78 protein-coding genes, 1 tRNA gene and 6 pseudogenes (2 of these 85 cut by a window edge) are annotated in these 115,343 nt (G+C 55.0%); 34 read left to right on the forward strand and 51 right to left on the reverse strand.

All coding sequences use genetic code 11. From position 1 onward, the window contains the following. From WMO46_RS07560 to WMO46_RS15605, 3 genes and pseudogenes are all read right to left on the reverse strand, one after another. Positions 1 to 922, reverse strand: partial view of a glycoside hydrolase family 88 protein gene (locus tag WMO46_RS07560; protein WP_278965741.1) — the 5' portion only. The gene continues 260 nt to the left of window position 1, outside the view; the window shows 922 of its 1,182 coding nt (coding positions 1–922); the start codon lies at positions 920 to 922; its stop codon lies beyond the left edge, outside the window. 109 nt (positions 923 to 1,031) lie between these two features. Then, positions 1,032 to 4,415, reverse strand: a complete 3,384-nt coding sequence (locus WMO46_RS07565; RefSeq protein ID WP_349094121.1) for a response regulator — start codon at positions 4,413 to 4,415, stop codon at positions 1,032 to 1,034. A 3-nt stretch (positions 4,416 to 4,418) separates the two neighbouring features. Then, a pseudogene (locus WMO46_RS15605) lies at positions 4,419 to 4,535 on the reverse strand (two-component regulator propeller domain-containing protein); the annotation flags it as partial. Between the two features lie 89 nt (positions 4,536 to 4,624). On the opposite strand from WMO46_RS15605, the gene WMO46_RS07570 reads away from it, so the two are divergent. Further along, positions 4,625 to 4,762, forward strand: coding sequence for a hypothetical protein (locus WMO46_RS07570; protein WP_349094122.1), 138 nt, complete (start codon positions 4,625 to 4,627; stop codon positions 4,760 to 4,762). A gap of 20 nt (positions 4,763 to 4,782) precedes the next feature. Here WMO46_RS07570 and WMO46_RS15610 read toward each other — a convergent pair. The 15 genes and pseudogenes from WMO46_RS15610 to WMO46_RS07640 form a co-directional block, all read right to left on the reverse strand. After that, positions 4,783 to 5,100: pseudogene (locus WMO46_RS15610) on the reverse strand (two-component regulator propeller domain-containing protein); the annotation flags it as partial. Between the two features lie 196 nt (positions 5,101 to 5,296). Continuing rightward, positions 5,297 to 7,489 carry a heparinase II/III domain-containing protein gene (locus tag WMO46_RS07575; protein ID WP_349094123.1) on the reverse strand — a complete coding sequence of 731 codons (2,193 nt, stop codon included), beginning with the start codon at positions 7,487 to 7,489 and terminating at the stop codon, positions 5,297 to 5,299. 205 nt (positions 7,490 to 7,694) lie between these two features. Continuing rightward, the gene (gene xylE / locus WMO46_RS07580) at positions 7,695 to 9,125 is read right to left on the reverse strand and encodes a D-xylose transporter XylE (protein WP_276714425.1); all 1,431 of its coding nucleotides are present in this window, start codon (positions 9,123 to 9,125) and stop codon (positions 7,695 to 7,697) included. A 61-nt stretch (positions 9,126 to 9,186) separates the two neighbouring features. Continuing rightward, positions 9,187 to 10,500, reverse strand: a complete 1,314-nt coding sequence (gene xylA / locus WMO46_RS07585; protein WP_026076576.1) for a xylose isomerase — start codon at positions 10,498 to 10,500, stop codon at positions 9,187 to 9,189. Between the two features lie 19 nt (positions 10,501 to 10,519). Further along, positions 10,520 to 12,007, reverse strand: a complete 1,488-nt coding sequence (locus WMO46_RS07590; RefSeq protein WP_349094124.1) for a xylulokinase — start codon at positions 12,005 to 12,007, stop codon at positions 10,520 to 10,522. 179 nt (positions 12,008 to 12,186) lie between these two features. Beyond that, positions 12,187 to 12,933 (reverse strand): NUDIX hydrolase, encoded by a 747-nt coding sequence (locus WMO46_RS07595; protein ID WP_019150967.1) that lies wholly within the window; start codon positions 12,931 to 12,933, stop codon positions 12,187 to 12,189. Positions 12,934 to 13,158: 225 nt separating this feature from the next. Then, complete coding sequence (locus WMO46_RS07600) at positions 13,159 to 14,688, reverse strand: glycoside hydrolase 5 family protein (RefSeq protein ID WP_349094125.1); 1,530 nt, start codon at positions 14,686 to 14,688, stop codon at positions 13,159 to 13,161. Positions 14,689 to 14,714: 26 nt separating this feature from the next. Further along, positions 14,715 to 15,602, reverse strand: a complete 888-nt coding sequence (locus WMO46_RS07605) for a sialate O-acetylesterase (protein ID WP_349094126.1) — start codon at positions 15,600 to 15,602, stop codon at positions 14,715 to 14,717. 5 nt (positions 15,603 to 15,607) lie between these two features. Further along, the gene (locus tag WMO46_RS07610; RefSeq protein ID WP_349094127.1) at positions 15,608 to 18,247 is read right to left on the reverse strand and encodes a glycoside hydrolase family 2 TIM barrel-domain containing protein; all 2,640 of its coding nucleotides are present in this window, start codon (positions 18,245 to 18,247) and stop codon (positions 15,608 to 15,610) included. Beyond that, positions 18,244 to 20,604, reverse strand: coding sequence for a glycoside hydrolase family 31 protein (locus WMO46_RS07615; RefSeq protein ID WP_278963996.1), 2,361 nt, complete (start codon positions 20,602 to 20,604; stop codon positions 18,244 to 18,246). The genes WMO46_RS07610 and WMO46_RS07615 overlap by 4 nt, the downstream gene beginning before the upstream one ends. Then, positions 20,601 to 22,412, reverse strand: coding sequence for a glycoside hydrolase family 71/99-like protein (locus WMO46_RS07620; RefSeq protein ID WP_278963993.1), 1,812 nt, complete (start codon positions 22,410 to 22,412; stop codon positions 20,601 to 20,603). Before WMO46_RS07620 ends, WMO46_RS07615 begins: the two co-directional genes overlap by 4 nt. Before the next feature lie 83 nt (positions 22,413 to 22,495). Continuing rightward, complete coding sequence (locus WMO46_RS07625) at positions 22,496 to 24,040, reverse strand: hypothetical protein (protein WP_026076574.1); 1,545 nt, start codon at positions 24,038 to 24,040, stop codon at positions 22,496 to 22,498. 30 nt (positions 24,041 to 24,070) lie between these two features. Beyond that, entirely contained in the window at positions 24,071 to 24,676 is a 606-nt protein-coding gene (locus WMO46_RS07630; RefSeq protein WP_019150959.1) for a fasciclin domain-containing protein, read from the reverse strand. A gap of 20 nt (positions 24,677 to 24,696) precedes the next feature. Then, on the reverse strand, positions 24,697 to 26,139 hold the full coding sequence (locus tag WMO46_RS07635; protein ID WP_019150958.1) for a RagB/SusD family nutrient uptake outer membrane protein: 1,443 nt from the start codon (positions 26,137 to 26,139) through the stop codon (positions 24,697 to 24,699). Positions 26,140 to 26,151: 12 nt separating this feature from the next. Next, positions 26,152 to 29,291: pseudogene (locus tag WMO46_RS07640) on the reverse strand (SusC/RagA family TonB-linked outer membrane protein). Positions 29,292 to 29,650: 359 nt separating this feature from the next. On the opposite strand from WMO46_RS07640, the gene WMO46_RS07645 reads away from it, so the two are divergent. From WMO46_RS07645 to WMO46_RS07670, 6 genes are all read left to right on the forward strand, one after another. After that, positions 29,651 to 30,874 (forward strand): site-specific integrase, encoded by a 1,224-nt coding sequence (locus tag WMO46_RS07645; RefSeq protein ID WP_005775881.1) that lies wholly within the window; start codon positions 29,651 to 29,653, stop codon positions 30,872 to 30,874. Further along, positions 30,871 to 31,260, forward strand: coding sequence for a hypothetical protein (locus tag WMO46_RS07650; protein ID WP_004328110.1), 390 nt, complete (start codon positions 30,871 to 30,873; stop codon positions 31,258 to 31,260). The genes WMO46_RS07645 and WMO46_RS07650 overlap by 4 nt, the downstream gene beginning before the upstream one ends. A gap of 277 nt (positions 31,261 to 31,537) precedes the next feature. Continuing rightward, positions 31,538 to 32,743: a primase-helicase family protein gene (locus WMO46_RS07655; RefSeq protein WP_004328112.1), complete on the forward strand. Its 1,206-nt coding sequence runs from the start codon at positions 31,538 to 31,540 to the stop codon at positions 32,741 to 32,743. Positions 32,744 to 33,000: 257 nt separating this feature from the next. Further along, the gene (locus WMO46_RS07660) at positions 33,001 to 33,939 is read left to right on the forward strand and encodes a toprim domain-containing protein (RefSeq protein WP_195288850.1); all 939 of its coding nucleotides are present in this window, start codon (positions 33,001 to 33,003) and stop codon (positions 33,937 to 33,939) included. 176 nt (positions 33,940 to 34,115) lie between these two features. Continuing rightward, the gene (locus tag WMO46_RS07665; protein ID WP_004329306.1) at positions 34,116 to 34,481 is read left to right on the forward strand and encodes a MobC family plasmid mobilization relaxosome protein; all 366 of its coding nucleotides are present in this window, start codon (positions 34,116 to 34,118) and stop codon (positions 34,479 to 34,481) included. Further along, positions 34,478 to 35,425: a relaxase/mobilization nuclease domain-containing protein gene (locus WMO46_RS07670; RefSeq protein ID WP_007560543.1), complete on the forward strand. Its 948-nt coding sequence runs from the start codon at positions 34,478 to 34,480 to the stop codon at positions 35,423 to 35,425. Before WMO46_RS07665 ends, WMO46_RS07670 begins: the two co-directional genes overlap by 4 nt. Before the next feature lie 21 nt (positions 35,426 to 35,446). On the opposite strand, the gene WMO46_RS07675 is transcribed toward WMO46_RS07670, so the two are convergent. Beyond that, positions 35,447 to 36,106 carry a helix-turn-helix domain-containing protein gene (locus WMO46_RS07675; protein WP_004329304.1) on the reverse strand — a complete coding sequence of 220 codons (660 nt, stop codon included), beginning with the start codon at positions 36,104 to 36,106 and terminating at the stop codon, positions 35,447 to 35,449. 62 nt (positions 36,107 to 36,168) lie between these two features. On the opposite strand from WMO46_RS07675, the gene WMO46_RS07680 reads away from it, so the two are divergent. Beyond that, positions 36,169 to 36,318 (forward strand): hypothetical protein, encoded by a 150-nt coding sequence (locus WMO46_RS07680; RefSeq protein WP_004329303.1) that lies wholly within the window; start codon positions 36,169 to 36,171, stop codon positions 36,316 to 36,318. 47 nt (positions 36,319 to 36,365) lie between these two features. Here the strand turns inward: WMO46_RS07680 and WMO46_RS07685 are convergent, their stop codons facing one another. Beyond that, positions 36,366 to 37,265 (reverse strand): helix-turn-helix domain-containing protein, encoded by a 900-nt coding sequence (locus tag WMO46_RS07685; RefSeq protein WP_004329302.1) that lies wholly within the window; start codon positions 37,263 to 37,265, stop codon positions 36,366 to 36,368. A 130-nt stretch (positions 37,266 to 37,395) separates the two neighbouring features. Between WMO46_RS07685 and WMO46_RS07690 the strand changes: the two genes are divergently transcribed. The 5 genes and pseudogenes from WMO46_RS07690 (at position 37,396) to WMO46_RS07710 (ending at position 42,386) form a co-directional block, all read left to right on the forward strand. Further along, positions 37,396 to 38,172, forward strand: a complete 777-nt coding sequence (locus WMO46_RS07690) for an MBL fold metallo-hydrolase (RefSeq protein ID WP_004329300.1) — start codon at positions 37,396 to 37,398, stop codon at positions 38,170 to 38,172. After that, a complete protein-coding gene (locus WMO46_RS07695) occupies positions 38,169 to 38,837 on the forward strand; it encodes a radical SAM mobile pair protein A (RefSeq protein WP_004329299.1) in 669 nt (222 codons plus the stop codon). The genes WMO46_RS07690 and WMO46_RS07695 overlap by 4 nt, the downstream gene beginning before the upstream one ends. Beyond that, entirely contained in the window at positions 38,834 to 39,709 is an 876-nt protein-coding gene (locus WMO46_RS07700; protein ID WP_004329298.1) for a radical SAM mobile pair protein B, read from the forward strand. The genes WMO46_RS07695 and WMO46_RS07700 overlap by 4 nt, the downstream gene beginning before the upstream one ends. Then, positions 39,710 to 41,071, forward strand: a pseudogene (locus WMO46_RS07705) (sensor histidine kinase); the annotation flags it as partial. Then, the gene (locus WMO46_RS07710; RefSeq protein ID WP_005775887.1) at positions 41,064 to 42,386 is read left to right on the forward strand and encodes a sigma-54-dependent transcriptional regulator; all 1,323 of its coding nucleotides are present in this window, start codon (positions 41,064 to 41,066) and stop codon (positions 42,384 to 42,386) included. The pseudogene WMO46_RS07705 and the gene WMO46_RS07710, both read left to right, overlap by 8 nt. A gap of 506 nt (positions 42,387 to 42,892) precedes the next feature. Here WMO46_RS07710 and WMO46_RS07715 read toward each other — a convergent pair. The 4 genes from WMO46_RS07715 to WMO46_RS07730 form a co-directional block, all read right to left on the reverse strand. Beyond that, on the reverse strand, positions 42,893 to 44,386 hold the full coding sequence (locus tag WMO46_RS07715; RefSeq protein WP_278963985.1) for a cobyric acid synthase: 1,494 nt from the start codon (positions 44,384 to 44,386) through the stop codon (positions 42,893 to 42,895). An 84-nt stretch (positions 44,387 to 44,470) separates the two neighbouring features. Next, positions 44,471 to 44,544, reverse strand: a tRNA-Ala gene (locus tag WMO46_RS07720). Between the two features lie 113 nt (positions 44,545 to 44,657). Further along, entirely contained in the window at positions 44,658 to 45,689 is a 1,032-nt protein-coding gene (locus WMO46_RS07725; protein WP_019150862.1) for a 2-oxoacid:ferredoxin oxidoreductase subunit beta, read from the reverse strand. Positions 45,690 to 45,691: 2 nt separating this feature from the next. Further along, positions 45,692 to 47,536 (reverse strand): 2-oxoacid:acceptor oxidoreductase subunit alpha, encoded by a 1,845-nt coding sequence (locus tag WMO46_RS07730; RefSeq protein WP_349094128.1) that lies wholly within the window; start codon positions 47,534 to 47,536, stop codon positions 45,692 to 45,694. Between the two features lie 447 nt (positions 47,537 to 47,983). Between WMO46_RS07730 and WMO46_RS07735 the strand changes: the two genes are divergently transcribed. Beyond that, entirely contained in the window at positions 47,984 to 49,597 is a 1,614-nt protein-coding gene (locus tag WMO46_RS07735) for an ABC-F family ATP-binding cassette domain-containing protein (protein WP_276760875.1), read from the forward strand. An 89-nt stretch (positions 49,598 to 49,686) separates the two neighbouring features. Here WMO46_RS07735 and WMO46_RS07740 read toward each other — a convergent pair whose 3' ends face one another. Then, on the reverse strand, positions 49,687 to 50,712 hold the full coding sequence (locus tag WMO46_RS07740) for a LacI family DNA-binding transcriptional regulator (RefSeq protein WP_349094129.1): 1,026 nt from the start codon (positions 50,710 to 50,712) through the stop codon (positions 49,687 to 49,689). Positions 50,713 to 51,181: 469 nt separating this feature from the next. On the opposite strand from WMO46_RS07740, the gene rbsK reads away from it, so the two are divergent. The 16 genes from rbsK (at position 51,182) to WMO46_RS07820 (ending at position 83,098) form a co-directional block, all read left to right on the forward strand. Beyond that, positions 51,182 to 52,093, forward strand: coding sequence for a ribokinase (gene rbsK, locus WMO46_RS07745; protein ID WP_349094154.1), 912 nt, complete (start codon positions 51,182 to 51,184; stop codon positions 52,091 to 52,093). 39 nt (positions 52,094 to 52,132) lie between these two features. Further along, on the forward strand, positions 52,133 to 53,143 hold the full coding sequence (locus WMO46_RS07750; RefSeq protein ID WP_276760879.1) for a GRP family sugar transporter: 1,011 nt from the start codon (positions 52,133 to 52,135) through the stop codon (positions 53,141 to 53,143). A gap of 36 nt (positions 53,144 to 53,179) precedes the next feature. Next, complete coding sequence (locus WMO46_RS07755) at positions 53,180 to 54,697, forward strand: ADP-ribosylglycohydrolase family protein (protein WP_349094130.1); 1,518 nt, start codon at positions 53,180 to 53,182, stop codon at positions 54,695 to 54,697. A gap of 18 nt (positions 54,698 to 54,715) precedes the next feature. Beyond that, positions 54,716 to 56,464 (forward strand): ADP-ribosylglycohydrolase family protein, encoded by a 1,749-nt coding sequence (locus tag WMO46_RS07760; RefSeq protein WP_349094131.1) that lies wholly within the window; start codon positions 54,716 to 54,718, stop codon positions 56,462 to 56,464. Between the two features lie 44 nt (positions 56,465 to 56,508). Continuing rightward, positions 56,509 to 58,071, forward strand: coding sequence for a glycoside hydrolase family protein (locus WMO46_RS07765; protein ID WP_349094132.1), 1,563 nt, complete (start codon positions 56,509 to 56,511; stop codon positions 58,069 to 58,071). A 25-nt stretch (positions 58,072 to 58,096) separates the two neighbouring features. Then, complete coding sequence (locus tag WMO46_RS07770; RefSeq protein ID WP_349094133.1) at positions 58,097 to 60,361, forward strand: BACON domain-containing protein; 2,265 nt, start codon at positions 58,097 to 58,099, stop codon at positions 60,359 to 60,361. A 30-nt stretch (positions 60,362 to 60,391) separates the two neighbouring features. Next, complete coding sequence (locus WMO46_RS07775) at positions 60,392 to 63,541, forward strand: DUF4838 domain-containing protein (protein WP_349094134.1); 3,150 nt, start codon at positions 60,392 to 60,394, stop codon at positions 63,539 to 63,541. 31 nt (positions 63,542 to 63,572) lie between these two features. After that, on the forward strand, positions 63,573 to 64,964 hold the full coding sequence (locus tag WMO46_RS07780; RefSeq protein WP_349094135.1) for a sulfatase family protein: 1,392 nt from the start codon (positions 63,573 to 63,575) through the stop codon (positions 64,962 to 64,964). A gap of 45 nt (positions 64,965 to 65,009) precedes the next feature. Further along, entirely contained in the window at positions 65,010 to 68,129 is a 3,120-nt protein-coding gene (locus tag WMO46_RS07785; protein ID WP_349094136.1) for a SusC/RagA family TonB-linked outer membrane protein, read from the forward strand. 12 nt (positions 68,130 to 68,141) lie between these two features. Then, entirely contained in the window at positions 68,142 to 69,995 is a 1,854-nt protein-coding gene (locus WMO46_RS07790; protein WP_349094137.1) for a RagB/SusD family nutrient uptake outer membrane protein, read from the forward strand. A gap of 18 nt (positions 69,996 to 70,013) precedes the next feature. Further along, entirely contained in the window at positions 70,014 to 73,106 is a 3,093-nt protein-coding gene (locus WMO46_RS07795; RefSeq protein ID WP_349094138.1) for a SusC/RagA family TonB-linked outer membrane protein, read from the forward strand. A gap of 11 nt (positions 73,107 to 73,117) precedes the next feature. After that, positions 73,118 to 74,812, forward strand: coding sequence for a RagB/SusD family nutrient uptake outer membrane protein (locus WMO46_RS07800; protein ID WP_349094139.1), 1,695 nt, complete (start codon positions 73,118 to 73,120; stop codon positions 74,810 to 74,812). Between the two features lie 14 nt (positions 74,813 to 74,826). Continuing rightward, complete coding sequence (locus tag WMO46_RS07805) at positions 74,827 to 75,849, forward strand: DUF5627 domain-containing protein (protein ID WP_349094140.1); 1,023 nt, start codon at positions 74,827 to 74,829, stop codon at positions 75,847 to 75,849. A gap of 11 nt (positions 75,850 to 75,860) precedes the next feature. Further along, complete coding sequence (locus WMO46_RS07810) at positions 75,861 to 79,040, forward strand: alpha-mannosidase (RefSeq protein ID WP_349094141.1); 3,180 nt, start codon at positions 75,861 to 75,863, stop codon at positions 79,038 to 79,040. 32 nt (positions 79,041 to 79,072) lie between these two features. Beyond that, entirely contained in the window at positions 79,073 to 82,480 is a 3,408-nt protein-coding gene (locus WMO46_RS07815; RefSeq protein ID WP_349094142.1) for a sulfatase-like hydrolase/transferase, read from the forward strand. Between the two features lie 102 nt (positions 82,481 to 82,582). Continuing rightward, positions 82,583 to 83,098 carry a metallophosphoesterase gene (locus WMO46_RS07820; RefSeq protein WP_349094143.1) on the forward strand — a complete coding sequence of 172 codons (516 nt, stop codon included), beginning with the start codon at positions 82,583 to 82,585 and terminating at the stop codon, positions 83,096 to 83,098. Positions 83,099 to 83,657: 559 nt separating this feature from the next. Here the strand turns inward: WMO46_RS07820 and WMO46_RS07825 are convergent. The 12 genes and pseudogenes from WMO46_RS07825 to kduI form a co-directional block, all read right to left on the reverse strand. Beyond that, positions 83,658 to 86,381, reverse strand: a complete 2,724-nt coding sequence (locus WMO46_RS07825; RefSeq protein WP_349094144.1) for a hybrid sensor histidine kinase/response regulator transcription factor — start codon at positions 86,379 to 86,381, stop codon at positions 83,658 to 83,660. 17 nt (positions 86,382 to 86,398) lie between these two features. Beyond that, on the reverse strand, positions 86,399 to 86,896 hold the full coding sequence (locus tag WMO46_RS07830; protein ID WP_349094145.1) for a carbohydrate-binding protein: 498 nt from the start codon (positions 86,894 to 86,896) through the stop codon (positions 86,399 to 86,401). Between the two features lie 71 nt (positions 86,897 to 86,967). Further along, a complete protein-coding gene (locus WMO46_RS07835; protein ID WP_195496388.1) occupies positions 86,968 to 88,470 on the reverse strand; it encodes a DUF4185 domain-containing protein in 1,503 nt (500 codons plus the stop codon). Between the two features lie 45 nt (positions 88,471 to 88,515). Beyond that, positions 88,516 to 90,081 carry a DUF4185 domain-containing protein gene (locus WMO46_RS07840; protein WP_019150840.1) on the reverse strand — a complete coding sequence of 522 codons (1,566 nt, stop codon included), beginning with the start codon at positions 90,079 to 90,081 and terminating at the stop codon, positions 88,516 to 88,518. A gap of 34 nt (positions 90,082 to 90,115) precedes the next feature. Further along, positions 90,116 to 91,714 carry a RagB/SusD family nutrient uptake outer membrane protein gene (locus WMO46_RS07845; RefSeq protein ID WP_349094146.1) on the reverse strand — a complete coding sequence of 533 codons (1,599 nt, stop codon included), beginning with the start codon at positions 91,712 to 91,714 and terminating at the stop codon, positions 90,116 to 90,118. A gap of 11 nt (positions 91,715 to 91,725) precedes the next feature. Then, positions 91,726 to 94,662 carry a SusC/RagA family TonB-linked outer membrane protein gene (locus tag WMO46_RS07850; protein WP_278963969.1) on the reverse strand — a complete coding sequence of 979 codons (2,937 nt, stop codon included), beginning with the start codon at positions 94,660 to 94,662 and terminating at the stop codon, positions 91,726 to 91,728. A gap of 17 nt (positions 94,663 to 94,679) precedes the next feature. Then, complete coding sequence (locus tag WMO46_RS07855; protein ID WP_302590009.1) at positions 94,680 to 96,266, reverse strand: glycoside hydrolase family 172 protein; 1,587 nt, start codon at positions 96,264 to 96,266, stop codon at positions 94,680 to 94,682. 24 nt (positions 96,267 to 96,290) lie between these two features. Further along, positions 96,291 to 97,151: a carbohydrate kinase family protein gene (locus WMO46_RS07860; RefSeq protein ID WP_302590007.1), complete on the reverse strand. Its 861-nt coding sequence runs from the start codon at positions 97,149 to 97,151 to the stop codon at positions 96,291 to 96,293. Between the two features lies 1 nt (position 97,152). After that, on the reverse strand, positions 97,153 to 98,481 hold the full coding sequence (locus tag WMO46_RS07865; RefSeq protein ID WP_349094147.1) for a sugar porter family MFS transporter: 1,329 nt from the start codon (positions 98,479 to 98,481) through the stop codon (positions 97,153 to 97,155). Positions 98,482 to 98,737: 256 nt separating this feature from the next. Continuing rightward, positions 98,738 to 98,998 (reverse strand): annotated as a pseudogene (locus tag WMO46_RS07870) (site-specific integrase); the annotation flags it as partial. Positions 98,999 to 99,284: 286 nt separating this feature from the next. Further along, positions 99,285 to 100,079, reverse strand: coding sequence for a gluconate 5-dehydrogenase (locus tag WMO46_RS07875; RefSeq protein ID WP_026076543.1), 795 nt, complete (start codon positions 100,077 to 100,079; stop codon positions 99,285 to 99,287). Between the two features lie 58 nt (positions 100,080 to 100,137). After that, complete coding sequence (gene kduI / locus WMO46_RS07880; RefSeq protein ID WP_349094148.1) at positions 100,138 to 100,980, reverse strand: 5-dehydro-4-deoxy-D-glucuronate isomerase; 843 nt, start codon at positions 100,978 to 100,980, stop codon at positions 100,138 to 100,140. Between the two features lie 468 nt (positions 100,981 to 101,448). Here kduI and WMO46_RS07885 point away from each other — a divergent pair, with 468 nt between their 5' ends. Next, the gene (locus WMO46_RS07885) at positions 101,449 to 101,712 is read left to right on the forward strand and encodes a hypothetical protein (protein ID WP_019150767.1); all 264 of its coding nucleotides are present in this window, start codon (positions 101,449 to 101,451) and stop codon (positions 101,710 to 101,712) included. A 427-nt stretch (positions 101,713 to 102,139) separates the two neighbouring features. On the opposite strand, the gene WMO46_RS07890 is transcribed toward WMO46_RS07885, so the two are convergent. Beyond that, on the reverse strand, positions 102,140 to 102,811 hold the full coding sequence (locus WMO46_RS07890; RefSeq protein WP_019150766.1) for an XRE family transcriptional regulator: 672 nt from the start codon (positions 102,809 to 102,811) through the stop codon (positions 102,140 to 102,142). 141 nt (positions 102,812 to 102,952) lie between these two features. Between WMO46_RS07890 and WMO46_RS07895 the strand changes: the two genes are divergently transcribed. Both WMO46_RS07895 and WMO46_RS07900 read left to right on the forward strand, forming a co-directional pair. After that, on the forward strand, positions 102,953 to 103,240 hold the full coding sequence (locus tag WMO46_RS07895; protein WP_019150765.1) for a hypothetical protein: 288 nt from the start codon (positions 102,953 to 102,955) through the stop codon (positions 103,238 to 103,240). Positions 103,241 to 103,415: 175 nt separating this feature from the next. Then, positions 103,416 to 103,931, forward strand: a pseudogene (locus WMO46_RS07900) (phage terminase large subunit); the annotation flags it as partial. Between the two features lie 219 nt (positions 103,932 to 104,150). Here WMO46_RS07900 and WMO46_RS07905 read toward each other — a convergent pair. The 12 genes from WMO46_RS07905 to WMO46_RS07960 form a co-directional block, all read right to left on the reverse strand. Further along, positions 104,151 to 105,320, reverse strand: coding sequence for a hypothetical protein (locus WMO46_RS07905; protein WP_177606268.1), 1,170 nt, complete (start codon positions 105,318 to 105,320; stop codon positions 104,151 to 104,153). A gap of 50 nt (positions 105,321 to 105,370) precedes the next feature. Then, entirely contained in the window at positions 105,371 to 105,970 is a 600-nt protein-coding gene (locus WMO46_RS07910) for an FG-GAP repeat domain-containing protein (RefSeq protein ID WP_177606269.1), read from the reverse strand. 2 nt (positions 105,971 to 105,972) lie between these two features. Further along, complete coding sequence (locus WMO46_RS07915; RefSeq protein WP_177606270.1) at positions 105,973 to 106,791, reverse strand: hypothetical protein; 819 nt, start codon at positions 106,789 to 106,791, stop codon at positions 105,973 to 105,975. Between the two features lie 91 nt (positions 106,792 to 106,882). Next, positions 106,883 to 107,725 carry a tetratricopeptide repeat protein gene (locus tag WMO46_RS07920; protein WP_256128653.1) on the reverse strand — a complete coding sequence of 281 codons (843 nt, stop codon included), beginning with the start codon at positions 107,723 to 107,725 and terminating at the stop codon, positions 106,883 to 106,885. Further along, positions 107,722 to 108,597, reverse strand: coding sequence for a hypothetical protein (locus WMO46_RS07925; RefSeq protein WP_177606272.1), 876 nt, complete (start codon positions 108,595 to 108,597; stop codon positions 107,722 to 107,724). Before WMO46_RS07925 ends, WMO46_RS07920 begins: the two co-directional genes overlap by 4 nt. Positions 108,598 to 108,600: 3 nt before the next feature. Beyond that, positions 108,601 to 109,101 (reverse strand): hypothetical protein, encoded by a 501-nt coding sequence (locus tag WMO46_RS07930; protein ID WP_177606273.1) that lies wholly within the window; start codon positions 109,099 to 109,101, stop codon positions 108,601 to 108,603. A 245-nt stretch (positions 109,102 to 109,346) separates the two neighbouring features. Next, a complete protein-coding gene (locus WMO46_RS07935) occupies positions 109,347 to 109,679 on the reverse strand; it encodes a hypothetical protein (RefSeq protein ID WP_178287094.1) in 333 nt (110 codons plus the stop codon). Between the two features lies 1 nt (position 109,680). Beyond that, a complete protein-coding gene (locus WMO46_RS07940; protein WP_178287092.1) occupies positions 109,681 to 110,097 on the reverse strand; it encodes a hypothetical protein in 417 nt (138 codons plus the stop codon). Positions 110,098 to 110,187: 90 nt separating this feature from the next. Then, positions 110,188 to 110,430, reverse strand: coding sequence for a hypothetical protein (locus WMO46_RS07945; RefSeq protein ID WP_178287090.1), 243 nt, complete (start codon positions 110,428 to 110,430; stop codon positions 110,188 to 110,190). A 40-nt stretch (positions 110,431 to 110,470) separates the two neighbouring features. Continuing rightward, the gene (locus WMO46_RS07950; protein ID WP_256128651.1) at positions 110,471 to 111,187 is read right to left on the reverse strand and encodes an NAD-dependent deacylase; all 717 of its coding nucleotides are present in this window, start codon (positions 111,185 to 111,187) and stop codon (positions 110,471 to 110,473) included. Between the two features lie 578 nt (positions 111,188 to 111,765). Beyond that, positions 111,766 to 112,041 carry a hypothetical protein gene (locus WMO46_RS07955; RefSeq protein ID WP_256128650.1) on the reverse strand — a complete coding sequence of 92 codons (276 nt, stop codon included), beginning with the start codon at positions 112,039 to 112,041 and terminating at the stop codon, positions 111,766 to 111,768. Continuing rightward, positions 112,038 to 112,424, reverse strand: a complete 387-nt coding sequence (locus WMO46_RS07960) for a DUF6908 domain-containing protein (protein WP_256128649.1) — start codon at positions 112,422 to 112,424, stop codon at positions 112,038 to 112,040. The genes WMO46_RS07955 and WMO46_RS07960 overlap by 4 nt, the downstream gene beginning before the upstream one ends. 1,992 nt (positions 112,425 to 114,416) lie before the next feature. Here WMO46_RS07960 and WMO46_RS07965 point away from each other — a divergent pair. Beyond that, positions 114,417 to 115,256 (forward strand): hypothetical protein, encoded by an 840-nt coding sequence (locus WMO46_RS07965; protein ID WP_178499236.1) that lies wholly within the window; start codon positions 114,417 to 114,419, stop codon positions 115,254 to 115,256. A 69-nt stretch (positions 115,257 to 115,325) separates the two neighbouring features. Here the strand turns inward: WMO46_RS07965 and WMO46_RS07970 are convergent, their stop codons facing one another. Continuing rightward, positions 115,326 to 115,343: the 3' end of a recombinase family protein gene (locus WMO46_RS07970; protein WP_178499234.1), read on the reverse strand. It continues 1,647 nt past the right edge of the window; 18 of the gene's 1,665 nt are visible here — the last part of the coding sequence; the start codon falls outside the window, past its right edge; its stop codon occupies positions 115,326 to 115,328.

A 115,343-nucleotide genomic window follows, 5' to 3' on the forward strand; every position in this document is an offset into this window, starting at 1 on the left:
CGGCCGCCGCCGAAGCGTCGCGCGGCTCGTCGGGAATCCCCGGTGCGTAGTAATCCCAGTAGGGCACCTTGTCCTCGGGGAGGTTGGGGTGGCCGATGAAATATTCGGCGCTCTTCACGGCGCGGTCGAGGTAGCGGCGGTCGTGCGTGAAGCGGTAGCACATCGTGAATCCGTAGAGACCCCAGCTCTGGCCTCTCGACCAGGCCGAAGTCTGCGAATAGCCCTGTCCGCCCTTCTGCGTGACGACGCTGCCCGTTCCGGCGTCGTAACAGAGGATGTGGAAACAGCTGTTGTCGGCCCGGAAGTGGTTCTTGAGCGTGTTGTCGGCGTGGGTCACGGCGATGTCGCGGTAGCGGCTGTCGCCGGTGAATTCCGAGGCGAGGAAGAGCATTTCGAGGTTCATCATGTTGTCGATGATCACGCGGAAGGGATTCGCTTTCCCGTCCTTGTTGTTCCACGAGCGGATCAGCCCGACGGCCGGGTCGAACCGCGAGATCAGCGCTTCGGACGAGTCGATCATCAGCTGTTTGTAATAGTCGTCCCGGGTCAGTCGGTAGGCCAGGCTGCACGGACAGCCCACCATGAATCCCACGTCGTGGGTCTGGGTGTAGTGCCGCAGCGTTTCGAGCTGCGCCGTGCGGCGGCGGGCCGCTTCGAGCCATTTGGCGTCGCCCGTATATTCATACAGGTACCAGATGTTTCCCGGGAAGAATCCGCTGATCCAGCCTTTGGCCGAGGTGTAACGGGTGGTTCCGTCGTGCTCCCACGAGGCGGGGAAGCGGTCGGCCGGGGCGAGCGAATCCATCAGCGCGATCTGCTGCGCTGCACGGGCGAAAGATTTGCGGACGATGCTCTGCGCGGCGCCGGTTCCGGCGGAGGCGAGCAGACAAAGTGTCAGAATGATTCGAAGTGTTCGGGTCATATCAGGAATGTTTTGTTTCTGCAAAAGTATTCCTGCCTCCGTCATTCTTCCGGTCCGGCGGTCTTAAAAATATGTCTCAGAATCTCAATCTGCTCTTCGCAGGGGTCGTTCACCCCCCCCCTCCGTGATCCGTATAGTCTTTCGGTGCCATTCCGAAGTGCTGTTTGAAACAGCGCGAGAAGTGCGACTGCGAACTGAATCCCACCAGATCGGCGATTTCGTTGAGACGGTACTCCCGGCTGCGGATCATCGCCGCGGCCTTGTTGAGCCGGTAGATCAGGATGAAATTGTTGGGCGTGACGCCCGTCAGCGATTTGATCTTGCGGAAGAAACTGGCGCGGCTCATGCACATCTCGGTGCTGATGTCGCTGATGCTGAGCGAACTGTTCGAAATGTTGGCGTCTACGTATTGGCGGAGTTTGTCCACGAACGCGCGGTCGGCGGCCGAAAGCCGTATTTCGTTGTTCTCGCCCGTATCTTCGGGTTCGCTGTCCGGCTGTTCGGTGCCCGAGAGGAGCATTCGGCGCAGCCTGTCGCGCGAGGTCAGCAGGTTATCGACCACCGTTTGGAGCAGCGTGGGGTTGAACGGTTTGGTCATGTAGACGTCGGCCCCCTCCTGATAGCCGGTGATCTTGTCCTGATCGGTGACCTTGGCGGTGAGTATCACCACCGGGATGTGGCTCAGCAGTACGTCGGTCTTGATTCTCCGGCACAGTTCGTATCCGTCCATCTTCGACATCAGCACGTCGGTGACCACCACGTTGGGCATCTCGGTATGGATCAGGTCCAGTCCGTCGGCGCCGTTGTCCGCCGTGAAGACTTCGAACCGGGGAGCGAATATCTGGCGGCAGTAGCGCCGCAGCTGCGGATTGTCCTCGACGATGACCATCTTCGGCCGCGGACCCTCCTCCCGCATCTCCTCCTCCGCGTCGGGGAGGCTGTCCGGACTGTCGGCCACGGCGGTCGCCATGCCGTCGATGAATTCGACCTCGACGGTGGGTTCGCCCGCGATGTCGTAGAGGCTTTCGTCCACCGGGATGGCGAACGTGAAGCGCATGCCGCCCTCGGGCCGGACTTCGGCCACGATGCTGCCCTTGTGGATCAGCAGCAGCTGTTTCACGTAGTGGAGCCCGATTCCGGAGCCGGCCGCGACGTGTTCGCCCGCCGTAAGCCGTTTGTAGCGTTCGAAAATGCGCTCCACGTCCTCCTGGCTCATGCCTGTGCCGTCGTCGGTGACGCTCACCACCAGATAGTGCGACGACGCGGCGGCGGTGAGTTTCTCCGGCAGCGTGTCGGCAAGCGTCAGCGACACCGCTATATGGCCCTCTTCGGGCGTGTATTTCAGGGCGTTGGAGATCAGATTCGAGAGAATCTTGCTGAATTTGTCCGTATCGACGGCGACGGTCATCCTGCCCGGCGGCGTGGCTGTCAGGCTGATGTCGATCCGCTTCTCGCGGGCGTAGCAGGCGAAGCCGGCCATCATGCGCTCGACCACGGGAAGGATGTCCTGCCGGCAGACCGAAAGCGGCAGCGTGTCGTTCTCGATGCGGCTCAGGTTGAGCGTCTGATCGACGAGTTTGAGCAGGCGTTGGATGCTGTCGTTGATCAGGTTGATCAGTTCGCGCTGGCGGTTTTTGTCCTGTATGCCGGGCAGCATGTTCACCGGGCCGTAGATCAGCGTCAGGGGCGTCCGCAGCTCGTGCGAGATGTTGGTGAAGAAATTGATCTTCATGTTCGTGAGCTCTTTCTCGCGCTCCAGCTCCTTGCGGGTGGCCTCCAACTCGATTTTTTGCAGCCGGCGGCGCAGGAAGAGCCTGTTGGCGAACCAGGCGGCGGTGCCGGCCGCCAGGATGTAGAGCAGAAAGGCGTACCACGTGAGCAGCGGCGAGGGTTTGATGACGATCTCCAGCCGCCGCGGCTCGCTGTTCCAGAATCCGTCGGGGTTCTGCGCCGTCAGTTCGAAGACGTAGCGGCCCGCGGGCAGGTGCGAATAGTTGGCGCTGGTGCGGTTTTCGACGTAGTTCCACTCCTCGTCGATGTCGCCGCCGTGAAGCCGGTAGGCGTAGCGGATTTTCTCGGGGGAGAGGAACGCCAGCGCCTCGTAGCTGATGTCGAGGTTGCGTTGCTTGTGGTCGAGGACGATCCGTTCGGTGTCGTCGAGCTGCTGCGTGAGGATTCCGTCGTCGGAGGGGTGCTGGGCGACGCTGTTGACTTTGAGCTCCCGGAGCACCAGCCGCACGGGGCGTTCCGAGATCTTGGGCAGGACGCTTTCGGGTCTGAAATGCACGAGCCCCAGGTTTCCGCCGAAGTAGAGCATGCCGGATGTCTGACAGACGCACCGGGGATGGAACTGCTGGGTCTGCATCTTGTCGGAACGCAGGTAGGTGATGATCCGTTCCGTTCCGGAGAGGATGAGCGAAAGACCGTAGGAGGTCGCCACCCACATGTCGCCTTTCCGGTCCTGTGCGAGGGAGGCGATTTCGTTGCTGGCGAAACCGTCTTTCAGGGTGTAGGTTCTGAACCCCTCCGTCGGATGATACCGCAGCAGGCCCTTCGAGCGGGTTCCGATCCACAGCCGGCCGCCCCGGCCTTTCAGCAGGCAGGTCGCATGGCGGAGCGCGGTGGCCGTAAGGCTGTCCGGGGCTTCGAGGAAGGGCCGCCGTTCGAGCCTGCGGCTGTCGATGGCGAAAAGTCCCCGCCGGAATACCGCCGCCAGCATCGTCGTGTCGTCGAGGCGGATGACATCCTGCACGTCGCAGCCCTCGAAGCATGCGTCCCGCAGGCGCATGCCGTCGTACACCAGGAGCCCCGAAGTCGTCGCCACCCATACGTCGTGCCGGGCGTCCTCGCAGAAGCGGTTGGCCGAAAAGCGTTCCGGAAGCAGGGTGTAGTCGAGGATCGTCTGATGGCGGGTGTTGCAGCAGGCGATGCGGTCGTCGATGTTGACCCAGAGATGTCCGGACGAATCGGCGAAGAGCGCCGACACGTTCTTGCTGTTGAGCCGCTGCATGAGGGTGCAGTTCTCCATCGTGTGCCATTTCAGGTCGAGCTGCGAGGTGTAGGCCAGCATGCCTTTGAAACGGCTCCCGATCCAGCGTGTGCCGTCTTTCGAGATCGTGATGGCGTTGACGAACTTGCTCAGGGTCTGTTTGCCCAGCCGGATCGACCGGGTGAACTCCTTTTCATTGGCATAGCGCACCGAATAGCCCCGGTCGAGCGTGCCGATCCAGAAATTGTTTTCCGAATCGCGGAAACAGCAGGAAAAGTCGCTGGTGTAGTTGAGCCCGGGCGTTCCCCGCGTCACGATGTTCTTTTTCAGCGTGCGGGTCCGGATGTCGATCTGGTGGAGATTGTCCCCCTGTGTCCCGATGTAGACCGTGTCGTCTACGGCCGTCAGCGAGAGTATGGCGGACTGGGAGAGTGCGGCGATACATTCGTTCAGCGGTCCGTCCGTTTCGGCGGGGGCATCGGTGCGGGGATCGACGATGCGCACTCCGTTCGAAGTCCCGAACCAGATCCGGCCTTCGGAGTCGCGGCAGCTGCTCAGAAATTCCGCGGAGTCGGGCAGCGCCAGCGAGTCGCAGATATTCAGGTTGTTGTCGTATTTGAAAATCGTGCCTCCGGTTTCCCCCCCCCCACAAAAATCCGTTCAGATCGGCTTCGAGCACCGCGGGGCCGTGCCGGGGCGTATCCCGCTTCTCGATGAGCAGACGGCCGCTGCCGTCGAAGAGCGTCATCCCGGCGGGGCCGGAGCAGACGACGTATTCCCCGCTGAACACCGCCCTGTTCAGCCCCTCCGTGCCGGGCAGCCTCCGGAAATTGTCGAGCCGCGCATCGTAGGTGCAGACCCCTTCGGAGGTGACGATCCACAGCGTGCCGTTTTCGTCGCTGCGAATGTCGGACACCCGGTTGCCGGGGAGCGACGCCGGGTCTTCCGGTTCGTTCTGGTAGTAATAGTAGAATTGTCCGTTGTAGCGGCAGAGTCCGTTGTCGGTGGCGATCCAGACGTAGCCCACCTTGTCCTGCGCGAAGCGGTGGATCGTCAGGTTGGGGAGCTGGCGGATGGACTGCGGGCCGGCCCAGACCTCATGGGCGCAGAACGACATCGTCCACAGGAGGAGGATATATTTGCAGCAGCGTTCGATCATACGATCGGGAGTCTCTCTTTTCCGGGTCATCAGGGGTGTGTCAGGAGGATGTCTTTATACAAATTTATATTTTTTTCATTCACGATATTCCGGAACCGTCGTTTTTGTGGGGGCCGGACCGAAAGGCGGGGCGGCGTTTTCGGCGGATTCCGGACACCCGGGGCGCCGAAAAGCCGTTTTCTCCGTCCCGGTCCGGACGGAGAAAACGGCTTCTCCGCTGCCGGAATCAGTTTCCGGGTGAGAGCGTCGTGGTGAAGGTCGCCCATTTGTCCGCGGGCACGGTCGCCTCGAATCCGACCAGGTAAATGCCCGGATTGGGATCGTCGTAGCTGTGGACGGGATCGGTGCTGAATGTTTTGTAGACGATTTGCGTCCCGCCCTCTTCCGCAGCGGTCAGGTACATGGTCTTGCCGTTGCTCGTCAGCACGATCCGGTCGTTCTCCACGGTCGGGACGGTCTGTGTGGCCATGGTCCAGCGGATTTTGGCGCTCCGGTCGGTGCGGGTGCGGATGGCGTCGATGACTTTCAGGTCCTTGTCGTTGACGATCTTCACGGTGCGCATCGCCGAGGCCACCTGATCTTCGAGCACGGGCGAGAGGTCGAACGTGCCGCCCTGTTCCGTCGCCGTGTTGATGGTCTGTTCGAGCGTTGCGAAGCCTTCCACGCGGTGTTTCGAGTCGTTGACCGTGAGCGTGCTGTGGAAGAAGTTGTTCAGCCGCGACACCTCCCAGCGCAGCGACGCTTGGGTGTAGGTCCAGAGGTTTCCGCCCAGCGCCTTGAGGGCTATTTCGAGCGGGGCGTAGGCTTGACGGCCGATGTCCATCGACCAGCGCACGCCGTAGGCGTCGTAGACGAACGATCCTGCGTCCATGTGGGCATGGCTGCTTCTCGCCTTGCCGCCCTTGATGCCCAGGTATTTGTCCGTATCGCTCCAGGTCCAGTCGGTGTGGACCAGCACGACGGGCGTTACGCCCTCTCCGGCCCAGACCTTCTGGGTCGGCGGGGTCACGCTGTTCAGATCGACCCTGCCGGCGAAGACCATGATCATCGGCAGCAGACGGTGGTTCCAGTTGTAGTAGTCCGTGGTCAGAGCGTCGAGATTCCTTTTATTGAAATAGAGGATCGAGGGCTTCTTGAACCTGTCGGCGAAATACCAGCTCGGAATATCGACGCTGGCCGAGAACGGAGGGGTATCCGCGTAGTTGAATCCTTGGTGTTTCGTGCCGACCATGTAGAGCAGCCATTCGGCCGTGCGGTCGAAACCCGCTGTGGCGGAGATGCCGGCGTCGGACCCGGCGGCGGTTTCGAGCGCCGTAAGCATCAGGACTTCGAATACCGTACCGTACTCCCAGTAGCCGTACCCTTCGGGGTAGTTTCCGTGGGGCGCGTAGAGGGCTTCGACGGCCGTGCGGTTCGATTCCAGCGATTTTTCGATGATGGCTTCGGCCGTCTCGGGGCACGTCTCGTAGACGGCCAGCGCGCCGCAGACCAGTCCGGCGTTGCAGACCTGGTTCCAGTTGGAAACCTTGTTGTAGAAACTCGATCCGTAGGGCTCCGCCGTATCGAATGCATATTCGCGCAGCGCCCGTTCGGCATTGGCGCGGGTTTCGGGTTTCAGGTCGGCGTAGAGCCAGTCGTAGCCCAGCGCTACGGCCGCGGCCATTTCGCCGACATCGAGGTAGTGGCGGTGCCCGTTCCAGTCGGGGAAGGCGCAGACGGTGTTGATGTCGTTTTCGGCATGGTCGAGGTATTTGCGGTCGCCCGTGGCGCGGTAGGCGTAGGCGCAGGAGAAGATGCGCAGCAGGGCGGCGTTGGAGATGTGGAGAATCCGTTTTTCCGCGGCGTCGAGCTGGTAGGCGAGGGGTGCGGCGGCCAGTCCGTAGATGTCGGCGTTGCGCAGGTTGGTTGCGTGCAGCCGGTTCAGCACCTGGTTGTTGCCGGCGCGGACCTGCTCCATCAGCGATCCGAACGCTTCGTCGTCCATCAGCAGGCGGGGGTGCCTGTCGGCCGTCAGCCGGTCGTAGTCCGGACGGTCGAGCTCCCCGGGCCGGTCCGAATCCGCGCGGAATACGGCCAGACCGTAGCGGACCTGCCGGGTGCCGCGGACGATGAACAGTTCGTAGCGGCCGTCCACGAAATTGCCGGGAAGCGTGATGACGGCGCCGTCGTCCTCGACGGCGGCTTCGACGCGGTAGGTGTTGTGCGAAATGCCGGTGTCGGTCAGCCGGACGATGTCGCCGGTCTGGAATCCGGTTCCCGGCAGCCGGACCTTGCGGTCGGAAGGAATCTGGTAGACGGTTTCGGCCGGAGTGCCGCCGATCTCGAATCCGGGGCCGGAGGTGGTTTCATTGGAACAGCTTGCGATGCAGACGAACATTAACAGCAGCATCGAAAGATAGTTGGGCTGGTAATTTTTCATGGGCTTTAGAGTTTCGGTTGATTTACAAAGGAACGGATTTTCGCAGTTCGGTTTTTGACTCTCCGTGTCAAAGATTTTCCTTTCGGTCTAATCCGGCCGTTCCCGGATTTCGAACCGCCGCCGCGCCCGAAAAGAAACAACGCCGTAACCGGATAGGTTACAGCGTTGTCTGAAAAAAGAAGGGGCTTTCCGATGCGGGGTGCGCCTACCGCGAAGCGCCGCCGCTCTTCCACAGGGCGGACATCTCTTCGAGGGTCTTGCCCTTGGTTTCGGGGACCCACCGCCAGACGAAGACCGCCGAGGCGAGTGACATCAGCGCGTAGATGCAGTAGGTGCCGCCGACGCTCCAGGCGCTCAGCGACGGGAAGGTCGCCGACACGAGGAAGTTCGAGATCCACTGCGCTGCCACGGCGATGGCCACGGCCTGCGACCGGATGGTGTTGGGGAAGATCTCCGAGATGAGCACCCAGCAGATCGGACCCCACGACATCATGAACGACGCGGTGTAGAGGATGATGAACACCAGCGCCGCGATGCCGATGGTGTCGGAGAACGACAACGCCGCGAGGGCCGCCATGCCGATCATCATGCCCGCGGACCCGATGATGAGCAGCGGCTTGCGGCCCACCTTGTCAACGGTGAAGATCGCCACGACGGTGAAGATGATGTTGACGATGCCCATGACGACGGTCTGAAGCATCGAGGCGTCGCCCGAAGCGCCCATGTTCTCGAAGATGCGCGGGGCGTAGTAGAGCACGACGTTGATACCGATGGCCTGCTGGAAGAACGACAGCAGGATGCCGATCAGGATCACGGCCGTGCCGTAGGCGAAGAGCTTTTCGCGCTTTTCGTGCACCGTGGCCTTGATGTCGTCGAGGATCGAGCGAGCCTCGGCCGTGCCGTTGATGCGTTCGAGCACGGCGAAAGCCTTGGCGTCGCAGCCCCTCAGGGCGAGGAACCGCGGGGTTTCGGGCACGAGCATGATCAGCAGGAAGAAGGCGCCCGCCGGGAAAGCCTCGGAGAGGAACATCCGCCGCCAGCCGATCTGGATCATGGCGGCCTGGATGGCTTCGCCCGTGTCGCCGAGATGGTTGCGGATCAGGTAGTTGACGAAATAGACGACCAGCATGCCGAAGATGATGGCGAACTGGTTGCACGAAACGAGCGTGCCGCGGATCTTCGCCGGGGAGATCTCGGCGATGTACATCGGGCAGACGGCCGAGGCGAGTCCGACGCCGATGCCGCCGATGATGCGGTAGATGTTGAACGACACCAGCAGCGGAAGCGAAGCCTCGCCGTAGGGGAGGATGCCGCTCTCGGGCCGCCACGATCCGACGGCCGAGATGAAGAAGAGCACCGCCGCCATGACGAGCGAGCGTTTGCGCCCGAAGCGCGAGGCCAGTAGGCCCGAGATCGCACCGCCGATGACGCAGCCGATCAGCGCGCTCGAAGCGGTGAAGCCGTGCATCCACGACGTGTAGGTGAAGTCCGCGGCACTCCGGAAGAACTGGTCGAGGGCCTGTTCGGCGCCCGACACGACGGCCGTGTCGTAACCGAAGAGCAGTCCGCCGATGATCGCCACCAGAACGATGGAGAAGAGGTAGGCGCGGCTGCCGGTTTGTTGGTTTGAAGTCATAGGTTCGGAGTATTTTAAGGAGTTCCGGGGGTGCGGCATTACGGCCGCACCCCCGGAACGATTAGATATACATGTTCACGATCGCCTCGTAGAGCTCCTGCTTGCCGCTCCGCTGCACGGGTTCGTGCTTGCGGGCGTAGTCGGCGACCTGTTCGAGCGTGAGTCTGCCCTCCTCGAAGGCTTTGCCCTCGCCCTGGTCGTAGGAGGCGTAACGCTCGGCGAGCATCTTCTCGTAGGGCGAGTTGTCGAGGATGTCGGCGGCGATCAGCAGCGCGCGGGCCATCACGTCCATCGCGGCGATGTGGGCGATGAAGATGTCTTCGAGGTCCGTCGAGTTGCGGCGGGTCTTGGCGTCGAAGTTCGTGCCGCCGCCCTGGAGGCCGCCGCCGCGGACGATGACCATCATGGCCTGCACCATCTCGTAGAGGTCGATCGGGAACTGGTCGGTGTCCCAGCCGTTCTGGTAGTCGCCGCGGTTGGCGTCGATCGAACCCAGCATCCCGGCGTCCACGGCGCATTGCAGCTCGTGTTCGAAGGTGTGGCCGGCCAGCGTGGCGTGGTTGACCTCGATGTTGACCTTGAAGTCCTTGTCGAGCCCGTGGGCGCGCAGGAAACCGATCACGGTCTCCGTATCGACGTCGTACTGGTGCTTCATCGGCTCCATCGGCTTGGGCTCGATCAGGAAGTTGCCCTTGAAGCCCTTCGAACGGGCGTAGTCGCGGGCCATGCGGAGCATCGTGGCCATGTGCTCCTTCTCGCGCTTCATGTCGGTGTTCAGCAGCGACATGTAGCCCTCGCGGCCGCCCCAGAAGACGTAGTTTTCGCCGCCCAGCTCGATCGTGGCGTCGATGGCGTTCTTGATTTGCAACATGGCGCGGGCCGCGGCGTCGAAGTCGGGGTTGGTCGAGGCGCCGTTCATGTAGCGGGCGTGTCCGAAGACGTTGGCCGTGCCCCACAGCAGCTTGATGCCGGTTTCGGCCTGCTTCTGCTTGGCGTAGGCGACGATCTCCCGGAGGTTCTTCTCATACTCCTCGGGCGTGGCGGCCTCGTCCACGAGGTCCACGTCGTGGAAGCAGTAGTACTCGATGCCCATCTTCTGCATGAACTCGAATCCGGCGTCCATCTTGGCCTTGGCGCGCTCGACGGGGCATGCCGCCGCGTTCCACGGGAAGGTCTTGGTGCCGCCGCCGAACTGGTCGCCGCCCTCGGCGCAGAGGGTGTGCCACCACGCCATCGAGAACTTGAACCAGTCCTTCATTTTTTTGCCCTTCACGACCTTCTCGGGATCGTAGTAGCGGAACGCCATCGGGTTTTTCGAATCCTTGCCTTCGAATTTGATCTTTTCCACCGTGGGAAAGTAGCTTGTTGTTGCCATAATAGTAGATGATTTTGAATTATGAATTTTGAATTTTTCTTTCGACTTCTGCGACCCATGCGCGGTATCCCGCTTCGAGGGCCTCGCGGTCGGCCGCGACGGGTTCCACGACCTCCAGCCGACGGAGCGAGGCGAAAGCCTCTTCGCGTGTCCTGTAAAGCCCGGCTCCCAGCGCCGCACCGCGTGCCGCTCCCAGCGCTCCGTCGGTGTTGAACAGCTCGATGCGGGCTCCGGTGAGCGTCGCCAGCGTCTGCCGGAACAGCGGCGAGAGGAACAGGTTGGCCTGTCCGGCGCGGATGATGTCGGGCGAGAGCCCCAGCCCCCGCATGATGTCGATGCCGTAGCGGAACGAGTAGGCGATGCCCTCCTGCGCGGCGCGGAGGATGTGGGCCGTGGTGTGGCGGTTGAGGTCGATGTTGACGATCCCGGCCCCTGTGCAGCGGTTTCCGAGCACGCGCTCGGCGCCGTTGCCGAACGGAACGACCAGCAGTCCTTCGGAACCCGCCGGGACGCTTGCGGCCAGACGGTTCATCTCGGTGTAGTCCATCGTTTGCTGCGCGACGTTGCGGCGTATCCACGAGTTCATGATGCCCGTGCCGTTGATGCAGAGCAGGATGCCGTAACGCGGTTTTCCGGGCGTGTGGTTGACGTGGACGAACGTATTGACGCGCGACTGCGGATCGGCTTTCGGGGTGTCCGTGACGCCGTAGACCACGCCGCTCGTGCCGCCCGTCGCGGCGATCTCGCCCGCCTCCATGACGTTGAGCGAAAAGGCGTTGTTGGGCTGGTCGCCCGCGCGGTAGGAGATGGGCGTGCCGGCCGGGATGCCCAGCTCGCGTTCCGTCGCGGCGTCGGTGTGTGCCTGAATGCCGATCGAAACGTCGGCGTCGGGGATCATCGCGTGGGGAATGCCGTACCGGTCGGCCACGAAGTCCGCGCGGCGCTCCTCCTTGAAATCCCAGAGAATCTGCTCCGAAAGGCCGCTTATGCTCGTGGACATCCGCCCTGAAAGACGGTAGGCGATGTAGTCGCCCGGGAGCATGAACTTGTGGATTTTCGCAAAGATTTCGGGTTCGTTGCGCTTCACCCACGCCAGTTTCGACGCCGTGAAGTTGCCCGGCGAATTGAGGGTGTGTTCCAGGCAGAACTCCCGGCCGATCTCTTCGAGGGCCTCGTCGCCGATCCCGACGGCCCGGGAGTCGCACCAGATGATCGACTTGCGCAGCGGTTCGCCCTCCTCGGAGAGCGCCACGAGTCCGTGCATCTGATAGGTGATGCCGATGGCCGCCACCTCGCGCATGGGGTGTTTCACGGCGATCTGCCGGATGCCTTCGCGGACGTAGTGCCACCACATTTCGGGGTCCTGCTCGGCCCAGCCGCTCCGGAGCGCCTCGATGGGCATCTCCGCCGCGGGGTTGGTGGCCGAAGCCACGCATTCGCCCGTCGGGATGTCCAGCAGCGACACCTTGATGGAAGATGAACCTATGTCTATGCCTAAACTTTTCATGGCTGTATTTATTTTGTGGAGATTACTGAATTATATACCTACCGTCCGAAACGCCAATTTTGCTGCGAAGCAGCACTAAGCCCCCGCCTGAGGCGGGGGTTGGGGGTGGGTCAGATTTATATACGCCGCTACAGGCGGCGACAGCGGCGGTCGAAAGCGGTATGCTGTACATAATCAAATTAATACCTCCAATTGTTTATGAATCCCAGTTTCAGTTTGTCTTTCAGGGCCTTTTTGTAGGCGTTTTTATTGAACGTGTAGTATTGCGCGGGTTTGTGGGCCACGCCCTGCTCCTTTTCGGCGGTGGGGGTCAGGAAACCCGAGGCCAGTATTTTTTTGCGGAAGTTGCGGTTGTCGATTTCGATGCCCAGCACGGCGCTGTAAAGGTTCTGCAACGCCCGGATCGTGAATTTGCGCGGCAGCAGCTCGAAGGCCACCGGCGATTGCAGCATCTCGCGGCACAGCACCGTGAGGGCCGCCGAAAGGATCGCCTTGTGGTCCATGGCCAGCCGCTGAATCGAGTCCACATCGACCCATTGGGCCCCTTTGGCCGTCGTGTAGGCGATGGTGCGGCTGTCGAGCTTCACCAGCGCATAGTAGCCGACGGTGACCACGCGGTCGGTCTGGATGCCGTGGTAGCGGTTGATCCACTCCAGTTCCTCGCCGGCCACGCGCTTGGGGTCGGAGAAGATGTCCATCTGCTTCAGGTAGACGTTTTTGAGCCCCGTGGCCTCTTCGAGGACGCGGTAGGCGGCTTCGGGCAGCGTCTCGTTTTCGAGGATCATGGCTCCCGGCAGTTTGAGCTTGTCGAGACGCGTGTCGGGCTTGTAGTAGCGCCGTTCGATGAGCAGCACTTTGAGCGATTTTCCGTTGAAGCCGAAGACGGCGCAATCTACCGACAGCGATTGATTCATCTGGATGGACATGATGGTCGCGGGTTTAGGTTACGATGGTAAAATTATCCATTCGGAGAGGCAAATCCAAACTTATCGTCTTTCGTACGCTAACTATGCCGCTGCAAAGCGCCTGCCAGAGGGGCTGGGAGGCGATTGCGGGGCGGTCGTGTTAGGCCCGGAATTACGCTAACCGGAATCCCGCGTGTCGGGTTGCGGGATTCCGGCCGGCGCATGCGTTCGCGGACGGGACGGGGATCAGCGCTCCGCGTCGTAGTAGGAAGCCAGCGGGTAGAGGTTCGTGTGGAGCTCCCGGGCCAGGTTCAGGTAGTCGGCGTAGGGGGTGTACTCCACCGACACGAGGCCCTTGTTCGAATCCGCCGTGCCGCCGTAGCCGTCGTTGTATTCGAAGTGCATCCACCCGGCGCAGTTGCGCGTTTCGAGCAGCCGCAGGCAGAAGTTCTGGTAGAACTCCCCGCGGTTTCTCTGCGTGCGCACGAGCCAGCCGCCGCCGTCGGTGTTCGAGTAGGCGCGGCCCTTGTAGTTGGCGTCGGCGCCCTTGACGTAGAACTCCGTGACGATGAAGGGCTTGTCGCCGCACCACACGGCGAGGTCGGCCATGAAGCCGGGTTCGGGCTGCCAGCGGGCGTAATAGTTGACCGACACCACGTCGCAGTAGCGGGCGCAGGCTTCGACGATCCCCTGCGTGTACTTGCTCCAGTCGTGGAGGCGCGATCCGAGGATCAGGTGCTGCGGGTCGGCCTTGCGGACGGCCTCGCTCGTGACCTTGAAATAGTGGTCGGCGACGGCCGAGCGGAATTTCTCGCGGTGGGCTTCGGTGACGGCCTCCGCCGAGGCGATGCCCTCCTGCGCCATGAACGCTTCGGCGAAGTCCCGGGCGCCCTTGTATTTGTCGGGCAGGGCGAGGAAGTGCTTCAGCTCGATGCCTTTCACGGCGTCGGCGTTCTCATAGGCCACGAAGGGCAGTTCGTTGTCGAGGTAGTAGCCCACGAAGTGTTTGTCTCCGGCGAACAGGGCGCATTTCTCGCGGGCGAGGTTCTCGACGTAGCTCTGGAACGTGGGCTCGAACGCCAGCACGAGGCGGTTGTAGGTGCCGTCCTCGAAGGCGTAGCCCAGGTTGGCGGTCATGTCCCACATGAAGGTGCGCAGCAGGTAGAGGTTCTCGGCGTAGGCCATCTTGCGCTGGCCGGGGTTGAGCAGGTTTTCGCGCATATCATCCGGGAAGCGTTCGATGCGGTTCGAGCCGTAGGAGATGTAGTTGAAACCGTAGGAGGCGAGCATCGCGCCCGTCTCGGCGCTCCATTTGGCGTTGCCGCCGAATTTGCTGTTGAATGCCGCCGTATGTTCGGCCGAGGTGCCGGGGCGCACGTGCTGAGTGCCGTGCAGGATGACGGCGCCTCCGTCCGGATCGAGGAAATACCAGCGTCCGCCGGCCTTGCCCACGCGGAAATAGCCCTCGGTGCCCGTCACGGAGACGGGTTCGTCGTAGTCGAGGCGTCCGCCCCATGCCGTTTCGACGTGCCCGTCCACCGGCGAGAACCAGTTCATGCCTTTGACCGTGCGGGTCTCCGCGGCGTCGGCCGTGGTCCACGGCCTGAAACTGCCGCTCTGGATCTTGCGGTATTCGACCGCCGTGTAGCTGTATTCGGGTTTGTCGCCGTGACCGGGTTTTCCGGAGGGTTCGCCGCCGGTCGTGTCGTCGGTGCAGGATGCGGCCGCTGCGAGGCATCCGGCCGCGAAAAGGAAGGATCTGAAAAGTCTGTTCATTGCAAGTGCAGGTTAGGATATTGTTTTTATCGGATTTTCAGCAGGGCTTCGGCGTAGCGGCGCCCCAGTTCGCGCTGGCTCGCGGCCGAGAAGTGCGGGTCCGTTTCGTCTTTCATCGGCGCGAGCCCCTCGGCCGATACGCAGGCCGTGTGCGGGATGCGCAGGCTGCGGAGCATGGTGTTGAAGGGGACCGTGCCCTCGGCGCGGTTCGTCCAGTTCCAGTGGGCGATCTCGCCGAAGACCACCGGCAGCGAGGGGTTGCCGAGCTCCGTGCGCAGGATTGCGACGAGGCGGCGGAGTTTGGCCCCGTAACGTTCGGGATGCGCCGAATCGGCCTCGCCCTGATGCCACAGCACGGCCGCGAAGTCGCCCCAGTCGCCTGCGGCGCGGATGCGTTCGACGGCTTTGGCCAGATAGTCCGTTTCGGAGCCGGGCAGCCACTCGTCGATCGACGAGCCGCCGCGGGCGTTGACCACGACGCCCACCGGGGCTCCCGTGACCTCCGCATAGCGTGCGGCGAAACTCCCGACGGGGCCGATGCGCTGCATGCCGAGCTCCTTGCGGACGGTGGAGTAGCGGTTCATCGGCTCCGCGGCGCGTTCGAATCGGGCGGAGTCGTTGAAGAGGTAGACCCCGCGGAGCGTGTCGGCGGCCCCGGCGTCCATCGGACCCCGGCCCGCCATGTTCGACTGCCCGATGCAGAGCACGAGCCGCAGACGCGGCAGCCGCACGAAGCAGACGCCGCCGGCCGTGAGCGTGTCGCCCGGCATGGGGCGGGGTTCTATGGCATGTCCGTCCGCGAGTTCGATGCGCGGGGTATGCGCAGCTCCGTGGGCCACGTAGACCGTGTCGGGACGGGCGCAGGCCGCGGCGGCGAGGCACAGGGCCGATGCCAGCAGGAGGGTGCGTTTCATGGGCGTCAGTGGTTGCGGTAGATGCGGATGGCGTTCAGCACGGGTTCGCCCTCGATGCGTCCGAAATCGACGCGCAGGCCCTGGCCGTCGCGCACGATGACCTCCACTTTGCGGACCATCGCCCGCGAGAAGCCGACCTCGGCGGCGATCGAGAAGTTTTCGAGCACCTTGCGGCCGTTCACCGAAACGTCGAACCGGCGTCCCGTGTACTGCTGCTGGGCGCCGTCGGCCCCGAGGTTGTAGGCCAGCGCTTCGCGCTGCCGGGCGGCGTCGAGTTCGGCCCAGTAGAGGTAGACCGAGTAGGTGCCGTCGGGCACGTCGGCGCGGAACGACTCGATGCCGACGCGCTGGGTCTGGAACACGGGGTCGTTCTTCGTGCCGAGGATGTCGGACGCGCTTCCGAGCCATCCGGTTCCGGAGCGCCGCAGCGCCTCGCCGCCGACGTATCCCCAGCTGCCCGGGGTGTAGGGTTGCTCGGGAATCCACGCCAGACCCGCTTCGCGGTCGTCGAAATAGCGGGGCGAGCCGAGCATGACGTTCAGTTCGGTGAACCGTTCGGGCGACGCCTGCGCCAGCCGGAAACCGACCGTCAGGACATCGGTGAGCGCTCCGGCCCGGGCCACGAGGCGGTTCTCGCCGTCCGCGAACGGCACGTCGAACATCGCCACGCCCCCTTCGGGACGTTTGGTGCCGATCCTGCGGCCGTTGACCGTCAGGGTCACCGACGGCTGGTTGGTGAAGACCGGAACGGGCTGTGTGCAGCGGCCCGAGCCGTCGTCCGCACCGCTGCGGTTCCGCCACTCGCGGTTGCCGATGACGAGCTGCGGGGTGCGGCTGAGCACGGTCTTGTAGAAAAGATAGGTGTCTTTCAGCTCGCGGTCGAGGCCCGTGACGCCCTTGTTGTTGACGTGGGGCACGACATCGGCGCGCGGCTCGGAGTAGAAGGCGTTGAGGTTCCAGAGCGACGAACCCGCGATGAAGGGGCGTTTGCGCATCTGTTCCAGGTAATGGCGGTTGTAGACCAGCCCGTATTCCTGCGAGAAGTCGAACTGCTCGGGCGAGAACGAGTGCAGGCGCGGATCGACATCGGCGCCGTACTCGGTCACGATCAGCACCTTGTCGGGATACTGCGCGTGGAGCCGGTCGAGGATGCGCTCGAAGCCCGTGATGTCCTTTTCGTACCACCCCTGATAGAGGTTCCAGCCCTGAATCATCGGAATCTGCGTCAGGCGGGCGGCGGCGTACCGTTCCGGAGCATTGTGGAAGGCGATCATCGTGTAGCGTGAGGGGTCCTCGCGGCGGATGGTCTTCTCCAGCGTGCGGGCCACGTGTTCGATAGCCTTGTAATACTCCTTCGTGCGGGCTTCGTCGGTGTAGGGCGGGCGCAGCAGCGTTTCGTTCATGTAGGCCCAGATCATCACCGAGGGGTGGTTGAAGTCCTGACGGACCATCTCGCGGACCATCCGCACCGAGTTTTCGAGGAACTCCCGGCTTTCGGTGACGGCGTTGACCACCGGAATCTCGACCGAGGCGACGATGCCCAGCCGGTCGCACATCTCCATCACCACGGGGTCCTGCGGGTAGTGCGACACGCGCAGGAAGTTGCCGCCCATCTCTTTGATCAGGCGCACGTCGCGTTCGTGCATCTCGTCGGGCAGCGCCCAGCCGCGGCCCAGATAGTCCTGGTGGCGGCACGTGCCGACGAGCTTGCGCGGGCGGCCGTTGAGCGAGAAGCCTTTGTCGGGGTCGAACGAGAACCACCGCAGGCCCAGCGGGTTGGAAACCTCGTCCAGCACGCGGCCGTCCTCGGCCACGATGCGCGTCAGCACGCGGTAGAGGTTCGGTTCGTCGATGTCCCACAGCCGGGGCGATGCGATCGTGATGTCGCGGCGGAGCTGTTCCGCGACGCTTCCGGCGGCGATTTCCGCCATGTCCTCCGCGCGGGTGGCCTCGCGGCCGTCGGGCCCGACGATGCGGTGCTCGACGCGCACCCGGACGGGTTCCGTGCCGCTGTTGGCCACCAGCGTCCGCACCTCGACCGCGGCCCGTTCGGCCGTGACCTCGGGGGTTGAGAGGTAGACGCCCGGCGATCCGAAGTCGGTCGGCGCCACGTGCACCTTGTCGGTCAGGAGCAGGCTCACGTCGCGGTAGATGCCGCCGAAGAAGGTGAAGTCGGCCGACAGGGGCGGAATGTCGGGGTCGTGGGCGTTGTCCACCTCGACGGCGAAGAGGTTTTCGCCGCCCGGGACGATGTATTTCGTGATGTCGAAGACGAAGCGCGTGTAGCCGCCCGTGTGCTTTCCGGCGTAATGGCCGTTGACGTAGAGCCGCACCACCTGATTGGCCCCCTCGAAACAGAGATACGCCTGTTTCGAGGCGGCGTCGGCCGGGAGGACGATCCGCTTGCGGTACCACGCCGGGCCGCGGTAGAATCCCGGAACGTCGTCTGCGGCGTCCTCGGCGTTCCACGTGTGGGGGATGTTCACCACCTCCCACGCCGAGTCGTCGGCCGTGGGCTGGAAGGCATTGTAGGGCGATCCTTTGGTGAAACGCCAGGCGTCGTTGATCGTGTATCTGACCCGGGCCGCGGCCGAAGCGGCGGTCAGAAACAGCGTCAGGCAGAGAATGATTCGGATGTGTTTCATCGGTTTTCGGTTGATTGGAATTTGCATTCGAGGGGTTCGCCCGTATAGCGGACGGTCTGTTCCGCGGGTTCCGCTCCGGGGCGGAAGACCCGGATGCGGAGCGTCTGCTCCTGCGCCATGCCGGGGTAGGAGCCTTCGCGCGCGGAGATGCGCAGCGCGGCGTCCGCCTCGGACCAGCCGAGGGTGCAGCGGGCGTATTCGCCCTGTTCATAGCCGTAGCCGTCTCCGGCGTCGTCGTAGAGCGTGAAGCGGGCGTCGGCTCCGGTGTAGACGCGGATTTCCAGCTCGGTGTCGGGACCTGCCATGACCGACTCTTTCGCCGCGCCCGTCGGCACGATCGAGCCGCCCCGGGCGTAGACCGGGAGTTCCGTGAGGCCGCACGCCCGGGTGACGCGCTCCCCGCCGCGGAAAGCCTCGCCCGTGAAGAAGTCGTACCACCATGCGCCGTCGTGGCGCGGCAGCAGCGTCGTGACCGGCTGGGTCCGGGCCCCGGCGGGCATCGGCTCGAAGACGGGGCGCACGAGCAGCGCGGGGCCGAACAGATAGGCTTCGTCGTAAGCCGCGACGGCCCGGTCTTCGGGGAAGGCCATGCCCGCGGCCGCGATGAACGAACTGCCGTTCGCCGCAACGTCGTAGGCCGTGGAGTAGACGTAGGGCGTCAGGCGGTAGCGCAGGTCGATGTATTTCGTCTGGTTGCGGTACCAGACGCTGCGTTCGTCGCCGAACTGCCACACTTCGCGCGGGACGTTGGTCCCGTGGGCGCGGAAGATCGGCAGGAAGGCCCCGAACTGAAACCACCGGGCATATAGCTCTTTATAGGCCGGGTCGGCCAGTCCGCGGGGGTAGATGCCGCCGTTGTCGGTGACGTAGAATCCGCCCGTGTCGAAGGTCCAGTAGGGGAATCCCGACGCCGCGAGGTTGACGCCCGCGGCCAGCTGGCGTTTCATCGTCTCCCACGAGGCGACGATGTCGCCCGACCACACGGCCGTGCCGTAACGCTGCTGCCCGGCGAATGCCGAGCGGGTGAAGAGCAGCGGACGGCGCTCGGGAGCCGCCGCGCGCAGACGGCCGTAGAGGTCGCCCGTCCACACCAGCGAATAGGTGTTCAGATAGCGGTGGAAAGCCCCCAGATGGGTTTTTCCGGCCGATTTGGTCCGGGCCTCCTGCTTGCGCTGGGTGAATCCCTCGCGGAACGAGGGTTCGGTGGCGTCCATCCACCAGCCGTCGATGCCGGTGTCGAAGAGCCCCGTGCGGAAGTGGCGCCAGAAGATGTCGCGCGCCGCGGGGTCGTAGGCGTCGAAGACCTTGTATCCGGCCCACGTCCGTTCGTCGAACAGCGCTCCGGCAGCCTCCAGATCGCGGTACACGGCCGTTTCGGGGCCGAATCCCGGCCACACCGACACCAGCAGCCGCACGCCGTACTCCTCGTGCAGGCGGGCGACGGCGGCCCCGGGGTTCGGGTAGCGCACGGAGTCCCATTGGAGGGCGTTCCACCGGGGCTTCTCGCCCCAGTACTCCCAATCCTGCACGATGATGTCGATCGGGATGTGCCGGCGGCGGTATTCGCTGACCACGCGGGTCAGTTCGTCGAAACTCTTGTAGCGTTCGCGCGACTGCCAGAACCCGAAAGCCCATTTCGGAAGCATCGACGCCGCGCCGGTCAGCGCACGGTAGCCGCGCACGCATCCTGCGGGATCGCCCCCGTAGACGAACCAGTAATCGACGGCGTCGCCCACCTCCGACGTGAATTCGAAAGCGTCGCCTCCGTCGCGGAACTCCGAGGCCGAGTAGTTGTCCCACAGCAGTCCGAAGCCGCGCGTGGAGACCAGATAGGGGTTGACGATGTCCTTATTGGCCTGCAACAGCAGGACCGTGTCGCGTTTGTAGTTCAGGGCCCCCGTCTGGTACTGGCCCAGTCCGTACAGCGCCTCGTCGTCGGTCCCGGCGAACCGCTGGGTCACGGCGTAGCACGCCTCGCCGCCCACGGTGTCGGGACGGAGCGAGCGGGCGGTCTCCGCGAGCAGCAGGGCGTCCGTGCGGGCGTCGCGGAACGAGAAGAGGCCCCGCGTGCGGTCGAACTCCACCCGGAGCTGCGGCGTGCGGAACGCATAGCCGTGTTCGATGGCCTCGCGGCGCACCTCGACGGGAGCGGCGGGCACGGAATCCACGACCAGCCGCTGCGTCACGAGGGGCGATCCGACCGGGCGGACGAGGATGCGCACGGTGTTTTCCGTGCAGAACTCGACGCGGTAGGCCATGCCCGCCTCGTCGAACGTGAAGGCGTTGCCGTCGCGCGAGGGACCGCCGCAGGCGGTGCAGACGGCGGCCAGCAGCAGGGTGGTGAGCAGGCGCATCATCGGCTGAGGGTGTAGTGGAAGCTCACGTCGCGCAGCTTCAGTTTGCCTTTGAACATCAGCGTAAAGCCCGGCGTCGTGGCGTAAAGCACGTTTTCGGGGGCCAGTTCGACCCGCACCCGTTTCCATGTGCCCGTGCCGTCGGTCTTGAACTTGGCGACGGTGGCGAAAATGTCCTTGGGCTGACGCTCGGTGCGCGAGTAGAGGAAGACGAAATCGCCCGTCGGGGCGTCGTCGAAGTATTCGAATTCCAGATAGCCCGTGTGGGTGCGTGCCGCGATCAGCGACCGGACGGCCGTTTCGGGCAGGTAGACTTTCAGCTCGGGCGAGGCGTACCGGACGCCGTGCACGGCGTCGCTGCTGAAGCGCAGTTCCGATTCCGGAACATCCAGCGTGCGGTTTTTGAGCGTCTTTTCGAGCGCATCGACGGCCGTTTCGGCCGCGGAGAGCCGTTCGGCGGCCTCCGAATAACTACCTTCGGCGATCGCGGTGGCGGCCTGGTCCAGCAGGGCGTCGGCATCGGCCGTCTTGCGGCGTGCCGCGGCGAGGTATTCGCTCCGTTTGCGCAGGCCGAAGAGCCGGGCGGGAAGCGCGATGCCCGAAGCGTCCTCCGGCATCTCCTTGAACTGCGCGGCGTAATGCAGCGTCGTGCGCAGTTCGCGGTCGCCGTTCTCCACCGTGGGCTCGATCTCGTGCCCCTCGGTGTAGTCGCTCCACGAGGCGATGAACATCATGTCGAGGCTGTCGCGCGAAGCCATGCTGAACTCCCACATGCGTTCGTAGGTCCGGCCCCCGTCCCGCGGGATGTAGTAGAAATGCTGTCCGCCCCAGCCGGCGCAGCCGCGGTTGTCCATGCCCGGCATGACGAATCCCGACTTGACGGTGTAGGCCGGATCGGCGCTCATCCACACCGAGTCGCGGAACGGCTTCATAAACTCGATGAGGTCGTCCGGTTCGGCGTAGTGGTCCCAATGGGGGTGCGCGGCGTCCATCGGGCGCACGCGGGCCGGCAGCCACGCCGTGGGGATCATCCCCAGCTCCTTCCACGACTGGATCTCGGGGCTCCAGCGCACGGGAACGTAACGGTTCGCTTCGAGCGTGCCCCACTCGGCCCAGCGGCGCAGCACGGCGGGCTGCGGCATGCCCTCGGGCAGGCGGACCTTCGAGGCGGCATAGGCGTATTCCGCGGGTTGGGCGCCCGGCCCGAAGAGGTAGAAGACCGGGCGTCCGCCGACGGTCGGAGCCGTCGGGCCCGACAGCACGTTGTCCACCAGATACTGGTAGCAGCGGGCGTAATGCTCGGTCTTGGCCTCGCGGGTGTCGATTTCGGGGTGCATGCGGGTGATCCAGTCGTAGTAGAGCCAGCCGTCGCACCAGTTGACGCCGATTTCGAAGCCGTATTTCGCGGCCACGGGCTGCATGGCTTTCAGCAGTTTGTCGTTCTCGTGGTCCATGAAACCCCATTCGATGAAGAATCCGTCGATGCCCGCGGCCTTGGCCGAGAGAATCTGGTATTCGATGTAGTCGGGGTCGAGGTTCGACTGCATGCCCGCCTGCGGATAAGCCACGGCGGCGATGTCGTGGCGCCCTGCGGCGTCCATGAAGTCGGCGTTGTAGCAGAGCGTTTTCCGCCCGGTCTTCGACTTGGTGGTTTCGGCGTGCATCTCCCAGCGGCCCAGTTTGCCGTCGTGGGCGCGCGTGTAGCGCACGCCGTGGTAGTCGGCGTAGATTTTCTTGCCGTTTTGCGCCGGAGTTGCCGCCGGAAGCAGGAGCAGCGCCGCTGCGGCGAGTGAAATGCGTAACGGGGTCATCGTTTCGGTCTGTTCGGTTTATCGAAGAACGGAAAACCCTCCGGAGAATTGCTCCGGAGGAATTTCCGATTCTGAAAATGCGGTTACTCCTTGGGGAGTTTGACCGCGAAGGTGAATACGCGGGCGTTGGCGTTCGTGCCGATCTTCTCGCCGATCGCAACGAGTTTCATGAGGCCCACTTTGCCGCTGCCGGCCGAGGACTTCGCGCCCGTTTTGAAGGCGATCACGGCGCCGATCAGCTCCTCTTTGCCCTTGATGTTTGAGGACTGGATGGTTCCGGCGTCGATGGCGGCGATGTCGGCGGCCGTGGCGCTCTCGAAGTCCACGTCCGTGAGCAGTTTGAACCGGGTGGCGTTGAGCCCGCCGAAACTGCCGATGTTCTGGCCGTTGTACGAGTATTCCGCGTTCTTGCCGTCGGCATTCTCCATCGAGTAGATGCGCACCGACTGGGCGTTGCCGTTCATGTAGTAGACCTTAACGTCGGCGTGCGACTGCAAGTCGGTGTTTTCCAGACACTCCTGCACGGAGTAGGTCTTCTGGTCGCCCAGCGAGAGCAGGCGTTTCGCCCCGCCGGCAGCTTCCGCACCGTCGCCCGCCGGAGCCGTGGCGACCGGAATATCCTCGACGTAGTACATGTTGACGCAGGCTTTGGTCGTCGCCGTGGTCGTGCGGCCCACATTGTCCGTGACGATCACCTTGACGCCCGACGTGGAGTTGGTGAAGAGCATCTTCTCGGCGTAGTTCAGCTCATTGAGCCTCTCGTAGGTCGTGGTCTTCACCGATGTCTCGGTCTTGCCCTCCACGCGGAACAGCTCGACTTTGACGACGCCGGCCTGCGACTCGATGGCGATCTCGACGGTTTTTTCCTCGTCCTTGTCGGCCGCGATCGTCGTCTGGGCGAAGGTCACGACGGGAGGCGGAACGGTCTTGTACTGGATCTGCATCGTCTCGATGCGCACCTGTCCGTAGTTGTCAACGGCCTTGACCTTGAAGCCTCTGTCGAATTCGTCGAACTCGATCATTTCGTCGAAGGTCCACGATTTCTGCTGATCTTCGTCGGTGAACGTCAGGCTCGTATAGGGTTCCTGCCCCGAGGTCTTCACGCGGGTGATCTCGATCGACTGCAACAGCGCCGAGGTGTTCACTTCGATGTGCGTGCGGGGCTTCTCGCCGCCGACGGTCTCGTCGTACGACCATTTTGCGGGCGTGAAGACGATCGAGGGGGCTTCCACAACGTCGATGATCGAGATCGGCATCTTCGCCTCGGCCTTGCGGCCCAGCAGGTCCACGGCCTCGATCACGGCCTCGGTGTAGTTCGACTCGTAGTTGATCTCCTCCGCGAGGCTGTAACTCCTGGCGTTGAAGAACTCGGTGACGGTGGTCACGGGAACCGTCTCCCCGTCCGAGGTGTTGATGCTGAGCGAGACGCTTTTGAGCCCTGCTTCCGATTTGACGATGGCGACGACCGGCAGGTTGTCCACCACGTTGAGGTCGGCTTCCAGCGTGTCGTAGGCGTAGGTGATGGTCGGTTCGGCGGCCGAAGGGTCGATTCCCTCGTCGTCGTTGCAGGCTGCGAACGACATGACGGCGAAAATCCCGGCCAGTATCGTGAATAATCTCTTGTTCATGGTTTTCGGTGTTTTAATGTTCGTCGTGTCCTATTTCCTGTAATAGCAGTAGGAGTCGAAGACGTGAATCACGCCGTTGGTCGGCATGATGTTGCAGCTCACGGACTTGCGCATGGGCGAGTTGCCGTTCGTGCCCGTGTCGTTCACGATGATCGCTCCGGCGTCGGCCATCCAGGGGTTCTTGCGCGTGAGCATGGTCATCAGACCCTCTTCGCCGCGGCGCAGCGTCAGCACGAAGATCGCCTCCACGGGAAGCTCTCCGTAGCCGCTGTAAAAACCGTCGATGATGTGGTAGCGCAGCAGGTTCTGCACGTCCTCCTTCGGGCAGTCGGTGATCTTCGACTTGTCGGGATAGGTGCTCACGAACGCCTTGACGGCCGTGTTGGTCAGCGCCAGGAAGGTGTATTCGCGGCCGGTCTGGGTGTAGTACTCCTTCATGCCGGCGTATTCGACGGCCGCCATGAACTCGCTGAAAATGTCCGTACGGGTTTCGAAATACTCCCACGCCGTCATCGGGATGTGGGGGTCGAGCACCGAATGGTCGTAGTCGGCGTCGGTTTGCAGTTTCATGTCGCCGCAGGCTGCGGTCAGCGCGACCGCCAGAAGCAACGACAATTTCTTGATTATGGGTTTCATGGTACAGGTCGTTTTGGAAATTATTTACTCGTTGCGTAGTAGCTGTTCTGCACCAGTTTCTTGTTCTGGTCCAGGTGGGAAAAATGGATCGGGAAGAGTTCGTTGCCGTCCTCCTGGCAGCCGTTGATCGGGCCCATGACGCTCTTCCAGCGGCCCGTGCGCACGAGGTCGAACCACCGGCGGCCTTCGCCGACCAGTTCGCGCTGGCGCTCGTCGAGGATGAAGTCCACGAGCTCCTCTTCGTCGGCGAAATCCGCGGCCGAAGGGGTTTCGAGACCGGCGCGCGTGCGGATCGGCTTCACCAGGTCGAGGGCCTCCTCCCACTTGCTCTGCCGGGCCTGCGCTTCGGCCTGCAACAGGATCATGTCCGAATAGCGGTAGATGGGGTAGCCCACTTCGCAGGTTCTGTTGAGCGTCGAGGAGATGTCGCCCGAGATGTATTTGCGCATCTCCCAGCCCGACTGGTAGTTCTTCGTCACCAGCGGGAAGCGCAGGTCCTTTTCCTGATCGTATTTGGCCAGCAGCGCCGGCGACATCACGGCGGCGCGGTTGCCCGAGCCCGTGAACCACTGGTACATGTAGCTGTAACCGTTGGTGCCCACCTCATCCATGTTGAAATGCACGATGAAAATGAACTCCTTGGTGCTGTATTCGTCGTTCTCGGGGGTGTTGTCGCTGGCCTTGTTGTTCAGCTCCTCGGCGAACATCTTCTTCCAGGTGCTGATGTCGGTTTCGAGGGCCATGAACGACGCGTCGTTCTTCATCTTCTCGATGGTCTGGTCGGCCAGGCTGTATTCCTTGAGCCACATGTAGGTGTCGGCCATGATCGCCCACGCGCCGTAGACCGAGATGCGTTTGCGCTCCTTGTTCTTCGTGCGGTCGATCAGCGACTCGGCCTTTTTGGCGTCTTCGAGAACCACCTCGCGGAGGATGTAGTTCATGTCGGTGCGCTCGCGGTAGATCTCCTGACTGTACTCCTCGTTGGGCTCGGTGAACAGGGGCACGTCGCCCCAGACGCGCACGGCGTAGAGATAGGCCAGCGCACGCATGCCGTAAGCCTGTCCCAGCAGGTCGTTGCGGTCCGACACCGACGGCATATCGACGCCCGGCAGGTATTTGATGCAGAGGTTGGCCTGGTTGATGACCTGATAGAGGGCGGTCCACTTCGTGCAGTTGAGGTCGGTGGTCAGCTGGTTGTCGATGACGCGCTGCTGGGTGGCTGCCGTCGAAGCTCCGGGGGCGAAGTCGTCCGAGCGGAATTCGCCCCAGTAGAAGTAGTTTTCGCGCATGGCCGAGCGGAAGAACCCGTAGATCTGGCTCACGCCGGCCTTGGCTTCGCGCGAGGAGGTCCACATCTGGTCGGCGGGGAGTTCGCTCACGGGCTGTTCGTCGAGGAACGACTCGCACGAGCTGAACCCCGAGGCCAGCAGGAGGGCTGCAAGTATGTATTTGATCTTTTTCATTGTTGTAAGCCTTTAGAATTTAACGTTTATACCTGCGCCGAATTCGCGTTTCATGGGGTAGCGGTAGGTGTCGCGGCCGATTTGCAGCGGGTTGGACGACGAGAACTCGGGGTCGTAGCCGCTGTAAGAGGTCCACGTCATCAGGTTGTTGCCGAAGATGTAGACTTGCAGCGCCTTGATGCGCAGCGATTTGAGCCAGCGCTCCGGCAGGTCGTAGGACAGACGCACGTTCGACAGGCGGATGTAGTCGGAGTCCTCGACGTAGAACGAGTTGGCGTAGCGCGCGTTGTTGTACTCGTCGTTGTAGGGGCGCGGGTAGAGCGCCTGGTCGCCCTGGTGTATCCACATGTTGTTGATCACGTGGGGCGACGGGGTCGTCGAGGTGTAGAGGAACATGTTGCGCTGGTGCTCGGCGTAGTTGTAGATCTGCCCGCCGAACGAGTAGTAGAACGACACGAAGAGACCGAAGTTCTTGTAGGTGAAGTTCGTGCTCAGGCCGCCGGTGTAGGTGGGCAGCGCGTTGCCGATGATCATGCGGTCGTTTTCGTCGATCACGCCGTCGCGCGAACCCGCGGACTCCTCCCAGTTGACATCGCCGCCGCGGAAGGGTTTGCCGTTGGGCAGTTTCTTCTGCACGTAGCTGCCGTTGTAAACCTGCCCGTCGAGCGTGTAGTGGCTGAACGAGCCGTTTTCGAAGACCGGCGTGAGCTGCTGCCACGTGTCGGGCGTGAAGGCGTTCGACTCGTCGTAGGGGAAGATGTTGATCTGCTTGTAGCCGTAGAAGTCGCCGATCGAACCGCCCTCGGCCATCCACCAGAGGTCGTTTTCCAGATAGGGTTCGCCCTCGGCAAGTTTCTCGACGGTGTTCCAGTTGCGCGAGATGTTGAACGATGCGTTCCAGCGGAAATCCTTCGTGCGGACGAGGTCGCCGGCGATCGAGAACTCGAAACCGCGGTTGCTGACCTCGCCGACGTTCGTGCGCATGGTCGAGAATCCGGACTCCTTCGGGAGCTCGCGGTTGGCCAGCAGACCGTCGGTGTACTTGTCGTAGTAGTCGGCCGTGATGGTCAGGCGGCTGTTGAAGAAGCTCAGGTCGAGACCCACGTCCACCTGGCGGGTCTCCTCCCAGCGCAGGTTGTCCACGGCGAGGCGTGCGGGGTAGACGCCGCCCACGCCGTCGTAGATGTCGCCCGTGGCGTAGGAATAGAGGTAGTCGTAGTTGCCGATCTGCTCGTTGCCGGTGATACCCCAGCTGACGCGGATCTTGGCGTCGTCGAGCGCGCGGCGCGAGAAGCTCATGAAATTCTCGTCCGAGAGGCGCCATGCGGCCGATACCGAGGGGAAGTTGCCCCAGCGGTTGCCTTTCGAGAAGCGCGACGAACCGTCGCGGCGGAAGGTGGCCTGAATCAGGTATTTCGCCTTGAAGTCGTAGGTCACGCGGGCGAAGAGCGACGCCATCGAGTGATTCGACTGCCAGGTGCCGGTCTCGTTCAGGGTGAGGTTGGCGGCGAAGGCGTTCATCGTGGGGATGAAGTCCGTCGAGGAGTTGATGCCCGACAGAACGGTCTGGTCGGTGCGCCACTGCTGCTCGCTGAAACCCACGAGGGCCGAGAAGTTGTGGTTGCCCCACTTGTTCTTATAGGTGAGGACGTTCTCGTTGAGCCAGTTCCAGTTGAGGTTGTCGGCGGCGTAGCCGCTGTTGCTCTTCTGCCACTCGTCGGTGATCATGCTCGGGTAGACGCGCTGGCGCTTGTTGAGATAGAGGTTGGCGTTGATGCTGGTCTGGAACGTCAGCCCCTTGGCGAGCTTCAGTTCGAAGCCCTGATAGAGGTTGCCCTGATAGTATTCCGTGCGGTCGGTGGTGTATTTCACCTGTGCCAGCGGGCTCTTCTGGCCCTGGAATACGCCGGCCAGCGTGCCGTCGGGGTAGTAGAGGTTGAAATAGGGGCGGCGCGACAGCATTGCGGTCATCAGCTGCCCTTCGTTGATGCCGTTCTTCTGGGAGTAGCCCAGCGATACGCGGCTGTGGAGCGTCAGCCAGTTGGCGACCGTGTAGTCGGCGTTGATACGGGCCGTCAGACGCTGGAAATTCGTGTTGGGAACGATACCGCGCTCGTTGTAGTAGCCCGTCGATCCGAAGTATTTCATCCGCTTCGTGCCGCCGGCGACGCTCAGGTCCACCTGGTCTTTCTGGGCCCACTGGAAAAGCAGGTCCTGATAGTCGTTGTCAACGTTGAACGCTGCGTTCAGCGAGTCGTTGATCAGTTGGTTGCTGGCGTTGTCAACGTAGCCCGTCGCGTTGTCCTTATGATAGGTGTCGCGCAGGATGTCGAACTTGCGGCGGTCGGCGCGTGTGGCCTGCGCGAGTTTGTGGGAGAGTTTGCCCCAGGTGTGGAGGTATTTCACGTCGATGCGCGGAGCTCCCTCCTGACCGCCCTTGGTCGTGATGAGGATGACGCCGTTGGCCGAACGCGAACCGTACATGGCGGCCGATGCGGCGTCTTTGAGGATTTCGATCGAGGTGATGTCGCCGGGGTTGATGCCGTCGATGTCCTCCATCGGGATTCCGTCTACCACGTAGAGCGGTTTCACGCCTTCGGCCGAGAAGGTCGAGATACCGCGGATATTGATCTGCGAGGCTTCGCCCGGCTGTCCCGAGCCTGCCGAGATCTGTACGCCGGCGACCTGTCCCTGCAACGCTTCGAAGACGTTCGAGGGGGCGCGGCGTTCGATGGACTCCGACGAAATGGAGGTGATGGCGCCCGTCACGTCGCGTTTGCGCATCGTGCCGTAGGCGACGACCATCACTTCGTCGATCTTCTGGGCGTCGGAGTCGAGCGAAACTTCCAGAAAATCGGCATTCGCGGTGAGCGTTTTGGTCACATATCCGATGAAGGATATCTGAATGGACGCCCCGCGTTTCGAGAGCGAAAGCGAGAATTTGCCGTCTGCACCGGTCACCGTACCGTTCGACGTGCCCGGCTCGACTACGGTCGCGCCGACGAGGGGCTGGCCGTCACCTTTGACTGTGCCTGAAAGGGTGAATTTCCCCCCCCCCCGCCTTTCTGGGCGACGCTAAGTCCCGGTTGCAGCAGCGTTACCGCCAGCAGGACGGCACACAGCCAATGAACTTTCGTCAATAGTTTCTTCATGATTGTAATTAGTTAGTTGGTTTTATGTGGTGAATGATTGTGGCGTGTCGGTCGCATCCGTTCGCTCCGGGGGAACGGGTCCAAGGCAAAGTTACTATATATCTCTGGAAAAGACGAATAAAAAGGGACAAATGTCTTCGTAATGCCTGTCAATAAGGCGTTTGCGAAGACAAATGAGGACAGGCGAAAAATCGAGGTAACGTAAAGGAAAGCGGATTTATGAAGAAGAACGGTCTCCAAATCATTACCCGCCGAATGGTGATTTTTAACACACCGTGTTGTATTTGGCAGCTTGTGGCACAGGTTGGCATATCAAGGTCTAACTCGTTGAGTAATAACTTTGCAAACAAAAAACGAGTATGGCAAGAAGCACATTCAAGGTTCTGTTCTACGTGAACGGCAGCAAGGAGAAAAACGGTATTGTCCCCATCATGGGACGAGTGACAATCAACGGGACTGTGGCGCAGTTCAGTTGTAAGCAGAACATCCCGAAAACGCTTTGGGACGTGAAAGGAAACAAGGCGAAAGGCAAGAGCCGCGAGGCACGAGACATCAACCTTGCCCTTGACAACATCAAGGCGCAAATCATCAAACATTACCAGCGCATTTCAGACCGCGAGGCATTTGTTACGGCTGAGATGGTGCGCAACGCCTATCAGGGAATCGGCAGCGAGTATGAGACGCTGCTAAAAGCATTCGACCGTGAGAACGAAGTGTTCAAGAAACGGGTAGGCAAAGACAGGGTAATGGCTACCTATCGGGCACGTGTACGGGCAAGAAACCATGTAGCCGCCTTTATCAAGTCGTTTTACAGACGCAGCGATATGTCCATGTTGGAACTTACTCCCGATTTCATCAAGGAGTTCGCCGCATACCTCTCGACTGAAGCCGGATTGCGGAACGGTTCGATATGGGCAAACTGTATGTGGCTGAAAGGCGTGGTCATGAAAGCGCATTATAACGGGTTGATACCGCGCAATCCTTTCATCCAGTTTCATATCAGCCCCAATGTGAAAGAACGGGAATATCTGACGGAGGATGAACTGAAAGCGGTCATGACACATGAGTTTGCAGACAGCAAGCTCGCATACATCCGTGACATTTTCATCTTTGCCAGTTTCACCGCCTTGTCATTCGTGGACATTCAGGAACTGACGAATGACAACATCGTGGAGGTGAACGGCGAGAAGTGGATATTGTCCAAACGCCACAAGACAAAAGTCGCCTTCCAAGTGAAGCTGCTGGATATACCCTTGCAGATAGTCGAACGCTACCGACCGATGCAGAAAGACAATCGTATATTCCCCGGCTTGAACTATTGGTCTATCTGCAAACCGTTGAAACGGATGATAAGGGAATGTGGCATAACCAAGTCAATATCATTTCATTGCAGTCGTCATGGCTTCGCAACATTAGCTTTGAGCAAGGGGATGCCCATTGAAAGCGTAAGCCGTGTGTTGGGACATACGAATATAGTCACGACCCAACTCTACGCAAAGATAACCACGCAGAAGCTCGACAACGACCTGACCATGTTCGGCGACAAACTGAGTAAGACGTTTAACGGAATAACGATGTCATGAGTATGAGAAGAAACAGCATAACAGTGAATGAATCCGGCAATATCATCATGCCGGAGAATGTCTCAAACATTTGGATGAGCGAGCCGGAATTGGTGGAACTGTTCGGAGTAATTGCTCCGACACTTCGTTCTGCCATCAGAAACATCTATAACAGTGGAGCATTAAAAGAATACGAGGTACAGAAGTATGTTCGGCAGGAGAACGGGTATCATGCCGATGTGTTCAGCTTTCCGATGATAGTCGCACTTGCTTTCCGCATTGACAGCTTCGGTGCGGAACAGGTGCGCAATGCCATATTTAAAAGGCTGTACTTGCGAAAAGAGAAAACAAATATCTTCTTTTCGCTGGGTATAAATGGTTGGGATATGTCTAATTATCAGGCATAAGTTCTAATGATATGACGACATGAAGTAGTGAGACCTATGCGTATTCCCATTGCCAACAATGTATTTATACGAGTATGTGAATAGGTGTATTGCCATTCATACGTACGATTACGACAAACCCGAAGAAAAATCCATTAGAATGGCATTTCTTCGGGCTTTTGTTGTATGTCATAAAGCCAAATCCAAGAAAATCTTACGTGAGGTATGCGTGAGTTGTTAATCCGTTCTGCGCTAATTGCCGAGTTTTGCACTGATTAAACAAAAAAATGAAGTGCTAATGAAACAAGGCAACTTTGAAAATGAGGAGTTTATCCGTGTGGGTACTACCCTCTACAAGTTAGTGAACCAGCCCCGTCTGAACGGAGGCTATGTGAAGAAGCGCATCGTGTGGAACAACGAAACACTGCGGCAGGACTACGGCAAGGACTATCTCGCCACCGTGCCGAAGTACGACGGCTTCTGCACCGTCCCCGACCATGTGGACTACCGTCCCGTGGTGGACAAGTTCCTGAACCTCTACGAGCCGATAGGACACCGTCCGCAACAAGGCGAGTTTCCCTGTATCCGGTCATTGGTGCGCCATATCTTCGGTGAACAGTATGAATTGGGCATGGACTATCTTCAATTGCTCTACCTGCAACCCGTGCAGAAACTGCCTATCCTGCTGTTGGTATCAGAAGAACGCAACACGGGCAAGAGTACATTCCTGAACTTCCTGAAAGCTGTGTTTCAAAACAATGTCACTTTCAATACCAACGAGGACTTCCGCAGCCAGTTCAATTCCGACTGGGCAGGAAAACTGCTCATCGTGGTGGACGAGGTATTGCTCAACCGCAGGGAGGACAGCGAGCGGTTGAAGAACCTCAGCACCACACTTTCCTACAAGGTGGAAGCCAAAGGCAAAGACCGTGACGAGATAGCGTTCTTTGCCAAGTTCGTGCTATGCTCCAACAACGAGTATCTGCCTGTTATCATTGATGCAGGTGAAACACGCTATTGGGTGCGCAAGATAGACCGTCTGCAATCCGATGACACAGACTTCCTGCAAAAGCTGAAAGCTGAGATACCTGCCTTTCTGTATTACCTGCAATACAGACAACTTTCCACCGAAAAGGAAAGCCGTATGTGGTTTGCGCCCTCTTTGCTGCATACCGAAGCCTTGCAGAAGATTATCCGCAGCAACCGCAACCGATTGGAGATAGAGATGTGCGAACTTATCCTTGACATTATGGAAAGTGTCGGCACGGACACATTCTCGTTCTGCCACAACGACATTCTTCTTTTGCTGGTACATTCGCAGGTAAAGGTGGAGAAGCACCAAGTCAGAAAGGTATTGCAGGAATGTTGGAAACTTACTCCTGCCTCTAACGGGCTTACATATACCACTTACCAATTCAATTACAATCGGGAGTGCCGATATGAGCCGATAAAAAGAGTCGGTCGTTTCTACACCGTCACAAGGGAACAACTTGAATCCCTGTAATACTATTCTTTTTTTGTTGAATTGATGAATAATGATATAACCATACTGATAATAAACAGCATACACTCTCAACAAATTCTCAACAATCGAAAAGAAAAGTTGAGAGGGAAACAGCATCAGTTTGTTGGATTCTCTATTTGTGAGTGGTTTGTTGAGAAGATGTTGAGAATATAAAGCATTAACGTATAGGACAATACATATCCCATTCATCAAATCAACGTTTTTACAGTCATCATCAAATCCATAGAAATTATATCATGAACATCCAAGAAGCAAAACAAATCAAAATTGCGGACTATCTGCAAAGTTTGGGTTATTCGCCCGTAAAGCAACAGGGAAACTGCCTGTGGTATAAATCCCCGTTCCGTCAGGAAACGGAAGCCTCGTTCAAGGTGAACACCGACTGCAACCTGTGGTTCGATTATGGACTGGGAAGAGGTGGTAACATCATCGCACTTGCAGGGGTACTGTACGCATCCGACCATGTGCCTTATCTGCTTGGCAAGATAGCGGAACAGGCACCACACATCCGTCCCATATCTTTCTCTTTTCGCCAGCAGGCATCCGAACCGAGTTTCCAACATTTGGAGGTGGGCGAACTCACCCATCCGGCATTGCTCCGATACTTGCAGGAACGGGGCATAAACATCGCTTTGGCAAAGGCGCAATGTAAAGAGCTCCACTTCACCCATAACGGCAAGCCCTATTTTGCCATCGGTTTTCCGAATGTGGCGGGAGGATATGAAGTGCGTAACCGTTTTTTCAAAGGCTGTGTCGCACCCAAAGACATCAGCCATATTCGGCAACAGGGAGAAGCGAGAGAGAAATGCCTTGTATTCGAGGGCATGATGGACTATCTTTCATTCCTCACGTTGCGGAAGAGGAACTGCTCGAACTTGCCCGACCTTGACAGGCAGGATTACGTCATCCTCAATTCGACCGCCAATGTTTCCAAAGCTATAGATGTGCTGCACGGGTATGGACGTATCCACTGCATGCTCGACAATGACGAGGCGGGAAGAAAGGCGTATCGGGAATTGGAAAGGAAGTTCGCCGGACGCATCCGCGACTTCTCCGACAACTACAAAGGGCATAAAGACCTGAACGATTACCTGCGTGGAATCCGGCAGAAATTAGCCGTTAGTCCACCGCCAAGAACTATCGTAAAACCCAAGAAGAAAGGGTTGGGATTATGACATCCCGAATGAGAAAAACGGGAGATGCCCGAAACTCATTCCTTAAGGATTGGGAGGTAGCAAGTTTGTGTTTCGGGTGTACCGAAACCGCTTGCCACCCACCATCCAAATTGCAGGAGGTGGCATCCCGTCGGTCTATACAGTTGAATCAGTAACCGAATTAAAAGGAATAAAATATGGAACAGACAAAGGAACACAAGGAACGCAACAAGGGAGGTCGCCCCAAGAAGGAAGCAACCGAGAAACTGAAATACCGTATCGCAGTGAAAATGACGGCAGCCGACTACTTCCGCCTGCTGACACGATCGCATGAGGCGGGCGTATCACCAAGCGAGTACATGAGGGAATGTTTCCGTAACGGTCATGTGAAAGAACGGCTGTCGGAGGAACATGCCGGATACATCCGCCAACTCTGCGGCATGGCTAACAATCTCAACCAGCTTGCGCGTAAGGCAAACGCCGGAGGCTTCCACGATGAACGGTGGGACTGCAAGGTGGCAGTGGCAAGGATTCATGAACTTATAACCAAGATAGGGATATGATGGCGAAAATCGTAAAAGGAAGCGACTTCAAGGGTGTGGTGGATTACATCATCGACAAGAAGAAGGATACGCAGATAGTAGCAAGCGAAGGCTTGTTTATGGAAAATCTGGAAACTATCGCCATGAGTTTCAATGCCCAGTCACGGATGAACGATAAGGTGACAAAACCTGTCGGACATATCGCGTTGAGTTTTTCCAAAGAGGATGAGTTACGGCTGACGAACCGTATCATGGCAGGCATCGCGCTTGAATATATGGAACGGATGGGAATCAAGAATACGCAGTTCTTCATCGCCCAGCATTTCGACAAGGAGCATCCGCACGTGCATATTGCTTTCAACCGCATAGACAACAACGGCAATACCATATCGGACAGGCACGAGCGTCTGCGCAGTACCCGCATCTGCAAGGAATTGACCTTGAAATACGGCTTGCATATGGCTGGCGGAAAGGACAATGTCAAACGCAACCGCCTGAAAGAGCCAGACAGGACGAAATATGCGCTTTACGACATCATCAAAATGGAAGTCGGCAGATGCGGCAACTGGAACGTGCTTATCGCCAACCTGAAACGGCAGGGAGTGGAAGTACATTTCAAGCATAAGGGGCAGACCAGCGAGGTGCAGGGTGTTGTATTCTCCATGAATGGCTACCATTTCAACGGCTCCAAAGTGGACAGGCGTTTCAGTTATTCCAAGATTGACGCGGCTTTGCAGCACAACAGATGCAGGGAACGTATGGGAATAACAGCCGGAATATATGAAACGGCTACACCAAGCGCACCGTCCGGCACGGCACAAAGCGAGTTGTTCAACGGCTCTTGGGGATTGCTAAAAAGCAGTGGCTCATCTTATAACGCTGCTGATGCGGAAGCCAATCAGGAAATGGTGGATATACTTCGCAGAAGGAAGAAAGTTAAGCGCAAGAGAGGTGTTGGGTTCTAATATTCTGTACTAATCCAATTCTCACGACACTTGCGCTCTATATTCATTCGGAGTGTAACCTACCTCTTTCTTGAACAGTCGGGTAAAATGTTGCGGGTACTGAAAACCGAGATTATAGGCGATTTCATTAACGGTGTCGTCTGTAGATGCAAGTTCCGTCTTGGCTATTTCAATAGACTTGTCATGAATGAAATGCAGGGCGGTTGAACCTGTTTCTTTTTTCAATAAATCACTGAAATAGTTGGGCGAGAGGCAGAGCTTGTCTGCACAATACTGTACAGTGGGCAAGCCTATCCGTTTAGCAGCCCCATCATGGAAGTATTCGTCAAGCAACCGCTCAAATCTTGCGAGGATGTCTCGGTTTTGGTTGTCGCGTGTGATGAACTGGCGGTCATAGAAACGTGTGCAGTAATCAAGGAACGTCTTGATGCTGTCTGTGATGAGGTTCTTGCTGTGACGGTGTATCGGATGGTTCAATTCATATTGAATCTTGTGGAAGCAATCCATGATGATTTGCCGTTCTTCCACACTAAGGTGCAATGCCTCGTTTGTCTCGTAGGAAAAGAACGAATATTCACGCATTATCCGCCCGAGAGGTGTATTCCGCAGCAGGTCGGGATGGAACATAAGCAGGTAGCCATCTGGTTGGAACTGCATGCCGTCATCTTCCGCACCGAACACCTGTCCGGGCGCGATAAATATCAGTGTGCATAATTATTCCTAAGTCTGTGAAACCGGAACGCATGAAGCAGAATCTCGACATATTAGACTTCACCCTGTCGGCCGACGACATGGCACGGATAAAGACGCTGGATACCGACAAGCCTTTCTTACTCGGCTCGCACGAAGATCCAGAAATCGTAAAATGGTTCATGCAGTACAAAAACGCCTGAACATCAACAACCATATTTCGATAGCCGCTATCGACTATATTAAGAAGTTATTCGTATATGCCTTTATTGTAATCCGTCATGTACTGAGTAAATGTTTTGCCTGTTTGCTGTTTGAAGAAGCGCATGAGATGGCTCGGATCAGAGAAATTGAAATCATCCGCCATTTCACTGACAGTGCGGTTGGAGAATAGCAATTCGTTCTTCAGTTCCTCAAGCAGACGTTGTTTTATCAAATGGGTAGCTGATACTCCGAATTGGGCTTTTACTGAGTTATTGAGTGTGATGCGACTGACATGAAGCATGTCTGCATATTCCTGCACCCGCTGGTGGGTGCGGATATTCTGTTCCAACAAGTCCTTGAACCGAAAAGCGAAATTGTTTTTAGCAATTTCAGCGGGCAAGCAATAGGCGGCAGCGTATGTACGATTGATAATCAGCAAAAGATAATATAGTAAGGAAACAATGATATTGTACGTATCGGACACTGGATTCATCAGCTCATACTTAATCTTTCCGAGCAGCCGCATATATTCCTTCATTTCGTCATGTGTGGCATTGATGTAAGGCGGCGTATCTGTCTGGTAACAATACAAAAGGCGAAAAACGAAGAACTTGTCGGCGATAAAAGTACGCATGAAATCTTCGCGGAATATAAGGAACGTGTAATCCAACGCCGTCTCATCTACATGCCACTCTTGTTGCTGATGGGGTGAAAGCAGGAGAACCATGCCGTCGCGCAGTTCAATCTTGCGGAAGTTCAGTAGCAAATATCCGTTTGCCTTACGGAAAAAGTAGAAGCTGAAGAAGTCTGTCTTAAACCGCTTGTTTTCTGTCAGCACAAGTCCGATGTCCTTGTTTATGGCAGTATTGATGTAAAAATCCACGCCGCAGCGTGTCTTGTTGAACGGTACGCTGACCAGTCGATCAGGGTTGATTATCTCGTCCATATCCTTGTCGTTTTTGCAAAGATAATAATTTCATTTATCAAAATGGCATAATTACCGTTTTTTCAGGCATAGATGTTTCGCCGGATTCTTCCGAACTTTGCACCCGTAATCAATAACAAGACATATAGTCATGAAAAAGACATCCACAGTACAATTGGTGCGCAATGCCACCTTGAAAATCAGGTATGCGGGACACACCATGCTAATTGACCCCGTTTTAGCCGACAAAGGCACTTTGATATCGGCCCTCGGTGTGAATAAAACACCGAGGGTACACCTCACCATTCCTATTCAGGATATTATCGGAGGCGTGGACATGGTGCTCCTGACCCACAATCACATAGACCATTACGAGCCGAGTGTCCCCACACATTTGCCCAAAGAAATTCCTTTCTACGTTCAGCCCCAGGACGCGGACGCCATCAGAAACGACGGATTTACAAATGTGATACCCATCGAAGAAATAAAAACAATAGACGGCATATCCATTTACCGCACGACCGGACATCATGGTTTCGGGCAGATCGGGCAGATGATGGGACCTGTATCAGGTTATGTGCTAAAAGCCGAGGGCTTCCCGACCGTTTATATAATGGGTGACTGCCGATGGGAAGCATGTATCCGAGACACCGTGGAACGGTTCAATCCTGACTATATCGTGGTAAACTCCGGAGGTGCAATCTTTCCCGAATTTTCCAAAACGGACGGTCCTATCATCCCCGACGAGAACGAAGTGATGCAGATACTTGACGAATTGCCTTCGCATATCAAGCTGATAGCCGTACACATGGATGCCATCGACCATTGCCAGACCACCCGTGCAATTCTGCGCAATGAGGCAACGCATCACGAAGCCGACATGAGCCGGCTGATTATCCCGGAGGACGGAGAAACAGTTGTGTTATGAGTGTCTGCATTAAATCCCTGATAAAAAACATGAACATAGTGGTAGGGTGCACTATAGGATGCCCTTACTGCTATGCCCGTAACAACTGCCGCCGTTTCCACATTACCGACGACTTTTCCGTGCCTGAATACATGGAACGAAAACTGCGCATCATCGATACGTCCCGTCCTCATGTGTGGCTCATGACAGGAATGAGCGATTTCTCCGATTGGAAGCCTGAATGGAACGCAGAAATTTTCGAGCGGATCAGCAGCAATCCCCAGCACGCCTATATCTTTCTGACGAAGCGCCCTGACAAAATCAGTTTCTCCTCTGACGACGAGAACGTATGGATGGGCGTGACCGTCACGCGCAGTTCCGAGAAAAGGAGGATTGATGATTTGAAAAAGAATATCAAAGCACGACACTACCATGTCACGTTTGAACCTCTCTTCGATGATATCGGCGAGATTGATTTCGAGGGAATTGACTGGATTGTCATAGGCACAGAGACCGGAAACCGAAAAGGAAAGTCATATTCGCGCCCCGAATGGGTGCTTAGCATTGCAGAACAGGCAAAGGCTCATGGCATACCGGTGTTCATGAAAGAGGATTTGCTGCCGATTATGGGCGACGAAAGAATGATTCAGGAATTGCCGGAACAATTTACCAGACGAATACAATGAATATGGATACAATAAAGGAAATAGATGTAAAGAGTGTAATGACCAAATCCTCTCTGCCGGTGGGAGGATATTCGGTCAACCCTTATGTAGGGTGTCCCCACGCCTGCAGGTATTGCTACGCATCGTTCATGAAACGGTTCACCGGGCACACCGAGCCGTGGGGTACGTTTTTAGATGTAAAAAACTGGAAGCCGATAACGAATCCTCATAAATACGACGGTGAACGTGTTGTAATAGGGTCTGTGACGGACGGTTACAATCCGTATGAAGAAGAATTCCACCGTACCCGAAGGCTGCTCGAAGAGTTGCGAGGAAGCGATGCCGAGATTATGATATGCACAAAGTCCGATCTTGTCCTTCGCGATCTCGACCTGTTGAAGAGTTTTCCCAAAGTGACTGTGTCATGGTCTGTCAATACGCTCGACGAGCAGTTCTGCGCAGATATGGACAACGCCGTAAGCATTGAACGCCGTCTGAAAGCGATGCGTCAGACATACGAGGCAGGTATCCGCACCGTATGCTTCGTCTCGCCCATATTCCCCAGAATAACAGACGTGAAGGCAATAATAGAGGAGGTAAAAGATTATGCTGATTTAATCTGGCTTGAAAACCTGAATTTACGCGGGCAGTTCAAAGGCGGGATAATGACGTATATCCGTGAGAAGTATCCTGACCTCATACCGCTTTACGAGGAAATTTACAATAAAAAAAGGCTTGAATACTGGCAGGCATTGGAGCAGGACATTTCAAATTACGCCAAGGAGCAGGGCTTCCCGTATCGTATAAACGATCTGCCATACGGACGCTCGGAAAAAGGCAAACCTGTCATCGTAAACTACTTCTACCACGAAAAAATACGATTGACAAAATGAGGCTATGCCGGACTGATGCAGAAAAGTTGTAGCGCGGATAAAAGCACCATGTATGTGGATAATATCCGGCAATCTTCCGAGCGTATGCGGGAGATGCTCAACACGCTGCTGGATTTCTTCCGTCTGGACAACGGCAAGGAGCAACCCAACCTTTCCCCTTGCAGGATTTCCGCAATCACGCATATTCTTGAAACGGAGTTCATGCCCATTGCCATGAACAAGGGGCTGACTTTGATAGTGGAGAGCCACACCGATGCGGTGGTTTTGACCGACAAGGAACGTATCCTGCAAATCGGCAACAACTTGTTGTCAAACGCCATCAAGTTCACGGATAACGGTAGTGTATCATTGGCAGCGGATTATGATAACGGTTTGCTGAAACTTATCGTTGAAGATACCGGTACGGGCATGACCGAAGATGAGCAACAACGAGTATTCGGTGCATTTGAACGTCTTTCAAATGCCGCCGCAAAAGACGGCTTCGGATTAGGATTGTCCATCGTGCAGCGTATTGTGGCGATGCTCGGTGGAACTATACGCTTGGAAAGCGAGAAAGGCAAAGGGAGCCGCTTCACGGTGGAAATTCCCATGCAGACAGCCGAGGAACTGCCGGAACAGACAATTCAAGCGCAAATGCGCCATAATCATATCTGCCATGATGTGATTGCCATCGACAATGACGAGGTACTTCTCCTTATGTTGAAAGAAATGTATGCCCATGAAGGGATGCACTGCGATACCTGTACCAATGTTTCGGTACTGATGGAGCTGATACGAAAAAAGGAATACAGCCTGCTTCTGACGGATCTGAATATGCCTGAGATAAGCGGTTTTGAACTGCTGGAACTGTTGCGCTCATCCAATGTAGGCAACTCGAAGAGTATTCCCATAGTCGTGACAACCGCTTCGGGCAGTTGCAGCAAGGAGGAACTTATAGGGCGTGGATTTGCCGGATGCCTGTTCAAGCCGTTCTCCATATCCGAACTGATGGAGATTACGGATAAATGCGCATTAAGCAGCATATTGGATGAAAAGCCGGATTTTTCCACTCTGCTATCTTATGGCAATGAATCCGTCATGCTGGACAAACTGATAGCGGAAACCGAAAAGGAAATGCAGGCGGTCAAGGATGCAGAACAGCGTAAAGACCTCCAAGAACTGGACACACTTACACACCATCTGCGAAGTTCATGGCAGATTCTCCGTGCCGACCAGCCATTGAGGGAACTTTACGCCCAACTTCATGGAAGTGCCACTCCAGATGACGAAGCGATATGCAAAGCGGTGACCGGCTGTGCTGGATAAAGGTGCTGAAATTATCCGGCAGGCAAAAGAAGAAAGGAAAAATACGAAAATGGATAAAACAAGAATCATCGTGGTGGAGGACAATATCGTGTATTGCGAGTTTGTCTGCAACCTGCTGGCACGGGAAGGATTCCGTACCGTGCAGGCTTACCACCTCTCGACCGCGAAGAAACTTCTGCAACAAGCCTCAGACGGGGACATCGTGGTTTCTGACCTACGACTACCCGACGGTGACGGCATCGACCTATTACGATGGATGCGCAAGGAAGGCATGACACAACCGTTAATCATCATGACCAACTATGCCGAAGTGCATACGGCAGTCGAAAGTATGAAACTCGGCTCGCTGGACTATATCCCCAAGCAGCTTGTGGAGGATAAACTTATGCCTCTGCTTCATACCATCCTGAAAGAACGGAGTATCGGACGAAATCGTATGCCCGTTTTTGCCCGTGACAGTTCCGCCTTTCAGAAAATCATGCAACAGATAAGATTAGTTGCCCCTACTGATATGAGCGTGCTGATATTCGGAGAGAACGGCACGGGCAAGGAGCATATCGCCCACCATCTGCATGATAAGAGCAAAAGGGCAGGGAAACCGTTTGTGCCTGTGGACTGCGGTTCACTCTCCAAAGACCTTGCGCCCTCGGCATTCTTCGGACATGTCAAAGGCGCGTTTACGGGTGCGGACAGCACAAAGAAAGGATACTTCAATGAGGCAGAGGGTGGCACATTGTTCTTGGATGAGGTAGGCAATCTCGCATTGGAAACCCAGCAGATGTTACTCCGTGCCATACAGGAACGGAGATACCGCCCTATAGGTGACAAGACGGACAAGAGCTTCAATGTCCGCATCATCGCCGCCACCAACGAGGATCTGGAGAAAGCGGTCATTGAAAAACGTTTCCGACAGGATTTGCTGTACCGTTTGCACGACTTCGAGATAACTGTTCCGCCCTTGCGTGACTGTCAGGAGGACATCATGCCGTTGGCGGAGTTCTTCCGTGAGATTGCCAACAATGAATTGGAATGTAGCGTGACTGGGTTCGATGCGGAAGCCCGTAAGACATTGCTGACCCATCCGTGGCCGGGTAATGTCCGTGAGCTTCGGCAGAAGATAATGGGCGCGGTGTTGCAGGCACAGACGGGAGTTGTCATGAAAGAGCATCTGGAACTTGCCGTAACGAAACCGACCTCACCTGTCAGCTTCGCCTTGCGAAACGATGCGGAGGACAAGGAACGCATCTTACGCGCGTTGAAGCAGGCAAACGGAAACCGCAAGGTTGCCGCCGAATTGCTCGGAATCGGACGTACAACGCTGTATAGCAAGTTGGAAGAGTATGGATTAAAGTATAAATTTCAGCAATCATAGCCCGCAACTTGCCGAAAATAGAAGTAACGGTTAAACCGGATTATTCAGCGAAGATAAAAAACGTCCTGTGATAAAAATCATGGGACATTTTGATGTGTATCCGATTTTTATTGCTACTTTTGTACCAAGACGAGAGACATTGACAGCAACTCACAGCAGAACGTAGAAATAGACAGGGTTGCCAAATCATTACCTCATTTTTACCTTATCCTCAGAACTGCTTGCTAATAAAGTGGTTATAAAAATCTTCCAGAATTATATAATTTTTTTGTTGGAAAATGTCGTGTGTGTGCGTGCACACACGGCTCCGGACCCATAACACCGGATGCCGTGCGGCGCGCGGAAAAACGTCCGAGATGTTTTCGGAGGCCCCTGATACCGTATTTTCGGGACTAAGTGTCCGGCGTATCCCGGCTTTCCGGCGGGCGGCCGTTTGGGGTATTTTTTACGCTAACTAATTTTCGGGATGCTTCTCTTCCGGCGGGGCTTCCCGCACGGAGCTGTTTTCAGCGGCTCAGGATTTCGTAAAGCCGTTCCATGTCGGTGTTCCGGCGCACGCGATCGGCCAGCAGGTCGTACTGCCGGTCCTTGTAGGCGCGGGCGTCGGGGAGCTCCGTCCGGGGAAGCCGTGCTGCGAAGGGGCGCAGCAGACGGTCGATGAAAAGGGGATTGTCGGCGATTCCGTGCAGGTAGGTTCCCAGGCAGTTCCCGGCGACGCAGCCGTCGCTGGTTCCGTCGGCGAGGCGTGCGAGCGGTTCCGCCGCGTGTCCGGGGAGCGGAGCGGTGCGTCCCATGTGGATTTCGTAGGCCGATCCCGTGCGGTCGTCGCCGGGGAGGGTGAACCGGATTTGCCGGGTGACCTTCTCGCCGGCCAGCACGGTTTCGACGGGCAGCAGTCCCAGTCCCGGCATCGTTTCCGTGTCGCTTTCGATGCGGTGCGGATCGCGGATGGTGCGGCCCATCATCTGATAACCGCCGCAGATGCCCGCCACGGTACGTCCCTCTTCGGCCAGCCGGACGATCTGGTCGGCCAGCCCCTTGCGGCGGAGTTCCGCCAGGTCGGCCATCACGCTTTTGGACCCGGGCAGGAAGACGATGTCGGCATCGTCGAGCGCTTCGGGCGAATCGGTGTAATAGAGGCAGACGCCGGGACGGCGTTCCAGCGTATCGAAATCGGTGAAATTCGAGAGGTGGCGCAGCAGCACGACAGCGATGTTGACCTTGCCGGGTTCGGCCCGGCGGTGGCGCCGGTCGAGCGCCACGGAGTCTTCGGCTTCGATATGCACGTCGCGCAGGTAGGGGATCACGCCCAGCACGGGGATGCCGCAGAGTTTTTCGAGCATCCGGCGGCCTTCGTCGAAGAGGCTGATGTCGCCGCGGAACTTGTTGATGAAGATGCCTTTGACCAGCCGGCGTTCCCACTCTTCGAGCAGCTGCATCGTTCCGTACACCGAGGCGAACACCCCTCCGCGGTCGATGTCGGCCACCAGAAACACGTCCGCCCCGGCGTGGGCGGCCATCGGCATATTCACGAGGTCCGCATCGCGCAGGTTCAGTTCGCTGATGCTTCCGGCGCCTTCGAGCACCACGGGGTTGTAGCGCGCCGCCAGACGGTCGTAGGCGGCGCAGACCTCGCGCCGCAGGGCCTCCCGCCCGGGCCCGGTGCGGAAGAATTCGGCGGCGGAGCTGTTTCCGACGACCCGGCCGTTGAGGATCACCTGACAGACCTTGTCGGTGTTGGGTTTCAACAGCAGCGGGTTCATGTCCGTATGGCACTCCACGCCGGCGGCTTCGGCCTGCACGACCTGCGCCCTGCCCATCTCGCCGCCGTCGGCCGTCACATAGGAGTTCAGGGCCATGTTCTGGGCCTTGAACGGTGCGGGAGCATATCCGTCCTGGCGGAAAATGCGGCAGAAAGCCGCAGCGAGCAGGCTTTTGCCCACGTCGCTGCCCGTTCCGGCGAACATCGCCGGGTGCAGTCTTTTGTGTCGTTCGCTCATGTGCCGCTCTGTTTCGGGAGTCCGCCGGCCCGACGGGAACCGTGTAAAAAAAGACCATCGAAATCCGATGGTCTTTTTTTCGTGTGGAGAATACGAGATTCGAACTCGTGACCTCTTGCATGCCATGCAAGCGCTCTAGCCAGCTGAGCTAATCCCCCGATGCAGGTGCAAAGATAATCGGATTTTTTTATTCTGCAAAATCCGAAGTGAAAAAAGAGGCGCTGAAATTCATTTTCAGCGCCCCGAAGCGTTCCGGCTGTGGAAAAACCGGCTATTCCACCTCCCACGTGGCGCCCGACCGCAGCAGGTCGTCCACGCAGCGGATCTTGCTCGCGGCCTTCACCTCCTCGACCTGACGCTCCACGGCACGGTCGTACACCGCGTCGTCCTCGACCTCGCGGATCACGCCCAGCGCCACCGGATAGTCGGGGTACTTCATGGCCGCCAGCATCGAATGCAGCGTCGTGTCGCGCTCGTGGGCGTCGTGCGTCAGCACATCGTCCAGCGTATAGCCGTCCTGACCCACGGTCACCACCTTGAGCTTCATGTTCTCGAACACGAGACCTTTTTCCTTATTGGCCCCGAAGAGCATCTTCTCGCCGTGGCGCAGCGTCACCGTGCGTTCGGCGCGCGTGGCCTTGTCGGCGGCGAAGTCGTAGTGGGTCTTGTCGTTGAAGATCACGCAGTTCTGCAACGCCTCGATCACCGACATGCCCTTGTGCTTGGCGGCGGCGATCATGCACTCTTTCGACAACTGGACCTCCATGTCGATCGTGCGGGCGAAGAACGTGCCCTTGGCGCCGATCACCAGCTCGCCGGGGTTGAACGGCTTCTCGACCGTGCCGTAAGGCGAGGTCTTGGTGATTTTGCCCAGCTTCGAGGTGGGGGAGTACTGGCCTTTGGTGAGGCCGTAGATCTCGTTGTTGAACAGAATGACGTTCAGGTCCACGTTGCGGCGGATGGCGTGGATGAAGTGGTTGCCGCCGATGGCCAGCGAGTCGCCGTCGCCCGTCGTCACCCACACCGAGAGGCGCGGGTTGGCGGTCTTGACGCCCGTCGCCACGGCGTTGGCGCGTCCGTGGACGGAGTGGAACCCGTAGGTCTTCATGTAGTAGATGAAGCGCGACGAACAGCCGATGCCCGACACGAACGTGAACAGGTTGTGGGGCGTGTCGAGCGCGTCGGCGATCTCGGGCAGCGCGCGCTGCACGGCGCTGAGTATGGCGTGGTCGCCGCATCCGGGGCACCAGCGTACCTCCTGGTCGCTCTTGAAATCCGCAGGGGTGTATTTGTAGTCTGCCATGATTACTTCAATAAGGATTCGAATTTCTGTTTAAGCTCTACAACCGTGAAGGGCTGGCCCTCGCACTTGTTGTACTGTTCGTAGGGGAACTCCTGGAAGTTCTGGCGCAGGTAGTTGGCGAACTGGCCTTCGTTGAGTTCGCAGATGACGATCTTTCCGAATTTCGAGAAGATCCCGCGCACGCCCTTCGGCAGCGGGTTGATGTAGTTGAAATGGCACAGCGAGACTTTTTTGCCCTCTTTGCGCATTTCGTCCACGGCATTTTGCAGATGGCCGCGCGTGCCGCCCCAGCCTACGACCAGCAGATCGCCTTCGGCATCGCCGTAGACGCTCTGCGCCGGGATGTTCTCGGCGACTTTGGCCACCTTCTCGGCGCGCGTGCGCGTCATCTTCTGGTGGTTGGCCGGGTCGTGCGAGATGCAGCCCTTCACGCAGTCCTTCTCCAATCCGCCCACGCGGTGCTCCAGACCCACTTTGCCGGGGAACGCCCAGCCGCGGGCCAGTTTCTCGTTGCGCACGTAGGGCATGAATCCGCCTTCGGGGGCCTCGTCGATGATCGGGGGCTGGATGGCGGGGTAGTCCTTCATCGACGGGATGCGCCACGGCTCCGAGCCGTTGGCGATGAATCCGTCGGTCAGCAGGACCACGGGCGTCATGTGCTCCATAGCCAAGCGTCCGGCCTCGAAGGCGTAGTGGAAGCAGTCGCTGGGCGACGACGCGGCCACGACGATCACCGGGCATTCGCCGTTGCGGCCATAGAGGGCCTGTGCCAGGTCGCTCTGCTCGGTCTTGGTCGGGAGTCCCGTCGAGGGGCCTCCGCGCTGTACGTCCACCACCACGAGCGGCAGTTCGGTCATCACCGCCAGACCCAGCGCCTCGCTTTTGAGCGACAGGCCCGGTCCCGAGGTGGTCGTCACGGCGAAGTTGCCTGCAAAGGCGGCTCCGATGGCGGTGCAGATGCCCGCGATCTCGTCCTCGGCCTGCACGGTCTTCACCCCGAGGTCCTTGCGCTTGGCCAGCTCCTCGAGGATCACCGTCGCCGGGGTGATCGGGTACGAACCGCAGAAGAGCGGCAGTCCGGCCTTCTCGGCGGCGGCGCACAGGCCCCACGCCGTGGCGACGTTGCCGTTGATCGACCGGTAGGTGCCCTTCTCGCGGGGAGCCGGGGCCACGGTGTAGTTGTTGGCGAACTGATGGGTGTTGGCGGCGTAGTTGTAGCCTGCCGCGATGGCCAGCTTGTTGGCCTCGGCCACGGCGGGATTCTTCTTGGCGAACTTGCCGTCGAGGTATTTCAGGGCGTAGTCCTCCGGACGGTCGAACAGCCAGAAGCAGATGCCCAGCGCGAACATGTTCTTGCACTTGACGATCGCCTTGTTGTCGAGTCCGGTCTCTTTCAGCGCCTCGCGCGTCATGGAGGTGATGTCGGGAACCACGACGTTGTATTCGTCGAGTTTGAGCTCTTCCAGCGGGTCCAGCGTTGCGAATCCGGCCTTTTTGAGGTGTTCCTCGGTGAGCGAATCTCCGTCGAGGATGACCGTGGCGCCGGGTTTGAGCCATTTGCGGTTGGCTTTGAGCGCCGCGGGGTTCATGGCCACCAGCACGTCGCAGTAATCGCCGGGGTTGAGTTCGCGGTGGTTGCCGAAATGTACCTGGAATCCCGAGACGCCCGCCACGGTGCCCTGCGGGGCGCGGATTTCGGCCGGATAGTCGGGGAAGGTCGAGATGCCGTTCCCCAGCAGCGCCGAAGTGTCGGAAAAGAGCGTGCCCGTAAGTTGCATGCCGTCGCCCGAATCGCCCGAGAAGCGTATCACGACATCCTGCAACTCCCGCACTTTTGTTTGTTCCATGATTTTGATTTCAGATTAGGGTTAGTAACAACGATTTCACAATAATTGGGGGAAAGGGGGGGCGGGACGGTGCGAATTCGTCCGTGTCCGTGCCGACCCGAATCCTACATTATGCAAATATATTAAATAATATTGTCAAATAGGTCTTTTTCGGTCGAATTTTTAGGAATCTTTCGCCCGGCTGCCGATTCCCGCCGCTCCGGAGCGCTGACGATTCGTAATTCAAATCGTGCGTTTTTTTTCGGAATGTTAATTGGAAACTGCCTCCGGCATCGCATTTGAAACCGGATGTGTTATTAAAATTTTTTGCAAACCCGGCCTGCGATACCTCGCTTTTCCGGATTTGTTTCCGACTGCTGCGGGGGCGTTTCTGACGATTTTTTGATTTCGGTGCGGTTTCCTCGTTCTTTTGGGCTACTTTTGCAGTTTCAAATACGGATTTTAAGGATGATTGCAGTTTCAAATTTAGAGGTACAATACGGAAAAAGGGTTCTTTTCAAGGATATTAATCTCAAATTTACTCCGGGCAACTGCTATGGTGTGATCGGAGCCAACGGGGCGGGGAAGTCCACGTTCCTGAAAGTCCTCAGCGGCGAGGTAACCCCGTCGAGGGGCAATGTGGCATTCGGGGCAGGCGAACGGTTGTCGGTCCTCAGGCAGGACCATTTCGAGTACGACGCATATACGGTCCTCGATACGGTGCTGATGGGACACCAGCCCCTGTGGAACACGATGAAAGAGAAAGAGGAGTTGTATGCCAAGCCCGATTTTTCGGAGCAGGACGGGCTGCGGGCCGGGGAACTCGAAGAGAAATTCGCGGAGATGCAGGGCTGGAACGCCGAGAGCGACGCCGCCAACCTGCTGAGCAGTCTCGGGGTCAGGGAGGCGCTGCACTACCAGTTGATGAGCGATTTGAGCGCCAAGGAGAAGGTGCGCGTACTGCTGGCGCAGGCGCTGTTCGGCAAACCCGACAACCTGCTGCTCGACGAGCCGACCAACGACCTCGACCGGCCGACGATCGCCTGGCTCGAAAATTACCTCTCGAATTACGAAAATACGGTGCTGGTTGTGTCCCACGACCGTCACTTCCTCGACGCAGTGTGCACGCATACTGTTGACATCGACTACAACGACATCAACCTCTTTTCGGGGAATTACAGTTTCTGGTACGAGTCGAGTCAGCTCGCCCTGCGCCAGCAGCAGAACCAGAACAAGAAGGCCGAGGAGAAGAAAAAGGAGTTGTTGGAATTTATCCAGCGATTCAGCGCCAACGTTGCCAAATCGAAGCAGACGACCTCGCGCAAGAAGATGCTCGAACGGCTCAATATCGAGGAGATCAAACCCTCGATGCGCAAATATCCGGGCATTATCTTCCAGCCCGAACGCGAGGCCGGCACGAAGATTCTCGGGGTTGATGAACTGAGCAAGACCGTGAACGGCGAACGGCTGTTCAGCAATGTCAGCTTCACGGTCGAGAAGGGCGACAAGATCGCATTCCTTGCGCGCGATCCGCGGGCGGTTTCGGCGCTGTTCGACATTCTTGTCGGCGACGACAAGGCCGATTCGGGCGTTGTGGAGTGGGGCACGACGATCAATTACGCCTACCTCCCGCTCAACAACGCTCCCTATTTCGAGAGTCAGCTTTCGATCGTCGATTGGCTGGCGCAATTCTCGTCCGATACCTCGGAGTTGTATTTGCGGGGGTATCTGGGCAAGATGCTGTTCAGCGGCGAGGAGATTCACAAGAAGGTCTGCGTGCTTTCCGGAGGCGAGAAGGTGCGCTGCATGGTGGCGAAAATGATGATCCAGCAGCCCAATACGCTCGTGCTGGACTCTCCGACCAATCACCTCGATCTCGAATCCATCCAGGCGTTCAACAATTCGCTGATTAATTTCAAAGGTAACGTGTTGCTGAGTTCGCACGATCACGAGTTCGTCAATACGGTCGCCAACCGTATCATCGAACTTACACCCAACGGCATGATCGACCGCTATATGGAGTACGACGATTACATCACGGACGAGATCGTCGCCCAGCGTCTCGAAGCCCTGTGGGCTTAGGTGTTGCTTGGGGACTCTGCCGGATGAAATTGAAATATGCGTACGATGAACTTGCCTGGGTCATCTCGGAAGCGTGTGAACTCCGGCCGTTATTTTTCGAGAACGGCCAATCGGGAAACCGAATTGCAGACGATCAACTTCGGAGGAATCAGGATCTGGGTATCTCCTGTTTTGTTGTCGGCGATGCTTTCCGTCAGGATTTTGACGGCGAGGATACCGATCTCTTCGGTAGGCTGGCTGACGCGGGTGATGGCTGGATCGAGATAATCGAGGTAGGTGTTGTTGTCGAAGGAGATGATCGATATGTCCTGGGGAATGCGGAAGCCCGACTCGCGGATGGCTTTAACGGCTCCCAGCAGGATCGTGTTACTGAGCGTGAAGATCGCCGTAGGGATTGATGGTCCATTGAGCAGTAATTTGGTTTCCAAGTACCCGTTTTGTACTGAAAAATCCGTTCCCAAAACGCGGGCGTTTTCTTCCAGGTTATTCTGTCGAAGCGCTTCGCGGTAACCCCTTACCCGTTCCTTGTTGGGCATCGAATAGGGCACGCCCTGAATGCAGGCGATGCGTTCATGTCCGAGACCTATGAGGTGTATTGTAGCCTCATAGCCGCCTTGGTAGTTGTCGGTGCAGACATAGGGAAGCGATGTGGCGTCGAAGTAGCGGTCGATGAGCACGATGGGGATATTGTGCTTGCTGATCCGTTCCAAAAAGGCGGGGTCCCGGTCGCAGGGAACGATGATGATGCCATCGACTTTGCGTGAGATAAGCGACAGCACGTCCTGTTGTTCGTTCTTTTCGTTTTCCATCGTGTCCACGATCATTGTAGTGAATCCCTGTGTTTTAGCCTGGCAGATGACCACGCTGGCGATATTGGCGAAATAAGGGTTATCGACACTCGGAATGAGCAGTCCGATGATGTTTGTCCGGCGTGTCGTCAGTCCTTTGGCCAGCAGGTTGGGGATATAGTTGCAGCGTTTGGCCTCTTCCTCGATGAGCCGGACCGTTGTTGCGCTGATACGGTATTTTTCGGCTTGCCCGTTCAATACGCGGGAGATCGTGGAGATCGAGAATCCGGTTCTTTGTGAAATGGTGACGAGTGTTTCGTTTGCCATGGTGTATGTCTGCATATTTTAGGCAAGATACGACAAATCCGGGAGAAATAAAAATCGAAAATTCATTCGAAAATAAAAAAATCGGGCTGAAAATTTTTTATTTCGGAAATATATATTTAAGTTTGCACAAGCGCTTGCGTAAATGCTTGCCTAACCAACTACCGACCTAAACCATGAATCGATTTTGCACTTGTCCGGCCTCATGCGATTGTGATTCGCCCGGATTTTCTGTTTTGAGCTGTTCATTTCCCCTTTTCGCTCTCTCCGCCGATTTGAGGATCGAAGATAGTGTCGTCATATCCCAGCAACAAAATCCGTATACTTTTCGGTTTCGGATACCTTGTTTGCGGTTGTGCTCTTGATTGGACGCTCTCTTTTTTCTTATTTGCACAAGCGTTTGCGTAATTTGTGACAGTAATTTGGAAAAATATTTTTCGATTTGAAAATCATAATTTACCTCATATATAAAATGGAAGAAATCGTAGTAATAGGCAGTTCCAATACGGACTTGGTCATTAAAACACAGCGTATCCCTGAACCCGGCGAAACCGTGCTGGGTGGCGTTTTCATGATGACCGCCGGGGGCAAGGGCGCCAATCAGGCTGTCGCTGCGTCCCGGCTGGGCGGACGTACGACTTTTGTGGCTCGCGTGGGCAAGGATCTGTTTGGCGAGAAGTCGCTCGAAAACTATGCGAAGGACAATTTGAATACCGACTTCGTGTTCGTCGATGAAGAGGCTCCCTCGGGAACAGCGCTGATTACCGTGGACGGTAAAGGCGAGAATTGTATCGTGGTCGCTTCGGGGGCCAACGGCGCTTTGAGCCGGAACGACATTGACGCTGTGCGGGAACGAATCAGCAAGGCGAAATATGTACTCATGCAGTTGGAAGTGCCTATCGGAACCGTCGAGTATGCTGCTGAAGTGGCCGTAGCCGAAGGTGCAAAAGTAATCCTCAATCCGGCGCCTGCGGCGAAACTCTCCCCGGAGTTGATGCGCAAGTTGTACCTGATTACTCCTAATCGCACCGAAAGCCAATTGCTGACCGGTATCCCTGTCGAGAGTTGGGAGGATGCCGAACGGGCTGCCGATATTCTGCTGGCCGCCGGTGTGGAGAATGTGGTGATTACGATGGGGGCGCTGGGATCGCTGTTGAAAAATGTGTCGCAGTGTGTTCGGATTCCGGCCCGCCGCGTCGAGGTCGTGGATACGACGGCCGCCGGCGATGTATTCAACGGGGCGTTGTGCGTCGCTTTGTCCGAAGGCAGGGATCTTGTTTCCGCCTTGGAGTTCGCGACGACGGCCTCTTCGATCTCCGTGACGCACATGGGAGCACAGTCGTCCATCCCGACCCGCAGCGAGGTCGATGCCTTGATGCAATGAATGTCAACCAACAAATAAATCACTTAAAACTTCTGAATTATGTTTGTCGTTAACAGTTACGCCTTGGCCGTCATATTCTGCTTCGTTACGATGCTGTGTTGGGGATCGTGGGGTAATACCCAGAAACTGGCCGGAAAGACCTGGCGGTATGAACTCTTTTACTGGGACTATGTCATCGGCATGGTGCTTTTTTCGCTCTTGATCGGCCTGACGATGGGCAGTTTCGGCAGCGAGGGTCGTCCCTTCCTCGAAGACCTCGCACAGGCCGATCCGAAGGGTATCGGCAGCGTCATCCTCGGCGGTGTCATCTTCAATGCGTCGAACATCCTGCTTTCGGCTTCGGTGTCGCTGGCCGGTCTGGCCGTGGCCTTTCCGCTGGGCGTTGGGCTGGCGCTGGTGATCGGCGTGATCGTCAATTATATCGGTGCGCCGAAAGGCGATCCCGTAATTCTCTTTCTCGGTGTGGCGCTGATTGTGGCGGCCATTGTCTGCAACGGCATTGCCTCCGGCAAAATGAATGCCGGCAGGGAGCGCGGAGCCGACAACCGCAAAGGGATTCTGCTGGCGGTGCTGGCGGGTGTGCTGATGGCCTTCTTCTATCGTTTCGTGGCTGCGGCGATGGACCTCGACAATTTCAGCGATCCGACCGTCGGTATGCTGACGCCTTATTCGGCGATCTTCATCTTCTCAATCGGAGTGTTGCTGAGTAACTTTGTCTTCAACACTTACGTCATGAAGCGTCCGTTCGTCGGAACGCCCGTTGCCTATAAGGAATATTTCAAGGGTACGACCCCGACTCACCTGGTGGGCATGCTGGGAGGCGCAGTCTGGTGTCTGGGTACGGCATTCAGCTACATTGCGGCCGGCAAGGCCGGAGCTGCCATTTCCTATGCGCTGGGGCAGGGTGCACCTCTTATTGCCGCTGTTTGGGGCGTATTTATCTGGAAAGAGTTCAAGGGTGCCGGACGATCGGTAGGCTATCTGCTCGCGGCCATGTTTGCTCTCTTTATTGCCGGCCTGGGCTTCATTATCGCCGCCGGTGGAAACTAACTCTTCGATCTTAATCCTTTAATCCGTTTTATTCGCATGAAAATCAAACTGATTACGACCGTCCTGCTTTTCGCGTCGATTCTGGCCGCAGCCTCCTGCAATACCGATACGGCGACCAAAACGCTCACCCGCGAGCAGCTTTTGGACAAAATCAAGGGCGGCTGGGCCGCCCAGACCTTCGGCTGCACGTATGGCGGCCCGACGGAATTCCGGTATAACGGCTGTATGATCCCCGACAGCGTGGAGATCGTATGGCCCGACGGTTACTGCAAATGGTACTACGAAAATGAAGGCGGTCTCTACGACGATATTTACATGGACCTTACGTTTGTCGAGGTCTTTGACAAATACGATTTCGACGTGCCGGTGGATTCCTTGGCCAATGCCTTCGCCTATGCGGGCTATAAACTGTGGCACGCCAATCAGGCGGCACGCTACAACATTCTCAACGGGATTTCCGCTCCCGCGAGCGGCCATTGGAAAAACAACCCGCATGCCGACGACATCGATTTCCAGATCGAGGCCGATTTCGCGGGATTGATGGCTCCGGGTATGGTCAATTCGGCTTCGGAGATCTGCGACAAGGTAGGACATATCATGTGCTACGGCGACGGGTGGTACGGCGGCGTCTACGTGGCGGCACTTTATGCTTCGGCATTCGTATATGACGACATCCATACCGTTGTGACGGAAGCCTTGAAGGTAATTCCTGCCGGGAGCAATTACTACAAGTGCATGCAGGACGTGATCGCATGGTGCAGCGAGAATAGGGATTGGAAAACGACTTGGCAGCTGGTCGAGGACAAGTGGGCCGATGAGATCAACTGTCCGCAGGGTACCAAGGCACCGTTCAACATCGACGCCAAGCTCAATTCGGCCTATGTGGTGATGGGCCTGCTCTACGGCGACGGCGACATGGACCGCACGTTGGAGGTTTCGACCCGCTGCGGCGCCGATTCCGACTGCAATCCCGCCACGGCAGGCGGTATCCTGGGCACGATGCTCGGTTACAGCCGTATTTCCGAAAAGTGGCTTAAAAATATCCGTGAGGTCGAGGACCTGAATTTCGACCATACCGATATTTCGCTCAACAAGGTCTACCGGATGAGTTTCGACCATGCGTTGAAGATGATCGAGCGAAACGGCGGCACGGTCGATGGCGACAAGGTGGTTATCAAGATTCAGAAACCCGAACCCGTGCGTTTGGAGCAGAGCTTCGAGGGGCTGTCGCTCGTTGAAAAACGGAGCGTCAACTACAAGAATTTCAAGAAACTCTATACGTATGATTTCGATGGCTCGGCCATTGTTTGCAGGGGCAAGGTCAATTCGAAGAAAAACCTCTGTCCGAAGGACTATGTGGCGGAACTGGCCGTGACTATCGACGGTAATAAGGAGATCGTGCGCATGCCGGCCGATTTCGCCAGCCGCAAATTCGACATCTATTGGAATTATGATCTGCCGGAAGGCAAGCATACGATGACGATTCTGTGGCTCAATCCCATTGCGGAGGCCAATGTGGTCTTGCAAGATGTGGTCGTCTATACAACGAAATAACCCGATGGAGGGGTGGCGATGAAAAAGTATGCTCTCTGCCTTGCGATGCTTCTCTCTCTGGCGGCGCTCCTGCCTGCGCAGGGCGCTGTCCGGGAGAGGCGTATAGCATTGTCCGAATACGCCGACAAGGTCCGTGCGGCTTGGTTGGGAAAGATGGCCGGCGTAGGGTGGGGCATCACCACCGAATTCAGGTACAGCCACCGGCTGGTTCCCGATTCGATGATGCAGCCCTGGCGGCCGGAGATGGTCAACGAGGGGTACAATCAGGACGATCTCTATCTGTCGCTGCTCTCGCTCGAACTGCTCTGGGAGTACGGCCCGGAGATTACCTCCCGGCAGGCTTGTCTCGAACGGCTGAACCGGCAGTTCGAATACGGCGGACGCAATGCACTCGTCACGCAGGACGGCATCGCCCCTCCCGATCTGGGCCATCCGCACTATAAACCTACGTCGGACGGTTGTGGCTATACCTGCGGAGCCGATTATTCGGGCATCGCTGCTCCCGGTCTTCCGGCAGTTTCCGTGCGCTTCGCCGCGACGTTCGGTTCCGACCGCTGCTACGGCGACGGCCTTTACGGCGGGGTCTTCGTCGGGGCGATGTACTGCGAGGCGTTTTTCACGGAGGACCTGCACTGCATCGTCGACGCGGCATTGCGGTCGATCCCCGAACAGAGTCTGCTTGCTCAAGCAGTGCGCGACGTCGTTCGCTGGCACCGTCTTTATCCCGACGACTGGAAGCATACGTGGCGGCTCATCATGGACAAGTATTGGTGGAATGAAGAAAATAACTGGATTGCGTGGCCTTACGGCGGTGTGCGGAAGGGTATCAACCTCGATTCGAAGTCGATGGCGGCGATGAGCGTAATGGCGCTGCTCTACGGCGGCGGCGATCTGCACCGGACCATGCATATCGCTGTGCAGGGGTCTGAGGATTCGGACTGCAACGCCTCGATCGCGGCGGGCGTACTGCTCGCTTCGCGCGGCATGAAAGCCGTGGATGAGGAATTGCTTGCTGCGCTCGATCGCCGGCGGCGGTTCAAATACTTTGCACGGACCTTCGACGACATGGTCGCCCTTACGCTGGACGTGGCCCGACGAGTGATTCCCTCTTTCGGAGGCCGTATCGAGGAGCTCGACGGAGAGGAGTGGATCGTCGTTCCGGTTCGTGGCACAGACCTGCGGCGCACGGAATATCAGTCGTCGAAGACGCCCGGTCCGCTTACGGGAGCTCGTTATACGGCGGCGGAACTGGACCGTCTGGAACTGCTTACCGACCCCGGCTTCGAGAATGATGACCCCGCATGGAGTTTTTTCTCGGACCTGAGAAACAATCATATCCTTCCCGTGGAACGTGTAGGCCGTATCGAAGGTGTGGCCGAAAACCGGGCCCGGACGGGCTTCTGCAATGCCCTGCTTGGGTCGTGGTTCCGCAGCGGTTATCCGCGAGCCAATACGCGCCTGTTCTCCGGGGTCCGGCAGCTGGTCCGGGTCGCTCCGGAGCGTGAATATCGCCTGAGCTGCTTCGTGCGGACCGAGGGCGGAGGATTCGGCGGAAAAGGCGTTGTGCGGGTATTGACCCCCGGCGGCCGGGAGATGGCGTCGGTGACTTTCGGGGATAAACCCGAATGGACCCGGGTGGGACTCGGCGTGGCGAGCGGCGGCGAGGATTTGCTGGTCGTGGAGATCGGATTCCGGGGTGCTGAGGATCGGCACATGACGCTTCGCATCGACGACTGTTCGCTGAAAGCGAAACCGGCGGCCCGATAAGATCCAGTAGCCGGAGATTGATAGTATGATAAAATCGAATCAGTATGAGAAAACTCTGCTTTTTTACTGTAATCTGTCTTTTTGCGCTGCTCGGGGCCTGCGGAAAGGATGAGGAGAAAACCCGGACGGAGCCAGAAGGACCGGACGGGCCGGACATTCCTGTATCCGAATGGAGGTTGGCGGTTTATGACGACCCGAAGGGTTATCCCGGTGTGCCGCGCTCGACGGTCTACTCTGTGACACTCATTCAGGGAGACGAGCGGACGACCATTCCCGTATTCCAAAGCTCCTGTCCGGTCTATCAGGCTGGTTATATGGACATGACGCCGACCGATTCCTATCCGCTCGGGATTTTCAAGGGGCGGAGCATTAGTTGGGCGAATTTCTCGTTCCGCGGCCGGGTTGAAGTTGAGGTCCGGGTGCTTGACCGTCAGAAGGTGCCCTTTTTCGGCGGTGTCAAAGTGCTGCCTTCCCGTTACGGCGTCACGCCGTCGGTAGAGGGTGATGTGGTGCGTTTCACGCTCACGAAGCCCGGCCAATGTTCGGTGGAGGTCGGTTTCAACGGCTATAAAAACGGGCTGATGCTCTTCGCCGATCCGATGGAAGAAGATGCTCCTGCCTCGGACGATGCCGGGTATGCGGCACTCGAAAACGCCACGGCAGCCGATGTGGAAGCTGTCCCCATTTCGGCGACAGGGCTCTATTTCCGGCCCGGCGTGCATGATATCGGCGTTTATAAGGTCCCTGCCAATATCCGTAACATCTACCTTGAGGGCGGAGCATGGGTCTACGGTTCGATCATTATGGAGGGGCGTCCCGGTGTGCGGATTTTTGGCCGCGGCGTGTTGTCGCAGGGGCGTATGAAATATCGCGAGTCGCACATGATCGAGGCCACGGATGGCAGTGATGGCATCACCGTGGAGGGAATCACCCTTGCCGACAACAGATATTTCTCCGTGCGGCTTATCGGCAGGAACAACACCGTCCGTTGGACGAAGATCATCGGTGCCTGGACCTATAACTGCGACGGTATTTCGGCATTTGCAGGTTCCTCGGTTTCCAACTGTTTCGTCTGGGCGAACGACGACAATATCAAGGCCTACCGCGACAACATCACTTTCAGCGATATGGTGCTTTGGCAGCTGAACAACGGCGGTTGCATCCAGATGAGCTGGGGCGGTGCCACGGCGGCTGACGTGGCCATTCGGCGCGTGGACATCCTGCATGCCGAGTGGAACAACTCGGAGATCAACCGCGGGGTGCTGAGCTGCGTGGGGGACAAATATGAGGCGGGCAAGACGGGGTATCTGCGCAACTGGGTCATCGAGGACCTCGTGACCGAAACGGCCGTTCCGCTTGTATTCCGCATCTCGCCCCATCCGTTCAGCCCGTGTCCGATCCATGGCCTCACACTGCGCGACTGGAAAGTGCGGATGAATATCGAGACCGGCTTTAAGAATTACATCACCGGAAACGATTCGAAGGAGAAATTCGACGGTTTCGTTTTCGACAACGTGACGATCAACGGTACCCGTCTGACGGCAGCTAACTGGCTGTCAGCCGGTAATTTCGAGGTGGCGAACCTCGAAACGCCGGTGTTTGAATAACGAACCTAAAAACTACTGACCAGATATGAAAAGGTTTATTATGTTACTTTTCGTCCTCGCCGCGGGAGCGTTCTTCACGGGCTGCGACGACAAAGAGGACGATGCCGCCTCGAAATTCAACGTCCTGGCGGAACGGGTGAACAAAGACAACGCAGAGGCCATGAACGTTATCGTGATGGTCGAAGCCTCCTCCGATGTGGAATGGAAGGCTTCCGTACCTGAAGCCGACCGGAGCTGGCTGACCTTGGAGAAAGACAGCGGTATGGGCATCGGACGCATTATTTTTTCCCTCTCGGAAAACGAGACGATCGACACCCGTTCGACTTCGATTTCCGTTACGGGGCGTTCGACCCGCAGCGGACGGGAGTTTTCCGCTCCGGCGGTCGTCGTCACCCAGCTGGGTGCGGCGCCTTCGATCCTGATCGAACCTGCAGGTAGTGTCACTCTTCCGTCGGATGCCGTCGGGGCCTATACGATCGGAGTAACGGCCAATCTCGAATGGCGGACCGAGGTGGAGATTGTCTCCGGCGCTTCGGGATGGGCTTCCGTCGTCAGCCCTTCCGGACCCTTTACCGGTTCGGGACAGGCTGTGTTCTCGATTCTTGAAAATACGGACGGGGAGTCGCGTGCGGCTACGCTGCGTATTGTTTCCGTGGCAGATCCGGAGCTCTGCGCGGAGCTGACCGTCACACAACTGCGTGCCCCGGCCCGATACAATCTGACGATCGAGGGTATGGACGGAACGCTGCCGTTGGGTAACGCATCGCTGCTGATTGCTCCGGCCTCCGGGGAGAACCTGACTCGTTCGGGCAGTGTCGCTGTCATGGACTCGAACACCTCCATTAGCTATGATGAAGCGCTGCCGGCGGGTGAATATACCCTTGTCAGCGTGACGCCCGAAGACGGTAGTTCCATCTATCTCGGCGGGCGTTTCACCATCGGCGAGGAGAGTGTTTGCACGGAGATGGAACATTGGCATGCCGTTTTCGAGTCGTTCGGCGGCGAATCGGCCGAACGCCCCATCCGGATTGCCAAACCCGCACATCTGTCGGGACTTGCGGCGACGGTCAACGAGGGGGATGATTATGCGGGATTCTATTTCCTCCAAACGACCGATATTTCGCTGTCGGAGTTTAGTAATTGGGTCGGCATCGGCTCGGCGGCCTGCAAGTTCGCAGGCGTCTACGACGGCGGCGGAAAGAACGTCACCGGGCTTACCGTCGCCTCTTCCGGAGCGGAGAGCCTCGACGGTGTGACCTGCGGGCATGCACTCTTCCGCCATGTAGGCGGTATGGACGCCGATCACAAGGCCGAGATTCGGAATCTTTTCGTTTCCGGCACGGCGATGGGCACGGCAGGGTATGTGGCCGGTATCGTAAGCCGTTGTGCCGATTTCACGCTTATCAGCGGCTGCGAGAGTTCCGTGACTCTGAAAGGGGCTGCTTCGGGGCCGGGCAACATGGGCGGTATCGTTTCTGTTGTCGCCGGCGGCAACGTGACGATAGAGAATTGCGTGAACCGCGGCGAGATCACCGCCGAGGGCTCGGGAACCGTGAACAATGTCGGCGGTATCGCCGGACAGGCGGATGGCTCTTCAGAAGAGGCCCGCGTGCTGATCGCGGACTGCCGCAACTATGCCAAGATCACCTATCAGGGCAATTCGGGCGGTATTTTGGGAACGACGATGGGAAATATCGACATTGTGCGTTGTGCCAACTATGGGGAAATGGCGAAGACCGGTACCACGGTGGTCCGTATCGGCGGCGTGGTCGGCAGTTTCCAGGGCGATGCGACCCTCCGCGAGAGCTTCAATCTGGGACGTATCGACGGCTATCGCCAGACGGGCGGCGTAATCGGCTGGTGCATGAACACGGGTACCGTAGAGAATTGTTACAACCGTGCCGAGATCGTTGCTCAGGGTTCGACGGGTAATACCGGAGGTATCGTAGGAAATATCAATACGAAAGGCTTCGTCGTGAAGAATTGTTACAACACAGGCCAGTTTACTCAGTATCTTGCAACGGATGCCAACCGCTATGCGGCCATTGCCGGGTCCGGCGGATCGAATACCTCCGGGGTGGAGGGTTGTTACTACGAAGCGGACAAGGGGATGATCGGCGGTCTGGGCCGGGGGCAAAAGAATCCGGCAGTGGATGTTGCCGGACAGTCCGAACAGGAAGATGCCGTGTGGTTCATTTCGGGGACGCCTATTGTCGGTTGGGACGCTTCCGTGTGGACTTTCTCTGCCGGGGCTTATCCGACGCTGACCGATAATCCCGAAAGACCGTAAACCGATTCCTCACTCCCGATTTCCGAACCGATGAAACCTAATCGCGTTTTCCGCTCCGGCTTTCTCCCGTTCCTGCTCGTTCTGGCATTTTGCTGCCTGACGGGCGGGAACGGCATGGCCGCGCCCCGGACCTTCTGGGTCGATTCCCGGATGGGTGACGACCTGCAGAACGGAACTTCGCCGCGCTGCGCCTGGCGGACGCTCGAACGGCTTTCGTGTTGCAGCTTACAGCCGGGTGATGTCGTGTCGTTTGCCCGGGGCAGCCGATTCGATGGGTGCCTTGACGTACATGCGTCGGGGAGTGCTGTGGCTCCGATCCGTTTTACGAGTTATGGCTGCAAACACCTTCCCGCACCCCTGTTCACCAATTCGGATACTGCCGGTTTCGGGAATTGCATCCGCCTGCGGGGGGATTATCTCCACGTCGGACAATTGGCCTTTGCGCATACGCTTGCGGAGATTCCGCAGCAGCATCGTATCGCTTCCTTTACCGATATGTGGCAGCTGGGGGCCGTCGTGATAGACTCTTCTGCGCGCCATTGTGTCATCCGCGGCTGCGAATTCACCGACTGCGGCGTGGGTATCAAAAGTAACGGGGAGTATACCCTTATCGAGGGGAACCACCTGCACGACTGTACGCGCGTACTCAAACAGTGGAGTTGGGGCCCTATCGCCATCTGGCTCGGTGCGGACCATCAGGAAGTGCGTTACAATGTCATTCGTAACTACCGGGCGGAGGATGCTTCGATTGTTTGGAAAACCGCGGGGCTGCTGGGAGCCGACGGCGGTGCCGTCGAGATTGACGATGGACGTACGCCTAAGCATGATATTGCAATACATCATAATTTCTCGCAGGGGAATCAGGGTTTCCTCGAAGTGACTTACAAGGATGTCGTTACGGCGCCGGATTACGGTGGATTGCACATCTACGACAACATCAGCGACGATTACCAGTCGTTCGCGCTGCTGTGGCATGGCCGGGACTGCTTGTTCGAGCATAACACGATCATCCGCCGCAAACGCAACGGGAACGAGCAGGGGGTATTCCGCATCATGCAGACGGCATCGGCGAATACCGTGTGGCGAAACCTGATTGTAACCGCAGACAGCGTGGTAGTCAGCCGCAACCGTCCCGGAGCCGGGACCGAACTCCGCGATAACTGCTACTGCCCGCTTGGGGGGCGCCTTCGCCCGGGGCGTGAACGGGAATCCGGAAAGCCGTTGACGGCATCTCTTGCAACACTTCCCGCTGGTTATGGAGCCCGTTCTACGGATGGACGGAGCCTTTGGTTCGACCGGCTCTGCGATGCGGCTGCTCTGACTTCCTGTGAATCGACAGATCCCGGTATGCCTGCCATTCCGGAGGACGAATCCGTCTGTGTCGTTCTCGCCCGCCACGGCAAGATGGCCGTCACGTTCGAAAATCTTGCTCCGCAGGATACGACAGTTGTTTATGCGTGTGAACAACTCAAAACCTACCTTACGCGGATGAGCGGGGCGGATACGGTCGCCTCGGCAGTTGCCGGTAAGATCGTTTTGGCGGCAGGCGGCATTTCCAAAGGTCAAAATTCCCCTCCCCTCGCGAATCCGGGGACCGGAGATAGTTACTCCATAACCGTCAGCGGCGGCGATATCCTGCTTTGGGGCGAATCGCCCCGGGCCTTGCTTTGTGCCGTTTACGGTCTGTTGGAGCGCTTGGGATGTTGCTGGCTGGCACCTGACTACGACTTCTATGAAGGTGCGGCCGAGGTGGTTCCGGAGACGAAAGCCTTGGTCTATTCCGGTCCAGAGCGGGTTGTGGTGAAGCCGGTGCTGCCCAGCCGTAAGATTTATGTCGAGGAGGGGCTTTCGCATGATGAGCGAAATCTCCGTCAACTGGTGGAGTGGATGCCCAAGGCGGGTTACAATACGCTGGTGGTGCCGATCGACTATCAGGGCAAGGGGCGCGTGATGTGGGATAAGATGCGCAGCTTTCTCATGCCGGAGCTTCGCAGGCGCAGCATAACGCTCGAAGTCGGCGGCCACGGCTATCAGAATTTTCTGAACGCTTCGTCCGACGGCGGTGCACTGTTCGGCGCACACCCCGAATGGTTCGGTATGGACGAGCAGGGGGAACGCCGCCGCGAACCGCGTTATGTGATCTGTACGTCGCAGTCCCGGGCCGTGGAGTACCTGATCGACTCCGTTAAAGGTTATCTGCGGGCGCATCCCGAAATTGATACTTTTGCATTCTGGCCGCCCGACGGTGCAAAATGGTGCCGTTGTGAAGCCTGCCGGGCGTTCGGCTCCGATTCGGAAAAGCATGTCCGGCTGGTCAACCGTGTGGCCGAAGCGCTGCGGGAGGAGTTTCCGCATCTTCGCGTAGAGTGTCTCGCTTATGAGGTGTATCTCGATCCTGCCCGTAAAAACGTTCTTTCACCGGCTGTAATGGTCGATTTCTGTCCCATTGATCAATGTTTCGAAACGCAGATCGACGACGCGGCGAATCCGAAGAACCGAATGTATGTCACGGCTTTTCGACAGTGGCGTGACCGTTTCGACGGACAGATCAACCTTTATTCCTATTATCGCAAATACGCCTGGCGGAGTCTTCCGCTGGTGCTACCGCATTATATCGCCGATGATGTGAGGTGGTATGCGGCCAACGGTGCGTCGGGAGTGAGCATCTACGGTGAACCCGGCGACTGGGCCGCCTACGAGGTCAACCATTACTTACTGGCGCGTGTTGCTGCAAATCCGGCACTCGACGTTGATTCGCTACTGTGCGGCTTTACGCAGGCGCGTTACGGCCGTCATGCGGCATTTGCGCGCGAAGTTCTCGACCTCTTCGAACGGCTTCCGCGGTGCGGAGCCGCTATTCCCAATACGACACTCAAAACCGTCGCCGAATACGACGGCTGGCTTGCCGAAATTGACGCGGTTGCTGCCGGGCTTGCCCGGAGAATACGCGGGAACGACACTTATTCCCGTGCCTTGAGACGTTTATCCCTGTCGCTGGAATACTTGCGCGATGAATTCACTCTTTGCCGGCTGCGTGCGGCGGGTGGTTCCGCGAAGGATGCCCAGGATATGATTGACCGGATGGTCCGCTGGGCCGATTCCTGTGCGGATCGGGGTGTGGTGGTTACTCGCAACTTTACCGCTTCGCGTCTCGGGTGGCGTCATGGGATAAAACGCTGATTATAAAATAAAACCAACAATTACGACCGATATGAATTCAAGTTTGTTTACTCCGGTTTCATCCTGTCTGCTGCTCTGTACGTCGCAGGCCGGCATGCCGTGCCGTGCTGCCGACCTTCCCGGGCGGAACGATCCGCGTCCCAACGTCGTCCTGATCTATGTTGACGATATGGGGTACGGTGATCTGAGCTGTTATGGTCATCCCACCATCCGAACTCCGCACATTGACCGCTTGGCGGCCGAAGGGGTGAAGATGAATTCTTTCTATGCGCCTGCGGCGGTGTCATCGCCTTCACGGGCGGGACTGCTCACGGCGCGCTATCCGGTGCGTTCAGGTATGTATGGCGACCGTGAGAGCGTGCTTTTTCCCGATACTCCGCGGGGACTTCCTGAAGAGGAGGTCACCCTCGCCGATGTGATGCGTGAAGCGGGTTACGCGACGGCACTCATCGGCAAGTGGCATCAGGGACATGCGCATCCTTACCTGCCCGACGACAACGGGTTCGACTATTTCTATGGTCTCTATTCGCCCAACAATTACCGGACGCTTCCTTTCATGGAGAACGAGACTGTGCTTCAGGAACATGCCGACCGGCCCAATCTAACGCAGATGTATACCGAACGGGCCCGGGAATATATCCGGGAACACCGCGACGAACCTTTCTTTCTTTTCTTGTCGCATGCCTATCCGCATCTGCCGGTCATGGCTTCGAAGCAGTTCGAGCATGCCAGCCGCGCCGGACGCTACGGCGATGCTGTGGAGGAGCTCGATTGGAGTGTGGGCGAGGTAATGAAATGTCTGCGCGAGAACGGTTTGGACGAGAATACGCTGGTGATCTTTACCAGCGATAACGGTCCGGCCATCAAATTCACGCCCAACAATGGCGGCAGCGCAGGCCACCTGCGCGGCGGCAAGGGCAGTGGCTGGGAAGGAGGATTCCGCGTACCGGGGATTTTCCGTTTCCCGGCAGATATTCCGGCCGGAAGTGTCTGCATGGAGATCGGCACCCAGCTCGACTTACTGCCGACCATTGCTTCGCTGTGCGGTGCAAAAGTTCCGGAGGACCGCCCTATCGACGGAGTGGATCTGATGCCGATGCTGACCGGAAAGCAGCAGTCCGTCCGCAGTGAATTCGCTTATTACCGGGGCAGCCGTCTGGCAGCTTTGCGTAAGGGCCGGCACAAGGCGATCTTCGAAGTGCCGGGTGATTGGTATACCCAGACGCCTTATTTGCAGGATACGGCTCGGGTCGAATTGCTGATCTTCGACCTGGACCTGGACCCGGGTGAGAAACGGAACATCGCTCCTAAGCGTCCGGAACTGGTGGAGAAGTTCATGCAGCTGCGCCGGAAATACATGCGTGAGGTGAATGTCGCACCCTCGATCAATGACGAACGTCCGTTCGGGTCGCACAATACCTGAAGCGGCGTGTTTCACGGAAACTACAAACCAAAAAATAAATGAACCATGGTAAAATTTACGAAAGCTGCTTTACGTGTCGCTTTTCTGTCGTTGCTGATGGTCCTGCCGTTGTGGGCGGGGGCGCAGGAAGGGCCGTTGTTCAAGGTGACAGGCAAAGTTACCGATAATGCGGGAGAACCGGTTATCGGCGCATCAGTGGTTGTGGTCGGTACTACGCGGGGCGTCTCTACGGACCTGCTTGGCGCCTATACGATCGAGGTCAGGCGCGGCGAGTCGCTGCGGTTCAGCTATCTCGGAATGACCGATCAGACGATCGCCGTACATGCCCAAAAGACCATCGATGTCACGCTTCAATCCGAGGCTCTCAATGTCGAGCAGGTCGTAGTGGTCGGTTACGGCGTGCAGAAAAAAGAGAGCGTGGTAGGCGCCATCACCCAGGTCAAGGGCGAACGACTTCAAAGCACGGGCGGCATGACATCGCTTTCGAGCGCCTTGAACGGACTGGTTCCGGGACTCACGGCCCTTTCGTCGAGCGGCAAACCGGGCGAAGAGGAGGCGCAGATTCTCATCCGCGGCATGTCGTCGTGGACCAGTTCGGCACCGTTGATTCTGGTGGATGGCATTGAGCGCCGCATGGAGGATGTAGACGTGAACGAGATCGAGTCGATGTCGGTGCTGAAGGACGCTTCGGCTACGGCAGTTTACGGCGTGCGGGGCGGCAACGGTGTCATCCTCATCACGACCAAGCGCGGCGTGGAAGGAAAGATGAGCCTGAACGTCTACGCACATACCACGCTGAAAACCATTTCGAAGATCCCGACGCTGCTCTCTTCCTATGAGGGGCGCGTGGCGCGGAACTTCGCCGTTGAAAATGCGTTGGGAGCCAAACCCGAGTTGTGGTCCTATATTACGACGATGAACGAACTGAAAAAATTCCGTTCGGGTTCCGATCCCTACCTCTATCCCAATGTGGACTGGCAGAACGAGACGCTCAAAAAGTTCGCCTGGTCGCACAAAGCCGGTGTGGATATCAGCGGCGGTACCAAATTCGTGAAATATTACGGATTCCTTTCGTATCTCTACGACGGAGATATTCTCCGCGGCCGGGATTTCGGGCAGGGATATGTTCCCAAGAACGATTTTCAACGTATCAATGTACGCAGTAATTTCGACTTTCAGATAACCCCTTCGACAGTGGTCAGTGCCGATATCGACGTGGTCGTCGGGCAGGAGCGCACCGTGGGCGCCAATGCCACCACTTTGTGGAAGGGCGTATGGCGCAAGGCTCCCGACGAATATCCGGTCCGTTACGAGGACGGTACTTTCGGCAACGACAAGGCCAAGACCGATACGGAAAACACCGTGGAGGTGCTCAACTATTCGGGGCAGAACGTGGAGGTGCGGACCGATGCCAACGCTTCGCTCAAGCTTAAACAGAATCTGGGTATGTTGGTGAAGGGGCTTTCGCTCAACGCCATCGCCAATTTCCGCAACTATTACACCTCCACGGGACCCAGTATTTCGGGGGATCGTGCGCTGACCAAGTACGTTGATCCGCGTACGGGAGCCGTTACATGGAACTATCCGGGAACTTACAACAGTGCTACCCACGGGTTCGATTACTATCCCAATCAGGTGAAAGTAAGCACCTCGACAGCCGATAAGCAAGTCTATCAAGATCAGCTCTATCAGGTTTCGCTCAACTTCAAACGTACTTTCGGCGAGGGGCATGACGTGACGGGGCTGTTGCTTTTCAAACGCCAGCAGTATGCCAAGGGCAGTGCATTCGCTTCGTACCGCGAGGAGTGGGCGGCGCGTGTGACCTACGGATTCAAAAACCGTTATCTGTTCGAGGCTAACGGCGCTTACAACGGTTCGGAGAAATTCGGTCCGGGCAACAAGTTCGGGTTCTTTCCTTCGGTGGCCGGCGGCTGGGTCATTTCGAATGAAAAGTTCTTTCGGGAACGCGTGAAATTCGTTGATTTCCTGAAAGTACGTTATTCATGGGGTATCGTTGGCAGCGACGAGGGTATCGCCAAATGGCTTTATTCGACCCAGTGGGCCAAAAAGAACAACGAAGGCGTTTTTGGCTATCCGATCGGACAGGCTCCGAATTTTTCGAGCGCTGAAGTGAAGGTGATCGGAAATCCCGACGCCCAGTGGGAGACCGCTTATAAGAACGATGTCGCTTTGGAAACCACGTTGTTCAACGGCATGTGGAAACTCGGATTTGACTATTACTGGGGCCGCCGTACCAATATCTTCATCAGCGGGGATCAGCGGGCCGTACCGCCCTGGTTCGGTGCGTCCGCAGTCTCGGCCAATATCGGCGAGACCAAAAACAGCGGTTGGGAGTTGGAAACCACGGTTCGCGGCAACATAGGCACGGACTGGTCGTATCAGGTCGGAGGTTCCGTCTCCTATGCCAAAAACGAGGTTGTTTTCCGCGAAGATCCCGAACTGGCGCCCGATTATCAGAAAAAGGCTGGCAAGCCGATCAACCAGCCTACGGGAATTCCCGGAACGGGTATCATCCAGAGTTGGGACGACATCTATACTCATGTGGGTGTGGACAATATGACCGGGTACGTGCCGGGCAACTACGCCCTGCTGGACTATAACGGCGACGGTGTGGTGGATGGTCAGGACAATGTCCCCTGCGATTACAACCACTATCCGCTTTATTCGTTCTCTCTCAACCTTTTCGTAGGCTGGAAGAATCTCTCTCTTTCGGCGCTGCTGGTGGGGCAGACTGACGTTTCGCGTCAGAATACCTATGAAGAGTTCCCCTCGCCCTCTTATTCGACGGCCATCGACCGCGATACGTGGGAGAATATGTGGATTCCCGGTTATAACGACAGCGGTTCGATCCGACATATATCGTTCATGAATTCGAACCGTTCGCTCTATGCATCGCAACTCCAACGTGCGGACGGAACCCTGTGGCGGCTGCAATCGGCCGAGCTGAGCTATACTTTCAACGGGCCTAAACTCAAAAAGACTGGCATCCAGTCGATCCGTCTCTATCTGGCCGGCAACAACCTCTGGCTTTACTCCCACATGAGCGACGACCGCGAGGCCAATGCCACCCGTGCCAAGGAGAGCCATTCCGCCCAGTATCCCAAACTGAAACGCTACACGTTCGGTGTAAACATCAAATTTTAAAGGAGAAGGACCATGAAAAAGATACTATTACTGTTGCTTGCTGCCCCGCTGCTCTTTTCCTGCGAGGATTATTTGGAGCGGACGCAGAAATCGGACTTGGACGAAGAGCAGATTTTCGGCAGTTACCAGAATTTTACGGGATTCATCGACAATCTCTACGGGAAAAAACTCGTGCGTTATATCGACCAGGCTAATTGTGCGTGCCTCGATATGGGCGACGACGTTTATGGCTCGAAGGATTTCATCGCTTCGCAGACCTTTCCGCAGGGTAATTACTGGTGGATCTGGACCAATACGTGGCAGAATATGATTACCGAATCCTCGTCCGGCGGCAACTACGGTTTCTGGAACGGCTGGGAACAGATCCGTATCTGCAACCAGGGTTTCAAGAATCTGCACCTGTTGGTGGGCGCCACCGACGAACAGGTCCGGCTCATCAAGGGACAGCTCCATTTCTTCCGGGCCTGGTACCATTTCGAACTTGCCCGCCTTTGGGGAGGGCTTCCCTATATCGACCGTTTTTTGGAGCCGAGCGACAACATGCGCTTTCCGCGACTGTCGTTCAAGGAGACGCTTCTGCGTATTATCGACGATCTGAACGAGGCTGCGGAGTGTCTGCCCGTCGATTGGAATCAGACCCAGCAGGGGATTGCAGCTCCCGACGCCTATCAGGGGCGTGCGACCCGGGGCGCGGCGCTTGCGCTCAAAGCGCGAGCCTATCTTTATGCTGCGAGTCCGCTTACGACCCGCATCGAAAAAGGGGTGGCTGAATATGATCCTGAATTGTGTGAAGAGGCTGCCAAAGCCGCTTATGAGGTCATCAAGCTGGCCGATCAGGGTGTTTACAAACTGGTGGAGTGGAAGGATTATTCCAAAAATTTCATCAATAATACGACGGAGCAGCGTGTGGTTTACACCAAGGAGTATATTTGGTTCAAACTCACCACAGCACGCGGCAATAGTCAGTTGGTGCGTATCGGCAATATCCATAATTCGCAGCGTTTCGAGGGTAAGGGGCAGGTGACAGCAGCCACGCAGAACATGGTGGATATGTACGAAACGAAGAAAGGGCTTCCGATCGACGATCCCGACAGCGAGTACGATCCCATGAATCCGTGGGCCGACCGCGATCCGCGTCTGTTGCAGACAATTTTGGTCGACGGTGTCAAGTGGGTGGCTACAAGCAATATATCACCTGCGGCAGATGCCTATGTGCAGCTTTATTCGACGGGCGGCTCGGGTGCCGGGAACGGCAAGGACATGAATTCCGGTTCAGGATCACTGACCGGATACCTGATCCGCAAATACATTCCCTACAAGGCTAATAAGTTTGATAAACAGACCGCGAACTACCAGTTCGGCATTCCTTATATCCGGCTTGCCGAGATGTACCTGATTTATGCCGAAGCAATCAACGAAGTCTGTCCATCGCCGACTGCTGTTCCTTCTTGGGCGCCCCTAAGCGCTGTTGAGGCTGTGAACATCGTCCGCCGCCGTGTGAAACTGCCTATCGACGAGGATGTCGCCAAGCCCTGTGAACTCTATACCTACGGCGGCGAATCGCTGCCCGACGTGGCCGCGAAATTCACGGCCGACCGCGAGACCTTCCGCAAGCGGATCTGGAATGAACGTTCCGTGGAACTGGCTTACGAGGGACACCGCTGGTACGACATTCGCCGTTGGTACGTGGCGCACCTGCCCGAATACAAGATCCGCTACAAGGGCGTATTCGACAAGCAGCACACGTATTTCAGAAAAGAAGTGGTTTGCAACGGCGTATTCGATCAGAAGCACTACTGGCTTCCCTTCAAACGCACCGATGTACAGCAGTATGAAGGCTTTACGCAGAATCCGGGTTGGAACTAACATTTAACGCGAAAAGTTATGAAAATCAAGATTATAATCATGTGTTTCCTTTTGCTGGCGTCAGGCCTTTTCCAGCCTGTATCGGCCCAACGGAAGCAGCGGAAACAGCAACCGATACAGATCACGCTCTCGTCGAGAATCGTCGGGGCGGGGGGACAGCCGGTCGTCGGAGCCCTCGTCTACACCAACGAAGGCAAGACTGTCTCCCGGAGCGACCGGTCCGGGGCCTTTGCCGTGAAGGCGGAGCCGCAGGAAATGGTGCTTATCGAGGCTGACGGGTACGAACCGATGACGGTTGCGGCTGCCGACATCAACAAAGGTTCCGTCATGCTCTCTGCCAGTGCTTACCAATCCGGAAAAAGCGATGAAGTGGATGTGCCGTTCGTGCCCCTCAAACGTCGCAATGTCATTGGCGCCGTGGATCAGGTGAATGTCGACAAACTCCGCGACACCTACTATGCCGACGATTGGCTGAGCTATCTCCAGACCTCCGGAACCGGTATTTTCGATGCCGCCAATATCCGTTATGCGGGTAACGTGGTCGTGATCGACGGCATGATGAAGGGAGACGAAGGGCTTTCGTTCGCCGACTATCTTTCTCCCGACGAGATCGAGTCGATCAGCGTGCTGAAGGATGCCTCGTCGCGGATTCTCTACGGAGGCACCGGCCAGGGCGTCATCAACATCCGCACCAAGCGCGGTACGCCGCTGAAGAACTACCTGAACGTGCGTTATGAGTATTCGCTGGCGCGGCCGATCAAATATCCCGATTATATGGGGGCCGCCGACTATATGACCCTCTATAATGAGGCGCGTCGCAACGACGGACTGACGGATCGTTACGACGGGATGACGATTCAGAATACACGGATCGGATTCGACCCTGTGCAGTATCCCGACGTGGATTTTTACAACCGTGATTTCCTGCGTAACGTGAAACAGTCGCACAAGGCGGCCGTCGAAGTAGGCGGTGGCAACCGGATCGCATCGTACTATTTCTTGTTGGGTTACGACTATGACAAGTCGTTGCAAAAACTGGGCGAAGCGGCCGACGAGGGCGACAATACGTTCCGTGCTCGTGGTAACGTGGATGTGAAGATCACCGACTACCTGCGTGCCAAGGTCGATATGACCGTCGTGCTCAACAGCAATTACGTTTCCAAGGGTGATTTCTGGTCGATGGCCTCCACGCGGCGTCCCAACCAGTTTGCGTTCCTGATTCCGATCGACCGGGTTGCAGCCGGGGATATGGACCTGGTGGAAGAGGCCCGCCAACAAAAATCGCTTATCGACGGCAAATATCTGCTTGCCGGAGACCATGTCTACACCACTAATGTTTACGGCGATAAGGTGCTTGCTGGTTACGACAAGCTCACGAATCGGGCGGCCAATGTCAACATCGGCTTCGACGTGGACCTGAAAGGTGTCACGCCGGGCCTGACGTTCAGTACCTATGGTGGTATCGACAACAACAATGTCTACATGATTTCGCAGACCAACAAGTATGCGGTCTATACTCCTTTGTTCGAGATCAGCACGACGAGCGACGTGGACCGGATTCACCTGACCAAGCAGGGCGAGAACAATTTCGTCGGGGCGCAGTCCATCGGTAAGGTGGACATGAACCGCAAGATCGCTTGGTACAACGTGCTCAATTACAGCCGGGTCTTCGGCGGCGAACACGATGTGAACGTTACGGCTACGCACCGCATGAGCAGTTATGTGACCCAAGGGCAGATCTATTCCAAAAAACAACTGGACTATGCCCTGCGTGCGAATTACATGTACCGGAATCGCTACATCGCGGAGGTGGGCCTCGCGGCTATCGCTTCGCCCTTCCTTCCGGCCGATCACCGTTGGGGCGTGGCCAGCAGCTATGCGTTGGGGTGGATCGTTTCCGAGGAGAAGTTCATGCGCAACAGCGGTATTGATTTCCTGAAAATAAAGGCGAGCTTCTCCAACCTCAAATCCGATCCCACCGACTACAACCTTTCGCGCGATACTTACAAAATCGGTAATAAGCACACTTACAACGACGGTTCGAACAGCAATAACTTCCTGCCCGTCGTGCTGGGAAATCCCAATCTGACGTTTGCCGACGTCTATGAGTTGAATGCCGGTTTCGAAATGGCTCTGCTGAAACGTTCGCTCTATGCTGAAGTGAACTATTTTCAGCGTCGCAAGACGGGGCTGATCGCCCGGACCGTCAATGAGTATATGGGTGTCGTCGGCGGCAGTGATTTCATCATGAGCCGCAATTATGGTATATCCGAAGGGCGCGGTTTCGAAATCTCGCTCGCTTACAACAAGCGTTTCGATCCTGACTGGTCATTGTCGGTCAAGGCCGGTATGGTCTATTACAGCGCCAAGAATATGAAAATCGACGAACTGAATTACGGCCCTGGATTGGAGTATAACCAGAAGACGGACAAGAGCCTCTCCGCATTGTGGGGATACGTTGCCGACGGATTCTACACGCAGGAGGAGATAGACCGGATCAATGATCCCGCCGACAAGACACTTGCCAAACCCTCTTTCGGTACGGTGCGGGCCGGTGATCTGAAATATCGCGACTTGAACAGTGACGGCGTGATCAACGACCGCGACCAGAAGGTGATCGGTGATTCGCGCAGTACTTGTGATTACCGCTTCGCGCTGACGCTGCGCTGGCGCAATTTCTCGTTCTACGCCCAGATGCGTGCGCAAACCGGCGGTTCGCAGTTCCTTTCGGGCGATTACTACCGGGTCAGCGGCGAGATGAAATACCCCTCTTACTTGATGAAAGCACGCTGGGCCTACGATCCCGAACGCGGTATCGACACCCGTTCGACGGCGACTTATCCCCGGTTATCGACCACGGGCAACGTGCACAATTTCCAGAATTCGACCTTCTGGGTTTCGGCAACCGGTTTCTTCAAGATCCCTGTCGTGCAGTTGACCTATCACTTGAGCGAACGTGTCGCCCGCAAGATCGGCATGAAGAGCCCGAACGTCTATTTCCGGGCGAACAACTTGTTGACGCTCGCTCCTGAAAAGGAGAAACTGTTGTTGAATATCGGGGCCGAACCTGCCTACACCTGGTTCGCTCTGGGATTTAAGGCTAATTTTTAAATTTCAGCACCATGAAACTGAAAAAACTGACCATCATAGCAGCCCTGTCTGTTCTTGCGGGTACGACCGGATGCACCGATTTTGTCGAGCCGGGCAAGGACAATGTGCTCACCCGTGAGGATGTCATTGCGAATCCGGTTCTGGCCGAAGGCATCTTGTTGAAAGCCTACGACAACCTGCCCACCACGCTCAACTATACGGAAGTGGCTGTGGACGACGCCCATTCGAACAACATTTCCAATGGTTACATGCTGGCCGCCCTGGGGGCCTGGCGTTCGACGAGCGATCCCTTTTCACAGTGGCGGAATTATACGCAGATCGCTTATATCAACTATTTCCTCGATCGGATCGTTGACGATGTGAAGTGGTCTTATACTTCCGAATGGCGTGCCGAGCACTTCCCCAACCGGCTCAAAGGCGAGGCATATGCGCTGCGCGCCTACCACCATTCGCTCATTCTGCAAGCGCATGCTGGCCGATCTTCTTCGGGGGAGTTGCTGGGCGTGCCTTATATGGATTGCTTTATCTCCTCGAAACAGGAGCAGGACGGTTTGCAACGGCTTCCGTTCACGGAATGCGTCGGAAAGATCGAAAAGGATATCGAACGGGCGTTGCAACTGTTGCCCGATCGCTATGAGAACGCCCCGACCGGTACGCCCGACAAGGAGGATTACGATGCTGTTTACGGTTCGCGCAATACCAACCGTATTTCGGGACTGGCCATGAAGATGCTGCGGGCACGAGTACGGTTGCTTGCGGCGAGCCCGGCGTTCAACCCGGCGAACAATACCGTACTGTGGGAGAAAGCAGCTGAATCTGCGGCTGAGGTTATCGACGCTTTCGGCGGATTGAGCAACTTGACGCCCAACCGCGTGGTCTTCTACCTCGATAAGAGTAATAAAGATATCCTCTGGCGGGAAGATTACACCAACAGCAGTAATCTCGAAAAAGCGCAATTTCCGCCCAGTCTCAACGGCAGCGGGCGTGTAAGCCCTTCGCAGAATTTCGTAGACGCCTTCCCGATGAAGTCGGGTTATCCGATCGATGCCGACGGTTCCGGGTTCGACAAACGGAATCCCTTCGAAGGACGCGATCCCCGGCTGGCTCAGTATGTCATTTACAACGGAATGGTATTCAAAGGTTCGGTCATCAATACGGTAGACCATCCCAGCAACGGCATTAACCGTACGGAGTATTCCACTTGTACGGGCTATTACCTGCGGAAGTTTACCAACGAATCGGTGAGTCTCGAAACGGGGAATGTGGTCCCGGCCATCCATTTCAATACGCTGATGCGTTTTACCGAGGCGTTTCTGATCTATGCCGAGGCGGCCAATGAAGCCTGGGGGCCGGACGGAACGGGCCCGAACACCTATTCGGCCAGGGATGTGATGGCGAAATTGCGCGAAACGGCCGGTCTCGACCAGCCCGACTCCTACCTGGCTTCGATCACCTCGCCGGCTGACATGCAACGGCTGATTCGCAACGAACGCCGTCTTGAACTCTGTTTCGAGCAGGTCCGTTTCTGGGATGTGCGCCGCTGGCTGGACTACGATGCCATGAACGCTCCGGTGCGGGGAACTTTCGACGGCGGCCTGACGGCTGTCGATGTCAAGGAGCGTGTTTTCGAACGTTATATGATCTACGGACCCATCCCCAACGACGATGTGGTGAAGGGTTTGATCCAGAACGACGGATGGAATTGATAAATTTCGGAAAAATGAAAAAGATATTTGCTTTCCTGTCGGCAGCCGTGCTGTTGAGTGCCTGCCATAACAAACCCTTCGATTACGAGGATTTCGACTATCAGACGGTCTGCTTCCCGTTTCAGTATCCTGTCCGGACGCTTTCGCTGGGCAACGACGTGCTCGACAACTCGCTGGACCGGGCCCACAAATTCAATATCGGCGTCGTGCTGGGCGGAGTCTACATCCACAACGACATTTCGCGCCGGGTCTATTACGAAGTGGACGAATCGCTGGTGAGCGACAACCTTTATAACCAAAACGACGAACGGATTCGGGTCCTGCCTTCGCGCTATTACAAACTTTCGACCGACGGCAGCGTCGAGATTCCCCAAGGCAAGCTCAACGGTCTGATTACGGTGCAGCTCGCCGATGAATTCTTCGATGATCCCCATGCCCATAAGGGGGTTTACGTGATTCCGATGCGCATCACCGAAGCCGACCGGGTCGATTCGATCCTTTCGGGGCGGGCTGCTGTGGCCAATCCCGACCTGCACGAGGCTGCCCATTGGGAGATCACTCCGAAGAACTACACTCTTTTCGGCGTGAAATACGTCAATCCTTATCATGGCAAATGGTTGCGACGCGGTGCGTTGATCGTGAAAAATCCTGCCGGCGAGGAGATCGACCGGATCGTTTACCGCACTGCCGACCTGGAGCTAAACGAAACGGTCAGCCTGACGACTGTTTCGATGAGCGACGTCGTGGGCGGCTGGCAGATCAAGGGGGAGAAATTCGCGCTGCGGCTCTCTGTGACCGACGGCGAGATCACCGTTTCGTCGCAGGAAAACGCCGCCATCGACGTTGCCGGAACTGGCCGGTATGTGGAGAACGACGCCGAGTGGGGCGGTACTGTCGAGAAACCCCGCAAACGCGACGTGCTCTACCTGAAATATGCTTACGACCGGGCCGACGGTAACCGGTGCGAGGTGTGCGACACGCTGGTTTTCCGCGACCGCGCTATCGTCTTTGAAGATAACAGACCTAAGATAAAATGAAACATTACGGATTGAAGCCCTTTTTTTGCGCTGCTGCCGTGATGCTTTTCGCAGGTACGGCGCAGCAGGCGCAGGGACAGACCCCCGCGAAGAAATACCGTGCCTATCTCGTGTCGAACGCCCATTTCGACACCCAGTGGCGTTGGGACGTACAACGGTCGATTGACGAATTCCTGCTGAACACGCTGGACCAGAATTTCCAGCTGTTGGAGGATTATCCCGGTTATCTCTTCAATTTCGAGGGTGCTGTCAAATATGCCTGGGCCAAGGAGTATTACCCTGAGCGTTACGAGCGGTTGAAAAAATACGTGGCCGAGGATCGCTGGCACCTGACCGGCAGTACGTGGGATGCCACGGACCCGAACGTGCCTTCGGCGGAGTCCTTCTTCCGCAACGTTTTGCTGGGACAGGAGTTCTTCAAGTCGGAATTCGGGCGGAAAGCGACCGATATTTTCTTGCCGGACTGTTTCGGATTCGGATATACGCTGCCTACGATTGCCGCCCATTGCGGGCTGATCGGGTTCTCAACCCAGAAGCTCGGTTGGCGCACGCGGCCTTTTCACGGGGATAAGAAATATCCTTTCCAGATCGGATTGTGGCGCGGTGTTGACGGTGCACAGGTCATGGCGGCGCTCGACGGCGGGGGATACGGCTGGAATCCCACGGGCGACCTGACCCGGAGCGAGGAATTGGTCCGGCGCGCTGAAGAGAGCGGGATCGGAACGGCATACCGTTATTACGGGACCCGTTCCACCGAGAAGCGCGGCGACAGGGGAGGTTCTCCGCTGCCGCGCACTGTGCGAAACCTGTTCCGTTATCTCGGAAGCGACGGGCCAGTGGAGCTGATCGTGGCCCGGGCCGATCAGTTGTATAAGGACTATCTGCCTTTTTCGGAGCATCCCGAACTGCCCGTTTACGACGGGGAGTTACTGATGGACGTTCACGGTACGGGTTGTTATACGGCCCATTCGGAACTCAAACGTTTCAACCGACGTAGCGAACAACTGGCCGATGCTGCCGAGCGTAGCAGTGTGATAGCCGACTACCTCGGAGCATTTGATTATCCGAAACAGGCGCTTGACGAGGAATGGCGGCGTTTCATCTGGCATCAGTTCCACGATGACCTGACCGGTACAAGCATTCCTCGCGCTTACGAATTTACGTGGAATGACTATCTGATTGCCCAAAGTCGTTTTGCCGACATGACTCAGACGGCCACGGGGGCTGTCGCATCGCTGCTCGATACCCGTACCAAAGGGGAGCCCGTCGTGGTCTACAATCCGTCGGCTTACCGCAATCGCACGCTTGCCGAGGCGGAGGTGGCTGTTCCGGCAGGTTGGGAAGGGGTTTCGGTCTATGGACCCGACGGCCGCCGCGTTCCGGCACAGGTGCTTTCGGTGCATGAAGGCCGTATGCGGTTCTTGTTCGCTGCCGACGTGCCTGCGGTGGGATATGCCGTCTACGACGCGCGCCCCGTGCGCTGGGCGTTCTCGGGCGGTGTGTTGAAAGCTTTCGGACGGACGGTGGAGAATCGTGTTTACCGTGTTTCACTCGACGAACGGGGCGACATCGTTTCGGTCTTGGACAAGCGGTATGGCCGGGAACTGGTTGGCAAAGGCGGATTCTTCGGTCTCGTGGCTTTCCCGGAAAACAAGTCGGACCGCTGGCCCGCCTGGGAGATACTCAAAGAGGTCGTGGACCGCCAGCCCGAAAGAGTGGGCGAGTGTGCCGAGATCACTGTCGAGGAGTGCGGACTGCTGCGGGCGACGCTTCGCGTGGTGCGTCGTTACGGAGCCTCGGAAATCGTTCAGCGTATTTCACTTACAGACGGTGCTGTGGACGACCGTATCGACGTATGCACGGAGGTTGACTGGCGGTCGCCGCGTACCTTGCTCAAAGCGCAGTTCCCGATGAGTTTCGAAAGTCCGAAGGCTCGTTACGACTTGGGAATCGGCACGGTCGAGCGAGGCAATAATACACCGACACAATACGAGGTCTATGCCCAGCATTGGGCCGGAATGGGTACGCCGGACGGTTGCTATGGAGTCGCGGTGCTCAATGATTGCAAATACGGCTGGGACAAACCCTCCGACGACAACCTGCGCTTGACGTTGCTTCACACCCCGACGGCCGACGGTGAATATTTCCCGTTTCAGTCTGCGCTCGACATCGGGCATCACCGTTTCACCTACTCGATTGTGGGGCATGCGGGCGATTACGTCGTTGGGGAGATTGTCCGCAAGGGCGAGCAGCTCAACCAGCGGTTGCTGACCTTCTCCGCACCCCGGCATGCCGGGGTGCTGGGGCGCAGCTACGGTTTTGTCGGATCGTCTGATGACGGAGTGGCGGTCAAAGCCGTGAAGAAGGCCGAGGACGGCGATGGATATATCGTCCGCGTCTATGAGACCGCGGGCGCTGCGCGGCAGGCCCGGCTGAAATTTCCTTCGGAGATAGTTTCCGCCGAGGAGGTGAACGGGATCGAAGAGCCCGTAGGTCCTGCGCTCTTTACCGGGCGAGAACTGTTGGTTTCGGTCGGTCGTTACGCTCCGAAAACCTATCGTGTGCGGCTGGCGGAGCCAGCCGTTCGGGTTCCGGAATACGGGCAGAAACAGGTGGCACTGCCGTTTAATGCGACGGTGATCTCGTCCGACGCTTTTTGTGCGCTGGCGAATATGGATTCGCTGTGGAACTCCTATTCCGGAGAATTGCTGACCCGGCGGGTCGTAGCGGACGGGATCGGTTTCCGTATCGGTGAACCCGATTTCGGGAACGCTGTTCGTTGTAGCGGACAGACGATCGCCCTGCCTGCGGGTGGTTACGACAAACTCTACCTGTTGGTAGCCTCTTCCGAGGGCGACCGCGATGCGGTCGTGGAGGTCGATGGCGTGAAACATGCTATCCGGGTGCCTTATTATTCCGGATATTATGGACAATGGGGCTGGGCCGATTACGGCACTTCTTACGTGCGTGAAGGGCGTCTGGCTCATGTTGGAACCCATCGCCACAATCCAGCCGACCGCAATGAAGCCTACGTGTTCACCTATCTTTACAAGGTGTGCCTCGAAATACCTCGCGGAGCCCGGGAACTGCGTCTGCCCGACGACCGGCAAGTCGTGCTTTTCGCTGCGACGCTTTCCGACGATCCTTGTTCCGAGGTGCACTACCTGACCGAACCGCGGGAATTACCTTAACAATACCGAACCTATAATAAACTGATAAACCGATGAAAATTCAGAATTATGTAAACCGGGCGCTGTTATTCAACGCTGCAATGATCTCCGCGGCAGGAAGTGCTTCCGCCGCCGGGGCGCAGGGAGCCTCCGAGGATTCCGGTCGTGCGGCGGCCGCTCCGCAGCGACCCAATGTAATCTTCTTCCTGGTGGACGACCTCGGCTGGAGCGACATCGCCTCGTTCGGCAGCCGCTTCTACGAAACACCCAACATCGATGCGCTGGGACGTGACGGTGTGCGCTTCACCAATGCCTATACGACCTGCCACGTCTCCTCACCGGCCCGTGCGAGCATCCTGACGGGGTGTTATCCGGCCACTATCAATATGACCGACTGGCTGCCTGGCCGTCGGGAGTTTCCTTTCCAGCAGTTACGCAACGTGGAGGTCAATCAGGATCTTCCCGCCGGAGTGCCGACCATCGCCGAGACACTGCACGATAACGGCTATCATACGGCCATCATCGGCAAGTGGCATCTGGGCGAAACGGGCTCCACACCCGAGGAGCACGGTTTCGACATGCACATCCCGCACGGTTACTTGAAGGGATGGCCCGCCCGCGGCTATATGGCTCCGTTTGGTATGAACGGCTTCGACGGTGAAAAGGGTGAATATCTCACCGATCGTCTTACGGACGAGGCGCTTCGTTATATCGAGAAGAATAGGAACGAGCCGTTTTTTCTTTTCATGTCTCATTTCGCCGTACACGATCCGATTCAGGGCCGGGCGGACCTGGTGGAGAAATATCGGAAGAAACTGCGCTCGATGCCGCCGTCGGAGCTGCCGCCCTTTATTCTGGAAGGAAACCCCGATGATCCCGATCCTGCTTCGGCCGAAGAGCTGCTGCGCTGTCTGGACGATCCGGCCTATGCTCCTCACAAGGCTTTGCCGCATCGCCGGGTGAAGATCAAGCAGATTCAGGACAATGTGGAGTTTGCGGCGATGGTCGAGAGCATGGACGAAAGTATGGGGCGTATTGTCGCCAAACTCAAAGAACTGGGGCTCTATGAAAATACGGTGATCGTCTTTTTCGCCGACAACGGCGGCATGTCGGCCGCCAATTACGGCGGTCCCAACCGCGTCATCCTGCCCGAGCAGCTCGATATGGCCTATTCCAGTTCGATGCTTCCGCTGCGCGGCGGCAAGGGGTGGATGTACGAGGGCGGTCTGCGCGTGCCGATGGTTGTGAAGGCTCCCGGATCGAAGTCCGGCGATTGCGACGAACCGGTGGTCAGCGTCGATTTCTATCCGACGCTTCTCAGCCTGACGGGAACGCCGCTTCCCCGCGGCAACAGAGCAGAGGGTGTGGATATCTCGCCGCTGCTCCGGAAGAAAAAGATGAAGGACCGTCCCATTTTCTGGCATTTCCCACATTACAGCAATCACGGTTTGCAGAGTCCCGGCGGCGCGGTCCGTTACGGGGACTACAAACTGATCGAATATTATGAGAACGGTACCGTGCAACTCTACGACTTGTCGAAGGACATCAGCGAGAAGCACGACCTCGCCGCTCGGATGCCCGAAAAGGTTGAAGAGCTGAAACGTATGCTCCATGAGTGGCGCGAATCGGTTGGGGCACGTATGATGCCCGAAAACCCGAATTTTGATGCCCGCATTGCAGCCAAACGCGAAGCCGAAGTCTGTCCCGACCGCTGGTGGCCGATGTTTACGCAGTACGACGGCGGCCTGTTCGGCGAACGGATGGATTTGTGGCGTAACCATCGTTTGTGGTATGTAGCCGGAGAGGATTTCATCCTCAAAGGTTTCGAGTCGCGTCCCGGCAAACATCCGTGGCAGGGCGAACATGTCGGCAAGTGGCTCCATGCGGCGACTCTTGCATATCATCATACCGGTGACAAAAAGCTCAAAGCGGTGCTGGACAGCGTCGTGGAGCGTCTGATCGCCACACAACTATCGGACGGTTACATGGGAACCTATGATGCCGCTTCGACCTTCATGGCCAAACCCGGCGACGGAACGAAGTACATGTGGGATGTCTGGACGCACCGCTATAATCTTTATGGACTGCTGACCTACGAATCGTTCTTCCCCGATGAGCGGGTGCTGGATGCCTGTCGCCGGATGGGCGACCTGCTGATCGCTACGTTCGGAGAAGGAAGAAACGATCTGACCAAAAACGGCACGCGGGCCGGTATGTCTTCCACGACGCTGCTCGAATCCATTGTGATGCTTTACGAGCGGACAGGGGAACGGCGCTACCTTGATTTTGCCGAACATATCGTCTCCGTGAGCGAAGCCAATGCGGACCTGCATCTGCTGGGCGAGATGCTCACGTCCGGGGCCGATTTGGTGAAACCGGGCGATGGCAAAGCCTACCAATTGCTGTCGAATCTGCTGGGATATTTCCGGTTGTATCAGGTGACGGGCGATGCTCGGTATCTCAAAGCCGTGCAGGCGGCATGGGGGAGCGTGCGCAAACACCATCTGCTTACAACGGGCGGTGTATGGAGCCGGGCTGCGGAGTATAACGGCAATAAGGAGTGTTTCGCTTATGATACGGCATTCGATCCCCGGCAGATCGTGGTGGAAAATTGTAGTAATGTGACCTGGATTCAGCTCTGCTTGCAGCTTTTCGACCTGACAGGTATGAGCAAGTTCATGGACGAAGCCGAAAGGTGTACTTTCAATGATCTGTTCGGACACCAGCATACGGACGGTGTGGACGGTTGTTACTATACCGCGCCCAACCAAAGCCGTCCGCCTTATGTGAATAAGATTCACTGCTGTAATTCGAGTGCCCCGCGGGCGATGGAGCTTATGGCGGACCATATTGCAGGCGAGATCGATAATTGTTTGTCCCTCAATATGCTGACTCCGGCCGTTGTGACGGTTAATACCAAATTCGGCGGCGGGCAGTTGATCATTTCCGGCAATTATCCGTTGGGCGACGAGGTAAACGTTGCGGTGAATATTGTTCGCCAGCCCCATATATACAAGGAGTACGCCATTGAGTTCCGGGTGCCGGTCAACACGCAGCTGAAACGCGTGGAGGTAAACGGTGCGGAGGTGAAATGTACCACCAACAAGCGGGGTTATGTCACGGTCAAGAGAACGTGGAAACCGGGCGACCGGATGCGCATCGTGCTCGATTACCGGCTTCGGGCCGATATTCAGTCGGGTGTCAATGGAAAGAAATGGGTTGCTTTCAGCTACGGCCCGCTGGCATTGGCGCAGCGGATTACTGCTGATGAAAATCCCGAACCTTTCGCCGGCATGGCGTTGGATACGCCCGAAGCGCGCAAAGCTCTGCTTGCCCGATTTGAAAAGAGGATATCGGACGGGGTTCCGCATTTCACGGTCGGGAATACCGGGGTTGTATTGATGCCTTATAGTTATGCCGGCAGCAAGGAGTCGGGGCCCCGAACCTACTTTGCTTTGTAATGATAACTGATAGTATGAGGGACCGGATTATTTCGGTCCCCTCGTACATTTTATCTTTGAGAGGTTGGAACCTGATTCTGAAATGTTATGTAAAATGTTATCATGAAATCGGCAATCAAAATTCTGTTTCTGTGTCTGGCGGTGTTGGAGATGTCGTGTGCGGTACAAAAGCCTGTCCGAATTGTTCTTATGCCTGATACGCAAAATTATGCGGAAACCCATCCTGACATTTTCAATTCTCAGACGGAATGGATTGCGGCCCACTGTGACAGCATCGCTTTCGTGCTTCAGCAGGGCGATATTACGAACCGTAATGCTGAAAGCCAATGGAAGGTGGCGGCTGAGGCAATGAGCCGCCTCGACGGTAAAGTGCCTTATGTCATGGCTGTCGGGAATCACGATCTGGGATTGAAAGGACGTACGAGGACTCGGGATTCTGGACTTTTCAACCGTTATTTTCCTTATGACAAATATGCCCGGACCAAAAATTTCGGAGGGGCCTTCGAAAATGGAGAACGTATGGTATACGTTTCGGACGGGAGGTGTGAAGTGGCTCGTATTGTCACTCGAATTTGGCCCTCGAGACAGTGTATTGGCATGGGCCGGAGCCGTCATTGACGCACATCCTCGGCATAAAGTCATTATTAACACACATGCTTACCTCTATTCGGATGATACTCGCATGGGGTCTGGGGACAAATGGCTGCCGGAGAGTTATGGTATTGGAAAAGACAAATCCTCGGGTTCGGTCAATAACGGATGTGGGACAGGTTGATCGGCCTGTATTCAAACCTCGTTTTTGTGTTCAGCGGCCATGTGCTGAACGATGGGACCGGATGTCTGATAAGTGAGGGCGTACATGGAAACCGAGTTTGTCAGATGATGGCTAATTATCAGGCCGGGACCGTTGGTTCGGTGAATGGAGGCAACGGTTTTCTGCGTATTCTGGGCATAGATGCGAAAAACGGGAGGGTGGTGGTGAGGAGTTACTCGCCCTATACGGATACTTTCCGGACGGAGCCGGATCATCGATTCGTCATAGAAGGGCTTGACTATAAGCGGTAGTTTTTGGATTGGAATCGAAAACGGATGTTTTTGTAAATATCCAGCGATTGACATTTCGAGCCTTCCCAGAGATAGGGTCTGACTCAAGTGTTTCGTAATTAAGGCTATATCTCTATTTCTGCGTTCGATACATATATTCCGTCGGGGTCATATTGTATACGCTTTTGAAGCATTTTGCAAAATAAGCGGGGGACGAGAATCCTACTGTATATGCGACTTCGCTTACATTGCGCCGTTGATCTGTTAATAGCTGAACAGCCTTCTGCAACCGGAAATTGCGCAGTAAATCCGACGGGGACATTCCGAAAATACTTGTAATTTTCCGATAAAGCAATATTCTCGACATGCCTAACATATCGCTCATCAGTTCGATTTTGAAATTGCTGTCGCTATGCTGCGCCTCGATCAGGTCGAAGAGCTTATCCCGGAACACATCGTCCACGCAAGGGAGGTTTGCGGCTTCGTGCCTCGTCAGACGGCCGAATTTTTGGGCGAACGTATCGGCAAGGCGCCTCCGCTCTTCGATGATCCGGATAATTTTCAGACGGACATACTGCATATTGAACGGCTTGTGAATATATTCATCGGCTCCTTCTGCAATTCCGTAAATCCGTTGGTTGTCATCCGAAAGAGCCGTAAGCAACACGATCGGAATATGACAGGTCGCTATATTCGATTTTATGTTGCTGCACAACTGGAATCCGTTGAGCGCGGGCATCAGCACATCACTCAGAATCAGCGACACTTCATTATCCATCACGGCTTTGACGGCATCGTAACCGTTATTGACGGCAATAACGCGGAAGTTCGTTGAAAGTTCGTCCTTAAGATAGGCGAGTATCTCGGGATCATCTTCGGCAATGACGATCGTTTCGTCGTATTTCTTGGCTAATAGCGCATCGACCTTATTGTCGTCGATCACCTCGTCCGCAAGATAATTCGTCGGAAGAGTTTCGTCGAAAGCGGCATTTTCTCCGAAGTGCGATTTTCCCTTGAACAATTCGACCCGGAAAACGGTATAGGCCCCCGGAAGACTATCCGCCGTTATGTGTCCATGATGCAGCTCGACATATTCCCGAGTCAGGTGCAATCCGATCCCCGTACTGTAATTCGATGTGTTTTTGAGCGCATAAAAACGATCGAAAATCCGGGGAAGGCTCTCTTTGTCTATACCTTTCCCGTTATCCTCGACTTCGATCAGTACACTCGGACCGTTGTCTGTCACCGACACCAGGATCGTACCGTATTTGGGCGAATATTTGAAAGCATTGGAAAGCAGGTTGAGCAACACCTGTTCGATTTTATCGGTATCGATCCACAACTGCTGATGCGGCGTGTCCGTACGGAATTTATAGACGATCTTTTCCGTTTCGGCATAAGTCTCGAAATAACTGAGTATCTCTTGCGTAAACTGCACGATATCCACTTGTTTCAGCGTAAGCATCATTTTATTATTTTCGATCTTTCGGAAATCGAGAATCTGATTCACGACATTCAGCAGGTGGCGCGCGTTACGCTGAATCGTCCAGATATTACGTTGAATTTCGGGGTCCTTTTCCCGCTTGACGATGCTGTCGAGCGGATTGAGGATCAACGTCAGCGGAGTGCGGATTTCGTGGGTAATGTTCGTAAAGAACTGTAATTTGTGAGCCGTTACATTCTCTATCTGGGCATGTTTGTCCATCAACTCACGGGTGGCAATTTCGATTTCTGTGTTTTTTGCGGTCAGAATTTCGTTGCGGCGTCGGAGACGCAGATTCAATCGGATGGCATAGATACCCATTCCTCCCGCAATAAGGGCGATAATTATGACGGCCCACAATGAATATTTCAGATTGTCAACGCTCCGGTCATATTGTTCAAGGACCGTTTTCTGTTTGTTGATCTGTTCCTGATAACTGACTATCTGTTCCTGCTGCGCCTTGAGCGTGTAGGCATTGTGAGAATCGACGAGTGCCGATTGCAGTTGGTAGCTCTTCTCTACCCGTTTGCCAAGAAGGATACGCCGGGCGATCGCCATGACCTTGTCTCCTCCCGTGGGATAGAGGAATGAGGCTTGCAGTCTGCCGTCGAGAACCGCATCTACTCCGACGAGCGCATCTATTCCGATGAATTTTATCCGCTGCGCACTGAGCGAATCGGCTTCATTGATCGCATCGTAGGCCGCCAGCGCCATATCGTCGTTATGGGCGAAAATCAGGTCGATATTCCGGTATTGTCCGATCGCCTCTATGCGCTCTTTTGCCACTTCGGGTTTCCAATCCCCGGAGATCGTATGCACCGAATAGCTTTCACTCGCTTCGGCAAGGAATCCCTTGTGTCGTTCCACCGCGGGTGAGGAGCTCATCAGACCGGTGATTTCGAGAATCGTGGACCCCTCGGGCAACAGGGTATTGATATAGCGTCCTACGTCACGGCCTATGTCGTAATTATCGGCGCTGATACAGGTCGTATAATGGTCCGAATGTATTTTACGGTCCCAAATGATCGTCGGAATTCCCATGTCGAAGGCTTCGACGGCGATCGGTGTCACCGGCTCCGATTCGTTAGGCGAGATGATGAGCAGATCGACCTTCGCCTCGATGAATTCCCGGATCTGATCGATCTGCAACTGCGTATTGTTATGCGCATTGCTGACCACGATGCTCAATTCCGGATATTTGGCCGCTTCGGCTTGCATTTGGATCATCATGATCTGACGCCACAGGTCGTTGGTGCATTGGGAGAATCCGATCACATAATGACGCTTGGGCTCCGAGATCGATTCACGACGGCAGCCGTTCGTCATCATGCATATGGCAAGCAGTAAAAACAGACGGATTGAGCGATGCGGCATAATACGCGAATTTATAATTATTTTATCATATTCAGGCTGAAATCATCGACAAAATAGGTTGAATTCCGGTCTGTCCAGACGCCGCAGAAAACAATGAGTTCCTGCTCCTCGCCGGAATCGAAATCCAGCGCCATTCGGGTCCAATCCCTGCCGAACAGCAGAAATAGTCTGTCTTTTAAGACACTGCCGTCGGGCCGGCGCATGCCGATATACACGCCGTTCGTCAGCGGAGGCAGTGACATGCGGGCGAATGCGGAAAGCCGGTATTCCTTTCCGGGCATCACTTTTATTTTCTGTATGCAGATGTCGGACCAGACAGGTATATAACGGGGCGTTTCGACATACAGGGCGCAGGCGAACTTTCCCGCATGTGCCTCGGATGTCAATTCGGACTTTCCGATGTCCCACATCTTCGCAGACTCTTCGAATCCGCCGTCGGCGAGCAGGTTTTCCCCGCCGTGCGGCGAGCAGGCGAACAGAATACAACTTATCAGCGGTAAAATGATCTTGTGCATAAAGTCGGATCTTAAAAACGGATACCCGGCCGTGCATGACACGGCCAGGTTCCGTCGGATGTCAGAGGGAGTTACAGTTGCGAAACGATAAAATACATATTGTCGCCCGACGAGTAGGGATAAACGGATGGCGAGAACCAGCCGCCCTGATTGGCATTGTCGAGCGCCAGCAGTTTTTCACCCGACCAGTCGCCTTCGGGAGAACCGGCATCGCGGTAGACCAGACCGCCCGTCGTTCCCGAACGGTAAACCATAATATAGCGTTTGTGAGCCGCATTATAGGTTACGCACATTTCGGAAGCGTTGCCATAGGTGATCGCCGCCGCCGATTCGGGATCTCCCGCCACCCAGTCGGTACCGTCCCAATAGGTCCAGTTGGCCGCTGTTGCAATATCACCGTCGCTTTTGATACGCGCGACGTATATCTTGGGCGTGGAACGGCCTGCGTCCGAACCGAACATGTAAAGATACCTGTCGCTCAAATAGAATGCCGCCTGTACGAAATGTCCTGCTCCACTCCAACGTCCGCGTATCTCGCGGGTCCAGCTTTTACCGCCGTCTGCCGATGATAACAATCCGGAAAAGTTCGCCGTCCATGCGTCGCTGTCTTCGGGATCGAGCGACTTGAACGAATAATAATGGATATACTGTTTGCCGTTGACGGTCACACCGGCCGTCGGAACACAGGCGGTTTCACCGTCTCCCGACGGTTCGAGAATGGGAACGATACCGTCGCTGCCGGGCGAAACCTGTGCGATATAGAATCCATCATCGGGATTCATGTCGTTCGACAATGCGAATGCGTTTGCATAATGCTTGCCTCCGGCCGAAACATCGGCCAGCGCCATGGAAACCGTATTGTTCGGTCCGGCCCAGATGACGGCTTTACCTGCAAACGAAATATCCGTAAACGAAGCGTTCGAAACGGTTCCCGTTGCCAGGCAGGCGTCCAATTTGGTCGAGGTCTGGGTGGTGCCGGTCGGAACGAGTCTGAAATCGTCCAGTGCGACCCATACTCCGGGATAGCCCCACGCTCCGCAAAACACATTGCCCTGCGTATAGTCGCCGGAATTGAACTCCTTGGTGAATTCGGTCCATACATCGGGATTCCAATCGCCTGCCTGTCCGTCGTAAATCGGGCCGCCTTCCAGCCGGACGCCCGTAAAGGCATTCATTCCGGTCCACGAAGCCTGTCCGAAGCAGGAGAAGGTGTAATCCTTTCCCTTTTTGAGTGCGATCGATTGCAGGCAGGCATCGCACCAGTTGCCGTCGTTGGGATTTTCGAGTTTCAGGGCGACCTGACCGTTGTGTGCCTGCGTGTGCTTCGACACCAGCGAAGGCTCCTTGTACGCTCCTTCGAAATACCAGAGCGAACGGTAGTCGATCGCTTCATCGGGGAAAAGCTCGAAGCCGGGTTCGGAAATCATATTGAACTCGTCCGCCGCGAACGTGGCTTTCATCAGGGTGATGTTCGAAAGCTGCGTCGGATCGGGATTGAGTTTGATGTCGCTGCCGCCCTCCTCTTTATCGTCGGTGCATCCGGCGGCGCATGCAGCGGACAGCAAAAGTAACATTGCGAAATAACGGTTTTTCATGGTTTTTTGTTTTTTGGTTGTAGGTTATTCTGTTTTTACGGGTTTCAGACAAATATCGTCTACGGTGAGCGTCATTCCGGGAGCGCCCCAAACTCCGAAAAAGACATCGGCACTTACAGCCTGACCGGCATTGAATTCACAACCGAAGCGTGTCCATTCGCCGGCCCGGGCTGTGCCTGTTATGTCGTGGATCGTTCCGTCGGGCAAGCGGACCCCGACGTAGGCACCCTCGGGAAGCGCCTCTTCGGATTTTACCCAGCACTCGACCGTGTAATCGGCGTTCTGCTGCAAGGAAACCGTCTGAGTGCATACGTCCTGCCACTCGCCGGAATTCGTATTTGAGAAACGGCAGGCGATCTTGCCGCTGTGCGCATCGCGCGAAGTGAGGGCCGCCGCATTCATATGCCACATCGTCTTGTAGCTCAACGCCTGAGTCGGGTGTTCTTCGAAACCTCCTTCTGCGAGCAGATTGATCCCCGCCTGATCCCAGTCGAGGTCGGCACGCATCAGGAAAACATTCCATGTAGGCACGGCATGAGAGATGACAAACCACAATTCGTCGTCTTCGTTGAACCACGGGTGAATGTAGGGAGCGTAAAGCGCATTGCCATCCTCGTACATGATGATCTTCTCGCCCGACCAGTCTCCTTCGGGAGAGGGGGCGTCCCGGTAAACGATGGCCCGCTGATTGACCGACAGATACATCATCATATACCGTTTGTAACGGCTGTTGTAGGCAACGGTCATTTCAGACGCCGTTCCCCGTGCGACGGGCTCTGCCGCCTGTTCGTCGCGCTCCCAGCCGCCGCCCGTCCAGTATTCGTAGGCCGATTTGTCGAGGAGCTTCGTTTCGCTGACACGCGCCAGATAGACGTTGCCGTAACGTCCCGAATGTGTGCCGTACATATATACCAGCCCGTTTTCCTTCAGATAGGCGATCTGCGTGAAATTGCTGTCGGCATTCCATTTGACGCCCGAACGGGTCCATGCGGCCCCATAATTATCCGAGTAAACGATTTCGCTGTAATTCACCGACCAATAATCGTTATCACCCGTAGGGGTCCAGTCGTGGACACTCATGTAGTTCAGGTACTGACGGGTGCCGACCGCAATGCCTCCCGTAGGAATGCAGGTCACTTCGTATTCCGAACCATCGGGATACTGCCCGGTTTTGGCCCGGGAGACGACGATCTCCTTTACGGCATTGCCGTCCATCAGCATCCCCGAATAATAAAGTCCGTCCGTCAAGTCACGATCCGAAGAGAGTGCGATGGCGTTCGATTTCCAGTTACCGCCTCCGTAGTCGAAATTATCGCCGAATACACACATGACCGTCCCGTTGCCGGCATCCCACATATTGCTGTAATCGGTACGTCCGATATTGAACCGGGCGTCCGTTCGGTTGGGATTGGGAATCGTTTCTCCGCTTTCCGAACGTCCGGTGACGCGCGCCACGAGCGTTATGTTATCCGGCAGCAGCGTCCCTGTTTCGACAGGTTCAGGTCCCGGCGGTTCCGGATCGGGAATCTCCGTATCGGATGCCGACGAGCAATCCGGCAGCAGAAATAGGACGGCAATCAGGAACAACATGCCTCTGATCCCGGATACGGGACATCTGTCTGTTTTAATAAGAATATCCATCATTTTGGCGAAGGTTAATGTTGGAAAGCAGTTCGGAAGAGGGTATCGGATACAATTCGAGATATTTCTTCTGTTTGGGCGTGTGGAATGTCCAGCTTCCGTTTACATAGAGATCCCATCGGATCAGCTGTTCGCGCCGCATCCCTTCGCCCGTGAACTCGCGTCCGAGCTCTTTCAGAAATTCACCGTAAGGCACGGATACGCCGTCAACGACAGTCGAGGCGGACAACTGTTCGGCTGTCAGTTCGCGCACGGATTGGGGCAGAGATGGGTCGAAACTGCGTCTGCGCACCTCGTTCACGATGTCGGTGGCTCCCTGTGCATCTCCGCTGCGAAGCAGACATTCGGCCTTCATCATCAGGGTCTCTCCGAGGCGGAACACGACCCAGTCCTGATCGGTCTCCCACTTCTGGCCGATCTTGATCTCGTACTTTCCGAAGCGGTAGCCGTCGAATTCACGGGCGGCGTCGATCGAGGCGATTTCGTTGACATAATTGAAGGGTGTCACACCGTCGGTAAAATAGAGCGGCTGCTTGGTGAGATAGTCGTACTGCTGTCCCATGCAGTAACTCTGCCTGTAACGTTTGTCATTGTAATGATCGGGATCGGAGGCATCGAATGTCTCTTTTACGTACGAAGGCACGGCGCGCAATCCATTGTAACCGCCCGATCCCGCGTTGTAGATCGGCTTGCAGGCCCAGTGCTGGGTTTTGGCATAGATGCAGTGAAAAATCGGCGATCCCGTCGTTTCGTCGTACGGCACTGCGAAAATGATTTCGGGCGACGTTTCGCTTTGCAGACTGAAAATATTGGAAAAGCTGTCGTCGAGCTGGTATTTCGTAGACCCGATTATCTCGTTGCAAAGGATGAGCGTACTGTCGCGCTTGGCGGCATATTCACTGCCGAGCCACGATTCGGCATTCAGATACACCTTTGCCAGCAGATGCTTGGCTGCCCACTTGTTAAAACGGCTGTACCGCTGCTCTTCGGGCAGTTTGTCCATGCTCTCGCGCAGTTCCCGTACGACGAAGTCATACACCTCTTTCCGGTCGCGCGTCGTGGGCATATAATCTTTCGGCACGTCGTAGGTCTCCATGATCGGCACATTCCCGAAAAGAGACAGCAGGTAATAATAATAGAATGCACGCACGGCACGAACTTCAGCCAGTGTTTGCTCGTCGAGCTCCAGTCCGGCCTCTTCGAACTGATGCAGCACCCGGTTGCAGCAGGTCGTAATGCCATACCACAAGTGGCTCCAACAAGTGCTGAAATGGGGATCGGTCGATTTCCATTCGTGATTGTCCAGCCGCAGCCAGATACCGCCGTCATACCAGCCTCCGTCCGAATTGGTCGGAATGACCCAGGCATCGGTTCCGAGTTCGGTCAGATCCCAGATGCTGCGGTCCTCGTTGAACCAGCGCATCTGCCCGTACATGGGCGTCAGCAGGTAGGCCGAACTCTGTTCGCTGTCGTCCAGAATCTTGTCGATTGTCATATCGCTGTAAATATCCGGATCGAGATTCGTGCATGAAGCCAGCAGGAGTGCGCATGCTCCGGACAGACGTATTATTTTTCGTTTCATGGTTTTGATCATTAGAAGTTGAACGATGCACCGATGATGTATGAACGCAGGTTAGGGTATTTGTTGATCGGGTCCACGCCGGGTGTGAGGCCGACGATCGCCACTTCGGGGTCCAGGCCGGAATAGCCGCTGATCGTAAGCAGGTTCATGCCCGTACAGAAGACCCGGATGCTGCGTATCACCTTGTTGCGCTGCGAAAGATCGAATGTGTAACCGATGGTCAGATTGTCGAGTTTGACATAATCGCCCGGCTCGATATAACGGTCCGAATAGATCGACGGCGCGAAATTGTAATACTCTCCGACCTTCTGATAAGCCGACTTCGGCACGTTGAAACTCGACAGCCAGGCGAGTGTTTCATACTTCATCCGGTAGGCGTTCAGAATATCGAAGCCGAAGGCTCCGCGAAAGGACACCGATACGTCAAGTCCCTTCCAGCGATAATCGGCCTGCAAGGCGGCGAACATTTTAGGCATACCGTTACCGATAATGGTCTTATTGTCTTCGCTCGGGTCCGAGTTCTCGGCTCCGACAACATTCCATGTCGTACTGTTCTTCAGCCCATCGACACGCCATCCGTAAAAGTTGCCGACGGCCCAACCGTCTTCAAGCCGGTGCGTATAGGTTTGCATGGGCTCCCCGGTCGCCCCGAGCGTCAGGTATTCCATCGTGTACCTGTCATTGGAAAGAGAGATCAGCTTGTTCTTATTGTACGAGAAATTTCCGCTGAGCGACAGCGCCATATCTTTGCGGGAGATCAGGTCGCCGGAAAGCATCACCTCGACACCCTGGTTGCGCATCGAACCCACGTTGGCCAGGATTGAATTGGTGATATTGGGAGGTGTCGGGACCGTGTAGGTGTAGAGCAGGTCGTCGGTGCGACGGTTGTAAAAATCGACACTGCCCCGGAACCGACTGTCGAAAAGAGCGAAATCCAGACCGACGTTAAGTTCCTTCTTCCGTTCCCATTTCAGATCATCGTTCGCGTTGTTCGTCGGGACGATGCCGTTTACCCATTTACCTCCGTCATATCCCATGTACGCCGTACTGAAGTTGTATAGCGGTACATATTGGTAGGCAGACGAGGGTGCGGTGCCGGTTATGCCGTATCCGATCCGTAATTTGAGATCGGAAACCCAGTGTACATCCCGCATGAACTTTTCCTGCGTGATCCGCCATCCGGCACTTACGGCCGGGAAAGTACCCCAACGGTTGTTCTTTCCGAACTTATCGCTTCCCTCATGGCGCAGGCTCGCCATAAAAAGGTATTTATTGTCGAAATTATAGTTCACACGGCCGTAGAAGCCGATCAGCTTGACCCGGTATTTGTAGCTGGTCAGCTTCGAGGTGCCATCGAGCGTCGAATTCGCCGAACCGATATTCCATGCGCCGAATCCGTCGATCGGGAAATCGTAGGCATACATTTCGGAAGATTGGTGGATATAGTCATTGTAACTGTATCCGACGGTTGCCTGCAACGTATGGCGGTCGAATTTGCGCGAATAGTCGGCCTGCAATTCGAGTGTTTTGTCTTCGCCGTGGCCCCCGGAGAGTCGGGCCTGTCCCTGCGTGCTGCCCATCGTCGATGAATAATGCTTTTGGGTCGTGCTGTAAGCGTAATCGTTGAAGTCGCCCATGTAAATACCCGTAGCACTGAGCGTCAGGTCCTTGACCGGCTCGATCGAAATCCGTCCCGACATCATCAGCTGGTCGTACTTGTTTTCGGTGCTCTGCTCTTTCAGTAAGCCTACCGGGTTGGCACCGTTGCTGTTTTCATAATAGGAGCCGTCGGCGTTGTAGACCGGGATGGTCGGGTTCCGGCTGAGCGCCTGCATATAGAGATCGTCCGGAACGATCCCCTGTGTCACGATTTTGTTACTGACATTCAGGGCGATCTTGAGCCGGTCGTCGAACATGGCGTGGTTGATGCTGAGTTTGGCGGTCAACGACTCGTCGAAAGAGCCCTTGTAGATACCTTGTTTGTCGTTGTAGGTTACCGAGGCGAGGTAATTCGTCCGGGCATTTCCGCCTTGGAGCGAAACGTAGTGCGTCTGGCTGACCGGCGTGCGGGTAATCTCCCGGACCCAGTCCGTGTCGCCCTTGAAATCGTTGATCAGGTCGAAGCGGGAATCTTCTTTTGCAAGCCGGGATTTCAGGCTGCGGAGTTCCGTGGCATCCGGATAGTCGGAGGTCTCGTCGAGCATTCGGTCGATAGTGACATAACCTTTGTATTCCAACGATACGCGTCCCGACTGCGGACGTTTGGTATTGATGATAATCACGCCGTTCGTTCCGCGCGTTCCGTAGATGGCCGCTGCCGAACCATCCTTCAAAACATCGATGGATTCGATGTCCTCCGGTGAAATGGCGTTGAGGGACCCGCCTGCCACACCGTCGATCACGATGAGCGGTGCCGAAGAGGCTGCCAGCGTCGAAATGCCGCGCAGCATGATGCTCAGCTCGCCGCTGGGATTGCCCGATGTTTTGGAAATGCCCAGACCTGCGACTTTTCCCTGAAGCAGTTGGAGCGGATTGCTGACGCTGCCCTGTAAAAATTCATCGGATGACACTCGGGTGATCGAACTGGTGATCTCCTCTTTGCGGATCGTGCCGTAACCGATCGCAATCACTTCTTCGAGGCCGATGGCATCGGCTTCGAGTGTGAAGTTCACTTCTGTCCGGCCATTTACAGAGGCTTCGGCACTCTTCATGCCGATAAAGGAACACACGAGCGTTGCATTCCCGTCCTTTATGTTCAGCGAGTAACTGCCGTCGCTGCCGGTCGAGGTGCCGGTCGTAGTTCCCTTGACGATGACCGATGCCCCGGCAATTCCGTTTCCGGTCTGATCGGTCACCTTTCCGGAAATGCCGTAACTCTTCTGAGCCGATGCCGGCATGCCGGACAGCAGCATCAGAGCCATGCATAACATGAAATAGAGTTGTTTCATAATTGATGGTATTTAGGTTAATTTTTCTCCGTTGCCGCAGACGCTGCCGTCCCGTACCAGAAAGCTGCTGCCCGGTAATCGACCGCACCGGGATTCCAGCTCAGCATTTCCAGGTCGAACCGCAACCGTTGCCCGAAAGGCATTACATCCAGATTGCGGGTTCGGACGAAGGTATTGTGTCCGTGCGACGATGTTTCATCGGCCCGGGGAGCGCCGCCGAACGGCGTTGCGAACGGCACCACAGGCGCCCAGGAACAGTTGTAATAGTCTTCCGTTCCAGTACCCATGAACGACGGGAACGTATCGTTGTCGATCCAGATCTTTTCGTCGCCCTCACCGTACCAGTCGGGACAGTGGTTGTAAAGCGACAGCACATCGCCGCAATAGACCCCGCGACCGGTTATGGTCGTAAAATTCCAGTCGAGATTGTCCGGCGAATTATAATCATTGTTGACCGGAATACCCGTTTCATCGTGGTAAGTCGCATGGAAATAGAGTGTCTGCGCTGTACGGTCGAAATCATCGACATAGCCCGTGATTACGGCTGTAAAGGGAATATCGGTCTTTTTTTCGATACGCAGGTCCGCATGTTCCGCATAAGGCATTACCCAACGACTCGTAAAGGAGCCTTTGCCGTCGGATGAGACGTACCAGTTCGATGAAACCGGTGCACCGGTGCCGGCTCCGAAGAAACAGTCCAAAGGACACCACACACAGCGTGTGCCGTCGAAATCGATACGCAGCCAGGTCTGCTGCATGATCTCGGCAAGATCTGCCGGATCGAATTCCGAGAGCGTTATGGTCAACGACCGGATCGCCTTGTTTCCGTCGGGCAGGTGCAGCGACGTGGTGCCGTTCGACATCGGGGTGACTGTCCGGGTACACTCCGTTCCGTCGGTATACGTTTCGGGTGACAGCAGTTTGCGGTTCACTTCCGCAATCCTGTCCGCAAACTTGCGCACTTCTCTCAACGAGAAAGTCCGAACATTCGTTCCGTTGGCGTAGGTTCTGTATCCGATATGATAGTATCGGGGTATTTTGACCGTGTAGTCGGGCTCTTCGAGTGTGATACGGCAGGATCGGGCATAGGGCAGGGGCAGAAAGAACGTGTTGCCGCCGGTTTTGGAAAGTTCGTCTTCATAATGCGTATGTGTCAGCGAAAGGGCCGTACCGACAGTTGCCGGAAAGCGAGCCATGTCATAAGCCGGAATCTCGATTTCTGGCGTGTCCGCTCCGTCGAAATAGAATCGCAGCGTTCCCCGTTTATCGTTGGTCGTCATCCAGATGCGCGTTATGGCCCCGGGCCCCTTTTCATCGAAGAGTACCTTTTCGACACGGCCGCGAATCGTGTCGAGCCGTTCGAATCCGGCTCCGTCGTCGTTGGCGAACCAGCCGGGTTCATGAGGGGCAACGGTACGGCGGTCGTAGCTGCTGACCTGAGCCGCACGGTAATCCACGGCCGGATAACCGGTCACTGCGTCGTATGAAATCATTTCATCCAACAGTGACGCCATCGTCACCTGTGAAGCGGCGTCCGAGGGACTGCCGTGCGTTCCGCAACCTATGGTGCCGAGCGCCATTAAGATCGTAGTCAGTTGTTTCATGGTAAATTCGGGTTTTAGGTCGGGTTATTTTCGGGGAGGAGGCCATGCGCCTGCGCAGGTGCAGACATAAGCCGCGGTTTCAACGGCCGTCCGGTGCGCTTCCTCGATCGTCCGGCCTGTAAGCAATGCTCCGATCAAGCTTCCCGAGAAGGCATCGCCCGCACCAACGGTATCGACGACCTTCACCCGAGGAGTCGGCAGCACGGAGGTGCGATCGCTTGTATAGATGGAACTGAAACGATCCCCTCCGGTAAGCACGACCATACGAAGTGCATATTGTTCCGCCAACTTGCGGCATGCAACGTCCGTATCTTCCGGAAGCGCGAACATCTTCTGTAACCGGACGAGTTCGTCATCGTTTATTTTCAGCACGTTCGCCATACGGAGCGACCGGTCGATCAGCTCTTTCGAATAGAAATGCTGACGCAGGTTGATATCGTATATGCGATAGGCTTCGGCCGGGACGGCTTCGACCATGGCGCAGGTGGTCCGATGCGAAACTTCACAGCGCTGTGCCAGCGTGCCGAAACAGATGGCACCGGCTCGGTGCGCCAGAGACAGCATCTCTTCCGTGAGCGGAATATAGTCCCATGCGACATGTTCGTGAATCGTGTAGGAAGGCTGGCCGTCGCAAAGCGCGACATCGACGGTTCCGGTCGGTTTATTCACTGTGGCGATAAGCGTACGAATGCCATAACTGTCGGTGATCGCCAACAGATCGCGTCCGGCATCGTCATTGCCGACAGCGCTGACTGCCCAGCCTTCGACACCGTTCTGCGAGGCGTGATAGGCAAAATTCACGGGGGCTCCTCCGGCTTTGCGGCCAGTAGGCAAGACATCCCACAGAAATTCGCCGATACCGATAACAAGGGGTTTGGAATACATCTTACTCTTTTTTTAGCAGTTGTTTTTCAATTTCTTCGAGCGAACGCCCTTTGGTTTCGGGAATCCAGATGCAGATAAACAGCCAGGCAGCCAAGCAAAGGAGTCCGAATCCGGCAAAAACGATTGCCGCACCGAAACTCTCCAACATGACGGGAAAGAACTGCACGACCAGAAATGCGCAGGCCCAGCTGATCCCCGTTGAAAGCGCCATGGCCGTGCCCCGGATGGCCGAGGGATATATTTCGGCTGTAACGACGAACATAAGCGGGGAAAGCGACACCGCAAAGAACGCGATGTAAACAAGCAGGGCGATCAGAATCCCGATACTGTCAGGCTGCGGCTGAGCGAAGGCATAGGTCAGGTACGCCAGCGATGCGACCAATCCGGCACACCCCCACAGAAGCAGTTTCTTGCGGCCCAGACGGTCCACCAGCCATACGGCGACTATCGTGAACAGAAAGTTCACTATTCCGACATAGATGGCTTGCATAAGCGCCGTATCTCCGCCGATACCGGTCTGCCGCAATATTTCAGGGGCGTAATTGATGATAACGTTGATTCCGGTGATTTGCTGGAATACGGCGAGCAACGAACCCAGCAGGACGATGTATGCCGTCGATCCGCGGAATAATTCGGATAATTTGGGCCCGCCTTTCTGCGAAGATTTCGGTGTTTCAAGCATGACTGCCGCATCTTCGGAAGAAATCCCCATGCGGGCGATGGCTTTTCGGGCAGCCTCATATTCCCCTTGTCTGATCAGCCAACGCGGACTTTCGGGTAGAAACAACAGCATCAGCAGATTGCCCGCTGCGAACAACAACGGCAATCCGAGCATCCAGCGCCAGTTGTTTCCCCACGAAATCATCCCGAAATCGGCGCAATAGGCAGCAAGAATGCCGATAACGATGAATAACTGGTAAAACGAAACGAACGTGCCGCGCCATTTGGCAGGGGATATTTCGGATATATAAATAGGTATTACGGCCGAGAGGACTCCCATGCCGCAGCCGCCCAGGAACCGGGCTGCAATCAGCCATGCGGCATTGCTTGCCAAAGCACATCCGGCGGCCGACAGTGTCAATATGACGGAGGAAATGACCAGCATGTTTTTGCGGCCGTATTTATCGCTGTAACGCCCTCCCAGCAATGCTCCTATCAGGCAGCCAATCATAATGGCGCTCGTCACGAGCCCCATGGTCATGGCCGAAAGATCGAACTCGGCGGTAATGAATTCGAGCGCTCCGGAAATTCCTCCCAAATTAAGCCCGACTACGAATGCCCCGAACGAGGCGGCAAAGACACACCCGAATAGCAGTAACTTGTTCTTCATATCAGATTAGTTGATTTATTTTGGTATGACAAAAATAGTCTGTCGTGTGCAACGTTTCGATAACGATTGTTACAGATGTGATAAGCCTTGTTACAAATCGATCCAATCCGATTGGCGTGTTTGCAGTTCTGGTTACAAATCCGCAACACGGACATGGAGCGGTCGTATTCGTGCGGGTCGCTGATCTTCCGGCCCTGCTCATCGACGCGCAACGATACGATGGGGAGATGTCCTTATGCTTGAAGACAAAGGTATCAAAGTCCCGTTTCAGTTCTTTGAAAGGAATATCCTTTACACGGGATTCGTATTCGAGGAGAGCGGCAAGACGGTTACGGCATTTGCGGTAATCGTTATAGCTCGAACAAGTGCGGTCTTTGCACACATGTTTGAGGAAGCCTGCAAGGTATTCGTCGAAGGGCTGTAACAGCAGGCGGCAGTCATCACCCATACCGAGGAAGGCATTGCGAACTTTTTCAGTCGTAATGTATGAATCACGGTTGCAGAGCCGTACTTTTTGGATGGGTTAAATGTAACGTTAAGTTATTTGTTACGCGAAAATTCGGTGCAAGAATCTGAAAACGAATCTTTTAATGCAAAACAAAGCATTTCGGGCAGGTTAACGGATAAGTAGCACGACTTACCGTTGAACCTGCCCGAATTTGCAATTTTATTGTTCGGAGTATATGCGGAAAAAGAGAATTGAATACTTGTAAACAGGATATTTATTCTTTTCTGCGCTTTCGTTCGACTGAAAAGCCCCGGCTCATCGAACCGGGGCTTTTTCGTCGGGTCGGAAGTCCGGCCTACTGCGGCTGTTTGCCGATGTAGGCCAGGATGCCGCCGTCCACGTAGAGGATGTGGCCGTTGACGAAGTCCGAGGCGTCCGACGCGAGGAACACGGCGGGACCCATCAGGTCTTCGGGCGTTCCCCAGCGGGCCGCGGGGGTTTTGGCCACGATGAACGAGTCGAACGGATGGCGCGAACCGTCGGCCTGACGCTCGCGCAGAGGAGCGGTCTGGGGCGTTGCGATGTAGCCCGGGCCGATGCCGTTGCACTGGATGTTGTACTCGCCGTACTCCGAAGCGATGTTGCGGGTCAGCATCTTCAGACCGCCCTTGGCTGCGGCGTATGCCGACACGGTCTCGCGGCCCAGCTCCGACATCATCGAGCAGATGTTGATGATCTTGCCGTGGCCCTTCTTGATCATCGAGGGGATGACGGCCTTCGAGACGATGAACGGACCGTTGAGGTCGATGTCGATCACCTGGCGGAACTCCGCGGCGGTCATTTCGACCATCGGGATGCGCTTGATGATGCCGGCGTTGTTGACGAGGATGTCCACCACGCCGACCTCCTTTTCGATCTGCGCTATCATGGCGTTCACCTGCTCCTCGTTGGTCACGTCGCAGACGTAGCCTTTGGCCTCGATGCCTTCGGCCTTGTAGGCGGCCAGACCTTTGTCCACCAGCTCCTGTTTGATGTCGTTGAAGACGATCTTAGCGCCCTGGCGTGCGAAAGCCGTAGCCAGCGCGAATCCGATGCCGTAAGAGGCGCCCGTCACGAGCGCGACCTTACCTTCCAAAGAAAAGTTTACCATAATGTTATAGATAATTTTTAATTCTTAATTTTTCATTTTTAATTTCGAAGGTTACGGATTATTTTAAATCTGTAATCTTCGAGAAATCCTGATCGCTGTAGTCGAGGTTCTCGCCGCCCATGCCCCAGATGAAGGTGTAGTTGTGGGTCGCTGCGGCGCTGTGGATCGACCATTCGGGCGACAGCACGGCCTGGTCGCCCTTCATCCAGATGTGGCGCGTCTCCTCGACCTCGCCCATCAGGTGGCACACGGCATGCTCCTCGGGGACCTCGAAATAGAAATAGGCTTCCATGCGGCGCGAGTGCACGTGCGCGGGCATCGTGTTCCACACGCTGCCGGGCAGCAGCTCGGTCATGCCCATCTGCAACTGGCAGGTCGGCAGCACCTGGTTGACGATCATCTTGTTGATATTCCGGTCGTTCGATCCTTCGAGCGAGCCCATGTGAGCCACCACGGCGTCGGCTTTCGTGACCTTCTTGTCGGGGTAGTTGCGGTGGGCCGTCGTGGAGTTGAAATAGAATTTCGCGGGATTCTTGGCGTCCTTGCTCTCGAAGGTCACCTCGCGGTCGCCCGAACCGAGGTAGAGGGCCTCCTTGTAGCCGAGTTCGAACACCGAGTCGCCGGCCTTCACCACGCCGGGGCCTCCGACGTTGAAAATACCCATCTCGCGGCGGGTGAGGAAGAAGGGGGCTTTCAGCGGGTCGATGGCTTCGAGGCGGAGCGTCTCGGCGACGGGCATCGCGCCGCCGACGATCATCCGGTCGTACATCGAGTAGACCATGTTGACCTCGTCGGCCGAGAATACCTTCTCGATCAGGAAATCGCGGCGCAGGCGCGCCGTGTCGTAACTTTTCGCATCCTGGGGGTGCGCCGCATAGCGGATTTCGTAGTTGGTTTTCATATAAGTCGCTAAATTTTAGTTTGTTGCACTCGGTTTGACTGGGATTGGCGTCGGCCGTCTAAATTGGTTTGCCAATTCCATCCTTGCAAAGATACGAAAAAAATCCGGAATTGGTTTGCCAAAATGCGGATTTTATCTGCTGTCTCCGTCCGGTCCCGGTCCGTGGGCCGGAAAAATGCGGTCCGAAGTTGCGCACGATCGTTTTTTTTCATATCTTTGTTTCGTGTCCGCAATAGCGGGCCGCTTGATTACATTGGAAATCTGGTAAATTTCATTGGAAAAGTAATCAAGCACATATCCTGCTGTTACGGCGTGCCTGCGCCGGGACTGGCACGGGATATGATTCCTACGTCAGAACGGCGCGGGCTATATGTGCTTATCTCTTTTCCGGTTTACCAGAACCTCCAATGGGATAATGTAACAGTAGTCCGCGTTCGTTTTTCGGGCGCGCTGTAAAAACGCCGTGCCATGAATTCTTTCACCCATCCCTGCCGTCCCCGCACCAATGACTTTCGCCGCGACGAAGAGCGTCTGCGCTTCGTGCTGCGCGCCTCGGGGCTTGCGGTCGGGGAGTTCGCCCGTGAAATCGGGCTTCCCGACAGCGAACTTCTCTACCGGATCAAGGCCGGCAAGGCCCCGCTCGAATCCGGGATCGCCGAACGCATTTGCCGCCGTTACCCCCAAATCGACTTCTGCTGGCTGCTGACCGGGGAGGTCCGCAAATCGCAATAGGACGGCGGTCTTTTTCGGGCTGAATTGCCTCGCGTCGCATTCGTTTCGCGCCGCTTCGGCGACTCCATCCCGGCGGCGGCAGTGAAAAATCGCGTCGAGTTGGCTCGCTCCGCTCCACATTCGTTTCGCGCCGCATCGCCTTTTCCATGCGGATTGGCTGCGACTTTATTTGCCTCGCTTTGCTTCATTGCATTGCGCGCCGCTTCGGCGACTCCATCCCGGCGGCGGCAGTGAAAAATCGCGTCGAGTTGGCTTGCTCCGCTCCACATTCGTTTCGCGCCGCATCGCCTTTTCCATGCGGGCGGCGGCAAAAAAACGAACACCGCGAGCGGGACGACCGAAAAGCGGGAACATTGCCGTGCAAGCACGTATGTTCCCGCTTTTCAGCCGTGTGCCGATGGCACTTATCCGTTCTTTTGCTCGTACCTTACCTTATGGAATTCATCCTGATACTCGCCTTGACGAGCGCGATGGCGCGGATGCGCGAGATTTCCACGTCCTTGTCGGCGTGGTGCACGTTCTGACTCACGAGCTTCACGTAACCCTCGCGGTCGGATTTCTGAATGTATTTCACCGTCACGTACTCCTCGCCGTCGATGTCGATCGACAACAGGTACATGTCGCCCCAAAAGATGTCGTCGATGTCGTGCAGCTGCTTGTAGAGCACGATGTCGCCGCTCTTCAGCAGCGGGTACATCGAATCCCCGACGATGTAGATCGCCCCGTCGCATTTCGGGAGGTTGGGGATGTGGATGAAATTGACGGGTTTGGTCTGCGTCCGGTCGGAGAAGAGCGGCACCAGCCCCGCCGTGCCCTCGATCGAATAGAGCGGCACGCTCTGCAACGGCAGCGAATTGTCCGTGCGGTGCATGTAGGCCGTCAGGTCGGGTTCGGCGTTGAACATGTTGCCCTTGCCGGTTTCGAGCCAGTCGGGATTCACGTTCAATTCCTGAACCAGTATGTTGCGGTTGCGGGCCGAGAGCCCCGCCTTGCCGGTCTCGATCATCGAAAGCGCCGCTTTGCCGATGCCAAGCCGCTGTGCCAGCTGCTCTTGCGTCATGCCGAGCTGTTTGCGTATCAGTTTCACCCGTTCGTTCATGGCCGTCTTATCGGAATTTTTTATATCAAATATTTTAACTTTTCGATTGGAAATTCAAATATTGAACTTATCTTTGCGCTACAAAGTTAAACAATTTATTTCGATTTCTGCAAACATTTTCCAAAAAACTATTCATAATCAATGATCTATTCGGTATCAACGGAACTTTACCTTGAAGTGGCCGCGCGTCTGGCGGAGGCCATCGGCGGCGGAAGTTACTTTTCGGGTTCGCTCTCGTTTGCTTTCGGCGACACGGAATGCCGGCTGACGGCTTCGGTGATCGTCTACCGGCGGGTCGAGCGCCTGCCCGAAGGCGACCGGGACGTGATCGCCGACCTGGTGCCCGTGTGGTGGGAGTTCCACACCGCGGGCGACGGCGGCGAGGTCCTGAACGACTTCTCGTTCTCCGAACTGCGGGCGTGTCTCTGACGCTCCGCCCGCACCCCGGCCCCTCCCTTCCCGGCACGGCGCTGCCGCCGGGGTGCACCCTCAAAAAACCTGCCCGCCGCGGCGCCGCGCATGGGTTTTTCTTTCACGAATTATTTTACGCATGGTTAAAAAGACCGAACCGACCTCTGCGGGGCACTCCTCCGCAGAGGTTTTTATGAACTCCGGGACGGCGTTTCCCGAGGCGGCGCATTCCGAAGAGCCGGCCGCCGCGCCTCCCTCCTTCGCCGACTTCGCCCTCGGCGTCTATCCCTTTCTCGAACTGCAACCCTTCCACCGGACCTATTACCGCGTGCTGGAGGCTTTCGCCGCGGGGCGTATCCGGCGGCTGATCGTCACCATGCCGCCGCAGCACGGCAAGAGCGTCGGGGCCACGACGCTGCTCCCGGCCTACCTGCTGGGGCTGGACCCCGACCTGCGGGTCGCCGTCGCCTCCTATTCGGGGTCGCTGGCCTCGAAGTTCAACCGCCGCGTGCAACGCATCCTCGAATCGCGGGAGTACGCCGCCTTTTTCCCCGGCACGGCCATCAAGCAGGGGGCGAAGCCCGCGGGCTACATCCGCACGGCCGACGAGGTCGAGATCATCGGCCGCCGGGGCGGACTGCTCTCCGTCGGGCGCGAAGGGTCGCTGACGGGCAACCGTGTGGACTGCTTCGTGCTGGACGACCTCTACACATAATAATCAATATTGTCGCAAACTAATTTTTAGACCAGAAAAACGGCGCAAAATTTTCCCCTCCTGCCGCTTTCCCGTTTTTATCAATTTTCAGTAGCTTTGATTTCTATAAATAAAAAATCCCCGACCGTATGGCCGAGGATTAGCATTGTAGTTCTTCATATTCTGGTGACGTAATTTCAAAAAATTCATTTTATATAGCCCTTGAAAAATATGTCACTTGATTAACAAAGCATCATATCGTATTTGATAATCATAGCTAAACAGCTCTTCATCAGAGCAATCCTTTTTTAATATACAATCCAACTCAAAACTGCTACATATTCCATATCCCCAATATCTGCTCTTTATTTGAATCAATTTTCGCCGCTTGAGATTATTCGTACAATTATCATAAACTTTTTTGAGCGGCATCGGTAATTGTGCTGATACTTTTCTACGTTCAGCCATCCATTTATCCCAAAAGCGCATATCATTTTTTAAGGCACATTGCTTTTCTTCCACGCTATATTCCTCATAATCTGAATTAATCACATCAAAGAAATCCGAATATGCTCTATGTGCCATTTTATCTGGAATCAACCTATGTCGTTCTGTCGGCTGATAATTGGAATCACCCAAAGTAAAATAATAATCCAATAATGAAATCAATCTCTGCTCGTAGCTTTCAATGAAGAACTCGCCATACGCCAGTGGTGCTCCTGACCCACCATGTTTCCCGACAACTAATTTATCGCATATATCATGTAAGGCTTCTTCATATTCTTTCCATGCACAATGTTCTGCAATTAAAATATCCTTAAACTCATTGCTACAATCCAACAGTCGATTGTTGTATATTTCTACCTTACATTCATGTAATTTGGTCGCCAACCATGCTTGTATATTAGCATCCCATTGTGAGCCGAGCGAGTATGATAATAATGAATCAATTTGTTCCGAAAATCTTTGGAAATTTTCTGTTTCCGTTGTAGAAGAATTAAGAGGGTAATATTCATTAATACGCCAAAGAATCATATCTAAATCATCTTGATAAGGCGTTGTTTTATTCGTAAACCATAAAGTAGCAAAATCATTTACCGCCGTGATATGGGGTATATCTCGGAACCATTCGATTCTATCATAGAAACCGTAACGTTCAGTACGATGCAAACTATCGAATCGTCGTTGATATTCAGCTATCTTGTCTTTTGATGGCTTGCCAAATAAATAAGGGATAGAATCAGCATCTCTCCACTTAAACTTAAAATGGATGGTATCATAATATGTCTTGATTGTAAGTTCCGTTGAATCTTCTCCAACCTGCTCAATCTGCCTTACCTGTCTATCGCCACAACCAAGCATTATTAAGCCAACAACAAGTATTAGTATACAGTTCTTTATCATCTGTGACACAATTATAAAATGTTCATTTTATATAGCCCTTGAAAAATATGTCACTTAATCTTTACCGATTTTTCAACCCCTTTGTGCCACTCTGTTTCATCGTCCCATTCAATCGTTTGAACGATTACATACCCTGTCTTATTAGGGGCGATCCTTACTAAATCGGGCGCATCGCCATTTATAGGGTCAAAAAAGGCATCATGTGTATATACACTCACTATTTCTTTCCACACTCCCTTACGAAGTGAATATACCTTATAGAAAACAAAGCGGCTAACAGCTCTCTCAATAAAGCCAATTTCATCCGTACCATCACCATTCAAATCACCCTCGTTGGTTAAGCGCTCAATCTGAAATTCAGTTTCTATGGCAGGAATTGTTGGATTACTGAATGTTATATTATTGAGCTTCCCATCATCTACTTCATCAAGGCTGTAATATTCAGCAGGGTTTGATTCGCTGTAAGCATATTCGATCTTTCCATCACCGTTAAAATCCCCTTGTATAGTATCTCGTTCATAACTATCTCCTATAATCGAATCGGTTTGTTCAGTTTGCCTTATTCTATTTTCTACAACTATATTCGCTGGATTCCTATTCCCACACCCAACAATCAGCAGGACGAATATGGGGAGTAAGTAGGGTTTCATAATTAGTTAATCAATGTTGTGTCATATAATGGATTATGCGCCTGTTCAACTTCTTCCAGTTTGTGATATTCATCTAAGAATTGGGCATGCATTATATTTATAATTTCAAAATAGGAAGAAAAGTTTACTCTTAATTCATCCACGTAGTGAATAAGACTCTCGGCAGAAAATGATATGAATAATTGTGACGATTTTCCTGATTGTTCCAATACCTCTATTTTCCCAACTATGGTATTACTCATAACCTTGGTGGCGGCAAGAAGAGCAATCTTATAATAGCCTTGGAATGGCCTTTGTAAAAGCAGTGAGAATTTGGGAGCCTCGTGCATAATACGATAGATTATACTTTCTGACTTAAAGTATATATCCCCGTTTTCCTTGTAGGGATAGAAACCTTCGATTTTAATGATTTGTTCGATGGCAGATGACGTCAGTTCGCCAAATATCTTCTTTTTTCGTTTATACTTAAGGTAATAATAATCCAGACAGATTAATGCTACCAACATGAACCCTACTGCCAAGATTACGATTGATGACTTTGCCTCATCACCAACAAGCGTACTTATCAAGCAAAACAAGTAAGTTACAACAACAGCAATACATTCACCGAACGATAATCCGTTGTCAGAAGGTTCTTTCATTCTAGCAATAATTCGTCTGGCGCGAGTTTTTACTTGTTGTTTCTCGCTCGGTTCGTATAAGTGGCATTTATCGTCAAAATCTGCATATTCATTGGTAAGGCCACACAAAATTCCTCGCTCTATGTCCTTTTGGCAATGTTTGCAGGTTTCGCATATTTTTACTCGTTCTTCTCGTGTCATCGGATTGAGTGTTATAGATTGATAATTAATTAATGTAAAGTATTTATGAAGATTGTAATTAATATTGGCCTTTAAAATTATTTCATCGATGCTATAAGTTTTTCCTAATCTTCTTTTGCAACTCCTTATCTTTATATCCGTTCTTCTTGGCTCGTTTCAGCCAGAATTTAGCTTGTTTCCAATCTTGTAAATCGACATAATGCTGGGCTAATTTTTCTTGTGCAACCCAATCGTCTTGCTCTGCGGCTTTATGCCACCAGATTACAGCAGAATCAATATGTGGCTTTTCACATCCGAGTAAATCGGGACGGTAGGCATAACAACACGCTAATTCCGTTTGGGAATGAACATAGCCCGATTCTGCGGATTCAATCAGATTCTTAATGTCGAAATTCAATTTATAACCAGATTGGACATAACTCAAAAATTGATAGTACTGTTTGACAGCAATTCTACTCTCCTTTGGAATAGGTTGCACATTCCTGCGTTCATAGCCTCTAATTTCGTGATAGAGTGTTTCATCTTCAAAGTCATTCTTTTCAGCGCGTTTGAGCCAGTATTTAGCTTGTTTCCACTCTTTCATTCTTACATGGAATATCGCCAATTCCTTTTGTGCAACATAATCTTCTTGTTCAGCCGCTTTGAGCCACCATATAACAGCAGAATCAATGTCTGCCCCCTTTCGTTTAATCAAGTCGGGACGATAGGCATAGCAACCCCCTAATTGGCTCTGTGATTCTGCATAACCTGCTTCTGCCGACTTAAACAGACTTTCGACTGCGGTATCTTTATCTCCATCACCGAAAAGCATCCAATGAAAGAATTGGTAGTATTGCTTATCAGCCAATTTCTCGGCCTCTGAAAATGGTCTTTCGGGTTGGCTTTGGCAACAGACGAACAAAATGCCCATCAGTATAAGTAAGTAGTTTTTCATCGTTCGTTTTCTTCTTTGCAAAACAATCCTTTGATTTTGCGCCATATGTTAGATTGCCAACAATTACCGTATTCTGTTTCTGCATAACCCAATGTGCGGACTTGATAGCTTTTCCCGTTGGAATGTATTATTTGCAGATTTGAGTGGTACACTTTTGTACTTTCTATACGAATAGAATCACCATTATCAGCCACCCACCAAGAATTATCTTTCGGAAAATATTGGATAGTCCGCATTACAACTGAATCCGTCCATATCTTATCATCGGGATTTGTAACGCTTAATAAATGACAACTCCATTCTTCTCCGTTTTGTATTAAGTAACAGTTTTCATTACCGTATATTCTGGCTTCCATTATTTCATCACCAAAAATATTAGGCATGGCAATCGTGAAATCAAACAATAGTACAACAATCAGTAAGCCTATTTTGCTACCTCTGTCTAATTTTGCATTTTTCTGTTTTACAAAGAATATTGGCAAAATTGAAGATATTAATACGCTAAACCATCCAAAATGAAAGAGTATTTCCAGATATATATGGCGCAAAAGTACATGTTCGGAGTAGAGATAAAATGCACCGACTTTCCATGCTCCAATCAATAGTCCAAGCCCTAATAGAAATGCACTAAAATAGAGCCGTATATTGGGACGTGACAGTTTGCGGATATTCACCCAGATAAGAATAGCCGCAGCCATCATTAGTAAAGTATATCGTAATGTTGGATGCCCGTCTATCAGTCCTCCATCACTCCAATAATGAAAATCCAGATAATCAAGGCAATAATTATAGGCAATATAATAGATTGTCAAACTCCCTACGATGTAGGCAGTTCTTACAAGTATGCTTTTAAGCGTGGGATTGAGGGTCATGGATTAGTTATTGAGGGATTTAATTATTCTTGCAACAACAGGAGCACAAAGCGGAACACCATAGTAAGTGCCATTATATATATTTTGCTCCATGATTACGAAGATTCTGTATTGCGGATTCTCGGCAGGATAGTATGCCGTCAGACTGCCCCAATAATGCCGTTTTCTATTGGCTCTGACTGTTGCACCTTTAGCGGCTATATCCAAACTTTCCAACCCAACATAATCGGTTCGGCAATCGTCATAGGAGAATTGTTTACTTTTCTCCGCAGCGATATTCATAAAATCTTGTTTGCAGGCTTTCGGCCCTCGTTTTGTCATTCTGCAATCTGCCGATGCAATGTCATTTCCTTTCATATCAGAGAGAATTACAGCTCCTTGCAGGGCTTTTTGAGCCGTCAATATGTCCGATAGGATTTGCTGGACGTTATCATGGCTTATTGTCTGTCCATTGGTGAATAGAGCCGATAAGATGAAAGCGACGGTTAGTAGATAGCGGTTCATAGGTGATAATGTTATGTGTATAATATAGCTGTGACGCATTTTGCAAAAATCTCTTTTATATACCCCTTAAAAATTATGTCACTATCGAAAGAGCAGGGACAAACATTGCCAAAGTTTCAATACTGATTCTTTGGCAATGTTTTTAATAATGCTTATCTCGATTTTCTTTAATCATTTCTCGGATAAATTTCCAGATTACAAATAGAATAATGATTATGAAAATCCCTAATAATGTTGGCATAATTTTATAATTTATTCATTTCTTGAACTATCTTATTTATAACCATTTGATATGATAAATTCCATGTGTATAAATCATATAATTTCCCATTGACCCAAGGCAAGACCACTCGACTTTGTTGTATGGCCGATAACTTATCCAATTCTTGTTGAATGGCATTATGCGTGCGTTCTATCCGTTGCATATATAAGGCTAATTCTTGGGCATTGTAAGGTGTCGCCCCTCCATCTCGACAAAAAACCTCGTCGATTCCATTAAATTGCAACAGAATAAATTTTGCTTGTTCCCGAATATTATCCGCGATTTTATCTGCGTTAGAGCGTCCAAATAAGCCCATATCACAAATTTATTATCGAATCTAATATATCTCTATCTGCAATGCTTTTGGCTGTTGCCACAAAAACAGGGTCATTAGATGCATAGTCATTAATTAGTCGCATCCATTTTTGAATAGAGCTATAAACAAACGATTTTTCGCTGTTTGTATGAAGTTCGTCTTTTAGAATATTGCGGCAGTCAATGCCTCCATTAATCGCATATACTTGCCACTCCGTTTGTGAAATACGGTCAACCGTTTGTTGAGAAATGCCAAGATAATTCATGAAATCGAAATATTCCTTTTGTATGCGATTCCCTGCTGCTTGGTTCGGATGCGTAATATATGGCTTCACAATACCAAAAAGATTATCAAGTACAATTACTAATGCACAACGGCCACTTTCAGAGAAAGTGTTTGGAACAACTAATGTATTCATATTTATATGTTTTCTATATTTGAGCTAAAAGAGCCGAACTAAGCAAGTAATACAAGGAAAAACGATAATTGTTTCATAGTAAAGATTGTATTAAGAAAGAGCCATTATTATACAGATAATAAAGAAAATAACACCTGCAATGATGCCAACGCCCGTAGCATTCATTTCTTTTTCTTCTGCTTTTTGCGCTCTTGCAACTCTTTGTTCATATTCGGGAGTTCCTCTTTTTTGGTCTAACAACCAATTCGCATGGCGAATCATTTCTTCCGCCTCTCTCTTGGTATGGGCAACTCCTATTTTCTCCCCGATTTTATTACGACATTCGTACATCATAATTAATAGTTTTAATGTGATAGTTGTATATTAGAGTTCTCTATTTGTAGACCAATTCATTTACAAGTTTTTTTACCCCAGAGGTTGCACAATCTTGTATATGTAAAAATCCATTAGGCAGTTTATCTGACAAATCAGTTGGGTCAATAATGAATTTGATGGCTTCTGAACGAACATATTCAATCAGATTAGCCGCAGGATATACTGTTAAAGATGTACCAATGACAACAAATATCTCTGCTTCCATTGTCCAATCAATAGCAACGTCCATAGCATAGACAGATTCGCCAAACCAGACTATGAACGGTCTTAATTGTGAATCATCTTCTGCTTTGTCTCCTATTCGGATAGGAATATTTAATGGATAGTCTTTTATGTAACATGGATTTAGTTTGTCTTTGGATGAAGTTACTTTGGTAAGCTCCCCGTGCAGATGAATAACATGTGTGCTTCCAGCGCGTTCATGCAAGTTATCCACATTTTGAGTAATGATTGTAACCTCATACCATTTTTCCAACTCTGCTAAAAGTAAATGAGCATAGTTGGGGGTCACGTTCAACAGTTCGTTTCTGCGATAATTATAAAAATCCAAAACGGCCTGCGGATTGTCTTTGAATCCATCCAAAGACGCTAACTTTTTTGCATCATATTGTTTCCACAATCCGTTGGTATCTCTAAATGTAGCCAAACCACTTTCGGCACTAATGCCTGCCCCTGTCAAGACCACTAATTTTTGCTTTGCAGACTTGCTCGCCATATCTTTAGGTACACACCTTCCGCCCCAAGATGTGATTAGTTAAAAAAGAAAGCGCAGGGCTGATGACTTATTTTAGTGCGACAGGTCGTAGGAAACCCAATAGATAAAATAAGCAACAACCCCGCGCCTGTATCGTGAAGATACGACGGGAGGGCAATGCCACTTATCCTCTCTATTGTGCTTGGAATTTCCTACGTTCGTCGCACGAGAATAAAGTTACACTTCCGTATTCAGTATGTTTTCCACAAAAGTAGAAAACAATCATCGGAAATGCAATGGCAAAACCACTCTTTTTTCAAGGTTGTTGCAGATTCAAATTTCGTCAAAACAAAGTTGCCAAACAAGTGGGAAAGGGCTGGAAAATAAACTTTGTTTCTTGTAACTTGGGTTAGATGCTTTGTTATTCAATTTAAGCCGACATATTCCCTTTAATCGGGAGTTGCAAATCATTCCAACCCTCAATTATCGAGAATATGCCGACTTAAAATCTGTTTTGATGGTTTGGTAATGGCTGTAAGAATTACAAGTCGCCGATAATCAGCAAACCGACCAACCGAGTATATAGAGTGTTCCGCACGTTATTCTGCGGCTATCTTTTGTATCACGCTGTCCATACAGATAGCCTGTCCGCTGGCTAATCGTCCCCACCAACAGCACCCGTATTCGTCGATAATAACCTCTCCCTCCTGTTTCAGACGTTCGGCCAGCCAACTGTCAATCAACCACCATTCCATGACATCACCCAAGAACGGATAGATATATTCTTCGGCTAATAAGTGCCTGTTGAGCATTTCGTCCACGACTGCGGTTTGATTCGTCAATACGCAGTTCTCCACCAATCGCTGTGCCGTCATAATAGGTGCTGTTGTGTGGCGATATTGCGTAGCCATTGATTAGCAAACGTGGTGTGGCTGGCCTGCAAGCGAGGATTCAACGCTATTCCATCCTCCGACCATCTGACGCTGTTTTCCTCGATACCGCAATAGTCGTTGCGATAATAGTAAGGAATGAATTGCCGAGTTTCATTGTGCAGGGCAAAGAGCATTTCGGGGTCTCGCATGGCATCGCCGTTCTGCTGTCCGTAATGAGCCAGCGAAAAAAAGTCGTACTTGTCGATACGGCCGATCAATTCAAGGTAGACGGGCATATAAGTACCGCCCGAGTTGTCGATTTTGGTTGTTTGTAGAGCCAACAATGCGCGGAAAATCTCCGCCGCCTTTCTGTCAAGTGTTTTCATATATGAAACGGTTTTACATTTGACAATGGAGAGGGGGCTTTAGTATGGAGTAACTGTATGTGCAGGGGATATATTTTACAAAAGAAACAGACATTATAACCTGTTTCTGATAAACGCCTACGACGTGTATGTAAAGAGAGAAATCGGAGTGACGCAATTTTCAAGGGGTATATAAACAAGAAATTCCAAAAATATGTCACCATCTCTTATTAAATGAAAAAGCCCTCGTGCGTAAGCACGGGGGCTGTATATCTAAAATGCAAAACCGCTGAACTCTTCCTTAAACTGTTTTGCTTGTTCGGCTCGTTCCATAACTGCCTTATATTGTTCCTGCATATCGAGCACCTTTATAAAATAGGCCAACGATACCTTATCGGGCAAGGTTTTACATCGTTTATTGAGTTGGTAGGTTATGCTTATTGGCTCTGTTCTCGGTACGTCGATAGCGGTGTATTTTGTAAGCAACACGGACATAGCCCGCTTATCCCAATTTGGCGGTGTTATACCCTTTGATTTACAGAACTCGCATATCTCCTTATAAATCCCTGCATCCGTCTTTCTAACTGCTGAATTGATAAAACATCCAGTCGTCAGTTCATAACCCTTTGCAATCTGCTTTATAAGCCCTAATTGCTGACATTCATTTAATAATGCAGTAATGGTATTGCGGGATAATCCGATACTCTTTGCAATCTGGCTGTTGCTTCATTGGACGGTATCCGTATTATTAAGACATATTGCCTTTAATAAGAGCAGAAACCCTGCAATCTTGGCGGGATAGTTCCTCTTAAAGAAACTATTATCGAGGAAGAAATAGTCTTTGTTTGCTGGCTTTATCTTGTATGAATTTCGCTTTATAAAACCTCTGTCTGCATCTTCTTTAACGGTAGTCTGCACGGTCATATAACCTGCATCTTTTAAGCGTTTGATAACACGTCGGATTGTTCGTTCATCCAATCCCGTCAGTAAGGATAGTTTTTCTTCTGTTATATGGGAAATATTCGTCTTGTGATTGGAGCAACACTTAATGGTCGCTCACACGTAAATATCGACGGGTTTACTGTTGCCCGTCTGAAAGTTCACGATTGATTTGGGGATTACTGTATAATTCATCGTTAGCAATGGAATTTTGATTGTTCGTAAATATGATTTCTTTTAAGTGCAGTAGTTTTCGAAAGCAGGCAATGCCGTAATGCTCTTTTGCCTGCTTGCGGTTGTCGAATCATTTATGGTCTTTGATATGGTAGTACATGGTCTGAAAGACTTATTAGGTTATGTATAAGTAGGTAGTGTATATATAGGACACTTTTGAGCAATCTGCACAGGACAGTTTTGAGCAATCGCCTGTATGCTATGAACCCTACTATCTTGTCAATTTATCTTTGATTTCTCGAAATAAAACATAAATCTTTGATTATTAAATATATAAGTATTATATTAGGGTCGTTCAAAGAAAATTCTTGCAACTTTTTTTGCATGAAAAAATGAATTTACCTCTGAAATTTTGTTATCAACCTTTTGAGCAGTTCGCAAAAACAGAAAGAAATTTTCGGCAAAAAAATGTTTTTACCTCCAAAATTTCGTTATCAATTCGCTGTTCTGCTTTCCGTATTTCTTGATTCCGAATTTATGCTTATAAAGGAAATCTTCATTTCACCCTCAAAAAATGCGGAAATATCGTGCGATAATAGGAAAAGCGGATAGATTCCGCCTTATATGAACTGCTTGATTGATCGGGTGGATGTCTTTGCTGAATTGTTTTACAAAGATATAAAATATTTAACCGATAATCAAATAGTTTAACGCATTTTGCAATAAAATATATGTTTTGCGTTGTTAGCATCTGAAAATCAGTAATAAACTGAAAATTCGACAGAAATTTATTCAGACCTTTGTTCTGCCGTAAGGGTATTCTTTGCGGTCTGCAATCTTTGGGCAGGGATTGCAGCCATTATCAGCCCCTCTGCATAAAGGACAGAGTAAGTAAAAGCCATGAAAAAGATGGTAATTTCAGTAGATGACGCCAACCGTCAGTTTGCATTTGTCAAGGGAAATCGCCCTACAAATAGCAAAGTGGTAAAGGCAAAAGAACGCTCTATCAAAGCGTATGGACAACTCTCACCCGTCACCGTGGTAAACGGTGAAAAGGTAACGGCGATGGGCGGATGTCTGGTTGACCAGCAAGGGAATGAAATACCCAACGATGAAGCCGTGAAGTATTACGCCGTATTGGACGGTCAGCACCGATTGATTGCCTATCAGAATTTGGGGATGAATATGGACGACCTTGTGATTTGTGAACCCCTCAATGCCGAGTTGTCGATTGCCGAGGTTATTGCGCAAATGAATATCTGCACAACGACGTGGAAAGGGGCGGATTATATGGCCGCTCCTGCCATGATGCTGGAAAAATCGAACGAGGTATTCGATTTTGCCATGCTGTTGCATAGCAAAAGCTATCCGCTGGCGACTATCTCGCTGTGGTGTTTAGGCGGTAATACGCTCAAGCCTAAAACTTTGGTGGAGAGTCTGAAAAGCAATAAACTGCCCAAAGAATTTGAAGATACGGGATGGTTTCAACGCAGTATCAAGTGGTATAATGCGGCACAAAGGAAATTTCTCGATGCTTTTCTCGCCAAAAAGTATTTGATTGCACACATAATCACCAAGTTTGCCCATGCAGACGATCCTGTCGCTTTTACCGCTCAAATGGAAGAGAAAATCAACCAGCTGACACGGGAGCAGGCGGATGAAATTATGAATCCTCACAAAGAAGAGAATCAGAGCCGAGAGCAGGCTACCTTTGATTTGCTGAATCAGTATCTCGGATAATCGCAAATGAAAGGGAGAGGGGCGGGAACTATAAATATTCCCACCCCTCGATTTGAATAAAGCAGGGCGTCACGATACGGTGATGCG

Origin of the sequence: Alistipes intestinihominis (assembly GCF_040095975.1) — a bacterium.
Classification (GTDB): Bacteria; Bacteroidota; Bacteroidia; order Bacteroidales; family Rikenellaceae; genus Alistipes; species Alistipes senegalensis.

What these genes read in the sequence shown, in the direction of transcription:
- WMO46_RS07650 (WP_004328110.1), top strand. Translation starts at nt 30,871, where the DNA reads ATGAGTATGAGAAGAAACAGCATAACAGTGAATGAATCCGGCAATATC.
- WMO46_RS07790 (WP_349094137.1), top strand. Translation starts at nt 68,142, where the DNA reads ATGAAAAAGATACTATTACTGTTGCTTGCTGCCCCGCTGCTCTTTTCC.
- WMO46_RS07835 (WP_195496388.1), bottom strand. Translation starts at nt 88,470, where the DNA reads ATGTTACTTTTGCTGTCCGCTGCATGCGCCGCCGGATGCACCGACGAT.
- WMO46_RS07610 (WP_349094127.1), bottom strand. Translation starts at nt 18,247, where the DNA reads ATGAAACACATCCGAATCATTCTCTGCCTGACGCTGTTTCTGACCGCC.
- WMO46_RS07865 (WP_349094147.1), bottom strand. Translation starts at nt 98,481, where the DNA reads ATGAAGAACAAGTTACTGCTATTCGGGTGTGTCTTTGCCGCCTCGTTC.
- WMO46_RS07955 (WP_256128650.1), bottom strand. Translation starts at nt 112,041, where the DNA reads ATGACGGCACAGCGATTGGTGGAGAACTGCGTATTGACGAATCAAACC.
- WMO46_RS07805 (WP_349094140.1), top strand. Translation starts at nt 74,827, where the DNA reads ATGAAAAAGATATTTGCTTTCCTGTCGGCAGCCGTGCTGTTGAGTGCC.
- WMO46_RS07740 (WP_349094129.1), bottom strand. Translation starts at nt 50,712, where the DNA reads ATGGCAAACGAAACACTCGTCACCATTTCACAAAGAACCGGATTCTCG.
- WMO46_RS07570 (WP_349094122.1), top strand. Translation starts at nt 4,625, where the DNA reads ATGAGCAGACGGCCGCTGCCGTCGAAGAGCGTCATCCCGGCGGGGCCG.
- xylE (WP_276714425.1), bottom strand. Translation starts at nt 9,125, where the DNA reads ATGACTTCAAACCAACAAACCGGCAGCCGCGCCTACCTCTTCTCCATC.
- WMO46_RS07655 (WP_004328112.1), top strand. Translation starts at nt 31,538, where the DNA reads ATGAAACAAGGCAACTTTGAAAATGAGGAGTTTATCCGTGTGGGTACT.
- WMO46_RS07775 (WP_349094134.1), top strand. Translation starts at nt 60,392, where the DNA reads ATGAAACCTAATCGCGTTTTCCGCTCCGGCTTTCTCCCGTTCCTGCTC.
- WMO46_RS07660 (WP_195288850.1), top strand. Translation starts at nt 33,001, where the DNA reads ATGAACATCCAAGAAGCAAAACAAATCAAAATTGCGGACTATCTGCAA.
- WMO46_RS07595 (WP_019150967.1), bottom strand. Translation starts at nt 12,933, where the DNA reads ATGTCCATCCAGATGAATCAATCGCTGTCGGTAGATTGCGCCGTCTTC.
- WMO46_RS07960 (WP_256128649.1), bottom strand. Translation starts at nt 112,424, where the DNA reads ATGAAAACACTTGACAGAAAGGCGGCGGAGATTTTCCGCGCATTGTTG.
- WMO46_RS07940 (WP_178287092.1), bottom strand. Translation starts at nt 110,097, where the DNA reads ATGAATACATTAGTTGTTCCAAACACTTTCTCTGAAAGTGGCCGTTGT.
- WMO46_RS07615 (WP_278963996.1), bottom strand. Translation starts at nt 20,604, where the DNA reads ATGATGCGCCTGCTCACCACCCTGCTGCTGGCCGCCGTCTGCACCGCC.
- WMO46_RS07710 (WP_005775887.1), top strand. Translation starts at nt 41,064, where the DNA reads ATGGATAAAACAAGAATCATCGTGGTGGAGGACAATATCGTGTATTGC.
- WMO46_RS07665 (WP_004329306.1), top strand. Translation starts at nt 34,116, where the DNA reads ATGGAACAGACAAAGGAACACAAGGAACGCAACAAGGGAGGTCGCCCC.
- WMO46_RS07670 (WP_007560543.1), top strand. Translation starts at nt 34,478, where the DNA reads ATGATGGCGAAAATCGTAAAAGGAAGCGACTTCAAGGGTGTGGTGGAT.
- WMO46_RS07680 (WP_004329303.1), top strand. Translation starts at nt 36,169, where the DNA reads ATGAAGCAGAATCTCGACATATTAGACTTCACCCTGTCGGCCGACGAC.
- WMO46_RS07875 (WP_026076543.1), bottom strand. Translation starts at nt 100,079, where the DNA reads ATGGTAAACTTTTCTTTGGAAGGTAAGGTCGCGCTCGTGACGGGCGCC.
- WMO46_RS07690 (WP_004329300.1), top strand. Translation starts at nt 37,396, where the DNA reads ATGAAAAAGACATCCACAGTACAATTGGTGCGCAATGCCACCTTGAAA.
- WMO46_RS07730 (WP_349094128.1), bottom strand. Translation starts at nt 47,536, where the DNA reads ATGGAACAAACAAAAGTGCGGGAGTTGCAGGATGTCGTGATACGCTTC.
- WMO46_RS07695 (WP_004329299.1), top strand. Translation starts at nt 38,169, where the DNA reads ATGAGTGTCTGCATTAAATCCCTGATAAAAAACATGAACATAGTGGTA.
- WMO46_RS07815 (WP_349094142.1), top strand. Translation starts at nt 79,073, where the DNA reads ATGAAAATTCAGAATTATGTAAACCGGGCGCTGTTATTCAACGCTGCA.
- WMO46_RS07885 (WP_019150767.1), top strand. Translation starts at nt 101,449, where the DNA reads ATGAATTCTTTCACCCATCCCTGCCGTCCCCGCACCAATGACTTTCGC.
- WMO46_RS07890 (WP_019150766.1), bottom strand. Translation starts at nt 102,811, where the DNA reads ATGAACGAACGGGTGAAACTGATACGCAAACAGCTCGGCATGACGCAA.
- WMO46_RS07950 (WP_256128651.1), bottom strand. Translation starts at nt 111,187, where the DNA reads ATGGCGAGCAAGTCTGCAAAGCAAAAATTAGTGGTCTTGACAGGGGCA.
- WMO46_RS07625 (WP_026076574.1), bottom strand. Translation starts at nt 24,040, where the DNA reads ATGAACAAGAGATTATTCACGATACTGGCCGGGATTTTCGCCGTCATG.
- WMO46_RS07630 (WP_019150959.1), bottom strand. Translation starts at nt 24,676, where the DNA reads ATGAAACCCATAATCAAGAAATTGTCGTTGCTTCTGGCGGTCGCGCTG.
- WMO46_RS07590 (WP_349094124.1), bottom strand. Translation starts at nt 12,007, where the DNA reads ATGAAAAGTTTAGGCATAGACATAGGTTCATCTTCCATCAAGGTGTCG.
- WMO46_RS07770 (WP_349094133.1), top strand. Translation starts at nt 58,097, where the DNA reads ATGAAAAGGTTTATTATGTTACTTTTCGTCCTCGCCGCGGGAGCGTTC.
- WMO46_RS07830 (WP_349094145.1), bottom strand. Translation starts at nt 86,896, where the DNA reads ATGCACAAGATCATTTTACCGCTGATAAGTTGTATTCTGTTCGCCTGC.
- xylA (WP_026076576.1), bottom strand. Translation starts at nt 10,500, where the DNA reads ATGGCAACAACAAGCTACTTTCCCACGGTGGAAAAGATCAAATTCGAA.
- WMO46_RS07735 (WP_276760875.1), top strand. Translation starts at nt 47,984, where the DNA reads ATGATTGCAGTTTCAAATTTAGAGGTACAATACGGAAAAAGGGTTCTT.
- WMO46_RS07750 (WP_276760879.1), top strand. Translation starts at nt 52,133, where the DNA reads ATGTTTGTCGTTAACAGTTACGCCTTGGCCGTCATATTCTGCTTCGTT.
- rbsK (WP_349094154.1), top strand. Translation starts at nt 51,182, where the DNA reads ATGGAAGAAATCGTAGTAATAGGCAGTTCCAATACGGACTTGGTCATT.
- WMO46_RS07840 (WP_019150840.1), bottom strand. Translation starts at nt 90,081, where the DNA reads ATGTTGTTCCTGATTGCCGTCCTATTTCTGCTGCCGGATTGCTCGTCG.
- WMO46_RS07700 (WP_004329298.1), top strand. Translation starts at nt 38,834, where the DNA reads ATGAATATGGATACAATAAAGGAAATAGATGTAAAGAGTGTAATGACC.
- WMO46_RS07795 (WP_349094138.1), top strand. Translation starts at nt 70,014, where the DNA reads ATGAAAATCAAGATTATAATCATGTGTTTCCTTTTGCTGGCGTCAGGC.
- WMO46_RS07935 (WP_178287094.1), bottom strand. Translation starts at nt 109,679, where the DNA reads ATGGGCTTATTTGGACGCTCTAACGCAGATAAAATCGCGGATAATATT.
- WMO46_RS07965 (WP_178499236.1), top strand. Translation starts at nt 114,417, where the DNA reads ATGAAAAAGATGGTAATTTCAGTAGATGACGCCAACCGTCAGTTTGCA.
- WMO46_RS07725 (WP_019150862.1), bottom strand. Translation starts at nt 45,689, where the DNA reads ATGGCAGACTACAAATACACCCCTGCGGATTTCAAGAGCGACCAGGAG.
- WMO46_RS07760 (WP_349094131.1), top strand. Translation starts at nt 54,716, where the DNA reads ATGAAAAAGTATGCTCTCTGCCTTGCGATGCTTCTCTCTCTGGCGGCG.
- WMO46_RS07945 (WP_178287090.1), bottom strand. Translation starts at nt 110,430, where the DNA reads ATGATGTACGAATGTCGTAATAAAATCGGGGAGAAAATAGGAGTTGCC.
- WMO46_RS07850 (WP_278963969.1), bottom strand. Translation starts at nt 94,662, where the DNA reads ATGAAACAACTCTATTTCATGTTATGCATGGCTCTGATGCTGCTGTCC.
- WMO46_RS07920 (WP_256128653.1), bottom strand. Translation starts at nt 107,725, where the DNA reads ATGAAAAACTACTTACTTATACTGATGGGCATTTTGTTCGTCTGTTGC.
- kduI (WP_349094148.1), bottom strand. Translation starts at nt 100,980, where the DNA reads ATGAAAACCAACTACGAAATCCGCTATGCGGCGCACCCCCAGGATGCG.
- WMO46_RS07855 (WP_302590009.1), bottom strand. Translation starts at nt 96,266, where the DNA reads ATGAAACAACTGACTACGATCTTAATGGCGCTCGGCACCATAGGTTGC.
- WMO46_RS07600 (WP_349094125.1), bottom strand. Translation starts at nt 14,688, where the DNA reads ATGAACAGACTTTTCAGATCCTTCCTTTTCGCGGCCGGATGCCTCGCA.
- WMO46_RS07820 (WP_349094143.1), top strand. Translation starts at nt 82,583, where the DNA reads ATGAAATCGGCAATCAAAATTCTGTTTCTGTGTCTGGCGGTGTTGGAG.
- WMO46_RS07645 (WP_005775881.1), top strand. Translation starts at nt 29,651, where the DNA reads ATGGCAAGAAGCACATTCAAGGTTCTGTTCTACGTGAACGGCAGCAAG.
- WMO46_RS07925 (WP_177606272.1), bottom strand. Translation starts at nt 108,597, where the DNA reads ATGACCCTCAATCCCACGCTTAAAAGCATACTTGTAAGAACTGCCTAC.
- WMO46_RS07860 (WP_302590007.1), bottom strand. Translation starts at nt 97,151, where the DNA reads ATGTATTCCAAACCCCTTGTTATCGGTATCGGCGAATTTCTGTGGGAT.
- WMO46_RS07930 (WP_177606273.1), bottom strand. Translation starts at nt 109,101, where the DNA reads ATGAACCGCTATCTACTAACCGTCGCTTTCATCTTATCGGCTCTATTC.
- WMO46_RS07685 (WP_004329302.1), bottom strand. Translation starts at nt 37,265, where the DNA reads ATGGACGAGATAATCAACCCTGATCGACTGGTCAGCGTACCGTTCAAC.
- WMO46_RS07635 (WP_019150958.1), bottom strand. Translation starts at nt 26,139, where the DNA reads ATGAAAAAGATCAAATACATACTTGCAGCCCTCCTGCTGGCCTCGGGG.
- WMO46_RS07845 (WP_349094146.1), bottom strand. Translation starts at nt 91,714, where the DNA reads ATGAAACGAAAAATAATACGTCTGTCCGGAGCATGCGCACTCCTGCTG.
- WMO46_RS07910 (WP_177606269.1), bottom strand. Translation starts at nt 105,970, where the DNA reads ATGAAACCCTACTTACTCCCCATATTCGTCCTGCTGATTGTTGGGTGT.
- WMO46_RS07915 (WP_177606270.1), bottom strand. Translation starts at nt 106,791, where the DNA reads ATGACACGAGAAGAACGAGTAAAAATATGCGAAACCTGCAAACATTGC.
- WMO46_RS07800 (WP_349094139.1), top strand. Translation starts at nt 73,118, where the DNA reads ATGAAACTGAAAAAACTGACCATCATAGCAGCCCTGTCTGTTCTTGCG.
- WMO46_RS07780 (WP_349094135.1), top strand. Translation starts at nt 63,573, where the DNA reads ATGAATTCAAGTTTGTTTACTCCGGTTTCATCCTGTCTGCTGCTCTGT.
- WMO46_RS07895 (WP_019150765.1), top strand. Translation starts at nt 102,953, where the DNA reads ATGATCTATTCGGTATCAACGGAACTTTACCTTGAAGTGGCCGCGCGT.
- WMO46_RS07575 (WP_349094123.1), bottom strand. Translation starts at nt 7,489, where the DNA reads ATGAAAAATTACCAGCCCAACTATCTTTCGATGCTGCTGTTAATGTTC.
- WMO46_RS07755 (WP_349094130.1), top strand. Translation starts at nt 53,180, where the DNA reads ATGAAAATCAAACTGATTACGACCGTCCTGCTTTTCGCGTCGATTCTG.
- WMO46_RS07905 (WP_177606268.1), bottom strand. Translation starts at nt 105,320, where the DNA reads ATGATAAAGAACTGTATACTAATACTTGTTGTTGGCTTAATAATGCTT.
- WMO46_RS07715 (WP_278963985.1), bottom strand. Translation starts at nt 44,386, where the DNA reads ATGAGCGAACGACACAAAAGACTGCACCCGGCGATGTTCGCCGGAACG.
- WMO46_RS07620 (WP_278963993.1), bottom strand. Translation starts at nt 22,412, where the DNA reads ATGACCCCGTTACGCATTTCACTCGCCGCAGCGGCGCTGCTCCTGCTT.
- WMO46_RS07825 (WP_349094144.1), bottom strand. Translation starts at nt 86,381, where the DNA reads ATGCCGCATCGCTCAATCCGTCTGTTTTTACTGCTTGCCATATGCATG.
- WMO46_RS07605 (WP_349094126.1), bottom strand. Translation starts at nt 15,602, where the DNA reads ATGAAACGCACCCTCCTGCTGGCATCGGCCCTGTGCCTCGCCGCCGCG.
- WMO46_RS07765 (WP_349094132.1), top strand. Translation starts at nt 56,509, where the DNA reads ATGAGAAAACTCTGCTTTTTTACTGTAATCTGTCTTTTTGCGCTGCTC.
- WMO46_RS07785 (WP_349094136.1), top strand. Translation starts at nt 65,010, where the DNA reads ATGGTAAAATTTACGAAAGCTGCTTTACGTGTCGCTTTTCTGTCGTTG.